The sequence below is a fragment of the Serratia sp. TSO36 genome (genome assembly GCF_057808395.1).
Window position 1 is genome coordinate 1 of the sequence record NZ_JBJZOU010000026.1, and the last position, 109,976, is coordinate 109,976.

Sequence of the window (109,976 nt, forward strand, 5' to 3'; positions counted from 1 at the left end):
TGAATTTTACTTCAGTTAGTCACTCTTCAAGACTTGATATTTTTTTGCATCCGAAGATGCTGGATATCGTCTTGTGGAGTGCCCACACAGATTGTCTGATAAATTGTTAAAGAGCAGTGAGTTAGGCGCTTTCGCTTGCTAACTCGAGGTGGCGTATATTACGCTTTCCTCTTTCAGAGTCAACCCTAATTTTCAGGATTTTTTCTCTTTCTTCCCGGCCGCTGTGTGAAGTGAATCACTTGCGCCGTGTCGATGGAGGCGCATTATAGGGATCCGAGTTTTTTGCACAACCCCTTTTTTGATCTTTTCTTTCTGTTTGCACACTTTTCAGCCCTTCCGTGTGGATCTTGTGCGATCAGGGCCATTTTCAGCAGGATCCGGCGCTGCCGTTGGTTGTAATTCCATCGCCAGAGTCTAGTATTGCCGGTAAATATGATCCCGACGTGAGGCAGCACTATGTCCGATGCAGTACGTTCTTATCTTCAATACACCCCCACACTCGGTCAGCGTGTCTTGATCGATCCTTCCAGCGTCGTGATCGGCGATGTCGATCTGGCGGATGACGTCAGTATCTGGCCGCTGGTCGCTATCCGCGGTGACGTCAATGCGGTAAAGATCGGCGCGCGCAGCAATATTCAGGACGGCAGCGTACTGCATGTGACTCACCGTTCCGAACATAACCCCGACGGTTATCCCCTGCTGATTGGGGAAGACGTGACCGTGGGTCATAAAGCCATGCTGCACGGCTGCGCCATCGGCAACCGGGTGCTGGTCGGTATGGGCTCTATCCTGTTGGACGGTGTAGTAGTAGAAGACGACGTAATGATTGGCGCCGGCAGTTTGGTGGCGCCGGGCAAACGGCTGGCCAGCGGCTATCTCTATATGGGGAGCCCGGCACGCCAGGTTCGGCCGTTGACCGCCGCCGAGTTGGAAGGATTGCTTTATTCTTCTAACAACTATGTGCGTTGGAAAGATGAATATCTGTCGGAAGACATCTGACGGCCACCCCGTTCCCTATATAGAGAACGGGGTGGGAATTATGCCGCCAGTTCGCTGCGCAGCTGGCGCAACACAGGCTCGATCTCTGGCATCACTCCGTGCCAAAGCAGGAAAGCATGCGCCGCCTGCCCTACCAGCATGCCCAGCCCATCGGCATATTCCGTTGCCCCTTGCTGCTGCGCCCAGGCCAGGAACGGCGTGACGCCCTGCTGATAGAACATGTCATAGCAACGGGTTTGCGCGTTCACCACACCTGCGGGCAACGCCGGGATCTCCCCGCTGATGCCGGACGCCGTCGCGTTGATCACCAGATCGAACGCTTGCTGATTCAGTTGATCCATCGGCGCCGCCGAGATCTCTCCCAGATGCCGGAAAGCGTCGGCCAACTCCTCGGCGCGGCTGAAGGTGCGGTTGGTAATCGTGAGCCGGCAGCCGAAAGACAGCAGCGGCAGGATCACGCCGCGCGCCGCGCCGCCGGCCCCCACCAGCAAGATGCGATCCTGCGGTCGGATCAATTGCTGACGCTGCAGATCGGTCAGCAAACCGATGCCGTCGGTGTTGTCCCCCAGCAGACCGCCATTCGGCAATACCTTCAGGGTATTGACCGCGCCGGCCATCGCTGCGCGCTCGCTCAGCTCGGAAGCGGCCTCATAAGCGCGCTCTTTAAAAGGCACCGTGACGTTCGCCCCCAGCCCTCCGGCGTGGATAAACGCCTGCAGGCTGGTTTCAAAACCGTCCAACGGCGCCAACACCGCTCCATAAGGATGCTCAATGCCAGTCTGGGCAGCGAACAGCGCATGAATTCGCGGCGACTTGCTGTGACCAATAGGGTTGCCAAATACCGCAAACTTCTCCATGCCCATTACCTCTAGCCCTGACGGATCTGTTCGCCGGTCAGAGCATCTCTGATTTCGGAAGGATTAAGACGGCCACCCACCTCGCCGGCCAATACCGGGAAAGCCTCGCCGAATTGCCGCGCGACTTCATCCGCACTGCGGCACGGCTCCTGCCCACTGAGATTGGCACTGGTCGATACCAGTGGCTTGCCGTACTGCCGGCACAGTTGCTGCACCAACGGGTGATCGCTAACGCGCACCGCCAGCGAGCTGAAACGCCCGGTCAGCAAACGCGGCGTCTCCGGCCGGGCAGGCAACACCCAGGTTACCGGCCCAGGCCAGCTGGCGAACATCGTCACGCGCTGCTGTTCGCTGAGCGCGCTGTCGTCGATATAGGGCTTAAGCTGCGTATAGTCGGCGGCGATCAGAATCAGCCCCTTTTCCCACGGCCGCTGTTTCAATGCCAGCAAAGCATTGACCGCCTGTTCGCTGTCGGGATCGCACCCCAGGCCGAATACCGCTTCGGTGGGATAGGCAATCACCTGCTGTTGATGCAAAGCATCGATGATAGATAAAAGGTTCGGGCTTAATTCTGAGTTCATGATGTGATTATTCTGTAGTCGCCACGGGTTTTCCGCACAGCTTGCTGGCACAGCACAGGACGGGGCCTTTTGCCGTACGTTTTTCCATCAGCAGCGGGTAATGGCAATAGGCGCATTCACCGGCGACGGGTTTAACATTGAGGGCGAATTGGCATTCCGGATAACGATCGCAGGAATGAAAAACCTTGCCGTAGCGCGATTTACGCTGCAACAGCTTGCCCTGACCGCACTGCGGACAGGTAATGGCGGTTTCATCAGGCTTATCGATCACTTCAGTGTGATCGCACTGCGGATAATCGCTGCAACCGATAAACATGCCATAGCGCCCCTGGCGCAGCACCAACGTCGCCTGACACTTCGGGCACTGCTGCCCATCCAGCACCTTGACGACATGCCCGTCGGCCTGCGCTTTCAGCGGCCGAATATATTGGCATTCAGGGTACTGGGAACAGCCGAGGAAGGGGCCATGGCGACCGCTACGGATCACCAGCTCGGCCCCGCATTCCGGACAGGGTTCATTTTGCCTGGCGGCAAAAATCGCGTTTTTTGTCATAACGTCTTCTATGCGCGTTATCGGCTCAATGCAGATAACCTTCGTTCACTTCAAACAACAGTTCTTCCATTTGCTGATAGGCGCTTTCATATCCGGGAATATTAAACAGCACCATCAACACGACCCATTTCAGATCTTCGAGATCGAATTCCGCATTATCCAAAGCCATAACGCGGTCGATAACCATTTCACGGGTTTCGAGGTTCAATACCTGAATCTGTTCCAGGAACAGGAGAAAACCACGGCAGCCGGCGTCCAAACGCGCGCTTTCCTCTTCGGTGTAGATCCGCATTGCCAGCGGATCGGCATCCATAAAGTAAGGCGCATTTTGACCTTCTTGCAGGTCAGCCAGCTTCTCAAGCCAATTCAACGCGTTGTAGATATCATCCCGATGAAACCCCGCCTGGGCGAGATCATCGGTCAGTTGATCCTGATCGACGCGCATCTCTGGTTCATTGTGGATATAAGTTTCAAACAAGTACATGAGTACGTCGAACATGGCTTGCCCTCCTTATTCGGACATAGCCGCCGGGTACAGCTGCGATCCACCCTGCTAACTCCAGTTCGAGTAACTTGATTACCACCACTGGCACAGGTTGGCCGGCACGTTCAGCGACGACGTCAACAGGTGTCACCTCATCTCCTACGTTAGCCAACACATCGGCAAATGGCAATTCAACTTCAGCCTGCGACGCACAAATAGTTGTATTTTCGTTCAGTGGCAGCCATTGAAGGCCGCTTCCCAGCAATTCTGCGATATCTTTCAGCCCGGTAACCAGATGCGCGCCCTGCTGAATTAGCCAGTGCGTGCCTTCGCTCATCGGGTTCCCTAACGGCCCCGGCAAGGCGAATACCTCGCGCCCCTGCTCCAGCGCATAGCGGGCCGTCACCAGGGTACCGCTGCGCAACGAGGCTTCTATGACCAGAACGCCCTGGCTCAGCCCGCTGATAATGCGGTTGCGGCGCGGAAAATGGTCGGCCAGAGGCAAATCAGTGACCAAATGATCCGAAATCACCGCGCCGCCCTGCTCGACAATCTGCTCCGCGAGCCTGCGGTGCCGGCGTGGATAAACATTGGCCAACCCGCTGCCCAATACCGCTACCGTGCAACCGCCGGCCGCCAGCGCTGCGCGATGGCAAATGCCGTCGATGCCGATCGCCAAACCGCTGGTGATGGTGAAACCGCAACGCGCCAATTCCGCGGCGAAATGATTGGCCCAACGCTCGCCGTAGTGGCTGAACTGCCGGCTGCCAACCATGGCGAGCTGCGGGCGCAGCAACGCTTGAGGATCGCCCTCGATCAGCAAAAACAGCGGCGCATCGTCGATCTGGGCCAGGCGTTCCGGATAGCCGGCCGCCCCATAGTTCAGCATACGGTGCGCCGGCAGTTCCAGCCAACGCAGGCTGGCCGCCAGATAAGCGGGATCCGCTTGGTTGAACTGCGCCCGCTGCCGCTCGTTCAATCCCAGTTCACGCAACGCGCTGCGAGGCTCGCGCCCCATTTGCGATAGCTGCCGCACGAACCGGCTGGCCACGACGGTCTGCAGCCCCGTTACCCCTCGCATCCGTAAAGCGATCTCTTCCGGTCGCATCGTCTGTTCCCTCAGCAAAAACGGTGGTATTACCAATCTGAGCAATTGGTGCGCAATGCTGTCAATCAGGCCGGGAAATGTCTAGAATAGAGGTTAAACCTCGTTCATTACTCGGATACAGATCTAAAGATATATGTCAGTCTTGCAGGTATTACATTTCCCAGACGAGCGTCTGCGCAAAATCGCAGCGCCGGTAAAAGAAGTCAATGCAGATATCCAGCGCATCGTGGATGATATGTTTGAAACCATGTACGCAGAGGAAGGCATTGGCCTGGCTGCGACTCAGGTGGATATCCATCAGCGCATTATCGTGATCGACGTCTCCGAGAATCGCGATCAGCGCCTGGTGCTGATCAACCCGGAGCTGCTGGAAAAGAGCGGCGAAACCGGCATCGAGGAAGGCTGCCTTTCCATTCCCGAGCAGCGTGCGTTGGTACCACGTGCCGCGCAGGTGAAGATCCGCGCGCTGGATCGAGAAGGCAAACCTTTCGAACTGGAAGCGGACGATCTGCTGGCGATCTGCATCCAGCACGAGATGGATCACCTGATGGGCAAACTGTTCGTCGATTACCTGTCGCCACTCAAGCGTCAGCGCATTCGTCAGAAACTGGAAAAAATGGCCAAGCTTCAAGCCCGCGCCTAACCGATCAGGAAATCAACGTGTCTGACTCTTTACGGATTATTTTCGCCGGAACACCAGACTTCGCAGCGCGTCATCTTGACGCGCTGTTGTCATCTGAGCACCAGATTGTCGGCGTTTTTACCCAGCCCGACCGCCCGGCAGGCCGCGGCAACAAGCTGACGCCTAGCCCGGTAAAAGTGCTGGCTGAGCAACACCAACTGCCGGTATTTCAGCCCAAATCGCTGCGCCCCGAAGAGAACCAGCGCCTGGTGGCCGATCTTAACGCCGACGTGATGGTGGTGGTTGCCTACGGGCTGATCCTGCCGCAGGCGGTGCTGGATATGCCGCGTCTCGGTTGCATCAACGTACATGGCTCGCTGCTGCCTCGCTGGCGCGGTGCGGCGCCGATCCAGCGCTCGCTCTGGGCCGGCGACAGCGAAACCGGCGTGACCATCATGCAGATGGACGTCGGTCTCGATACCGGCGACATGATGCACAAGATTGCCTGCCCGATTGAGAGCAGCGATACCAGCGCCAGTCTCTACGACAAGCTGGCGCAGCTCGGCCCGCAGGGCATGCTGACGACGTTGCGCCAAATGGCCGACGGCAGCGCCACCCGCGAAGTGCAGGACGAAGCCCTGGTGACCTACGCCGAGAAGCTGAGCAAAGAAGAAGCTCGCCTGGACTGGACGCTGTCCGCCGAACAACTGGAGCGCTGCATCCGCGCCTTCAACCCTTGGCCGATCAGCTACTTCACCATCGACGAGCAACCGGTGAAAGTCTGGCAAGCCAGCGTACTGCCGCAAAGCGCCAATGCGGAGCCGGGCACCGTTGTCCATGCCGACAAGCACGGCATTCAGGTGGCGACCGCCGACGGCATCCTCAATCTGATCCAACTGCAGCCCGCCGGCAAGAAACCGATGTCGGCGCAGGACCTGTTAAATTCACGTCGTGAATGGTTTACCCCGGGTAACCGGCTGTAAGCCACCCCACTGCCCGGCCGTTCATCGCCGGGCCGTTATTTTCTTAATGCCGATCGTTATCAGCTTCAGCCTATGAAAAATAATTACAATCTCCGCAGCATCGCTGCCAAAGCCATCGGCCAGGTGCTGGATCAAGGGCAGTCGCTCAGCACTGTCCTGCCAACACTCCAAACCGCCATCAGCGATAAGGACCGCGGGTTGCTGCAGGAACTGTGCTTCGGAACGTTGCGCGTGCTGCCGCAGCTCGAATGGTGCATTCAACAATTGATGGCCAAGCCGCTGACCGGCAAACAGCGTACGCTGCACTATCTGCTGATGGTCGGCCTGTATCAGCTGCTGTATACCCGTATCCCGCCGCACGCCGTATTGGCCGAAACCGTGGAAGGCGCGGTGGCGCTGAAACGCCCACAGTTGAAAGGCCTGATTAACGGCGTCTTGCGGCAATTCCAGCGCCAGCAGGAAGAGCTGCTGCAGCGCGCCGCCAACAATGACAGCCGCTATCTGCACCCGAGCTGGTTGCTGAAGCGCATTCAACAAGCCTATCCCGCCAACTGGGAACAGATCGTCGACGCCAATAACCAGAAGCCACCGATGTGGCTGCGCGTCAACCGCCTGCATCACACCCGCGAAGCTTATCTGCAGTTGCTGACCGACGCAGGCATCGCCGCGGAGCCTCATTCAGACTATGCCGACGCGGTGCGCTTGCTGGCGCCTTGCGCCGTGACCGATCTGCCTGGGTTCGCCGACGGCTGGGTCACCGTGCAAGATGCCTCAGCCCAGGGCTGCGTCGACCTATTGGATCCGCAAGACGGTGAACAGATCCTCGATTTGTGCGCCGCGCCTGGCGGCAAAACCACGCATATTCTGGAAGCGGCGCCGAAAGCGCACGTCATGGCGGTCGATATCGACGAACAGCGCCTGGCGCGGGTGAAGGAAAACCTGCAGCGCCTGCGTTTGCACGCAGAGGTTAAGCTGGGCGATGGCCGCACCCCGCAGCAATGGTGCGGTGACAAGCAGTTCGACCGGATCCTGCTGGACGCGCCTTGTTCCGCCACCGGCGTGATCCGCCGTCACCCCGACATCAAATGGCTGCGTCGCGATCGCGACATCGCCGAACTCGCCGCGCTGCAGGCCGACATCCTGGAAGCCGTCTGGCCCCATCTGAAATCGGGCGGCGTGATGGTTTACGCTACCTGCTCTATCCTGCCAGATGAAAACAGCAGCCAGATCGCCGCGTTCTTGCAGCGCCACGCCGATGCCAAGCTGGTTGAAACCGGCGATGCGCAGCGGCCGGGGCGGCAGAATATCCCGCATCCCGAGGACGGCGATGGCTTCTTTTACGCTAAGCTGATTAAAATGTAATGCTTCGGGGCGTGCGTGCGCGCCCTAAGTCTTTCAGTGTGAAGCAGAGAACACGATGAAAATAATTATTCTTGGTGCCGGTCAGGTTGGCGGGACGCTGGCGGAAAACCTGGTGGGTGAAAACAACGATATCACCGTCGTCGATACCGATTCCGGCCGGCTGCGTCAGCTGCAGGATAAATTCGATCTGCGGGTGGTTCAGGGGCACGGCTCTCATCCTCGGGTGCTGCGCGAAGCCGGCGCAGAAGACGCCGACATGCTGGTCGCCGTCACCAACTCCGACGAAACCAACATGGTTGCCTGCCAGATCGCCTATTCTCTGTTCAATACCCCCAACCGTATCGCCCGTATCCGCGCGCCGGAATATATCCGCGAGTCGGAGAAACTGTTCCTGCCGGAAGCGGTGCCGATCGACCATCTGATTTCACCGGAGCAGCTGGTCATCGACTATATCTACAAGCTGATCGAATACCCCGGCGCGCTGCAGGTGGTCAACTTCGCCGAAGGCAAGGTCAGCATCGCTGCGGTTAAAGCCTATTACGGCGGCCCGCTGGTCGGCAATGCGCTCTCTTCGATGCGCGAACACATGCCGCATATCGACACCCGCGTCGCCGCTATTTTCCGCCAGGACAGACCAATACGTCCGCAAGGCTCGACCATTATCGAAGCCGGTGATGAAGTCTTCTTCGTCGCCGCATCACAGCACATCCGCGCGGTGATGAGCGAACTGCAGCGGCTGGAAAAACCCTATAAGCGCATCATGATCGTCGGCGGCGGCAACGTCGGCGCCGGCCTGGCCGCCAAGCTGGAAAAAGACTACAACGTCAAACTGATCGAGCGGAACCAGCAACGCGCCGCCGAACTGGCCGAGCAGCTGCACGATACCATCGTGTTCTACGGCGATGCCTCCGACCAGGAGCTGCTGGCCGAAGAGCACGTCGAACAGGTGGATGTCTTCATCGCCATCACCAACGACGATGAAGCCAACATCATGTCCGCCATGCTGGCCAAGCGCATGGGCGCCAAGAAGGTGATGGTCTTGATCCAGCGCCGCGCCTATGTCGATCTGGTGCAGGGCAGCGTGATCGATATCGCCATTTCGCCGCAGCAGGCGACCATCTCCGCCCTGTTGGGGCACGTGCGCAAAGCGGATATCGTCAGCGTCTCGTCGCTGCGCCGCGGCGTGGCGGAAGCGATCGAAGCGATTGCCCACGGCGATGAAAGCACGTCCAAAGTGGTCGGCCGCATCGTCGAAGACATCAAGCTGCCACCGGGCACCACCATCGGCGCGATCGTACGTGGCGACGACGTGATCATCGCCAACGGCAACAGCAAAATCGAACAGGGCGATCACGTCATCATGTTTATTACCGACAAGAAATTCGTGCCGGACGTTGAACGCCTGTTCCAACCGAGCCCGTTCTTCTTGTAGAACAAATTTATTAGGCGATGGTCTATAATCGCGTAGTTGTTCTCTGCCTTGGGAGGAGATAAAACTTCTCTCCTTTTGTGGCAAAGGGAAATTGCTTTGTTAAACTTGAGTTATTAATTCTGCAAGGGGTGCGTTCTATGAGTATGTTGAAAGAGTTTCGCGAATTTGCCATGCGTGGCAACGTGGTCGATCTGGCCGTCGGTGTGATTATCGGTGCCGCATTCGGCAAGATTGTTTCGTCCTTCGTGGCCGATATCATCATGCCACCACTGGGGTTACTGATCGGCGGCGTCGACTTTAAACAATTCCATCTGGTATTACGTGAAGCTCAGGGCGCCGTACCGGCGGTGGTAATGAACTACGGTTCATTCATTCAAACCGTATTCGACTTCGTGATTGTCGCCTTCGCCATCTTCCTGGCAATTAAATTGATGAACAAAATGCGCCGCAAGCAGGAAGAAGCGCCGGCAGCGCCGCCAGCACCTACCGCAGAAGAGAAACTGCTGACGGAAATCCGTGACCTGCTGAGCCAGCAACAGCAGCCAAAACTGTAAAACAGCGTTTGGTTATGCCAATAAAAAGCCACCTGACGAAGGTGGCTTTTTTAATGCCTTAAAACCAGAAGGCCAGTGGTAAATTATCGCTTGATAGTTTACCACTGGCCTCCCAGTTACCGCCTTTGCTGTGTTTTTCTTTACGCCGATAGCTGCCTTTGCCTTTCACATTCTTTTCTACTCGTTGACGGAATAGCGGATCATGCAGCAGCGCCTCAATGGCGTTATCTTGAATCTGACCTTTAGTGTGACGATATTTCGTCATGATAATGCTCCTGTAAAAGGTGTGGTGATAAAACGGGGCGATAATACTGCCGGCGGTATAAAAATTAAAGTGCCGTCAGCAACCTTTTTTGCCTTTTTCATCGCTGGCGCCCTGTTCCAAGGCTTCCAGAATAGAACAATAATTGCTGGTATGGGCAGTACCGCAGCAGGCATCACTCAGCCGCTTCAGCGATTCGCGCATGCGAGTCAACTCCGCCAACTTGCTTTCCACTTCGCTCAGGCGCGCATCGACGATCGACTTCGACTCCTGGCAGGTATGATGTTCAGGATCGACGCGGATCGACAGCAGCTCAGCGATCGTTTCCAGAGTAAATCCCAGCTGCTTGGCATAGCGAATGAAGCGCAGCCGCTGCAGATCCTGCTCGGTGTAGAGCCGATAACCACCTTCGGTGCGGACATTGTGATCCATCATGCCCTGCTTTTCATAGTAACGCACGGTATCCGGCGTCACTTCGGCAAGCTTGGCCAACTGACCTATCTTGAACATTACTTCTCCTCCCGGGTGAATTTGCCGTCCAATGCACGCTGATATTCACCATGCAAGAAATCCGTACTCATCCCAGCCTGACGCAACCGGTGCTCCAGCAGCGCCATGCGTTTGCTGAGTTCGACATAGTCCTGATGCTCACTGTTAATCCCTTGCAGCAAACGAGCAACGGTCAACGCCTCTTTGCGATCTTCCAGCGCCGGCGGCAGGTAACCGGCATTTTTCAGCAAACGGTAACCGGCGCGCAGTTCAGCCGGCACCGCGCTGTCATCTTCCAGCGCCAACGGTTGGCCCTGGCCGGGCAGATTGTCGAACTCGCCTTTATCCTGGGCATCAAGGATATGACGTTCCGCCCATTGATCGAGCAACCCCATGACAGACAGCCTCGGTAAGCCTAATGATGAAGCCTTAGCATAGCGGATAGGGGCGGGGATCTTAAGCGCAGTGGGGGAATTACGCACATTTGGCTGGGTTTGGACGTAAAAAAACCGGGCAAGCCCGGTTTTTTTACGCGTCTACAGATTACTCTGCAGTTGCTACTTCTGCTTGAGACTCAGCACGATCAACCAGCTCGATGTATGCCATCGGCGCGTTGTCGCCTGCGCGGAAGCCACACTTCAGAATGCGAGTGTAACCACCGGCACGGCTCGCGAAACGCGGGCCCAGCTCGTTAAACAGTTTTGCCACGATCTCGTTATCACGAGTACGGGCGAATGCCAGACGACGATTAGCTACGCTGTCGGTCTTGGCAAGAGTAATCAGCGGCTCAACAACGCGACGCAGCTCTTTTGCTTTTGGCAGGGTCGTCTTGATGATCTCATGACGAACCAAAGAGCCGGCCATGTTACGGAACATAGCCTGGCGATGGCTGCTGTTACGGTTCAGTTGACGACCACTCTTACGATGGCGCATGACCTTATCCTTCTCAGTAAAACCTTAACCTGTGATCCGGTTACTCGTCAGCAATGCTTGCCGGCGGCCAGTTTTCCAGGCGCATGCCCAGAGACAGACCACGTGAGGCCAGCACGTCTTTAATCTCGGTAAGAGATTTTTTACCCAGGTTTGGCGTTTTCAGCAACTCAACCTCGGTACGCTGTACCAGATCACCGATGTAGTGGATAGCTTCTGCCTTGAGGCAGTTAGCAGAGCGGACAGTCAATTCCAGATCGTCAACAGGGCGCAGCAAGATCGGATCGAATTCCGGTTTCTCTTCTTTAACTTCCGGCTGACGTACATCACGCAGGTCAACGAAAGCTTCAAGTTGTTCAGCCAGAATGGTGGCCGCACGGCGGATCGCCTCTTCAGGATCGATCGTGCCATTGGTCTCCATCTCGATGACCAGCTTATCCAAGTCAGTACGCTGTTCTACACGCGCAGCTTCAACATTGTAGGCGATACGCTCTACAGGGCTGTAGCAGGCGTCAACCAACAGACGACCGATTGGGCGCTCATCTTCTTCCGAATGAATTCGGGCAGAAGCCGGCACATAACCGCGACCGCGCTGAACTTTGATACGCATGCTGATAGCCGCGTTCTCATCAGTCAGGTGGCAGATCACGTGCTGAGGCTTGACGATTTCGACATCACCATCATGGGTGATGTCGGCAGCGGTCACAGGGCCAATGCCAGATTTATTCAGGGTAAGAATAACTTCGTCTTTGCCTTGAACTCTCACCGCCAGCCCTTTCAGGTTGAGCAGGATCTCCAGGATATCTTCCTGTACGCCTTCTTTGGTGCTGTACTCATGCAGTACACCATCAATCTCAACCTCGGTCACCGCGCAACCCGGCATAGATGAAAGCAGAATACGGCGCAGTGCGTTGCCAAGAGTATGGCCAAAGCCACGCTCTAAAGGCTCAAGGGTCACCTTGGCGTGCGTCGAACTGACTTGCTCGATATCTACCAGGCGCGGTTTTAGAAACTCTGTCACAGAACCCTGCATTGTGTCCTCTCTTTGGTACTAAGCTTTACTTGGAGTAAAGCTCGACGATCAGGTGTTCGTTAATGTCCGCAGACAGATCGGTACGTTCAGGCATACGCTTGAACACGCCTTCCATCTTAGCAGCATCAACTTCCAGCCAAGTCGGCTTTTCACGCTGCTCAGCCAGCTCCAGAGAAGCTTTAACACGAGACTGCTTTTTAGCTTTCTCGCGGATGCTGACTACGTCATTCGGAGATACCTGATAAGAAGCGATGTTAACAACGCGACCGTTTACCATAACTGCTTTGTGGCTAACCAGCTGACGTGACTCTGCACGAGTAGCGCCGAAGCCCATACGGTAAACAACGTTGTCCAGACGACCTTCCAGCAGCTGCAACAGGTTTTCACCGGTGTTGCCCTTCAGGCGGGTTGCTTCTTTGTAATAGTTACGGAATTGACGCTCCAGAATGCCGTACATACGGCGAACTTTCTGCTTCTCACGCAACTGAACACCGTAATCAGACAGACGCGGTTTACGCGCACCGTGCTGACCAGGTGCTTGTTCAATTTTACACTTGGAATCGATCGCGCGAACGCCAGACTTAAGGAACAGGTCTGTGCCCTCACGACGGCTCAGCTTGAGCTTAGGACCCAAATATCTTGCCATTTTCTTTCTCCAACAATCCTAAAAGCTGCGTTACACGCGGCGCTTTTTCGGCGGACGACAACCGTTATGAGGGATCGGAGTCACATCAGTAATGTTAGTGATGCGGAAACCAGCCGCGTTCAGAGCGCGGATAGTAGACTCACGACCAGGACCAGGTCCTTTAACCATAACTTCCAGGTTCTTGATACCGTATTCTTTTACTGCGTCAGCACAACGTTCTGCTGCAACCTGTGCTGCGAACGGAGTGGACTTACGAGAACCACGGAAACCGGAACCACCGGCTGTTGCCCAACCCAAAGCATTACCCTGACGATCAGTGATGGTAACGATGGTGTTGTTGAAAGAAGCATGGATATGAGCCACGCCGTCAGAGACTTGCTTTCTTACACGCTTACGTGTACGAACAGGTGCCTTTGCCATTATTCAATAACCCCGATTATTTCTTGATCGGCTTGCGCGGACCCTTACGGGTACGAGCGTTGGTCTTGGTGCGCTGACCGCGTACCGGCAGACCACGACGATGACGCAAACCACGATAGCAACCAAGGTCCATAAGACGCTTGATGCTCAGGGTAATTTCACGACGCAAATCACCCTCAACGGTGTATTTGGCAACTGCATCACGAAGCTTTTCGATTTGCTCTTCAGACAGCTCACTGATCTTAACATTTTCAGCAATACCCGTGGATGCACAGATAGCCTGTGAACGGGTTTTACCGATACCGAAGATCGACGTTAAGGCGATAACGGTATGTTTATGATCAGGAATGTTAATGCCTGCTATACGGGCCACTATGCACTCCTACTATTTTATACAGCAACACCATTCTGAAAAGCCCGTTTTCAGGATACTCAAATAGTGTTGCAGTGCGACATACAAAAGATTGGCTGGCTAATCTAGCCAGCTCAACCCAACTTTGCAAGAAAAATATGCGAGATAATCAGCCTTGACGCTGTTTATGCTTCGGCTCGGCGCTGCAAATCACACGAACGACACCGTTACGCTTAACGATTTTGCAGTTACGACATAATTTCTTGACGGAAGCACGAACTTTCATTTTTACTCTCCGTAACTTCTCAAACGAATCTGACTAGCGGTTATAGCCTTTCAGATTTGCTTTCTTCAATGCAGACTCGTACTGACTTGACATCATCAGAGTTTGCACTTGAGCCATAAAGTCCATGATGACGACAACCACGATCAGTAGCGAGGTACCACCAAAGTAGAATGGTACTTTCATTGCATCACGCATGAACTCCGGGATCAGGCAGATGAAAGTAATGTACATCGCGCCCACCAGGGTTAAACGCGTCATTACTTTATCGATATACTTCGCCGTTTGCTCTCCCGGACGAATTCCTGGTACGAAGGCACCGGACTTCTTCAGGTTATCTGCTGTCTCACGCGGGTTGAAGACCAACGCCGTGTAGAAGAAACAGAAGAAGATGATTGCAGACGCATAGAGTAACACATAAAGCGGTTGCCCTGGCTGCAAATACAGCGAAATCGTAGTCAGCCAGTTCCAACCGGTACCGCCCCCAAACCATGATGCAATCGTGGCCGGGAACAGAATAATGCTGGAAGCGAAGATCGCCGGGATAACACCCGCCATGTTCACTTTCAACGGTAAATGTGTGCTCTGTGCTGCATAAACACGACGACCTTGTTGACGCTTCGCATAGTTAACGACGATACGACGTTGACCACGCTCGATGAAAACAACGAAGAAGGTTACTGCAAACACCAATACTGCAACCAACAGCAGCAGGAGGAAGTGCAGGTCGCCTTGCCGCGCTTGCTCGATAGTATGGGCCACTGCCGGCGGGAGCCCCGCTACAATACCCGCGAAGATAATGATCGAGATACCGTTGCCGATACCGCGTTCAGTAATCTGCTCACCCAGCCACATCAGGAACATTGTCCCGGTTACCAAGCTCACAACCGCAGTAAAGTAGAATGCAAAGCCTGGGTTTAACACCAGGCCCTGCATACCAGGCATATTCGGCAGACCGGTAGCAATACCGATCGACTGGAATATGGCCAATACCAGCGTACCGTAACGGGTGTACTGGCTAATCTTGCGACGGCCAGCCTCCCCTTCTTTCTTGATTTCCGCCAACGCTGGATGAACCACCGTCAGCAGCTGGATAATGATCGACGCCGAGATATACGGCATGATCCCCAGAGCAAAGATAGAAGCACGGCTGAGGGCACCACCAGAGAACATGTTAAACATTTCAATGATAGTGCCTCTCTGCTGCTCAAGCAATTTGGCAAGCACAGTGGCATCGATACCAGGAATCGGAATGAAAGAGCCGATGCGGAAGACAATCAGCGCGCCGATGACAAACAAAAGTCTGCGCTTCAGCTCGCCGAGCCCGCCTTTAGCACTTTGAAAATCTAATCCTGGTTGCTTAGCCATCTGCTACTTATTCCTCAATTTTACCGCCAGCAGCCTCGATAGCAGCACGAGCGCCTTTGGTGACACGCAGACCACGCAGGGTTACCGGACGAGCGACTTCGCCAGAAAGTACAACTTTCGCGAATTCGATCTGGACACCAACTACGTTAGCGGCTTTCAGCGCGTTCAGGTCGATAACATCGCCTTCAACCAGAGCCAGTTCAGACAGACGAACTTCTGCCGTGATCATCGCTTTGCGTGAAGTGAAGCCGAATTTCGGCAGACGACGGTACAGAGGCATCTGACCACCTTCGAAACCACGACGTACGCCACCGCCAGAACGAGACTTCTGACCTTTGTGACCACGGCCGCCAGTTTTACCCAGGCCAGAACCAATACCACGACCTACACGCTTAGGCGCATGCTTGGCACCTTCAGCCGGAGACAGAGTATTTAAACGCATCTGTTACTCCTCAACTTTAACCATGTAGGAAACCAGGTTGACCATACCGCGAACAGCAGGAGTATCCTCGCGCTCTACGGTGTGACCAATACGACGCAGACCCAGACCGAGCAGAGTAGCTTTATGCTTCGGCAGACGGCCAATTGAGCTGCGAGTTTGTGTAACTTTAATAGTCTTAGCCATGGTCAATTACCCCAGAATGTCGGCAACGGATTTACCACGCTTAGCAGCGACCATTTCAGGAGACTTCATATTCGCCAGAGCGTCGATAGTTGCACGAACCACGTTGATCGGGTTGGTGGAACCATAAGCTTTAGCCAATACGTTGTGCACCCCAGCAACTTCGAGAACGGCGCGCATTGCACCGCCCGCGATGATACCGGTACCTTCATGAGCAGGCTGCATGAACACGCGAGAACCCGTGTGAGCGCCCTTAACAGGGTGCTGCAGGGTGCCGCTGTTCAGCGCGACGTTCATCATGTTGCGACGGGCTTTTTCCATCGCTTTCTGGATCGCTGCTGGAACTTCGCGTGCTTTGCCGTAGCCAAAACCAACGCGACCGTTACCATCACCAACTACAGTCAGTGCGGTAAAGCTGAAAATACGGCCACCTTTTACGGTTTTAGATACGCGGTTTACCGCGATCAGCTTTTCCTGCAGTTCGCCAGCTTGTTTTTCGATGTGAGCCATCTTAAACCTCTTCCTTAGAACTGAAGGCCAGCTTCACGGGCAGCATCTGCCAGTGCCTGGACTCGACCATGATATTGGAAACCGGAACGGTCAAAGGATACTTTCGCAATCCCTTTTTCCAACGCGCGCTCAGCCAGAGCTTTACCTACGGCTGCTGCTGCGTCTTTGTTACCGGAATACTTCAGTTGCTCCGCGATAGCTTTTTCTAAAGTAGAAGCGGCTACCAGTACTTCAGAACCGTTTGGAGCAATCACCTGTGCGTAAATGTGACGCGGGGTACGATGTACCACCAGGCGGGTTGCACCCAGCTCTTGGAGCTTGCGGCGTGCGCGGGTCGCACGACGGATACGAGCAGATTTCTTATCCATAGTGTTACCTTACTTCTTCTTAGCCTCTTTGGTACGCACGACTTCGTCGGCGTAACGAACACCTTTGCCTTTGTAAGGCTCAGGACGACGGTAAGCACGCAGATCTGCTGCTACCTGGCCAATTACCTGCTTATCAGCGCCTTTCAGCACGATTTCAGTTTGGCTTGGGCATTCAGCAGTGATACCTGCCGGCAGCTGGTGATCGATAGGGTGAGAGAAGCCCAGGGCCAAATTCACCACGTTGCCTTTAACGGCAGCACGATAACCAACACCTACCAGTTGAAGCTTTTTGGTGAAGCCTTCGGTAACACCAACAACCATTGCGTTCAGCAGAGCGCGCGTGGTACCCGCTTGAGCCCATGCGTTAGCAAAACCTTCGCGCGGAGCGAAAGTCAGTGCGTTAGCTTCTTGCTTCACTTCAACGGCGTCGTGGATAGTACGAGTCAACTCGCCGTTTTTACCCTTAATCGAAATAACCTGACCGTTGAGTTTTACCTCTACGCCGGCAGGAATGACGACGGGTGCTTTTGCAACACGAGACATTCTTTCCTCCCGAATTAAGCTACGTAGCAGATAATCTCGCCACCAAGACCAGCCTGGCGAGCTGCACGATCGGTCATAACACCTTTAGAGGTAGAAACAACAGCGATACCCAAACCGGCCATAACTTTTGGCAGCTCATCTTTTTTCTTGTAGATGCGCAGACCTGGACGGCTGATACGTTGAATGCTTTCTACCACAGCTTTGCCCTGGAAGTACTTCAGTACCAGTTCCAGAACAGGCTTGGCGTCGCCTTCGATTTTGAAATCTTCAATAAAACCTTCTTCCTTCAGCACGTTGGCAATTGCCACTTTCAGCTTGGAGGAAGGCATGGTGACCGCAACTTTGTTCGCGGCTTGACCGTTACGGATACGGGTCAGCATATCCGCGATCGGATCTTGCATGCTCATCTGTCTTTACTCCCGTGATTCAATTGGTAATTACCAGCTAGCCTTTTTCAAGCCTGGTACTTCACCGCGCATAGCGGCTTCACGAAGCTTAATACGGCTCAACCCGAATTTGCCCACATAACCATGTGGACGGCCAGTTTGGCGGCAGCGTTTACGCTGACGAGACGGGCTGGAATCACGCGGCAGAGTTTGCAGCTTGAGAACGGCATTCCAACGATCTTCATCGGATGCGTTCACATCAGAGATAATAGCTTTCAGTTCAGCGCGTTTTGCAAAGAACTTGTCAGCTAATTTCACGCGCTTGACTTCGCGTGCTTTCATTGATTGCTTAGCCATCAGTAACCCTGCCTTACTTGCGGAACGGGAAGTTAAAAGCAGCCAGCAGCGCGCGGCCTTCATCATCAGATTTCGCAGTAGTGGTAATGGTAATATCCAAACCACGAACGCGATCGACTTTGTCGTAGTCGATTTCTGGGAAGATGATTTGCTCACGCACGCCCATGCTGTAGTTGCCACGGCCATCGAATGACTTGGCGGACAGGCCACGGAAGTCACGGATACGTGGAACAGCAATGGAGATCAGGCGCTCAAGGAACTCCCACATGCGTTCGCCACGCAGAGTTACTTTACAGCCGATCGGATAGCCCTGACGGATTTTGAAGCCTGCAACAGATTTGCGGGCTTTGGTGATCAACGGTTTTTGACCGGAGATAGCTGTCAGGTCCGCTGCGGCGTTATCCAGCAGTTTCTTGTCAGCAATCGCTTCACCAACACCCATGTTCAGGGTGATCTTCTCGACCCGAGGGACTTGCATGACAGAGTTGTAATCAAACTGAGACATCAGTTGTTTGACTACCTCGTCTTTGTAGTAATCATGCAGTTTCGCCATCGTATTACTCCAAATTACTTGATAGTTTCGCTGTTAGATTTGAAGAAACGGACTTTTTTGCCGTCTTCGAATCTAAAGCCTACACGGTCAGCCTTGCCGGTAGCCGCGTTGAAGATAGCAATGTTAGAAACCTGAATTGCAGCTTCTTTTTCAACAATGCCGCCTGGTTGGTTCAGAGCCGGAACCGGCTTCTGGTGTTTCTTAACCAGGTTGATGCCTTCAACAATGACCTTGCCAGCAGACAGGACATTTTTTACTTTACCGCGCTTACCTTTGTCTTTCCCGGTAATCACGATAACTTCGTCATCACGACGGATCTTCGCTGCCATGTTCGCTCCTTAGAGTACTTCTGGTGCCAGAGAGATAATTTTCATGAACTTCTCATTACGCAGTTCACGAGTTACCGGCCCAAAAATACGCGTACCGATTGGCTGCTCGCTGTTATTGTTCAAAATAACGCATGCATTGCCATCGAAGCGAATGACAGAACCGTCCGGGCGACGTACACCCTTCTTGGTGCGCACCACTACCGCCTTCAGAACATCGCCTTTCTTCACCTTACCGCGAGGAATTGCTTCCTTGATGGTAATTTTGATGATGTCGCCGACGCCTGCGTAGCGACGGTGCGAGCCACCTAGAACCTTGATACACATTACGCGACGTGCACCGGAGTTGTCGGCGACGTTCAGCATAGTCTGTTCTTGGATCATTTTAGTGCTCCGCTAATGTCAACTACTACTTTAAAGACCCAAGTAAAAATTAGGCCGTTGAAAAGCCCCATAACCGAGGGCGCAGCATTATAACACCGCTTACTTGGTATGGGTAGAAAAAATAAACGGCTCATTTTCTGAGCCGTTTATTAAGTGAGAGCCAGCTACTCTATTACAGAATCGCTTTCTCTACAACGCGAACCAGCGTCCAGGACTTGGTCTTGGACAGTGGGCGGCATTCGCGGATTTCCACCACGTCGCCGGTACCACATTCGTTGTTCTCGTCATGTACGTGCAGCTTGGTCGTACGTTTGATGAATTTCCCGTAGATCGGGTGCTTCACAGTACGTTCGATAGCAACAACGATGGATTTCTCCATTTTATCGCTAACAACACGACCCTGCAGGGTACGGATAACTTCAGTCATTTACACACCCGCCTTTTGAGTCAGTAAAGTCTTAACGCGTGCGACGTCACGACGCACTTGTTTCAACAGGTGAGTTTGTTGCAGCTGGCCACTGGCCGCCTGCATGCGCAAGTTGAATTGCTCACGCAGCAGGTTGAGCAGCTCGGCATTCAGCTCTTCAACGCTTTTTTCACGCAGCTCTTGTGCTTTCATTACATCACCGTCTTAGTTACAAAGGTGGTTTTGATCGGCAGTTTCGCTGCTGCCAGTTTGAATGCCTCGCGGGCAACCTCTTCTGGCACGCCGTCCATTTCGTACAGGACCTTACCAGGCTGGATCAGGGCAACCCAATACTCCACGTTACCCTTACCTTTACCCATACGCACTTCCAGCGGCTTCTCGGTGATCGGTTTGTCCGGGAATACACGGATCCAGATCTTGCCTTGACGCTTAACTGCACGAGTCATTGCACGACGAGCTGCTTCGATTTGACGAGCAGTCAGACGGCCACGGCCAACAGCTTTCAGACCGAAAGTGCCGAAGCTAACATCCGTACCTTGCGCCAGACCACGGTTGCGGCCCTTGTGCACCTTACGGAATTTTGTACGCTTTGGTTGTAACATCAGCGACTCTCCTTACTTGCGGCCTTTACGCTGCTGCTTTTTAGGTTGAGCAGCCGGTTCCGGTTGTTCAACTGCAGCCATACCACCCAGGATCTCACCTTTGAAGATCCATACCTTAACGCCGATTACACCATAAGTGGTGTGCGCTTCAGATGTGTTGTAGTCGATGTCCGCACGCAGAGTGTGCAATGGAACACGACCTTCGCGGTACCATTCGGTACGTGCGATTTCAGCGCCGCCAAGACGGCCGCTTACTTCAACTTTGATACCTTTAGCGCCAAGACGCATTGCGTTCTGTACTGCACGCTTCATAGCACGACGGAACATCACGCGACGTTCCAGCTGAGAAGTGATGCTGTCAGCAACCAATTTAGCGTCGAGTTCCGGTTTACGGACTTCGGCGATGTTGATCTGTGCAGGAACGCCAGCGATGTCCGCTACGACCTTGCGCAGTTTTTCGACGTCTTCACCTTTCTTGCCGATAACGATGCCTGGGCGAGCAGTGTGAATGGTCACACGGATGCTCTTCGCAGGACGCTCGATAACGATGCGAGAAACGGAAGCTTTCGACAGTTCCTTAGTCAGGAATTGACGAACTTTAAAGTCGCTGTCCAGGTTGTCAGCGAATTCTTTGGTATTCGCATACCAAGTAGAGTTCCAAGGTTTGACAATACCCAGGCGAATACCATTAGGATGTACTTTCTGACCCATTGCTAGTCTCCAGAGTCTCAGCGATCGGACACAACCACAGTAATGTGGCTGGTGCGCTTCAGGATGCGATCTGCACGACCTTTTGCACGCGGCATAATGCGCTTCATGCTTGGGCCTTCGTCTACGAAGATTTTCGTAACTTTCAGATCATCGATGTCAGCGCCATCGTTGTGTTCTGCGTTAGCAATGGCAGACTCCAGCACTTTCTTAACCAGACCAGCAGCTTTCTTGTTGGTGTAGGTCAGAGTTTCCAGAGCTTGCGACACTTTCTTACCGCGAATCAGGTCAGCAACAAGGCGAACCTTCTGAGCAGAAGAACGAGCGTGGCGATGTTTAGCGATAGTTTCCATCTCTTCCTCCTACCTTAGCGCTTTTTAGCTTTTTTATCAGCCGCATGGCCGCGATAAGTACGAGTCGGCGCGAATTCACCCAGTTTGTGACCGACCATTTCATCGGAAACGAACACTGGTACGTGCTGACGACCATTATGGACAGCGATGGTCAAACCGATCATGTTAGGAAAGATCGTTGAACGACGGGACCAAGTGCGCAAAGGCTTCTTGTCACCGCTTTCCACCGCTTTCTCTACCTTCTTCAGCAAGTGCAGGTCAATAAAAGGACCTTTCTTGAGAGAACGTGGCATGGCTTATCCTCTAATTATTTTTTGCTACGGCGACGTACGATGAACTTATCAGTACGCTTGTTGCTACGGGTCTTCTTACCTTTGGTCTGAACGCCCCACGGAGTTACCGGGTGCTTACCAAAGTTACGACCTTCACCACCACCGTGCGGGTGATCTACCGGGTTCATCGCCGTACCGCGAACGGTAGGACGAACACCACGCCAACGTGCAGCACCTGCTTTACCCAGAACGCGAAGCATGTGTTCAGCGTTACCGACTTCACCCAGGGTGGCGCGGCAATCAGCTGGAACTTTACGCATTTCGCCGGAGCGCAGACGCAGAGTTACGTAGGAACCATCACGAGCAACGATCTGAACGTAGGCGCCAGCGGAGCGAGCCATCTGGCCGCCTTTACCTGGTTTCATTTCTACGTTGTGAACCGTTGAACCAACTGGAATGTTGCGCATCGGCAGGGTGTTACCCGCTTTGATTGCAGCATCAACGCCAGATTGAATCTGGTCACCAGCTTTCAGGCCTTTCGGCGCCAGGATGTAACGGCGTTCGCCGTCTTTGTACAGAACCAGCGCGATGTTCGCGGAACGGTTCGGATCGTACTCCAGACGCTCAACCACAGCAGGGATACCGTCTTTGTTGCGCTTGAAGTCAACCAGACGATAATGTTGCTTGTGGCCACCACCGATATGACGGGTGGTGATACGGCCATTGTTGTTACGACCACCGCTTTTGCTCAGTTTTTCCAGCAGCGGGGCATAAGGTTTACCCTTGTGCAGCTCAGGGTTAACCACTTTAACAACGTGGCGACGACCCGGAGATGTAGGTTTACATTTAACAATTGCCATTGTTCTTACTCCTCCGACTTACTCTGCGCCGCCGATGAAGTCCAGATTCTGGCCTTCTTTCAGGGTGACGTAAGCTTTTTTCCAGTCGCTACGACGACCAACACGCTGACCGTGACGCTTCACTTTCCCTTTAACTACCAGGGTGTTCACGTCTTCGACTTCGACTTCAAACAGTTTCTGCACTGCAGCTTTGATTTCTGCTTTGGTCGCGTCTTTGGCAACTTTGAGAACGATGGTGTTGCTTTTTTCCATCGCAGCGGATGCTTTTTCAGATACGTGCGGTGCACGCAGCACTTTCAGCAAACGTTCTTCACGGATCATGCCAGCATCTCCTCAACTTGCTTCACAGCATCAGCAGTCATAACCACTTTGTCGAAGGCGATCAGGCTAACCGGATCGATACCTGCTACATCGCGCACGTCAACCTTGTACAGGTTGCGAGCTGCCAGGAACAGATTCTCATCCAGTTCACCGGTCACGATCAGCACGTCTTCCAGAGCCATATCTTTCAGTTTCTGTGCCAGCAGCTTAGTTTTAGGCGCTTCTACAGAGAACTTCTCGACAACGATCAGACGATCTTGACGTACCAGTTCGGACAGGATGCTTTTCAGCGCGCCGCGGTACATCTTTTTGTTTACTTTCTGACTGTGGTCCTGTGGCTTAGCAGCAAAGGTCACGCCGCCTGAACGCCAGATCGGGCTCTTTACAGAACCTGAACGCGCACGGCCGGTGCCTTTCTGACGCCATGGCTTTTTGCCGGAACCAGTTACTTCAGCACGGGTCTTCTGAGCACGGGTACCTTGACGGGCACCTGCTGCATAAGCAACAACAACCTGGTGTACCAGCGCTTCGTTGAAATCACGACCGAAGGTAGTTTCGGAAACAGTCAGCGCGCTTTGCGCGTCTTTCAATACTAATTCCATTGCTATCCCCTTACGCCTTCACAGCTGGTTTAACGATCAGGTTGCCACCGGTTGCGCCCGGTACAGCACCCTTAACCAGCAGCAGGTTGCGCTCAGCGTCAACACGTACTACGTCCAGGCTCTGAACGGTTACGCGCTCATCACCCAGGTGGCCAGCCATTTTCTTGCCTTTGAACACTTTGCCCGGAGTCTGGTTCTGACCGATAGAACCCGGAACGCGGTGAGACAAGGAGTTACCGTGGGTAGCGTCTTGGGTACGGAAGTTCCAGCGCTTAACAGTGCCAGCAAAACCTTTACCTTTAGAAGTACCGGTAACATCGACTTTTTTAACGTCAGCGAAGATTTCTACGCTAATTTCCTGACCTGCAGCGAATTCTTGACCTTCTTCAAGGCGGAATTCCCACAGACCACGGCCAGCTTCAACGCCAGCTTTAGCGAAATGGCCCGCTTCCGGCTTGGTTACACGGTTAGCTTTTTTGCTACCGGTGGTAACCTGAACGGCACGGTAACCGTCGGTGTCCAGGCTTTTAACCTGAGTCACGCGGTTCGCTTCAATTTCAATTACGGTTACTGGGATAGAAACGCCATCTTCAGTGAAGATACGGGTCATACCCACTTTTTTACCGACTAAACCAATCATTGTTTCAACCTCTCAATCGCTCAATGACCTGATTAACCCAGGCTGATCTGCACGTCTACACCGGCAGCCAGATCCAGACGCATCAGAGCATCAACGGTTTTCTCGGTTGGCTCAACGATGTCAACCAGACGCTTGTGAGTGCGAATCTCGTACTGATCGCGCGCGTCTTTGTTGACGTGCGGAGAAATCAGAACGGTAAAGCGCTCTTTGCGAGTTGGCAGCGGGATCGGACCACGGACTTGCGCACCAGTGCGCTTTGCAGTCTCGACGATTTCCGCGGTTGATTGATCGATCAGACGATGATCAAACGCTTTCAGGCGGATACGGATTCTTTGGTTCTGCATGAGACCAGAGCTCCAATTATTTATAAACGTAAATAATTACTCCTCACACCCATTTCGATTGATGGGGGAGTGTAATCGTCAACATATAACCCCCATATCGGGAGTATTGTTCGAGAGGCAAAAAAGGCCTGCCAATCGACTGATTCGCTAAAATCAGGCTTACCAAGATTAGGTAAGCCCGCGCATTATACGCAAAATGGCCGAGGAAGCAAGCCGCAGTTGGAAATATGCTCAGGAAATCGTCATTTTTGCGCGCTCAGATGCAGTCGCGAGATGAAGGCGGCAAACAGGGTATGAATTATGCTTGGTAGGGACGCTCCCCTGCCCCGCCGTAAAAACGGTTGCCGGCAGGAGAAACGATGACGAACAGAAGGCAGGTTTACTCTTTGCGCTCTAGAACCTGAGCCTGGGCATAGTTTTGAATACCGAGGCGAGCGATCAGATCCAGCTCGGTTTCCAGCCAGTCGATATGCTCTTCTTCATCGGCCAGGATGTCGATCATTAAATCGCGGCTGACGTAATCGTGGATCGAGTCGGCATAGGCGATACCTTCGCGCAGGTTTTTGGCACCCGCCAGCTCCAGCGCCAAATCGGAACGCAGCATCTCTTCAATGTCTTCGCCGATGTTCAGCTTGCCGAGATCTTGCAGGTTCGGGATCCCTTCCAGGAACAGGATACGCTCGATGTAGCGATCGGCATGTTTCATTTCGTCGATCGACTCGTGGTACTCCTTGTCGTTGAGGCGCATTAACCCCCAATTCTTGAACATGCGCGCGTGCAGGAAATATTGATTGATGGCAACCAGCTCGTTACCGAGCAGCTTGTTGAGGTGAGCAATGATCTTTTTATCGCCTTTCATAGGTAATTCCTCCTGGCCAGTTCTAAAAGTGTAGAACCTGTAAGCCAAGAGTCAAAAATAACCTTACCCTTTGTTAGGCAACTTCATGCATTGGGATGATAGTTCCGCGTTCCTCCACCATAATCTGTCTTGCCTGACGAATGCACTTTCCACAATCGGTACCAATCGGCACAAGTTCACGCAGCTGCTTCATGGTATGGGGATTGTGCTGACGCACCGCATTACGGATCGCTTTGTCAGTCACCGCATTACACAGACATACATACATAGAGAGACTCACTTCTTAAACAATGCACTGAGTCTAAATGGGAATGGTTTTTATTTCAATTAAGATTTAAACAAATTGCATAAAAAAAGGGCACCGAAGTGCCCTTTTTTGTGTCGAAAAAATTATTCGCGATTAAGCGATAACTTTAGCAACAACACCTGCGCCAACGGTACGGCCGCCTTCACGGATTGCGAAACGCAGACCGTCGTCCATCGCGATTGGGTGAATCAGGGTTACAACCATGTTCACGTTGTCGCCTGGCATTACCATCTCTACGCCTTCTGGCAGTTCGATGGTACCGGTCACGTCAGTTGTACGGAAGTAGAACTGTGGACGGTAGCCTTTGAAGAATGGAGTGTGACGACCACCTTCATCTTTGCTCAGGATGTACACTTCAGATTCGAACTGGGTGTGTGGCTTGATAGAGCCTGGCTTCGCCAGTACCTGACCACGTTCGATTTCTTCACGCTTGATACCACGCAGCAGAACACCTACGTTCTCACCAGCACGGCCTTCGTCCAGCAGTTTGCGGAACATTTCAACGCCAGTACAGGTAGACTTAACGGTGTCTTTGATACCAACGATTTCAACTTCTTCGCCAACTTTGATGATACCGCGCTCAACACGACCGGTAACAACGGTACCACGACCGGAGATGGAGAATACGTCTTCGATTGGCAGCAGGAACGGCTTGTCGATAGCACGCTCTGGCTCTGGGATGTAGCTGTCCAGTGCTTCAGCCAGTTCGATGATTTTCGCTTCCCACTCAGCTTCGCCTTCCAGCGCTTTCAGCGCGGAACCGCGGATTACTGGCAGGTCGTCGCCTGGGAAGTCGTAAGCGGACAGCAGTTCGCGAACTTCCATTTCTACCAGTTCCAGCAGCTCTTCATCATCAACCATGTCGCATTTGTTCATGAATACGATGATGAAAGGAACGCCAACCTGACGACCCAGCAGGATGTGCTCACGGGTCTGAGGCATTGGGCCGTCAGTCGCAGCAACTACCAGGATCGCGCCGTCCATCTGCGCAGCACCGGTGATCATGTTTTTCACGTAGTCGGCGTGCCCTGGGCAGTCAACGTGCGCGTAGTGACGAGTCGGGGTGTCATACTCAACGTGAGAGGTGTTGATGGTGATACCACGAGCTTTTTCTTCTGGCGCGTTATCGATCTGGTCGAAAGCACGTGCAGAACCGCCGTAGGTTTTAGCCAGAACGGTGGTGATCGCTGCAGTCAGGGTAGTTTTACCGTGGTCAACGTGGCCGATAGTACCAACGTTAACGTGCGGTTTTGTACGTTCAAATTTTTCTTTAGACACGGCTATATTCCTTACTATAGCGCTCTCCCCTTCTGGAGAGAGCACGGGACTTTGGTTTTAACCCTGCGGCTTATTTGCCACGGGCTTCGATTACGGCCTGAGCGACGTTGTTCGGTGCATCATCATACTTCAGGAATTCCATGGTGTATGATGCGCGACCTTTAGTCAGAGAACGCAGCTGAGTTGCGTAGCCGAACATTTCGGACAACGGTACTTCAGCGTGGATCTTAACGCCAGTCACTTCAGATTCCTGACCGCGCAGCATGCCGCGACGACGGCTCAAGTCACCGATAACGTCACCGGTGTTCTCTTCTGGAGTCTCAACTTCAACCTTCATGATAGGCTCAAGCAGAACTGGTTTCGCTTTCTTAAAGCCTTCTTTAAAGGCGATAGACGCGGCCAGTTTAAACGCCAGTTCAGAGGAGTCAACGTCGTGGTAAGAACCGAAGTGCAGACGAATACCCATGTCTACTACCGGGTAACCAGCCAACGGACCAGACTTCAGCTGCTCCTGGATGCCTTTATCAACGGCAGGGATGTATTCGCCAGGAATTACACCACCTTTGATGTCGTTGATGAACTCGTAACCTTTCGGGTTAGAGCCCGGCTCCAGTGGGTACATGTCGATCACAACGTGACCGTACTGACCGCGACCACCAGACTGCTTGGCGTGCTTACCTTCAACATCGGTAATCTTCGCGCGAATCGCTTCGCGGTAAGCTACCTGAGGTTTGCCCACGTTAGCTTCAACGTTGAATTCACGCTTCATGCGGTCAACGATGATGTCGAGGTGCAGTTCACCCATACCGGCGATGATGGTCTGGTTAGACTCTTCGTCAGTCCATACGCGGAATGACGGGTCTTCTTTAGCCAGACGGCCCAGAGCCAGACCCATTTTTTCCTGGTCAGCTTTGGTTTTCGGTTCAACGGCGATAGAGATTACCGGCTCAGGGAATTCCATACGCTCCAGGATGATTGGAGAGTCTGGATCACACAGGGTGTCCCCGGTGGTCACGTCTTTCAGACCGATCGCAGCGGCGATGTCGCCTGCGCGAACTTCTTTGATCTCTTCACGCTTGTTGGCGTGCATCTGAACGATACGGCCGAAACGCTCGCGCGCAGACTTAACGGAGTTCAGCACGGTGTCGCCGGAGTTAACAACGCCGGAGTACACGCGGAAGAAGGTCAAGTTACCTACGAACGGGTCGGTAGCGATTTTGAACGCCAGAGCAGAGAACGGCTCGTCATCACTTGCGTGACGCTCAGCCGGAGTGTCTTTACCGTCGTCCAGGATACCGTTGATCGCAGGAACGTCAGTTGGTGCCGGCAGGTATTCGATTACCGCATCCAGCATCGCCTGCACGCCCTTGTTCTTGAACGCAGAACCGCAGGTAACCAGGATGATTTCGTTGTTCAGTACGCGCTGACGCAGAGCAGTTTTGATTTCTTCCTCGGTCAGCTCTTCGCCGCCCAAGTATTTTTCCATCAGCTCTTCGGAAGCTTCCGCAGCGGACTCGATCAGGTTCTGGCGCCATTCTTCAGCCAGATCCATCATGTCAGCCGGGACGTCTTCGTATTCGAAGGTTACGCCTGCGTCTTCTTCGTTCCAGTTGATCGCCTTCATTTTCACCAGGTCGATAACGCCGGTGAATTTGTCTTCTGCGCCGATAGCCAGCTGCAGAGGAACAGGGTTGGCGCCCAGACGAGATTTGATCTGGCCTACAACTTTCAGGAAGTTAGCGCCCATACGGTCCATTTTGTTAACGAACGCGATACGTGGCACTTTGTATTTGTTAGCCTGACGCCATACGGTTTCAGACTGTGGCTGAACACCACCAACAGCACAGTAAACCATTACCGCGCCATCCAGCACACGCATGGAACGTTCTACTTCGATGGTGAAGTCAACGTGCCCTGGGGTGTCGATGATGTTTACGCGATGCGGTTCGAACTGCTTGGCCATACCAGACCAGAAGGCAGTAGTCGCTGCAGAAGTGATGGTAATACCACGCTCCTGCTCCTGTTCCATCCAGTCCATGGTGGCAGCGCCGTCATGAACTTCACCGATTTTGTGGTTTACACCGGTGTAGAACAGAATACGTTCGGTAGTGGTGGTTTTACCGGCGTCGATGTGAGCACTGATACCGATGTTGCGGTAGCGTGCAATGGGTGTTGTACGAGCCATTTGATTCCTCTATTCCTAGGGCGTTCAAGTTCAGTTAACCCAAGCGGGCCGATTTGACGCGCCCGCTTGGTTAGCATGACTACAGCCGGGTGATTACCAGCGGTAGTGGGCGAACGCCTTGTTGGCTTCGGCCATACGGTGAACGTCTTCACGCTTCTTAACAGCAGAACCTTTGTTCTCTGCTGCGTCAGACAGCTCGTTCGCCAGGCGCAGAGCCATGGATTTATCACCGCGTTTACGTGCAGCATCAACGATCCAACGCATTGCCAGAGCATTACGACGAACCGGGCGGACTTCAACTGGTACCTGATAAGTAGAACCGCCAACGCGACGCGACTTAACTTCTACAGTCGGGCGAACGTTGTCGAGAGCGACTTCGAAAGCTTCCAGGTGATCTTTACCAGAACGCTGAGCCAGGGTCTCCAGCGCGGTATAGACGATTGCTTCTGCAGTAGATTTTTTACCGTCTACCATCAGGATATTTACAAATTTGGCCAGCAGCTCAGATCCGAACTTAGGATCTGGCAGGATTTTACGTTGGCCGATTACGCGACGACGTGGCATGGAAATACTCCGTTGTTAATTCAGGATTGTCCAAAACTCTACGAGTTTATTTTGACATTAAAGTTAAAACGTTTGGCCTTACTTAACGGAGAACCATTAAGCCTTTGGCTTCTTCACGCCGTACTTGGAACGAGCTTGCTTACGGTCTTTAACACCGGAGCAGTCAAGTGCACCACGGACGGTGTGGTAACGCACACCTGGCAGGTCTTTTACACGACCGCCACGGATCAGGATTACGGAGTGTTCCTGCAGGTTGTGGCCTTCGCCACCGATGTAGGAAGTCACTTCGAAACCGTTGGTCAAACGCACACGGCAAACTTTACGCAGTGCGGAGTTTGGTTTTTTCGGGGTAGTGGTGTATACGCGGGTGCATACGCCACGTTTCTGCGGGCAGGCTTCCAGCGCTGGAACGTTGCTTTTAGCAGCCTTCACAGAGCGTGGTTTGCGAACCAGCTGGTTAATTGTTGCCATTAAAAAAGCTCCTGGTTTTTGCTTCGTACTAGCTTCGTAAACATGTGATAAATCCCCTCGTATGCACTATTGGCAAAGTACGAGGACGCAGAATTTTAGGGCTGACCAGTATGGGTGTCAAGAAATATACAACATCACTCTCATTACCAGGCCATTTGGCTGCGGTGTTGTTCGGTTAATTCAACGAAGTGATTATAGCCGACGACAGTGATTTTGTGCGAAAAATGACCAACCAATCCCCGAGCTTCCAGGTCGTCCTGCAGCGCATAAAGGGATATGGGGGCGGCGAGCAGCGATTCAAGATGGGCGCTGCCGGCAAGGCCTGCAAGCACGCCGTCCTGCAGCAGCAGCAGCGCGTCACCCTCCGCCGTCAGGCGCAGCAGCGCAGGCAAGTCACATTGGTTTGGCGAGTGGCTCAGGGTATACAGCATCAGAGGATCCTAAAACGTCATCACGGCGTCGTAGCCGGCCAGTTCGCGGCGCAGTTCGTCCGGCGCCAGCACCTCGGCATCCAGCACCCAATCGGTCACCTGGCTCAGCCCACGCTCCTGCAGCGAAGCCTGGCACAGATAGCACCGCTCCACGTCATACAGCGGCAGCACGCCGAAGGTGGCGATGTAATTGCGCGCCAAAATCTTTTCCGGTTGCTGGCCCGGCAACAGCTGCAATACGCCGTCGCCGACAAAAAACACCCCCAAATCTTCACTGAGCGCTGACGTGGCGAGCAGCGCATCCAGCCCTTCCCTGCCGCCGGCGCCGCCGTGCGGCCCGTGGGTGAAAACAAAAGCGACTCGTTTCATCATATCCTCAGAACTGCACCAGACGGTCGCAACTCAGCGACGCTTCGGCCAGGGAACCCAGCCCGCTCAGGGTAAAGCCGGGCTGCAGGTTGGCGCTTGCCAGCCCCTGTTGCGCCGCCTCCTGTTCGTCGGTGACCCCACGGCGCAACGCGGCGGCTACGCAGACGTTGAGCGCTACGCCGTGTTGCTGCGCCAGTTGCGTCCAGCCGCGCACCAGGTCGAACTCGTCGCTGGCAGGCGCGGTCAGCTGGTTGGCGTTCAGCACGCCCTCACGGTAGAAAAAGACGCTGGAAAGCCGGTGCCCTTTCGCCAACAAAGCCTGAGCGAACTGATAGGCGCTGCTGGCCTGCTGCGTGCCGTAAGCCGGGCCGGTGACCAATAGGCAATAATCGAGCATCAACGGTCGCTTCCCAACAGATCGCCGCTCTTGAACTGGCGGATGTACAGATACACGGTGTGTTTGGAGATGTTCAGGCGATCCGCCACCTGGTTGATCGCATCCTTGATGTCGAAGATGCCTTTCTCATAGAGGTTGAGCACCACCTGGCGATTCTTGGCGTTATTGGACACCGAGCGGTCGGCGTTCACCTCTTCGATGGTGAACTCGAGCGTCTGCGCCACCAGATCGTCGACGGAAGACGCAAAATTCACCGACGACGGCACGTCCTGCGTGGCCGGCGGCATAAAGGTCTGCATGATCTGCGAGAACGGTACGTCGAGGTTCATGTTGATGCACAGCAAGCCGATCACCCGCTGCTCGCGATTGCGAATGGCGATGGTCACCGACTTCATCAACACGCCGCTCTTGGCGCGGGTAAAGTAGGCTTTCGACACGCTGCTGTCGTCGCCGGCCATGTCGTGCAGCATGCGCAGCGCCAGATCGGTGATCGGCGAGCCGATTTTACGCCCGGTATGTTCACCGTTGGCGATGCGTACCGCTGAGCTGTTCAGGTCTTCCAGCGCGTGCAGTACGATCTCGCAGTGGCCGCCGATCAACATCGCCAGCCCGTCGACCACCGCTTCATAGGATTTCAGGATTTCATGATCCGTTTGAGTAAACGGACGTTCATTCAGCAAATCAAGTTCGCTGGCTTCGCTGGATAAAAGCGAATTCGACATCGAAGATACCACCCTCATAGATCGCCTGTGCCAGGGGGCGCAGCTAAAACCGCTCGAACCGGATCGCTGCCGTCGTCGGCACGCTGCAGCGCGGCCGGCTGAGAGCGCCATCAAACGGCACGATGACATCCGCGGGCGAGGCGGCCGGGAACAATTTTAGGTACACGCCCTAAGGGGCAGACGCATGACTGATAAGTCAGAATTATTAGTCTAGCAAAGCGGCCGGAGCAAAGTCCTTGCGTTTGCGCGTGGTATTGACGTTAAGCCCGATGCCCGGCAGGCGTCAAGCGTTCAATGGAGAGAGAGGCGGCGGGGGCCGAAATGAAAACCGCCGCGGAGGGCATCCGCGGCGGGGGCAAACAAAGCGGCGATGTTATTTCGCTTTGGCGTCGGCTTTCGCGTCCGCCGGTTTTTCGGCTTTAGCGTCGGCTTTCGGCGCCGCTTTCACGTCCAGCAGCTCAACGTCGAAGACCAGCGTGGAGTTAGCCGGGATGCCCGGAACGCCGGTTTTGCCGTAGGCCAGCGCCGGTGGGATCACCAGCTTGATTTTGCCGCCTTTCTTGATGTGCTTCAGGCCTTCGGTCCAGCCTGGGATCACGCCGTCCAGACGGAACGACAGCGGCTCGCCGCGGGTGTAGGAGTTATCGAACTCGGTACCGTCGGTCAGGGTGCCTTTGTAGTTCACCACCACGGTGTCGCTGTCTTTCGGCGCTTCACCCGCGCCCGGCTTCTCTACCTGGTACAGCAGGCCGGATTCGGTTTTCTTCACGCCTTTTTCTTTAGCGAAGCTATCGCGGTACTTGGCGCCTTTGGTTTCGTTGTCCTTGGCGTCCTGCTCCATCTTCGCCTGAGCGGAAGCCTTCACGCGCGCTTCGAAGCCCTGCAGGGTCTTCTCGATGTCGGCGTCGTTCAGCTTGCTCTTGTTGGCGAACGCGTCCTGAACGCCGGCAATCAGCTGATCTTTGTCCAGCTTGATGCCCAGCTTCTCTTGCTCTTTCAGAGAGTTGTCCATGTAACGGCCGAGAGAGGCGCCCAGTGCGTAGGCCGCTTGCTCGTCGTCGTTTTTGAACTTGCCGGTGCTCGGTGCTGCTGCCGCGTCCGCTGGTTTAGCGGCTTCTGCCGGTTTGGCGGCATCGGCTGCCATGACCTGGGTCGCATTCAGAGCAAAAGCCATGGTGGTTGCCAGAAGCGTGACTTTAAACAAAGATTTCATCCATTTCTCCAGTGTCTGAAGCAATGCCCCAAACAATCATTAGGTAAGATAACCGGGCTACTATAGCTGCCTGAAACAAAACAAAACAGTCGCACAGGTAACCAATCGAGTCAAAGTGTGACTCCCGCTTTGCCAAGAAGTTTCCCCCTGCGTGCTACTCCCATGATAAATCAGATTTTTCTTGCGGAATATTCGGCCAGGCTCGCAAAAAACGGCAGATCGAGCGTGCAACTTTTCAGCACTTTACACTGTCGATCGCAACGTTGCGCGCCGTCTGGAGAAATAGCGCGAGCAAACCCGGCGCCAGCTGTTACCATAGCGCCGAATCAGGATTTTATCGCGTCAGAGGTAGCCTCATGCACAACGCCGACATTCAACGCCTGCTACAGCGGCTTGAAGAACTGGAAAGCCGTCAGGCCTTCCAAGAGCTCACCATCGAAGAGCTCAACCAGACCGTCATCCAGCATCAAATGGAAATGCTGAAGATGCGCGAACACCTGCGCATGTTGACCGACAAGCTGCGCTCGACCCAAACCTCAATGATCGCCTCGCAATCGGAAGAAACCCCTCCGCCGCACTATTGAGGGCTCGCCATGCGGTTATTTCAGGCGTGCCAACCCTTCGACGGCACGCTCGAGATACCGGCGCGGGCACCCCAGGTTGATACGGATAAAACCGCGCCCCTGCGGGCCGAAACCGCTGCCCATCGACGGCGCCAGCTTCGCCACCGCCACCAGCGCCTGCTGCAAGTCTGTATCGCTCAAACCCAGCGAGCGGCAATCCAGCCAGGCGAGATAGGTCCCTTCAGCCTGGGTCATCGCGCACCAGGGCACGGCGGCCGCCAGCGCTTGCTCAAACCAACGCCGATTCTCCGCCAGGTAGTCGAGCAGCTCATCAAGCCAGGCAGCGCCCCGTTGATAGGCCGCGGTCGCCGCCGTCATCGACAGCGCGTTGAATACATCCAGCCCGTGGGCGTTCAGCCGATCGGCAAACGCCTGCCGAAGCCGGGCGTTGGGGATCAGGAAATTCGAAATACGCAGCGAGGAGAGGCCGAACGTTTTGCTGGCGGACGTCGCCGCAATCACCCGCTCGCGATATTCCTCGCCCAGATGCAACACCGACGTAAACGTCTCGCCGGGCAGCAGCAGATCGGCCCAAATTTCATCGGAGATCACCGTGACGTCATAGGCGTGGCAGAGCGCCATGAGCCGCTCCAGTTCATCGCGGCGCCAGCAACGGCCGGTTGGATTGTGCGGGTTGCACAGCAACAACAGCGGCGGTTTACGCTGCGCCAGGCAGGCGGCCAGCTGGTCGAAATCGATCCGGTATCCCTGCGGGGTTTCCCGCAGCGGGTTTTCAATCACCTCTCTGCCGTTCATGGTGACTATCTTGGCGAACGAGCCATAATACGGCCCTTGCACCACCACCCCGTCCCCCGGCTTGCTGAGCAGTTGGATCAGCATCGCCAGCCCCGGCACCACCCCTTCAATCGACGTGAACCACTCGCGCCGCAGCGGCAAGCCGTGCCGCTTGGCAAACCAGTCGATCGCCGCCTCATAGTAAGCGTCGTCGCGTTCGCTGTAGCCAAAGACGCCGTGGTTCACCCGCTGATGCAGCGCCTGCTGCACCTCTGGTGGGCACGGAAAGTCGAAATCGGACACCCACATCGGCAACAGTTCGCTGCCGTCCAGTTGCAGATAGCGGTCGATGAAGTCCCACTTCACGGAGCCGGTGTTGTGGCGATCGATGATGGCGTTGAAATGACTCGTCATGTCAGGCTTCCTTACGCTGCAAGTCGTTCTGAGGTTGGAGTTTGGCGATACCGAAGCCGGTGAACCCATAAATCAGGGCGAACACCACCGCGGCATAACATTGGATCGCCCACGGCAGCAGATCGAGGGTGCTGACCCCCAGCGTGGTGGCCATGTAAATGCCGGCGGCCGTCCACGGGATCAGCGGTTCGATGACGGTGCCCGCATCTTCGACGGTGCGCGACAGATTTTTGTTGTCCAGCCCCATGCGTCGATAGGCCCCTTTGAATAGCTCCGCCGGGATCAGCAGCGCCAGCTTGCCGTCGCTGGTCGCGCCGGTCACCATGATAGTGGTGGCAACGGTGGCGGCGATCAGCTGGCCGGTGGTGTGCACCACTTTCAGCAGCCGGCTGATGATCACCGTCAGCGCGCCGGTCAGCGTCAGAGCGCCGGCGAAGGAAAAGGCGCAGAACACCAGCAGGATCGTACTCATCATCGAGAACATGCCACCGCGGTTCAGCAGGCGCGGCACATCGGCGACGATACCCTCGACGTTGTGGCCCTGAGCGGCAAACATCGACAGATTGAAACCGTCCATCAACGCATTCAGCCCCTGCTGCAGGCTAAAGCCCTGCAGCGCGACGCCGATGGCGATCGCCAGCGCGCAGGCGGCCAGCATGACGGGGATCACCGGCCGTTTGGTCACCGCGCCCCACAGCACCAGCACCGGCGGCAGGATCAGCAGCAGATTGAAGTGGTACAGCCCCTCGAGCGCGCCGACGATTTCGGTCACTTTTTCCGGCGTTGCCACGCTGCCCACCGCACCGGTGTGGCCGGCGATCAGGTACACCACGGCGGCCAGGATGAAGCTCGGCAGCGTCGTGTACATCAGATGCTGGATATGGCTGTAGAGATCGGTATCCGCGACGATGGCCGCGAAGTTGGTCGAATCGGACAACGGCGAAATTTTGTCGCCGAAGTAAGCGCCGGACACCACCGCCCCGGCCGCGGCGGCCAGCGGCACGTCCAGACCGGCGGCCACGCCCATCAGCGCCACGCCCACGGTGCCGGCCGCTCCCCAGGAAGTGCCGGTGCACACCGAGATCACGCTGGTGATGAAGAATGCGGCGATCAGAATGTATTGCGGGCTGATCAGCTTCAGCCCCCAGTACACCATGTAAGGGATTGTGCCGCTGATCATCCAGGTGCCGATCAGGCCACCCACGCAGATCAGGATCAGGATAACCGGCATCGCCTTCGCCAGCTTGGCCACGATGGCCTCGATGATGTCGTCCCAGCGGTAGCCTTGCCACCAGGCCAACGCGGCGGCGATGGCGGCGGAAACCAGCAGCAGCGGTTCAATGCGCAGGCCAAACTGACCATAGCCGATGATGAGCAGCAACAGCATGGCCACAATCGGCAGCGTCGCCAACCCAAGGTTGAGCGTTTTCTTATTATCCATATACGGCTCCTGTTGAAGATGGGGTACTGCAACAGCGTAATGGCTTCGATAATCGGAGGATGTGAGCGCAGGCAATCGGCCATGTAATCGGTTTCATGAGGTAGCGTTGTGTGAGCCGTCTCTCATTCGCCGCGCTTGCTTTGCGCATGCGCCTCACCGTCGGTTACGGAGTCTCGCAGGATAAGTTCGGCCGAAAAGCGGTTGTTCTGCGGCGCAACGTCGCTGCCGCTGTGGATCTGCAGCGCCAGGCGCGCGGCGCGTCGGGCCATTTTCTCGATCGGGTAATGCACGGTGGTCAACGAAGGATGGAGATATTTCGCCAGGGCAATGTCATCAAAGCCGACGATCGACAGCGCCTCGGGCAACTGAACTTGCCGTTGATGGCAGGTGCGCATCATGCCGGCGGCCATCACGTCGTTGAACGTCACTGCGGCGGTGAAGCGTTGGTCGCTGGCCAGAACGCGCTCGGCCGCCAGTTCGCCTCCTCTCTCGTTGAAGGGCACGCTGATGATCCAGCTGCCGGGCACCTCAATACCGGCGGCGGCCATGGCCTGGCGGTAACCCGCTAGCCGCTGCGCGCGATCGTCGATCGGCAGATCCGCCGTCACGCAGGCAATTCTTCGATGCCCCTGGCGTATGAGCAGCTCGGTCGCCGTCTGCGCCGCATTGGCGTTGTCGAGCCAGATGCAACGGTTGGCGATCGCGGGCAGATAACGATTGATCAGCACCAGTGCGGGCGTATGGGCGGCGTAGCGCAGCAGCGCCTCCTCCCCCATGCGCGTGACGTGCGCCACGATGGCTTCGCATCCCTGGTTGATGAGAAAGTCGAGGCCGCTTTTTTCCAGCTCGGCCTGATGCCCGCCGCTGCACAACATCAAACGCACGCCGGCCTGCCGCGTGATGTCTTCCACGCCCCGCGCCAGGCGTGAAAAAAACGGATCGTCAAGATTGCCAGTCAGCAACCCCAGCATATTGCCGCTTCTTTTCGCCAGCGCCAGCGCGGCGGCGTTGCGGTGGTAGTTAAACTCGCGCATCGCTTTCTCGACGCGTTCGCGGGTCACCGGTTCAACGTAGGCGGTATTATTGATCACCCGGCTGACGGTGGCCGTGGAAACGCCGGCGCGCCGCGCCACGTCTTTCATGGTGGCCATGGCATGTCCTGTTGTGCCGTTCGGCGCCCGGTGCGCCGCGCATAAAAAAGGGCAGCCGATGGCCGCCCTCTTGTCTCGTCACTGCGATCTGCTTAGTGGCAGCCGCAGCCGCCGTTACCGCAACCGCCTTTACCGTGGTCGTGACCATGGTCGTGATCGTGGCTGTGGCCGTGACCGCCGCAGCAGCCTTCACCGTGTTCGTGGTGATGGTCGTGCTCGCCGTGTACGTGACCGTGCGCCAGTTCTTCTGCGGTCGCTTCGCGGATCGCGACAACTTCCACGTTGAAGTTCAGGTTTTGGCCGGCCAGCATGTGGTTGCCGTCAACCACCACGTGGTCGCCGTCAACTTCGGTGATTTCAACCGGTACCGGGCCCTGATCGGTGTCAGCCAGGAAACGCATGCCGACCTGCAGTTCATCAACGCCCATGAAGACGTCTTTCGGTACGCGCTGCACCAGGTTTTCGTCGTAGTTGCCGTACGCGTCGTTCGCGCCGACGTGAACGTCAAAACGATCGCCAACGTCGTGGCCTTCGAGTGCTTTTTCCAGACCTGCGATCAGAGAACCATGCCCGTGCAGATAGTCCAGCGGTGCGCTCACCGGAGACTCATCAACCAAAACACCGTCTTCTGTACGTACTTGGTAAGCCAGGCTGACCACCAAGTCTTTTGCTACTTTCATGATATCTCCTACCGTTGGCTACTAGGACGCGCACCGTTATCGGGATGCACGCCTTTTCCGGACAGATTGTAACGGAAATCTGCCTCGCTGTACCCTCCGGGATAAAAAAACGCTACTTCGGCTGGAAAATGCCGATCACCTGCTCTTGCGGGCGAACGTGTTTTTCCACCTGTTGTTCGGTCTGGCGCTGATGGTGGCCGCACTTGACGCACTCCACCACCTCCACCTGATCCTCCCGCCATACCGCCAGCGTATCCATCGCGCTGCAGCTAGGGCACACCGCCCCGGCGATAAATCTCTTACGTGTTGCAGACATCGTTATGCTCCCGCTTATTCGTATTCGTCCCAGCCGTCGAACTGGCGACTTTCTTTTTGCATTTCGCGATGGAACAGCTCTTCCAGCTCGCGCCGCGCCTCTTTCACGCGGGAAATTTGCGCCACGTCGCCCTGATGCGGCGGCATCAGTTCACGCAGCATGCGCATATCCAGGCGGCGGAAATGCTGCTGGGCGCGGAAAGCCTGATGCGGGTGCATGCCCAACTCCATCAGCGCTTTGCGCCCCAGTTCCAGCGCGCTGGAGAAGGTCTCGCGGCTGAACTGCTTCACGCCCGCCTGCAGCAACTCATGCGCCTCCACGCGGCCGCGCGCCCGCGCCAGAATGCTCAGATTCGGGAAGTGCTGCTGGCACAGCCGCACGATCTCCATGGTGTCTTCCGGCTCATTGCAGGTGATCACGATCGACTTGGCCTTCTCGGCGCCCGCCGCGCGCAGCAGCTCCAGCTCGGTGGCGTCGCCGTAATAAACCTGGTAACCGTAACGCCGCAGCACGCCGACGGCGCTAACGTCGCGCTCCAGTACGGTAATGCGCATTTTGTTGGCCATCAACAGGCGGCCGATCACCTGGCCGAAACGCCCGAAGCCGACGATGATCACCTGCGGATCGTCGTCCTCTACATACGGCGTTTCCTCTTCTTCGCCCTTGGCGTTATAGCGACGCGCCAAAATGCGGTCGATGGCCTGCATCAGCAGCGGCGTGGTCATCATCGACAACGTCACCACCACCAGCAGCAAGGAGAGTTGATCCGGCTGCAGCACCTTTTGCGCGCCCGCCGCAGAAAACAGCACGAAGGCGAACTCGCCGCCCTGGCTGAGCACCCCGGCGAACTGCAGGCGCACCGAACTGCGCAGGCCGAACAGACGCGACACCCCGTAGAGCACGCCGGATTTGATCGCCACCAGCGCCAGCACGCCGATCAACACCTCGGCCAGATTGGTGTAGAGCACGCCGATATTCAACACCATGCCCACCGAGATAAAGAACAGCCCCAGCAGCAGCCCTTTAAACGGCTCGATGGAAATCTCCAGTTCGTGGCGGTATTCGCTCTCCGCCAGCAGCACCCCGGCGATGAAGGTGCCGAGCGCCATCGACAGGCCAAGCGTCTCCATAAACAGCGCCGAGCCGAGCACCAGCAACAGCGCCGCGGCGGTGAAGATCTCGCGCACGCCGGAAGCGGCGATATAGCGGAACAGCGGTCGCAGCAGGAAGCGGCCGCCGATCAGCATGCCGCCGAACGCCGCCACCTTGAGCGCGATCTTCGCCCAGTCGTCGCTGGTTCCGCCGGCGCCGGCCAGAATGGGGATCAGCGCCAACGCCGGGATCACCGCCATATCCTGGAACAGCAGCACCGAGAAGCCGAGCTGCCCCCCTTCGTTGCGGTTCATGCCCTTCTCGCGCATCAGCTGCAGCGCCATGGCGGTGGAAGACATCGCCAGGCCGATACCGCCGATCACCGCCGCCTGCCAGGCGAAGTGCGTCAGATACAGCAACGCGCCCAGCACCGCAGCGGTGATCAACACCTGGCCGGCGCCGGCGCCGAAGATCGAGCGCCGCAGCTCCCACAGCTTGCTGGGGTTCAGCTCCAGGCCGATGATGAACATCAGGAACACCACGCCCAGCTCGGAGAAATGCAGGATCTCGTCGACGTCGCGAATGAAGCCCAATCCCCAGGGGCCGATGGCGATGCCGGCGATCAGATAGCCCAGCACCGCGCCGATCCCCAGGCGACGGGCGATCGGTACCGTCACCACCGCGGCGAACAGGAACAGCAAAATGGCGGTCAGTAAGGTCGATCCTTCCATCGTCACCGCCCTCCGTGCGGCAGCGGGTGGCTCAGCCACTCGCCGTAGGCGTCCGCATGGCTGCGCAGCACCTCCGGCTTCTGCCGCCGCGCCCAATAGACCACGAACGGCGTCAGCCAATGCATATGGCACATCCCGGCGGTCAACTCGAACGGCCGCAGGATATCTTCCATCGGATAGTGGTTATAACCGCCGGTGCGGTAGGCGCCTTCCGGCTCACCGGTGGTGATCACCGAGCGCCAGTATTTGCCCGCCAGCGCATTGCCGCCCACCCCGCTGGCGAAGCCGCGCGACAACACGCGATCCAGCCACTCCTTCAGCAGCGCCGGGCAGCTGTAGGTATACAGCGGGTGCTGAAACACGATGACCTGATGCTCACGCAGCAGCTGTTGTTCGTGATGGATATCGATAAAAAAATCAGGGTAGTGCGCGTAGAGATCGTGCACGGTGACATGTTCCAACTGCTGCGCCGGTCGAAGCAAAACCCGGTTCGCCACCGAGTCATGAGATTCCGGATGGGCATACAGCAGCAAGACCTTGGGCGGCTGCGACATCATTCCCCTCCAAAGCGTCGTCAGGGTAGCGGTTTTCCGTTACCATGCATCGCAAAGACAAAAACAGCGCGCGGTGCGCGTTCTGTTACCTTAATGATAATTTAACATACTCTGAACATACGGCGCTTTATGATTGTATTCTCCTCGCTACAAATCCGACGCGGCATCCGCGTCCTGCTGGACAACGCCACGGCGACGGTTAATCCAGGTCAGAAGGTCGGCCTGGTGGGCAAAAACGGCTGCGGCAAATCCACGCTGCTGTCGCTGCTGAAGGGCGAGATCGCGGCGGACGGCGGCAGCTTTACCTTCCCCGGCAACTGGGCGCTGGCCTGGGTCAACCAGGAGACGCCGGCGCTGGACGTGCCGGCGATCGAGTATGTTATCGACGGCGACCGCGAGTTTCGCCAGCTCGAAGCCGAATTGCAGGCGGCCAACGACCGCAACGACGGCCACGCCATCGCCACCCTGCACGGCAAGCTGGACGCCATCGACGCCTGGACCATCCGTTCCCGCGCCGCCAGCCTGCTGCACGGCCTCGGCTTCTCCAACGAACAGCTGCAAAGCCCGGTGCGCGACTTCTCCGGCGGCTGGCGCATGCGCCTCAACCTGGCGCAGGCGCTGGTGTGCCGTTCCGATCTGCTGCTGCTCGACGAACCGACCAACCACCTGGATCTCGATGCGGTGATCTGGCTGGAGCGCTGGCTGAAAAGCTATCCCGGCACGCTGGTACTGATCTCGCACGACCGCGACTTCCTCGATCCGATCGTCGACAAGATCCTGCATATCGAACAGCAGACGATCAATGAGTATACCGGCAACTATTCGTCGTTCGAACGCCAGCGCGCCACCAAGCTGGCGCAGCAGCAGTCGCTGTATCAGCACCAGCAAGAGAAAGTGGCGCACCTGCAAAGCTATATCGACCGTTTCCGCGCGCAGGCCACCAAGGCCAAGCAGGCGCAGAGCCGCATCAAGATGCTGGAGCGCATGGAGCTGATCGCCCCGGCGCACGTCGACAACCCGTTCACCTTCAGCTTCCGTCCGCCGGAAAGCCTGCCGAACCCGCTGCTGCGCATGGACAAAGTCAGCGCCGGGTATGGCGATAAAGTGATCCTGAAGTCAATCAAGCTGAACCTGGTGCCCGGCTCGCGCATTGGCCTGCTCGGCCGCAACGGCGCCGGTAAATCCACGCTGATCAAACTGCTGGCCGGCACCCTGGAGCCGCTGAGCGGCGAGATTGGCCTGGCGAAAGGCATCAAGCTGGGTTACTTCGCCCAGCACCAGCTGGAATTCCTGCGCGCCGACGAATCGCCGCTGCAGCACCTGAGCCGCATCGCACCACGGGTGCTGGAACAGCAGCTGCGCGACTATCTGGGCGGTTTCGGTTTCCAGGGCGACAAGGTCAGCGAAGTGACCGAACGCTTCTCCGGCGGCGAGAAGGCGCGGCTGGTACTGGCGCTGATCGTCTGGCAGCGCCCTAACCTGCTGCTGCTCGATGAACCGACCAACCACCTGGATCTCGACATGCGCCAGGCGCTGACCGAGGCGCTGATCGATTTCGAAGGCGCGTTGGTGGCGGTCTCGCACGACCGTCACCTGCTGCGCTCCACCACCGACGATCTGTACCTGGTGCACGACGGCCAGGTCGAGCCTTTCGAGGGCGATCTCGACGACTATCAGCAGTGGCTTGTCGACCTGCAGCGCCAGGAAAGCCAGCAGGACGCGCCGGAAAAAGAGAGCGGCGGCAACAGCGCGCAGGCGCGCAAGGATCAAAAACGCCGCGAGGCGGAGTTCCGTACGCAGACCCAACCGCTGCGCAAGCAGATCGCCAAGCTGGAACAGCAGATGGAAAAACTGGGCGCCGAACTGGCGGCGGTGGAGGAACAGCTGGCGGATCCCGCGCTGTACGACATCAGCCGCAAGGCCGAGTTGACCGACTGCCTGCAAAAGCAAAGCCAGGCCAAATCCGCGCTGGAAGAGGCGGAAATGACCTGGCTGGATGCGCAGGAACAGCTGGAACAGTTAACGCAGGCGTTCGAAGCCTAAGCCTCAGGCCTTGTAAAAAGGCCTATCCCCCAGAATGGTCGCGCGGTGCATGATGCGCCGCTGCGGCAGATAATCCGCGTTGGCGTAGTGCTGCGTCACGCGGTTATCCCAGATCGCCACGTCATTTTCCTGCCAGCGCCAGCGCACCTGAAACTCCGGTTTGGTGATGTGAGCAAACAGGAAGTTCAGCAAAGCGTCGCTCTCTTTCGGCGCCAGATCGACGATCCGCGTGGTAAACCCTTCATTGACGAACAGCGCCTGCCGGCCGCTGACCGGGTGGGTGCGCACCACCGGATGCAGCAGCGGCGGGTTTTTCTGCACCGCCTGTTGCCAGCGCTGATGCTCCTCTACACTGCCGCGATGTTTGTGTTCCGGGAACGACTTGGTGAAGTCATGCTCCGCACGCAGCCCCGCCAACAGCGTTCTGAACGGCGCCGACAGCGCCTCGTAGGCCGCGATGCCGCTGGCCCACAGCGTATCGCCGCCGGTGGAAGGCAAGGTCTTGGCCGCCAGGATCGCCCCCAGCGGCGGGTTGTCGATAAAGGTCACGTCGGTGTGCCAGTTATCGTTGTCCGGCGGGTTGTCGTCGTGGGTATCGAGCACGATGATCTCTTCCACGTCGGTGGCGTGCGGATAGACCGGATGGATATGCAGATCGCCGAAGCGGCCGGCCAGATCGCGCTGCTGCAGCGGGGTGATCGGCTGATTGCGGAAGAACAGCACCTGATGCTTCAGCAAGGCGTGATAAAGCTGCTCAAACTGGCCGTCGCCCAGCGGCCGGGCCAACTCGACGTTTTCCACCAGCGCCCCGATGTAAGGCCCCAGCGGGGTGATATTCAGACGTTCGTTCATTGCTGTACTCCATGCCACGGGGTCAATCGGCGCTGCAGGGCACGCAGCCCCAGCTCCAGCCCAAATGCAATCACCGCAATCACGCCGATGCCAGCCAACACCACGTCGGTAGCCAGAAACTCACCGGCGGATTGCACCATAAATCCCAGGCCGCGCGTGGCGGCGATCAGTTCGGCGGCCACCAGCGTCGACCAGCCGACGCCCAGCCCGATGCGGATGCCGGTCAGGATCTCCGGCAGCGCGCTCGGCAGCACCACGAAACGCAGCACCTGCCAACGCGTGGCGCCCAACGCCCGGGCGGCACGCACCCTCACCTGCGCCACGCTGCGCACGCCGGCCACGGCAGACAGCGTCACCGGCGCGAAGATCGCCAGATAAATCAGTAAGATCTTTGAGGTTTCGCCGATGCCGAACCAAATCACCATCAGCGGCAGATAGGCCAGCGGCGGCACCGGGCGATAGATTTCAATCAGCGGATCGAGAATGCCGCGCACCGTGTCGTTCAGCCCCATGGCAATGCCCACCGGGATGCCGACGATCACCGCCGCCAACAGCGCTACCAGAATGCGCCCCAGGCTGGCCGCCAGGTGTTGCCACAGCGTGGCGTCCATAAAGCCTTGCGGGCTGGCGATGGTGATCAGCTGGTGCAGCACCTGCTGCGGCGCCGGCAAAAACAGCGGGCTGATCAGCTGCAGCGCCGTCACGCCCCACCAGACGATCAACACCGTCAACAGCGTGGCGCCGCTCAGCCAAACGTTGCGCGGCACGCTGAAACGGCGCGCCGCTTTACCTTGCGGCTGCGCCGCGGCCTTCAGAGTGGAATGCAGGCTCATAGCATGGCCTCGCGCTGTTGGAAAACTTTGCCCAGCACGTATTCGCGCTGCGCGATAAATTCAGGATCGGACTTGATGGCGCGGCAGGCTTCGCCGTCAGCATAGCGTTGGCCGAAGTTCAGCGACAGCCGCTCCACCACCTGCCCCGGCCCCGGCGACAGCAGCAACAGCTCGCTGGCGAGGAACACCGCCTCTTCGATATCGTGGGTGATCAGCAGCACCTGTTTGCCGGTATCGCGCCAAATGGTCAGCAACAGCTCCTGCATCTGCTCGCGGGTGAACGCGTCCAGGGCGCCGAACGGTTCGTCCAGCAACAACAGCCGCGGATCGGCGGCCAGAGCGCGGGCGATGCCGACGCGTTGGCGCATGCCGCCGGAAAGCTGCCAGATAAAGTGCTGTTCATAGCCCGCCAGCCCCACGCGCTGCAGCATCTGCTCCGCCACCTGGCGGCGCTGCGCCTTGCCGACGCCGGCCAGCTGCAGGCCGAACTCGACGTTGTCCACCACGTTGCGCCACGGCAGTAAGCCCTCATGCTGGAACACCACGCCCCGTTCGGCGCCCGGGCCGTTAACGGGCGTTCCATCCAGCGTGATGCTGCCAGCTGAAGGCTCGATAAACCCGGCGATCAAATTCAGCAGCGTGGTCTTGCCGCAGCCCGACGGGCCGAGCACCACCACCAGTTGCCCGGCGGCAATCTGGAACGACACGTCACGCAGCGCGGGCCGCCCCTGATACTCTGCTGAAAGATGATTGACGTTTAGCATCCTGCTTCCTTACGACTGCGGCGCAGCCTGCACCTGTTTCACAAAACGGTCGGTCACGTAAGCGCTGTAGTCGCTGTCGACCTGCGGGATCTTGCCCTGCTGCTTGAGGAATTCGGCGGTATCGCGGATCGCCTTGTCCACCGGCTGGCCGAGCTGGGCAACCTGATCCGCCACCGGCAGATAACGGTTTCCCTTCACCAGCTCCGGCACCTGCGCTTCCGGCACGCCGCTCAGGCGCGCCAGCGTGCTGAGGTGGCTCGGATCTTTCAGCCACTGCTCCGGCGCCGCCAGGTAGGCCTTTTGCGCCTGTAGGGCGCTGGCGGCAAAGGCGGTCACCACGTCGGGATGTTTCTCGGCAAAGTCTTTGCGCACCACCCACACGTCCAGCGTCGGCGAGCCCCATTCGCCCACCTGCGCGGAGTCGGTCAACACCTTGCCCTGTTTGGCCAGTTCGTTGACCACCGGCGCCCAGACGTAAGCGCCGTCGATGTCGCCGCGCTGCCAGGCGGCGGCGATGGCCGGCGGCTGCAGATTGAGGATCTTCACCTGCTCAGGCTTGATGCCCCAATGCTTGAGCGAGGCCAGCAGGCTGTAATGGGTGGTGGAGATAAACGGCACCGCAATGCGCTTGCCGATTAGATCCTGCGGGCTTTTGATGTCATTTTTCACCACCAGCGCTTCGGAGCTGCCGAGCTGCGAGGCGATGAGGAACACTTCGATGGGGAGTTTCTGGCTGGCGGCCACCGCCAGTGGGCTGGAGCCGATATTGCCGATCTGCACGTCGCCGGAGGCCAGCGCACGCAGCACGCTGGAGCCGCTGTCGAACTTACGCCAGTCGACGGTCGCGCCGGACCGTTTGGCGAAGCTGTTTTCCGCCTGCGCCACCTTGGCCGGCTCCGCCGACGTCTGGTACGCCACGGTCACGTCCACCGCGTAGGCGCTGGCTGCGCTGAGCGCCAGCGCCAACAGCGCCGCGTTGCGTAAGGAAAAGAGTTTGCCCGCCATGTTCCGCTCCGTTGATAAAAATCTGTTCAGTTGCTGACAGTTTTATCTGAGCGGTGACGGGCGATAAAAGAATAAAAAAGTCTTCTTTATTACCCTGCGTAATATAAACGCGGATTACAGCGCGATCGTCCCGTGCAGGAACACGTGAGCATAGCCGCCGAGCAGCGTGCGTTCCCCTTGCAGTTCGCAGAACAGTTCGCCGCCGCGCGCCGAGACCTGCTGTGCCTGCAGCCGATGGCGGCCGAGACGCGCCGTCCAGTAAGGCATCAGCGTGCAGTGCGCGGAGCCGGTAACCGGATCTTCACCGCCGTCGAGCGTGAAATAGCGCGACACGAAGTCCACGGTGTCACCCGGCGCAGTGACGATCACCGCACACCCGGCCAGCGCGATCAGCGCCGGGATGTCCGGCCGCAGCGCACGCACCTGCGCCTCGTTTTCCAGCACCACCAGCAGCGCTTTCGCCTGCCACACCTCCTGCGGCTGCACGCCCAGCAGCGCCGCGAGGCCCGCCGGCTCAGCCACCTTCTGCGGCGGCCGAGCGGGGAAGTCGAGCACCAGCCGTTCCCCGTCCTGCGCATCGCGCTTGACGAACAGCTCGCCGCCGGCCGAGCGGAAGCGAATATCCTGCAGCGCCGGGTTAACCACGCTGAACATCACATGCGCCGCCGCCAGGGTGCCGTGGCCGCAGAGATCGACCTCGCGCTGCGGGGTAAACCAGCGGATGGCGGTCATGTCGCCGTCATCCCAGACAAAGCTGGTTTCCGGCAGGCCGATCTCGTTGGCGATCGCCTGCAGCCGCGCCGCCGGCAGCGGCTGTGTCAGCAGGCACACCCCGGCCGGGTTGCCGCGCAGCCCTTCGCCGGTAAAGGCAACCACGTGATAATAATTTTCCGCCATCGTTCGCTCCTTAATGCCAGATCAGTAACACACAGGCTGCGGTCAACAACCCCATGGAAACGTTGAAGATAACCCAGGCCTTTTTGCTGCGTAGCAGGCGGCCGATCAGGGTGCCGAACGCCAGCCAGATAATGCCGGCGACGATGTTGACCGCCAAAATGCCCAGCGCGATCGCCGCAATGGAACCGTTGTACTTATCGCCCGCCAGGCTGAAGCTGGCCACCGCCCCCAGCGCCATCAGCCAGGCTTTCGGGTTTAGGAACTGCAGCAGCCAACCCTGATACAGCCGCACCGGCTGCGGCGGCGCCACGTCGGTTTCCAGTTTTTCATAGGCGGCGGTGGCGACTTTCCATGCCAGCCACAGCAGGTACAGGCTGCCGAGGATTTTCAGGATCAGGTGCAGCGACGGATAAACCAGGATCAGGCTGCCGACGCCGAAGGCCACCAGCAGCAAAATGCTTTGCATGCCGAGCATAATGCCGATCATCAGCCACAGCGAACGCATAAAGCCGAAGTTGGCGCCGGAAGTGGTCAGCAGCAGGTTATTGGGGCCGGGCGTGATGGCGGCGACCCACAGGAAGCCCAGCATCGAAAGGAATAAACTCGGTTCCATGGCACGGGTGCTCCTCACCCAAGGCGCTTTTTTGCAGTATCATTGTTAATTCTTGGTATTGAAGCTAACAGTGCGCTAGGGATCTCACAATAGCCGCCCACAACATTTTACTCAGCCTATGCCTAACACCTTTCGCCCTCTGACCGGGGCCAGTAACCCGCACCTGCAAACGCTGTTGCCGCGGCTGGTGCGCCGCCGCGTATTATTGAAACCGCATTGGCAGCGGCTGGAATTGCCCGACGGCGATTTCGTCGATCTCGCCTGGAGCGAGGATCCGGCGCAGGCGCGCGACAAACCGCGTGCGGTGCTGTTCCACGGCCTGGAAGGCAGCTTCTACAGCCCTTACGCGCATGGCCTGCTCAACGCCTGGCGCGAGCGCGGCTGGCTCGGCGTGGTGATGCACTTTCGCGGCTGCAGCGGCGTGCCCAATCGCAAGCAGCGCATCTACCACTCCGGTGAAACCGAAGACGCGCGCTTCTTCCTGCGCTGGCTGCGCGACCGCTACGGCGAGGTGCCGACCGCGGCGGTCGGCGTTTCGCTCGGCGGCAACATGCTGGCCTGCTACCTGGCGCAGCAAGGCGCCGACAGCTTGCTGCAGGCGGCCGTGGTGGTCTCGGCGCCGCTGATGCTGGAGCCCTGCGCCTACCGCATGGAGCAAGGCTTTTCCCGCGTTTATCAGCGCTACCTGCTGGGGCAGCTGAAACAAAACGCCACCCGCAAGCTGTTGCACTATCCGGACACCCTGCCGCTCAAGCTGTCCCAACTGAACGGTCTGCGGCGCATCCGCGAATTCGACGACGCCATCACCTCGCGCATTCACGGCTTCAGTGACGCCACCGACTATTATCGCCGCTGCAGCGCCCTGCCGCTGTTGCCGGCTGTCCAAACGCCGCTGCTGATCATCCATGCGAAGGACGATCCCTTCATGACCCCTGAGGTGATCCCCGACGTCGCCGGCCTGCCGCGCAATATCGAATATCAGCTGACCGAGTTCGGCGGCCACGTCGGCTTCGTCGGCGGCACGCTGAAAAAACCATACATGTGGCTGGAGCATCGCATTCCGGCCTGGCTTTCCCCTTATCTGGACATCCCGACGTGATCATTCCCTGGCAAGAACTGGCAACCGACACCCTCAACAGCCTGATCGAATCTTTTGTACTGCGCGAAGGCACCGATTACGGCGAGCACGAACGCTCGCTGGAACAGAAGGTGGAGGACGTGCGCCGCCAGCTGAAAAACGGCGAAGTGGTGCTGGTGTGGTCGGAACTGCACGAGAGCGTCAACATCATGCCGCGCGGCCAGTTCCGCGCCGGGCAGGAAGAAATTTAGTGGCGATCGGTTCTATGACTGACGGAAAAAATCAGGTAACAATGGGGCATTGCAAACCAGCGCGCGCCATTTTTTCCCGAGATAGAGAGCGTCAACAAGAGCCACAATAATCCCCTGACGCCGGCGCATTCAACACGGAGTGACAACCACCATGTCTGCCAAACATCCCGTTATCGCGGTGACCGGTTCCAGCGGCGCCGGCACCACCACCACCAGCGTGGCGTTCCGCAAAATATTCCAACAGCTCAACATCCGCGCCGCCGAGCTGGAGGGCGACAGCTTCCACCGCTACACCCGGCCGGAAATGGACGCGGCGATCCGCAAGGCGCGCGATCTGGGCAGACACATCAGCTATTTCGGCCCCGAGGCCAACGACTTCGGCCTGCTGCAGCAGAGCTTCATCGACTATGGCAAGAACGGCACCGGCCGCTCGCGCAAGTATCTGCACACCTACGACGAAGCGGTGCCCTACAATCAGGTGCCGGGCACCTTCACCCCGTGGGAACCGCTGCCGGCGCCGACCGACGTGCTGTTTTACGAGGGGCTGCACGGCGGCGTGGTCACCGAGCACCACGACGTGGCCAACCACGTCGATCTGCTGGTCGGCGTGGTACCGATCGTCAACCTGGAATGGATCCAGAAACTGATCCGCGATACCGGCGAGCGCGGCCACTCCCGCGAAGCGGTAATGGATTCGGTGGTGCGTTCGATGGAAGACTACATCAACTACATCACGCCGCAGTTCTCGCGCACCCACATCAACTTCCAGCGCGTGCCGACGGTGGACACCTCCAACCCGTTCGCCGCCAAGGCGATTCCCTCACTGGACGAAAGCTTCGTGGTGATCCACTTCCGCGGGCTGGATCAAATTGACTTCCCCTATTTGCTGGCGATGCTGCAGGGATCGTTTATCTCGCACATCAATACGTTAGTGGTGCCGGGCGGCAAGATGGGGCTGGCGATGGAACTGATCATGGCGCCGCTGGTGCAGCGGCTGCTGGAAGGCAAGAAGATCGAATAAACGCGTTGAGCGCGGCGCCGAGCCGCGCTCCGCCTCGATTACGCCGGTTGGCGGATCTCGAAGCTGTGGGTCACCGTGGCGGCCTTGTTGAGCATCAGCGCCACCGAGCAGTACTTCTCCGCCGACAGGTTCACCGCACGCTCGACGATCTTGTCGGTCAGATCCTGGCCGGTAACGATGAAATGCAGGTTGATATGGGTGAACAACCGCGGAGCTTCTTCGCGGCGCTCGGAGGTCAGCTTCACCTCGCAGTCGCGCACGTCGTTGCGCCCTTTTTGCAGGATGGACACCACGTCGATCGCGCTACAGCCGCCCACCGACATCAGCACCATCTCCATCGGGCTGGGTGCTTTATCGCCGGCGTTGCCGTCCATCAGCACCTGGTGGCCGGAGGCCGATTCACCCAAAAACGTTAACCCTTCCACCCATTTAACTCTTGCCTGCATTCTGGTCACTCCGGTTGATTTCTTAAAATCAGAGTACGCTTTCGCATAGAAACAGGCAACGTAACCTGATGCTAATCATGCTGAAGCGAGACAACACGAGACACCCGCCTTACTCTGTGCTACAAACAGAGCCGCAATAAATCTTTCCGGGACACTGAATTTCAGGGAAACGCCCAGAGAAAGGCTCCTTTACCGGTATGTTAACAGAATGTAGCTTGCAGCGCTTACGGCAAGTTAATATGCTAGAGCGACAGCGTATTTTTATGACACGCCTCAAAACTTGCCGGTAGCCCTCGCTCATGATTGCGGCTACAGGCGGGTTTTACAGGGAACTCTGACCCCTGTGACACAAGGCAGCGATAACAACAGAGGATAACAGCGAATGGTTCTCGGCAAACCGCAAACAGACCCTACTCTCGAATGGTTCCTGTCTCATTGCCATATCCACAAATATCCATCGAAGAGTACGCTGATTCACCAAGGTGAAAAGGCCGAAACGCTTTACTACATCGTGAAAGGCTCCGTCGCGGTGCTGATCAAGGATGAAGAAGGTAAAGAGATGATCCTGTCCTACCTCAACCAGGGGGATTTCATCGGCGAGCTCGGATTGTTCGAAGAAGGCCAGGAGCGCAGCGCCTGGGTTCGCGCGAAAACCGCCTGTGAAGTGGCCGAAATTTCCTACAAGAAATTCCGCCAGCTGATCCAGGTGAACCCGGACATCCTGATGCGTCTGTCCGCCCAAATGGCGAGCCGCCTGCAGGTCACCTCCGAAAAAGTGGGCAACCTCGCCTTCCTGGACGTGACCGGCCGCATCGCGCAAACCCTGCTGAATCTGGCGAAGCAACCCGACGCCATGACTCACCCGGACGGCATGCAGATCAAGATCACCCGTCAGGAGATCGGCCAGATCGTCGGCTGCTCGCGCGAAACCGTTGGCCGTATTCTGAAAATGCTGGAAGATCAAAACCTGATTTCCGCCCACGGCAAAACCATTGTCGTCTACGGCACCCGTTAATCCCTGAAGAAACGGCGCAATCTGCGCCGTTTTTTTATCTGCTCTCTGCCATGTGGCGCCGCCTGATCTACCACCCGGAAATCAACTACGCACTGCGACAAACGCTGGTGTTGTGCCTGCCGGTGCTGTTCGGCTTGTTGATAGGCCAGCTGCAGCTCGGCCTGATGTTCTCTCTGGTGCCCGCCTGCTGCAATATCGCCGGTCTGGACACGCCGCATAAGCGCTTCTTTAAACGGCTGGTGGTTGGCGGCTCGCTGTTCGCCTTCAGCAGCGTGCTGCTGCAACAAGCCCTACTGTGGCACGTGCCGCTGCCGGCTCTGATGCTGGGCCTGGCGCTGCTGCTCGGCGTCACCGGTGAAATCAGCCCGCTGCACGCCCGGCTGTTGCCGGCGGCGCTGGTGGCCGCCATCTTCGCCCTCAGCACGGCCGGCACGGTGCCCATCTGGCAGGCGCCGCTGCTGTACGCCATCGGCACCGTCTGGTACGGCTTATTCACCTGGTTCTGGTTCAAGCTGTGGAAAGAGCAGCCGATGCGCGAGACGCTGAGCCAGCTCTACCTGGAACTGGCAGACTATTTCGAGGCCAAATACTCGCTGCTGACCCAGCACACCGATCCGCAAACCGCGCTGCCGCCGCTGCTGGTGCGCCAGCAAAAGGTGATGGATCTGATCAGCCTGTTGTACCAACAGCTTAATTTCCTGCCGCACGCCAACAACCTCGAGCAAAAGCGCCTGCAGCGCGCCTTTCAGGTGGCGATGGACCTGCAGGAGCACATCACCGTCAGCCTGCATCTGCCGGAGGAAGTGCAAAAACTGGTGGAGCAGAGCCAGGCCGAAGCAATCATTCGCCGCAATGCTCAGGTGATCGCCGGCCGGCTGCGCGTAGTGGCGCACGATATTCTCTATCATCAACATTCGAAGCGCTTCTCCATGGCCCACGAGCTGGCGGCGCTGGAAAAAATGGCGGCGCAGCATCCCGATAACCCGGTAGGCCAGTTTTGTTATTACCACTTCAGCCGCATCGCCCGCCTGCTTCGCACCCAGCATCCGCTGTACCGCCGCGACCTGATGCCCGGCCAGCACCGCCTGCCGTTTTGGCCGGCGCTGGCCAGCTATCTGTCGTTCAAGTCTACCGCCCTGCGCAACGCCGCGCGGCTGGGCGTGACGCTGGCGGTCGGCAGCAGCCTGGGTGCGGTGTTCAACCTGCCGAAGCCTTACTGGATCCTGCTCACCATCATGCTGGTGAGCCAAAACGGGTATAACGCCACCCGGGTGCGCATTCAGCACCGTGCGCTGGGCACGATTGCCGGGCTATTGCTGGCGGCCGGCCTGCTGCAGCTGCAGCTGCCGGAAGGCGAAACGCTGAGCATCATGCTGGTGATCACGCTGCTGGCCTACCTGGTTTCGCGCAAGAACTACGGGCTGTCGGTGATTGGCTTTACGGTCACGGCGGTTTACACCCTGCAGCTGCTGGCGCTGAACGGCTCGCATTTTCTGGTGCCGCGCCTGATCGATACGCTGATCGGCTGCGTGTTGGCGTTCGGCGGCACCATTTGGCTGTGGCCGCAGTGGCAAAGCGGGCTGCTGCGCAAGAATGCCCATCAGGCGCTGGAGCACGATCAAACCGCGCTGCGGTTGATGCTGGAACAGCCGGAACCGGACGCCACCGCGTTGGCCTATACCCGCATGCAGGTCAACCAGGCGCACAATGCGCTATTCACCTCGCTCAATCAGGCGATGCAGGAGCCGGGGTTCGCGTCGGACTATCTGGCGGACATGCGGCTGTGGGTCACGCATAGCCAGTTCATCGTCGAGCACCTGAACGCCATGACCATTCTGGCGCGCGAACACTACATGCTGACGCCAAAACTGGCGGAAGCGTATCTGCAGGCCTGTGAAATCGCGCTGCAAAGCTGCCAACAGCGGTTGGAATACGACGGCCCGAGCAGCGGCAACAGCGGCATCATGCAGCCGCCGGATCTGCATCCGGAGATGCCCGTTACCGAGATGGAGCGCCATCTGCGGCGCATTCTGTCGCACCTGAGCGTGATGCACACCATTTCTTCGCTGGCCTGGCGCCAGCGCCCGCACCACGGCATTTGGCTCAAGCGCAAACTGCGCGATCAATAAGGGCGCGGCATGCCGCGCCCCGTTATATGCCGCGCGGGCTTCAGGCGTTGATCACATCCTGCACCGCCAGCTCGAACAGCGCCATGCCGGCCTCGATATCCTGCAGCTCCACCACCAGTGACGGCGCGAAACGAATCACGTTCGGCCCGGCGTTGAGGATCATCAACCCGCGCGCGGCGGCGGCGGTGAGGAAGTCGCGCGCTCTGCCGTGATAATGCGGCGTCAGCTCGGCGCCAATCAGCAACCCCATGCCGCGAATCGCGGTGAAAATACCGTATTTATCGCCGATATGCTGCAAAGCCTGCACATACAGCGCATGACGCTGCTCGATGCCGCTCAGCACCTCCGGCGTATTGATCACGTCCAGCGCCGCCTCCGCCACCGCGCAGGCCAGCGGGTTGCCGCCGTAGGTGGTGCCGTGGGTGCCCACCTGCATCACCGACGCAATGTCTTCGGTAGTCAGCATGGCGCTGACCGGGAAACCGCCGCCCAGCGCCTTGGCGGTGGTGAGAATGTCCGGCGTCACGCCATAATGCATATAGGCGAACAGTTTGCCGCTGCGCCCCATGCCGCTTTGCACTTCGTCGAACACCAGCAGCGCCTGATGTTGGTCGCACAGCTCGCGCACGCCTTTGAGGAAGCCGGCATCGACCGGCGTAATGCCGCCCTCGCCCTGAATCGGTTCCATCACCACCGCGCAGGTGTGGTCGTCCATCACCGCCTTCACCGCCGCCAAATCGTTGAACGGCACGTGCACGATGTCGGCCGGCTTCGGCCCGAACCCGTCGGAATATTTGGCCTGCCCGCCCACCGACACGGTGAACAGCGTGCGGCCGTGGAACGCGTTATAGAAGGCGATGATTTTGGTTTTGTAGGGGCTGTGGCGGGTGATGGCGTAATGACGCGCCAGTTTGAACGCCGCCTCGTTGGCCTCTGCGCCGGAGTTGGCGAAGAACACCCGGTCGGCGAAAGTGGCGTCGATCAGTTTGCTCGCCAGGCGCAGCGCCGGTTCATTGGTGAAAACGTTGCTGGTATGCCACAGGGTTTCGCCCTGGCGTTTGAGCGCCTCGACCAGCGCCGGATGGCAGTGCCCCAGCGCCGTCACCGCGATGCCGCCGGAAAAATCGATGTACTCTTTTCCCTGTTGATCCCAGACCCGGCTGCCTTGGCCGCGCACCGGCACAAACTGGGCAGGTGCATAAACAGGCAGGATCACCTGGTCAAAGGTGCTGCGGCTCACTGCGGATTTTTCAGTCATTTTCGGCTCCACCCTGAAGGTTTTTCAGCGCTATCGTGATTTTAGATTGAAAACATAATCACGAAATATGCATAAAAAACCAATCGAGCGCAAACGCAAAACGCCTGGCGGGCGAAAAAAACGCATCGGGATTAACGCTGGAGGAAATTATCCAGCAGCTGGTGGCCCTGCTCGCTGAGCACGCTTTCCGGATGGAACTGCACGCCTTCCAACGCCAAAGTGCGGTGGCGGATGCCCATGATCTCGTCGCGCACGCCATCGCGTTCGCTCCAGGCGGTCACTTCAAAACAGTCCGGCAGCGTATCGGCTTTCAGCACCAGCGAGTGGTAGCGGGTCACGGTCAGCGGATCGCGCAGGCCGCGAAACACGCCGACGCCCAGGTGACGAATCGCCGAGGTTTTGCCGTGCATCACCGCGCGGGCGCGCACCACCTCGGCGCCGAACGCCTGCCCCAGCGCCTGGTGCCCCAGGCACACGCCGAGGATCGGCAGCTTGCCGGCGAAATGACGAATGGCGGCCAGCGAGATACCCGCTTCGTTCGGGGTGCAGGGGCCAGGGGAAATCACCAGATGCTGCGGCGCCAGCCGCTCGATATCGGCCAGCTGCAGCTCATCGTTGCGCTTCACCAGCACCTCGGCGCCCAATTCGCAGAAGTACTGGTAAAGGTTATAGGTAAAGGAGTCGTAGTTATCGATCAGCAGCAGCATGTTAGGTCCGGCAGAGAAAAATGCCGCCACAGTGTACTGATTTAACCCGCCGCTGCCGACGATAATTTCCGCTTACTTTTTACGGCCGCCGGTGATCGAGCCCAGCACGCCGCGCAGGATCTGGCGGCCGAGATCGCGCGCCATGCTCTTGGCAGCGGTCTGGACGATGCCGTCGCGCTTGCCGCCGCGCGGGCCGGTGGAACCGAACAACAGCTCGTTCAAGCCGTCCATCAGGCCGCCGCCCGCCTGCTGTTGTTGCTGTTGCGCCTGCGGTTGCTGCCCCTGCTGCGGGGTGCCGACGGTGGCAAAACCGCCCGACGACAGCTTCTCGTAGGCGGACTCGCGGTCAATCATATCCTCATAGCGGCCATACAGCGGCGACTTGTTGATCGCGCTGTTCAGCCCTTCCGCACCGAGCATGCCCATTTTGGATTCCGGCGCGATCACCATCGCCCGCTCCACCACGTTCGGCCGGCCCTTCTCATCGAGGAATGACACCAGCGCTTCGCCCACGCCCAGCTCGGTGATCGCCGTTTCGGCATCGAAGGCCGGATTGGCGCGCAGGGTTTGCGCCGCCGTCTTCACCGCCTTCTGATCGCGCGGCGTGAAGGCGCGCAGCGCATGCTGCACGCGGTTACCCAGCTGGCCCAGCACGCTATCCGGGATGTCCAGCGGGTTCTGGGTGACAAAGTAAATGCCGACGCCTTTGGAGCGGATCAGGCGCACCACCTGTTCGATCTTGGTCAGCAGCGCCGCCGGCGCGTCGTTGAACAGCAGGTGCGCCTCATCGAAGAAGAACACCAGCTTCGGCTGTTCAGGGTCGCCCACTTCCGGCAGGTGCTCGAACAGCTCGGCCAGCAGCCACAGCAGGAACACCGAATACAGCTTCGGCTGATTGATCAGCTTGTCCGCCGCCAGCAGGTTGATCACGCCGTGGCCGTTGGCGTCGGTTTTCATCAGATCGTTGATGTCGAGCATCGGCTCGCCGAAGAACTGGTCGGCGCCCTGCTCTTCCAGCGTCAGCAACCCACGCTGAATGGCGCCGATCGACGCGGCAGAGATATTGCCGTACTGGGTCTGGAATTGTTTGGCGTTGTCGCCGACGAACTGCATCATGGTGCGCAGATCCTTCATGTCCAGCAACAGCAGCGCGTTGTCATCGGCGATCTTGAACACCAGCTGCAGCACGCCGCTTTGCACCTCGTTCAGATCCAACAGGCGCCCCAGCAGCAGCGGCCCGAGATCGGAAATCGTGGCGCGGATCGGGTGGCCCTTTTCGCCGTAAATATCCCACGGGATAATGGTGCAGGCCTGCGGCTGCCAGTCGCTGACGCCGATCGCCGCCAGGCGCGCCTGCAGCTTCTCGGAAGGCACGCCCTCGGCGCCGATGCCGGACAGATCGCCCTTCACGTCCGCCAGGAATACCGGCACGCCGATGCGAGAGAACTGTTCGGCCATTTTTTGCAGCGTCACCGTCTTGCCGGTGCCGGTTGCCCCGGTGATCAGCCCGTGGCGGTTGGCCAACGCCGGCAAAATCACCAGATCCTGCTCCGGTTTTCCGTCTTTCATCGCTTTGGCGATAATCCGTGGTTCACTCATTTTCTGTTCCTTTGACGCTGACGCGGCGCGAAACGCGCCTGTGGATGCAATAAAGCTATAAGCGCCGCGTAACCCCGTCAAGGACAAACAAAATGGGTGCCGTCGGGGCCTGATGATTTCAGATTGCGCTTAGCGTCAAAGCGCCTTTGCTTGAACAATAAAGCACCAGTGCTATAGTGAGCATTACGCTGTATATACGAGGTAAATACCATGTCTGAATCTACCGTGGTAATCCGCGTGGATGAAGAGTTAAAAACCGCTTTCGCCAGCGCGGCAAAGGCCGCCGATCGCACGGCTTCGCAACTGCTGCGTGATTTCATGCGCGAGTTTGTCAGCCGCCAAGCGCAACAGGAAGAGTACGACCAGTGGTTAAAGGAAAAGGTCGAGGTAAGCCGCAAGGCGTTGCGTGAAGGCAAATTCGCCGACGATGAAGAGGTGGCCGCTTATTTCGCCGAACGCAGAGCCAAATCAACGCAATAAAACACAAAAGGACTTTTGTGAAACTGACATGGACGGAACCCGCCATCGCCGATCGTCTGGCGATTTATGAATGGTTGGAACTTAAAAATCCAGCCGCCGCCGCAGAAAATGATGCAAAAATCGCTGACGCGGCGGCACGCCTCGTGCATCATCCCGCCAACGGGAAAACGGGGCGGATAGCCGGTACGCGCGAGCTGGTCATCTCCCCGTCCTATTTGCTGGTCTATGAATGGGCGGCTCAACGCGTCATCGTATTGGCCATCGTGCATACTCGCCGCCGGTGGCCGCCGGCATAGTCACCCCCGCAGCCCCAACTGCTCCTTCAGCGCTTTCAAATAGCGCCGGCTGACCGGCACCGGATCGCCGGCCGACATGATCATCTCCGCCGCGCCGCCCTCTTCGAAGCGGATCTCGCGCACCTGCTCCAGGTTGACCAGATACTGCCGATGGCAGCGCACCAGCGGCGTACGGCTTTCCAGCGTGCGCAGCGTCAGCTCGGTGAAACATTCCATGCCGTCGCTGCGCACCACGAATACCCCGCTCAGTTTGGAGCGGATCGCCAGCACTTCGTCGAAGCGCAGCAGATAGATGCGGCTGTGGCCGGTGCAGGGAATGTATTTCAGGTAACCGGCGCTCTCTTCCAGCGCCGCCACGTCCTGCGGCGCAGTGCGCTGCCGCAGGCGTTGCAGCGTCTTACTCAGCCGCTTCGGCTCCGCCGGCTTCAACAGGTAGTCGAAGGCGTGCTCCTCGAACGCCTGCACCGCGTATTCGTCGTAAGCGGTCAGAAACACGATGTGCGGCATGCGGTTGGGATCCAGCATGCCGACCATTTCCAGCCCGCTGATGCGCGGCATCTGGATATCGAGAAACACCACATCCGGCTGCAGCCGGTGGATCTGGCTGATGGCTTCGATGGCGTTGGCGCACTCGCCGATAATCGAGATCTCCGCTTCGGCCTCCAGCAGATGGCGCAGGTTGTCGCGGGCGGAAGGTTCATCGTCAACAATCAGTGCGTTTAACATCAGGCGGCCCTCTCCATGGGAACATTGAGCGTAATACGGGTGTAAGCGTCCGGCCGGCAATCCACCTGCACGCCATAGCCTTCGCCGTAGCGCACGCGAATGCGCTTATCCACCAGATTCATCCCCAGCCCGCTGCAGTTCGGTTTCGGCTGGAACAGCCCGGCGTTGTCCGTCACCTGCAGCAGCAGATGCTCCCCTTCGCAGCAGGCGCCGATTTCGATGCGGCCCACGCCCAGCAGATGCGAGGTGCCATGCTTGATGGCGTTTTCGACGATCGGCTGCAGCGAGAACGCCGGCAGCCGCACCGGCAACAGCGCCTCCGGCAGCGATACCGCGATCTCCAGCCGATCGGCGAAGCGCGCTTTCTCGATCTGCAGGTAGGCGTTCACGTGTTCAATCTCGTCCGCCAGGCTGACTTCGTCATCGGAACGTTTGAGGTTTTTACGAAAGAAGGTCGAGAGGGACTGCACCAGATCGCAGGCGCGTTCGCCATCGCGGCGGATCACCGCCACCAGGGTATTCAAGGCATTGAACAGGAAATGCGGATTGACCTGCGCATGCAGCAGCTTGATCTCCGACTGCGCCAGCAGCTGCTTGTGGCGCTCGTACTGTCCGGCCATGATCTGCGCCGACAGCAGGCTGGCGATACCTTCGCCCAGCGTACGGTTGATGGTGCTGAACAGCTGGCTTTTCGGCTCATACAGCTTGATGGTGCCGATCACCCGCTGATTTTCGCCGCGCAGCGGGATCACCAGCGTCGATCCCAGCTTGCAGGCCGGATTGATCGAGCAGCAGTAAGAGAGCTGATTGCCGTCGGCGTACACCACCTCGTTGTTGTCGATGGCGCGATGCGAATGCACCGAGGCGATCGGCGTGCCCGGCAGGTGGTGGTCGTCGCCGATGCCGATAAACGCCAGCAGCTTGTCGCGATCGGTGATCGCCACCGCGCCGATGCCCAGCTCCTGATAAATCACCCGAGCGACCTTCATGCTGTTTTCCTGATCGAAGCCCTGCCGCAGGATGCCCTCGGTGCGCTCGGCGATCTTCAGCGCCTTGGAAGAGAAGGCGCTGGTGTATTTTTCGAACATCGCGCGCCGATCCAGCAGGATTTGCATGAACATCGCCGCGCCGACGGTATTGGCGATCATCATCGGCAGCGCGATGTGCTCCACCAGCTGCAACGCTTCGTCGTAGGGGCGCGCCACCGCCAGGATGATCGCCATCTGCAGCACTTCCGCCACCAGCGCCACGCCGCCGACGAACAGCGGATTGAACAGCAGCTCGATGCGCCCGCGCCGCATGGCGATGCTGTGTACGATGCCGCCGACCAGGCCTTCCGACACCGTGGAGATCGCGCAGGCTACGTCGGTCATGCCGCCGAGCGTATACCGGTGCAGGCCGCCGGTCAGCCCGACCAGAAAGCCCACCGACGGCCCGCCCAGCAACCCGCCAAGGACCGCGCCTATCGCGCGGGTGTTGGCGATCGAATCCTGAATGTGCAGCCCGAAATAGGTGCCCATGATGCAGAACACCGAGAAGATCACGTAGCACAGCAGCTTGTGCGGCAGGCGGATGGTCACCTGCATCAGCGGGATGAACAGCGGGGTTTTGCTCAGCAGATAGGCGATAACGAGATAGACGCACATCTGCTGCAACAGCAACAGCACCTGGTTAAATTCATACATGGCAGCAACTCATCCAGAGACAACAAAGGGCGAACGCCGGATTTCCGGTCTGATTATTGTCTGCCGATTAGAGCATGAGGCGCGGGAGAAAACAGTGATGAAGGCAAGGCTTCGAGAGGAAGGAGCGGCCGACCCCAACGGGATCGGCCAAAAAACTTACGGCAGCACCTTGGCCGACAGAATCACCACCGGTTTGGTCGGCACATTCTGGTAAGGGCCGACGTTGCCGGTTGGCACCTGGGCAATTTTGTCCACCACGTCCATGCCTTTCACCACTTTGCCGAACACCGCGTAGCCGAAGTCACGCTGGCCGTGATCCAGGAAGGCGTTATCCGCCACGTTCAGGAAGAACTGGCTGGTGGCGCTGTCCTTGTCGGCGGTGCGCGCCATCGAGATGGTGCCGCGCAGGTTGCGCAAGCCGTTGTCGGCTTCGTTCTTGATCGGCGCCTTGGTGGATTTTTGCTGCATGTCAGCGGTGAAACCGCCGCCCTGGATCATAAAGCCCGGGATCACGCGATGGAAAATGGTGTTGTTGTAGTACCCGCTGTTCACGTAATCGACGAAGTTCTGGGTGGAAACCGGTGCCTTCTGGCTGTCGAGCGCCAACTCGATATTCCCCGCCGAGGTCGTCAGCATGACGTGGGTCTCACCGGCGGCGAGTGCGGCTGGCGCCATCGCTGTGAGGGAACACAGCGCGACGAAGGTCACTAAAGTACGTTTGAACATTAACGGGTCCTTTCTCTGAGAGACAAACAACGGAAAAGCGCTTTGATTCTAAAGAGCTGTATCGGCAAGTACCAGCCATTTACCTATATTTACCCAATTACGGGACATATCCTAGGCGGCCCTGAATTTTGCTGCGGAAAGTATGGGCGTAGAAGGCTTTTTTGCCAACCGCATCACGCATTTTTTGCCCCGCGCCGCCCTGGGTTGATTTTTGCGATCTGCCTCCCAGTTTGCACACGCATTGCCGTTACTCTATATAAATGAGAGCGCTCTCATTATAAAAAGAGCGGATACTGAAGCATCCCACGGCGGCGTCGCCGCGCAACCCCTGGAGAAATGACGTGAGTGAACTGATGACTGAAGTCAGCCCCGAGTTTGAAAGCACCATCATGGAACTGCTGGTGTTCTCCGGCAGCGCGCGCAGCAATGCGCTGATGGCGCTGCGGCAAGCGCGCGCCGGCGATTTCGCCGCCGCGGCCAGGCACATGGCCGAGTCCAAAGAGTGGGTGAAGAAAGCACACCTGATCCAGACCGAGCTGATCGGCCTGGACGAAGGCTGCGGCAAACTGGCGATCAACCTGATCACCGTGCATGCGCAGGATCATCTGATGAACGCCATGGTGATCCAGGATCTGGCCGACGACATGATCGAGCTCTATCGCCGTCAGTCGCAGACGGAGGGCCGCCCATGAGCATGCTTAAAATCGCCGTGATCGGCGGCGGCAGCAGCTACACCCCCGAGCTGGTCGATGGGCTGATCCAGCGCATTGAGGAGCTGCCGGTCACCGAGCTGGCGCTGGTGGACGTCGAACCGGGCCGGCAAAAAGTGGAAACCATCGCCGCCCTGACCCGCCGCATGCTGGCGCGCCACGGGCTGGAGCAGGTGAAGGTCAGCGTGCACTTTGCGCTGGACGACGCCATTCGCGGCGCCGCCTTCGTGCTGACCCAGTTCCGCGTCGGGCAACTGCCGGCGCGCGCCGCCGACGAACGGCTGGGCCTGAAATACCAGCTGCTCGGCCAGGAGACCACCGGCGTCGGCGGCTTCGCCAAGGCGCTGCGCACCATCCCGGTGATGCTGGACATCGCTCGCCGGGTGGAAAAACTGGCGCCGGACGCCTGGATCATCAACTTCACCAACCCGGCCGGCATCGTCACCGAGGCGGTGTCCCGCTTTACCAAAGCGAAGATCATCGGCCTGTGCAACGTGCCGATCAGCATGCATCACATGATCGCCAACATGCTGCAGGCGCCTTACGCCGACGTGCAGCTGCGCTTCGCCGGCCTGAACCACATGGTCTGGGTGCATCAGGTCACGCAGCAGGGGCGCGACGTCACCGCCAAGGTGATCGACATGCTGTGCGACGGCGCGGCGCTGACCATGAACAACATCAAGGAAGAGCCCTGGCAGCCGGACTTCCTGCGCGCGCTCGGCGCCATCCCCTGCCCCTACCACCGCTATTTTTACCAGACCCGCGAGATGCTGGCGGAAGAGATGGCCGCCGCCGGCGAGCGCGGCACCCGCGCCGAGCAGGTGATGCAGGTGGAGAAAGAGCTGTTCGAACTGTATGCCGATCCGCAGCTGAACACGAAACCGGAGCAGCTCAGCTTCCGCGGCGGTTCTTTCTATTCCGAAGTTGCGCTGGAGCTGATTCGTGCTATCCATAATAATCTCGGCACGCAATTAGTGGTCAACACCGCAAACCGCGGCGCAATCCATGGCCTGCCGGACGATGCTGTGATAGAAATCAACTGTATCGTTGATGCTCAGGGCGCGCACCCGCTGACCTTCGGCCCGCTGCCAGAGCCGATGCAGGCCCTGACGCAGCAGGTGAAAGCCTACGAACGCCTGACCATCGAGGCGGCGGTGCACGGCGATCGCCGCAGCGGGTTGCTGGCGTTGATCGCCAACCCGTTAGTGGGCAACGCCAACCTGGCGCAGCCGCTGCTGGAAGAGGTGTTGACGATAAACGCGCCGTATTTGCCGCAGTTCAGGTAAGCGGCTATACGCAGCCAGACAGGGGTTCGGCGCGCCGAACCCATTTTTTTAGCCGTAATTCAGGAGTGGGACGATGGTGACACTGGAAGATGTCGCAGCGCTGGCGGGCGTTTCGCGCGCCACCGTATCGCGCGTGGTGAACGGCGACAGCAACGTCAAGGCGCCGACCCGCGAGAAGGTTGAACGCGCCGTTGCCCAGCTCGGTTACACCCCCAACCCGGCGGCCCGCGCGCTCGCCTCCAGCCACAGCAATACCCTTGGGCTGGTCACCACCTCGTACCGCGGCGGCTTTTTCGGCGCGCTGATGGACTTCGTGCAGACCGAGGCCGAATCCCACGGCAAACAGCTGCTGGTGACCCAGGGCCGCAACAGCGCCGAAAACGAATGGCAGGCGGTGCAGCGGCTATTTAGCCTGCGCTGTGACGGCGTGATCCTGCACGTGCGTTTTCTCAGCGACGATCGGCTGCGCCAATTGGCGGCGGAGCAACGTGATTTCGTGTTGCTCGATCGTCTGGTGCCGGGGCTGGAAGACCGCTGCGTCACCTTCGATCACCCGCTCGCCAGCCGCATGGCGACGCAGCAGCTGCTCGATGCCGGGCACCGGCGCATCGCCTGCATCAGCGGCCCGCGTGAACGCCCGTCGAGCCGCCTGCGGCTGCAGGGATTTGAAGAGGCGATGCAGGCGGCGAATATCGATCCGGTGGCCTGCCTGGAGGGCGTCTACGATCTGGAAAGCGGTTACCGCTGCGCCGATCGGCTACTGCGGCAAGCCGCGCGGCCCAGCGCCATCTACTGCTGCAACGAAGAGATGGCGATCGGCGCGCTGCTGGCGATCAACGAACACCGCCTGCGGGTGCCGCAGGATATCTCCTTGATCTGCTACGACAGCGGCGAACGCGCGCCTTTCGTGCGCCCGGCGTTGAGCAGCGTACATTTTCCCATCAGCGAGATGGCCCAATACGCGGCGCGCAGGTTGATCGACCCCGCCACCCCGGCGCACCGGTTTGAGCCGACGATCGTCAACCGTGATTCCGTTGTGACGGTACGCAAATAGATCACAATAATGCACACCGGCCCTTCATGGGTTACATCAAAAAATCGACAGCCATCACAAAAAATCCCGTTGTCTGTGCTAGGATCCGCCCCCTGGTGGCCTGATCGGGACTTTTTTCTGCGTTTGCCAGGAAAAGCCAGCGGCCTTATGCCAGCGTTAAAACCTCTAACAGACATATTCAGGCCTATACAATGAATGACAGTAACCGCATACGGCTTACCTGGATCAGCTTCTTTTCGTACGCGCTGACCGGTGCTTTAGTGATCGTCACAGGGATGGTGATGGGAAACATTGCAGAGTACTTTAATCTGCCGGTTTCCAGCATGAGCAACACCTTTACTTTCCTCAACGCCGGCATTTTGATTTCGATCTTCCTCAATGCCTGGCTGATGGAAATCATCCCGCTGAAGCGTCAGCTGATCTTCGGCTTTGTCCTGATGGTGCTGGCGGTCGCAGGGCTGATGCTCGGCAAGAGCCTGACCATGTTCTCGCTGTGCATGTTTATCCTCGGCGTGGTTAGCGGTATCACCATGTCGATCGGCACCTTCCTGATCACCCACATGTATGCCGGCCGCCAGCGCGGTTCGCGCCTGTTGTTCACCGACTCCTTCTTCAGCATGGCCGGAATGATCTTCCCGATCGTCGCCGCGATGCTGCTGGCCCGCCATATCGGCTGGTACTGGGTTTATGCCTGCATCGGCCTGCTGTACGTGGGGATCTTCGTGCTGACCCTGTGCTCCGAATTCCCGGTGCTGGGCAAGAAAGGCGCCGACGCCGGCCAGCCGGTCGAGAAAGAAAAATGGGGCATCGGCGTGCTGTTCCTGTCGATCGCCGCGCTGTGCTACATCCTCGGCCAGCTGGGCTTCATTCAGTGGGTGCCTGAGTACGCCACCAAGTCGTTCAACATGGACATCGGCCAGGCCGGTAAGCTGGTGAGCGACTTCTGGACCTCTTACATGGTCGGCATGTGGGTGTTCAGCTTCATCCTGCGCTTCTTCGATCTGCAGCGCATCGTGACCGTGCTGGCCGCACTGGCTACCGGCGCGATGTACCTGTTCGTCAGCACCGACAACCCGGAGCACCTGGGCTACTACATCATGGCCCTGGGCTTCGTTTCCAGCGCCATCTACACCACGCTGATCACCCTCGGCTCGCTGCAGACCAAGGTCTCCTCGCCGAAGCTGGTCAACTTTATCCTGACCTGCGGCACCATCGGCACCATGTTGACCTTCGTGGTTACCGGCCCGATCGTGGCGAAAGGCGGCGCGCACGCGGCGCTGACCACCGCCAACGGCCTGTATTTGGCGGTGTTCGTGATGTGCCTGCTGCTGGGCTTCGTGACCAAGCACCGCAGCCACGGCCACGTGACGCACTGATTTCTTCGCATCAAAGACATCAGGGGCGCCCGCAAGGCGCCCTTTTTTTGCGCCTTAACGCCGAAAATCCACCGTTTCATGCTGCTGCAGATGCAGCGTGGTTTCCGCCGGCCGCGTTTCGGCGATCACCGCCCCCTGGCGAATCGAGTAGCGCACCGGCGTCTGGCGGCGCACCGCGTCGAAGCCGCTTTCCGCCGGCAGGATCACCAGGTTGGCGCTGTTGCCGGCCGCCAGGCCGTAGTCGCTCAGGTTAAGGGTGCGCGCGCTGTGGCTGGTGATCAGCTTTAGCCCGTCGTCGATCTGGCCATAGCCCATCAGCTGGCACACGTGCAGCCCCATATGCAGCACCTGCAGCATGTTGGCGGTGCCGAGCGGATACCAGGGATCGAACACGTCGTCATGGCCGAAGCAGACGTTGATCTGCGCCTCCAGCATCTCCTTCACCCGCGTTACGCCGCGCCGTTTCGGATAGCTGTCGAAACGGCCCTGCAGGTGAATGTTCACCAGCGGATTGGCGACGAAGTTGATGCCGGATATTTTCAGCAGGCGGAACAGCCGCGAGGCGTAAGCGCCGTTGTAAGAGTGCATCGCCGTGGTGTGGCTAGCGGTGACTTTCGCCCCCATCTCCAGCTTCAGCGCCAGCGCCGCCACGGTCTCGACGAAGCGCGATTGTTCGTCGTCGATCTCATCGCAGTGCACATCCACCAGCCGATCGTATTTTTGCGCCAGCGCAAACGCCTTATGCAGCGATTCCACGCCGTACTCGCGGGTGAATTCGAAATGCGGAATGGCGCCCACCACGTCGGCCCCCAGCCGCAGCGCCTCTTCAAGCAGCGCTTCGCCGTTGGGGTAGGAAAGGATCCCCTCCTGCGGGAAGGCGACAATCTGCAGCGTCACCCAGGGTGCCACCTCCTGTTTCACCTCCAGCATGGCGCGCAGCGCGGTCAGCGTGGGATCGGAAACGTCGACGTGGGTGCGCACATACTGCACGCCGTTGGCGATCTGCCACTTGAGCGTTTGCCAGGCGCGCTGTTTGACATCTTCATGGGTCAGCAACGCTTTGCGTTCGGCCCAGCGCTCAATGCCCTCGAACAGCGTGCCGGACTGGTTCCAGGCCGGCTGACCGGCGGTTTGCGTGGTATCCAGGTGAATATGCGGTTCGACGAACGCCGGCAGCGCCAGCCCGCCCTGCGCATCCAACACGTCGCTGCGCCACTCCTGCCCTTCCGGCTGCGGCACCAGATGCGCGATGCGCCCCTGCTCAATCGCCAGTTGCCACAATCCTTCATGCCCGCTTAAACGCAGGTTATCGATAAACTTCAATGGACGTTTCGCCACCCTTCACCTCTGCCGTTGCGCTGGTTTTCTTCATCATACTGGCAGCGGATCGCGCTGACAAAGTCACCGTTGCCTGCCTACCCCCTGTGTTTACTCTCTGCGGGGTAGTTTGCATGCAAACTGACTCGCTTCAGCTAAAGGTGAATAAAATCCGCAACTTATCAAAAAACGTGAAAAATCATCCATATACCACGTTAGAGGTATATGAGGGTGTGATTGATTTGCATCAATAAATTGCCCATTGGGAGAGATAAGGTAAGCCTAGGAAACCAGAATTTTGAGGCAATAATGAGCAGAGTCAAACTTGCCGTCGTCGGCAATGGCATGGTCGGCCACCGGTTCATCGAAGATCTGTTGGATAAAGCAGACAAAGACCAGTTCGTAATCACCGTATTTTGCGAAGAGCCGCGCATCGCTTACGATCGCGTGCACCTCTCTTCCTACTTCTCGCACCACACCGCCGAAGAGCTGTCGCTGGTGCGCGAAGGCTTTTACGAAAAACACGGCGTGAAGGTGCTGGTCGGCGAGCGCGCCATCACCATCAATCGCGACGAGAAGGTCATCCACTCCAACACCGGCCGCACCGTCTATTACGACAAGCTGATCATGGCCACCGGTTCCTATCCGTGGATCCCGCCGATTAAAGGTTCGGATAGCCAGGACTGCTTCGTTTACCGCACCATCGAAGACCTGAACGCCATCGAAGCCTGCGCGCGCCGCAGCAAACGCGGTGCGGTGGTCGGCGGCGGGCTGTTGGGGCTGGAAGCCGCAGGCGCGCTGAAAAGCCTGGGGGTGGAAACGCACGTGATCGAGTTCGCCCCGATGCTGATGGCCGAACAGCTCGACCCGATGGGCGGTGACCAGCTGCGCCGCAAGATCGAGCGCATGGGCGTCAAAGTACACACCGGCAAAAATACCCAGGAGATCGTCAACGGCGGCGGCACCGCGCGCAAAACCATGCATTTCGCCGACGGCAGCCTGCTGGAAGTGGATTTCATCGTGTTCTCCACCGGCATCCGCGCCCAGGACAAGCTGGCGCGCCAGTGCGGGCTGGAGATTGGCCGCCGCGGCGGCATCGCCATCAACGACAGCTGCCAGACGTCGGATCCGGACGTCTACGCCATCGGTGAGTGCGCCGCCTGGCGCGATCGCACCTTCGGCCTGGTGGCGCCGGGTTACAAAATGGCGCAGGTGGCCGTCGATCACCTGCTGGGCCGCGAAAACGGCTTCCAGGGCGCCGACATGAGCGCCAAGCTGAAGCTGCTGGGCGTGGACGTCGGCGGCATCGGCGATGCTCACGGCCGCACCGAGGGCGCCCGCAGCTACGTTTATCTGGATGAAAGCAAAGAAGTCTACAAACGCATCGTGGTCAGCGCCGACAACAAAACCCTGCTCGGCGCGGTGCTGGTGGGCGACACCAGCGATTACGGCAATCTGCTGCAGCTGGCGTTGAACGGCATCGAGCTGCCGGAAAACCCGGACGGCCTGATCCTGCCGGCTCATGCGGGCAGCAAACCGGCCATCGGCGTGGATTCGCTGCCGGAAAGCGCGCAGATCTGCTCCTGCTTCGACGTCAGCAAAGGCGACATCATCCAGGCGGTCAACAAAGGCTGCCACACCGTGGCGGCGCTGAAGGCCGAAACCAAGGCCGGCACCGGCTGCGGCGGCTGCATCCCGCTGCTCACCCAGGTGTTGAACGCCGAGCTGAGCAAGCAAGGCATCGAGGTCAACCATCACCTGTGCGAACACTTCGCCTACTCGCGCCAGGAGCTGTTCCACCTGATCCGCGTCGAAGGCATCAAGTCGTTCGAGGCGCTGCTGGCCAAATACGGCAAAGGCTACGGCTGCGAAGTCTGTAAGCCGACCGTCGGCTCGCTGCTGGCTTCTTGCTGGAACGAATACATCCTCAAGCCGCAGCATACGCCGCTGCAGGATACCAACGACAACTTCCTCGGCAATATCCAGAAAGACGGCACCTACTCGGTGATCCCGCGCTCCGCCGGCGGCGAAATCACCCCGGACGGCCTGCTGGCCATCGGCCAGATCGCCAAGGAGTACAACCTCTACACCAAAATGACCGGTTCGCAGCGCATCGGCATGTTCGGCGCGCAGAAAGACGACCTGCCGGCCATCTGGCGCAAGCTGCTCGCCGCCGGCTTTGAAACCGGCCACGCTTACGCCAAGGCGCTGCGCATGGCGAAAACCTGCGTCGGCAGCACCTGGTGCCGCTACGGCGTCGGCGACAGCGTCGGCTTCGGCGTCACGCTGGAGCATCGCTACAAAGGCATCCGCACCCCGCACAAAATGAAGTTCGGCGTCTCGGGCTGCACCCGTGAATGCGCCGAAGCGCAGGGCAAGGACGTCGGCATCATCGCCACCGAGAACGGCTGGAACCTGTATGTCTGCGGCAACGGCGGCATGAAACCGCGCCACGCCGATCTGCTGGCCGCCGACCTCGATCGCGAGACCCTGGTGCGCTACCTCGACCGCTTCATGATGTTCTATATCCGCACCGCCGATAAGCTGCAGCGCACCTCGGTGTGGCTGGAGAGCCTGGAAGGCGGCATCGATTACCTGCGCAAGGTGATCATCGACGACAAGCTCGGCATCAACGACCAGCTGGAAGCGGAGATCGCCCGCCTGCGCGATGCGGTGATCTGCGAGTGGAAAGAGACCGTCGAGCACCCGGAAACGCAGCTGCGCTTCGCCCACTTCGTCAACAGCCCGCTGCGCGATCCGAACGTGCAGGTGGTGGCCGAACGCGACCAGCACCGCCCGGCGCGCCCTGACGAGCGCATTCCCGTCACCCTGATCGATACCGAGGAGAGCCACGCATGAGCCAGTGGATTACCGTTTGTCCCGTCGCCGACATTCTGCCCGGCACCGGCGTGTGCGCCCTGATCGGCGATCGGCAGGTGGCGGTGTTCCGCCCCTATGCCGACGAGCAGGTGTTCGCCATCAGCAATATCGACCCGTTCGCCCAGGCCAGCGTGCTGTCGCGCGGCCTGATCGCCGAGCATCAGGGCGAACTGTGGGTCGCCAGCCCGCTGAAGAAACAGCATTTCCGCCTGTACGACGGCCACTGTCTGGAAGACGACAGCCGTTCCGTCGCCAGCTTCGCCAGCCGGGTGGTCGACGGCATCGTGCAAGTCGCGGCATAACCTTTCGGGAGGCAACATGTTTACCGACACGATCAACAAATGCGCCGCCAACGCGGCGCGCATCGTCCGCCTGGCGAAAGAAAGCCCGCTCGGCTTTTGGATCAGCTCGGCGATGGCGGGCGCCTACGTCGGCCTCGGCATCATCCTGATCTTCACCCTCGGCAACCTGGTCGACCCAAGCGTGCGGCCGCTGGTGATGGGCGCCACCTTCGGCATCGCCCTGACGCTGGTGATCATCGCCGGTTCCGAGCTGTTCACCGGCCACACGATGTTCCTGACGCTCGGCGTCAAGGCCGGCACCATCCGCCAGAGCCAGATGTGGGCGGTGCTGCCGCAAACCTGGCTCGGCAATCTGCTCGGCTCGGTGCTGGTGGCGCTGATGTATTACTACGGCGGCGGCAGCCTGCTGCCGGTGGATACCAGTCTGGTGCACAGCGCCGCGCTGGCGAAAACCACCGCGCCGGCCGAGGTGCTGTTCTTCAAGGGCGTATTGTGCAACTGGCTGGTCTGCCTGGCGATTTGGATGGCGATCCGCGTCGAAGGCGCCGCCAAATTCATCGCCATCTGGTGGTGCCTGCTGGCCTTTATCGCCTCGGGTTACGAACACTCCGTCGCCAACATGACGCTGTTCGCCCTCTCCTGGTTCGGCAACCACAGCGAGGCCTACACCCTCGCCGGCATTGGCCACAACCTGCTGTGGGTGACGCTGGGCAACATCCTGTCCGGCTCGGTGCTGATGGGGCTGGGGTATTGGTACGCTACGCCGCGCGCCGAACGCCCGCAGGCGGCTAAAGCCGCCGCACGTCAGACCGCCTGAGTTTTCGGGGGCGCATTTCGCCCCCACACTGATTCTCCCGAGGAGTGCCGATGGACTACCTGCCGATTTTCTGCCAACTGCAACATAAAGCCTGCCTGCTGGTGGGCGGCGGCGAGATCGCCGAACGCAAGGCGCGCCTGCTGCTGGACGCCGGCGCGGCGCTGACCGTCAACGCCCTGGCATTCAGCCCACAGTTCCACCACTGGGCTGAAGAAGGCCTGCTGACGCTGGCCGAGGGCGAATTCAGCCCGGCCCTGCTGGCGGAAAAATGGCTGGTGATCGCCGCCACCGATCGGCTGGAAGTCAACGCACTGGTGTACCAGTGCGCCAACCAGCAACGGGTGTTCTGCAACGTGGTGGACGATCCGAAACGCGCCAGCTTTATCATGCCGTCGATCATCGATCGTTCGCCGATCATGGTGGCGGTGTCCTCCGGCGGCAAAGCGCCGGTGCTGGCGCGGCTGCTGCGCGAGAAGCTGGAAGCGATGCTGCCGCAGCACCTCGGCAAGCTGGCCCAGCTGGGCGGCTCGCTGCGGCAGCGGGTAAAACAACGCTTCAGCAGCCTCGGCGCGCGCCGTCGCTTCTGGGAACGGTTATTCGCCCACGATCGGCTGGCGCAGTCGCTGGCCAACGACGACGCCGCGCTGGCCGAACGCCAGCTCGAGCAGCTGTTCAGCGAACGGCCGGAAGATCGCGGTGAAGTGGTGCTGGTGGGCGCCGGGCCGGGCGATGCCGGCTTGCTGACGCTGAAAGGGCTGCAGCAGATCCAGCAGGCCGACGTGGTGGTTTACGACCGGCTGGTCTCCGAAGAGATCATGACGCTGGTGCGCCGCGACGCCGAACGCATCTTCGTCGGTAAACGCGCCGGCCACCACTGCGTGCCGCAAGAGCAAATCAACCAAATCCTGCTGCAGCAGGCGCTGCAAGGCAAACGCGTGGTGCGCCTGAAGGGCGGCGATCCCTTTATCTTCGGCCGCGGCGGCGAAGAGCTGGAGACGCTGGCGGATGCCAACGTGCCGTTCTCGGTGGTGCCGGGCATTACCGCCGCCTCCGGCTGTTCCGCCTACAGCGGCATCCCGCTCACCCACCGCGACCATGCGCAAAGCGTGCGCCTGGTGACCGGCCACGCCAAGGCCGACGGCGGATTGGACTGGGCGACGCTGGCCGCCGGGCAGCAGACGCTGGTGTTCTATATGGGGCTAACGCAGGCAGCGGAGATCCAGCGCCAGCTGATCGCACACGGCTTGCCGGCCGCCACACCGGTAGCGCTGGTGGAAAACGGCACGTCCTGCCGCCAGCGGGTGATCGAAGGCGAGCTCGGCCAACTGGGCGCCTTGTCCCTGCAGGCCGCCAGCCCCAGCCTGATCATCGTCGGCAGCGTGGTCAGCCTGCGCAGCAAGCTCAATTGGTTCGCCAGCGAGGAACCGCCCGCCGGCCTGGCGCAAATGGCGTGATACCGACGTAAAAAAAGCGGCCTTTGGCCGCTTTTTCTATTCGCGCCGGCGTTACGCCTGCGGCGGTACGAAACCGACGGCCTGATAGACCTTCGCCAGGGTTTCCTGCGCGCGCGCGCGGGCCTTGGCGGCGCCGTCGCGCATCACCTGCTGCAGATAGGCTTCGTCGTTGCGGAAGCGGTGGTAGCGCTCCTGCAGCTCACCCAGCATGCCGGAGACGGCTTCCGCCACCGCGCCTTTCAGGTGGCCGTACATCTGGCCCTCGAACTCGGCTTCCAGCTGCGCGATGCTCTTGCCGGTCACGCCGGCGAGGATATCCAGCAGGTTGGAGACGCCCGCCTTGTTGACCACGTCGTAACGCACGACAGGCGGCTCTTCCGAGTCGGTCATTGCGCGTTTGATCTTCTTGGTCACCGCTTTCGGATCTTCCAGCAGGCCGATCACGTTGTTGCGGTTGTCGTCCGACTTGGACATCTTCTTGGTCGGCTCCTGCAGCGACATGACGCGCGCGCCGGATTTAGGAATGAACGGCTCAGGCACTTTGAACACGTCGCCGTACAGCGCGTTAAAACGCTGGCCTACGTCGCGGCTCAGTTCCAGGTGCTGTTTCTGGTCTTCGCCCACCGGCACCTGATTGGTTTGATACAGCAGGATATCGGCCGCCATCAGCACCGGATAGCTGAACAGCCCGGCGTTGATGTTCTCCGCGTAGCGCGCGGATTTGTCCTTGAACTGCGTCATGCGGCTCAGTTCGCCGAAATAGGTGTAGCAGTTCAGCACCCAGCTCAGCTGCGTGTGCTCCGGCACGTGCGACTGCACGAAGATGGTGCTTTTTTCCGGATCGATACCGCAGGCCAGGTACAGCGCCAGCGTATCCAGCGTGGCCTTGCGCAGCTTCTCGGCGTCCTGGCGCACGGTGATGGCATGCAGATCGACGATGCAGTAGATGCAGTCGTAGTCGTCCTGCATCTGCACCCACTGACGCAGCGCACCCATGTAGTTGCCGATGGTCAGTTCGCCGGACGGCTGCGCGCCGCTAAATACGATGGGCTTACTCATGTTTAAATTTCCTGATTCTCTAAAGATGACAGCCCAAGAGCGGGCAACAAATCGGCGAAGCGCTCCAACACCCGATCGGGGTGGCTCAGGGCGATCGATTCGCCGTAGTTATAACCGTAGGTAAAGCCGACGCTCGGGCAACCGGCACCCTGCGCGGCTTGAATATCGTTGCGGGAGTCGCCGACGAACAGCAGTTCATGCGCCCGCAGCCCAAGCTTGCCGAGCACCAGGTACAGCGGCGCCGGATGCGGTTTCTTTTCCGTCACGTCGTCGCCGCCGATCACCAGCGAGAAATAGTCGCCAATGCCCAGCGCCGCCAGCAGCGGTGCCACGAACGGTGTCGGCTTGTTGGTCACTAATGCCATCGGGTAACCGTGCGCGGCCAGCCGGGCCAGCGTCTCTTGCACCTGCGGGAACAGGCGGCTGCCGCTGTCGACGGTCTGCGCGTAGAAATGGTCGAAGCGTTCACGCAGCCGGCTGCACTGCTCCGGCGTGCCTTCCGCTTCCGCCCAGCGCAGCGCGCGTTGCACCAGCACGTCGGCGCCGTTGCCGATCCAGGTGCCGACCCGTTCTTCACCCGCTTGCGGCAGGCCCGTCTCTTCCAGCGCCATATCGATGGCGGCCGCCAGACCCGGCGCGCTGTCGACCAGCGTGCCGTCCAGATCGAAGGCCAATGCGCGGATCGCGCCGAAATCAGCCATGGGTAACCTTCGCCAGCTCGCTGCGCATCTCGTCGATCACCTTGCGGTAGTCCGGCTGGCCAAAGATGGCGGAACCGGCGACGAACATATCGGCGCCCGCGGCGGCGATTTCGGCGATGTTGTCCACCTTCACCCCGCCGTCGACTTCCAGGCGGATATCGCGGCCGCTGTCGTCAATCAGCTTGCGCACCTGGCGCAGCTTGTCCAGAGTGCCGTGAATGAACGACTGGCCGCCGAAGCCCGGGTTAACCGACATCAGCAGGATCACGTCGATTTTATCCATCACGTAATCGAGGTAGCTCAGCGGCGTGGCCGGGTTGAACACCAGGCCGGCTTTACAGCCGTGCTCTTTGATCAGCTGAATGGTGCGATCGACATGCTCGGAAGCTTCGGGGTGGAAAGAGATATAAGACGCGCCGGCCTTGGCGAAATCAGGCACGATGCGATCCACCGGCTTGACCATCAGGTGCACGTCAATCGGTGCGGTAATGCCGTAGTTGCGCAGCGCTTCGCACACCATCGGGCCGATGGTCAGATTGGGCACGTAGTGGTTGTCCATCACGTCGAAGTGCACCACGTCGCCGCCTGCTGCCAGCACGTTGGCGGTATCTTCACCTAACCGGGCAAAATCTGCCGACAGAATGGACGGGGCAATCAAAAACTTTTTCATCCGCTTCTCCAAACGTAGGGTCGAGTTGTTATGCGCCGGGGGGCCCCCGGCTTAGCGATACAGCGCCAAAAGCTCGTTCACTTTGCTGCGGCCGAGAATGTTGCGGCTGATCGTGCGGCGCGCTTTCACCACATACAGCGCGGCATGCTGGTACCAGTCGCGCGTCAGCTCGGTATCGTGATTGGAGATCAATACCGGTACCTGGCTCTCTACCGAGAGCTGGTGCGCCAGATGCGCCAGGCTCTGCTGATCGGCGATGCTGAAGCTGTTGGTGTGGTAAGCGGTGAAATTCGCCGTCGCCGACAGCGGCGCATAAGGCGGATCGCAATACACCACGGCGCCGGCCACGGCCTTCGCCATGGTATCGCGGTAATGCTCGCAGACAAAAGTGGCATTGCGCGATTTTTCGGCAAACCAGTAGAGCTCTTCTTCCGGGAAGTACGGTTTCTTGTACCGGCCAAACGGCACGTTGAACTCGCCGCGCAGGTTATAGCGGCACAGGCCGTTATAGCAGTGGCGGTTCAGGTACAGGAACAGCAGCGCCCGGCGGTAAGGCTCGGTGCTAGTATTGAACTCTTCTCGCAGCAGGTAAAACTGATCCGAGTTATTGAATTCATCGGCGAAAAGCGTGCGGGCATCGCGCACGAAGTCATCCGTGCGCAGCTTAACGATGTTATACAGGTTGATAAGATCGCTATTGATGTCGGCGAGAATGTAGGCGTCGTAATCCGTATTCAGAAAGACGGATCCCGCACCCACGAAGGGCTCGATTAAGCAGTCTCCCGCCGGCAGATGGCGACGAATCTCATCTACCAGCGGGTATTTTCCACCAGCCCATTTTAAAAAAGCGCGGTTTTTCTTCATGCCGTCAATTAGCTACTTATACAATTCAGAGCGGCGGATTGTACTCTGTTTCAGACAGCACATCAGCGCACAAATTTAAATGATTTATTTTTTAAGATCTTGCTGCACTTGGTGTACAGGTCGGACCCACGGTTTTTTCGCCTGCACATCCGCCGGCAACGAAGCAATGGCGCGCTTCGCTTCTGCGGAAGACGCATAGTTGCCGCTTACCAGCACGTACCACGGTTTGCCGTCACGCTTGGTGGCGTACACCAGGTAGTTCTGCAGCTTCTGCTGTTTGGCGTAGGCGTTCAGCGTATCGGAACGCGAAGCGCTGCTCAGCTGCAAGGTATAGTGGCTGCCTGGCGCAGACTGCAGCGAACTGCCGCTGCTGGCGACCGCTCCCGCTTTCGCGGTAGAAGACGGCTTGGCAGGCGGCGTATACACCGTGGTCGGTGATTTATGCTGTTGCTGCGCGGTGCCCTGCACAGGGCGAGTCGTTTCGCGCGCCGCGGCGCCGCTCATCACCGTCGCCGGTGCGGTCGGCAGCGTCGAGGCTGCGCCGGTCATGCCCTGGGTCGCGGCATCCACCTGCCCTTGCTGCTGCGACAGCGCATCCGCCATGTTGCCAGGCAGATCGACACGCTGCTGCGCACCGCCCTGCTGAGGCTGAGTTTGCGCTTCGGTCGGCGTGCCGGAGATCGGCGGAACGCTGACGTTCTGCGGTTGCTGCGGCTGAGTCGCGCTCACGCCGTTGTTGTCATGGGTATCCGTGGTGCCGCCCGGCACGCCGTTATTGGCGGTGGTCAGCGACGAAGAACCGGACAGGTTGATATCGCGGGCCGCGCCGTTTTGCGCGCCGCTATCCTGAGCCGCTTCATGCTTGGTCGGCGCCTTCAAGGCGGAACCGATGCCGATAATCAGCAGCAACAGCACCAAAATGCCGATGCCGATCATCAAATGCTGGCGCGAAACGGCGAAGCGCGGCGCGGCGGCCGGCTTGCGCGAACGCGTAGGACGACGATCGCTGCTATCAGGTCTGAGATCGTCTTCCGGTTTAAACTCGTCCATCTGAAACCCTCCAACTAGAGGCAAAAGCCCACCACCGTAGACCTACCGTGGCACGGGCAGATTAACCCGATGATGGCAAAGCGACACCCGTCGTGCTCTGCTCACTGTATTAATATAGATGCAAATGGCGGCTAAGCCACTGTTACTTAGTCCGATTTAATTACGCTTCTGCTCAGGCAGGCAGGCGGCGATCGACGCCAACACCAGCTCATGCCCTACGCCGCCGCGCACTTCCGCCGCACCTATCGCGGTCGGCAGCACCAGGCGCAGTTCACCCGCCAGCACTTTCTTGTCGCGTAGCATGTGCGGCAGATAGGATTCCGGCGTCATTTCCTGCGGCCCGCAGACCGGCAAGCCGGCGCGCAGCAGCAGCGCTTTGATGCGTTCGATATCTTCAACCGAGAACTGGCCGAGACGGCGCGCGGTTTCCGCCGCCATCACCATGCCCGCAGCCACCGCTTCGCCGTGCAGCCATACGCCGTAGCCCATTTCGGCTTCGATGGCGTGGCCGTAAGTATGGCCCAGATTCAGCAAGGCGCGCAGGCCGCTTTCGCGTTCGTCGGCGGCCACGACCTCGGCCTTCAGCTCGCAGCAGCGGCGGATACAGTACGCCAACGCCTGCATATCCAGCGCCATCAGCGCATCGATGTTGTTTTCCAACCAGACGAAGAACTCGCGATCGAGGATGATCCCGTATTTGATGACTTCAGCCAGGCCGGAAGAGAGTTCACGCGTCGGCAACGTTTTCAGGCAATCCAGATCAACCACCACCGAAGCGGGTTGATAGAAAGCGCCGATCATATTTTTGCCGAGCGGGTGGTTGACGGCGGTTTTGCCGCCTACGGAGGAGTCCACCTGCGACAACAGCGTGGTGGGAACCTGAATGAAGCGCACGCCGCGTTGGTAGCACGCGGCGGCGAAGCCGGTCAGATCGCCGACCACGCCCCCGCCGAGGGCGATCAGCGTGGTATCGCGCCCGTGCGGTTTTTCAAGCAGCGCCGAAAACACCTGCTCCAACACCGCCAGAGATTTGTACTGCTCACCATCGGGAAGGATCACCTGATCCACCACGACGCCCCCCTGCTCCAGCACCTGCCGGACACGCTCCAGATAAAGCGGCGCCAGGGTCTGGTTGGTGACCAACATCGCTTGCTCACCCGCCTTCAACGGCATAAAAGAAACCGGATCGTTAAACAATCCGGCGGCGATGGTAATCGGGTAGCTGCGCTCCCCAAGCGTTACAGTAATTCTCTCCATGTCGCGCTCAGTTCTCTGTATGGTGCGGCGGTGGTTGATCCCCGCAACAGCGGGGAACACAAATCAGTTTTCCGCATTGGCCGACGGCGAACGCGAAAATCGGCAATCAGTTGCTTTCCAGCATGTTGATGATCTGGTTGGCAACCACTTTAGCGCTCTGATCGTCGGTGCGGATGGTGACATCAGCAATCTCTTCATACAACGGATTGCGCTCTTTCGCCAAGGCTTCCAGCACTTCACGCGGCGGAGAATCAACCTGCAGCAGCGGGCGTTTTTTATCACGCTGGGTACGAGCCAGCTGCTTCTCGATCGTGGTTTCCAGATAGACCACCACGCCGCGCGCGGACAGACGGTTGCGCGTTTCGCGCGACTTCACCGAACCGCCGCCGGTCGCCAACACAATCCCTTGTTTTTCCGTCAGTTCATTAATGACTTTTTCTTCACGATCGCGGAAACCTTCTTCCCCTTCCACGTCGAATACCCAGCCCACGTCAGCTCCGGTACGTCGCTCAATTTCTTGATCGGAGTCGAAGAACTCCATATTGAGTTGCTGAGCTAACTGACGGCCAATAGTGCTTTTGCCGGCACCCATAGGCCCAACCAGAAAGATATTGCGTTTCTCTGCCATGTTTTTCGGTATTACTAAGACAATTCGTTAATGTTAACCCGCCCCGCCAATCAAATCAGCGGCGGGACCTAAACTGAAACCTCATGAGCGATAGTGCGAGATCAGACGAAAAATTATCTCAACACTCTTGGTAGTTTGGCAACCGAATAAATCGCAATCCACGCCGCGGGAGGGAAACCATATGTTTTTAACGGCGTCTTGACGCTAACAAAAAACCTCGGTGCTCAATTCGGTAACCCTTGTAAGCTAAATCGGCCGCAGCGTCAAACGCAGATCCCCCCAAGGGGATAAAAAAGTGTATCTGCTCATCAACTTTAGGAGATTTGCCGCCCGGCCGACAGGCAGCCGCTTATCCCTTAATCAGGGTCGGCGTAATGAAGATCACCAGCTCGCGTTTTTTCTGTTGCGCGCCGCTTTGCCGGAACAAGCCCCCCAGCAGTGGTGCATCGCCCAATCCCGGCACCTTGTCCGCCGTCTTGCCGCTATGCCGTTGAAAAATACCGCCGAGCACCAGGGTTTCGCCGTTTTTCACCGTGATCTGCGTCTTAATCTCCTGTTTATCGATGGTCAGCGCTTCCCCCGCGCCCCGGCTGATGGCGCGCCCCGGCATATTTTGGCTGATGTGCAGCGTCAGCGTGATGCGTCCGTCCGGCAACACCTTGGGCGTCACCTCCATGCCCAGCACCGCCTCTTTGAACTCGATCGCGGTCGCACCGCTGGCGCCGCTCGACACTTCGTAAGGGATCTCGGTTCCCTGTTTGATACTGGCGGTTTGCAGATGCGCCGTCAGCAGGCGCGGGCTGGCGATGATCTCCACCTGATTCTCCTGCTCCAGCGCCGTCAGCTCGAGGCTCAGCAAACGCCCGCTGATGCGCGCCAGATGAAAACCGGCGTTCACGGCGCCGCGTTCCAGCGGCAGATTGACACCGACATTACCCGGCCGCAACGGCCGCGCCGGCCTGTCGTCGGCCGCCAACCCCCAACGCACGCCAAGCTCACGCAGGCTTTCGCGGTTGATGGTCACGATATGCGCCGCCAGTTGCACCTGCGCCAGCGGCGCGTCCATTTCCGTCACCCGTTTTTTCAACTGCGTCAGGATTGGCGCGGTGTCGCGCAGCAGCAGCGTATTGGTGCGCTTATCCGCCAGCACGCTGCCTCGCTCGCTGAGCAAGGCGCCGCGTTGGGCGTTGAGGCTTTCGGCAATTTCCGCCGCATCGCCGTTCTGTAACGTCAGGGTCAGGCTGTGCAGCGGTTGCCGCTGCGCCAGCGCTTCTCGCTGCTGTTTTTTTTCCTGCGCGTCCGGCTCCGGGGCGATCAGCATCACGCTCCCCTCCCGCGTCATCGTCAGCTTGCCCATACGCAGAGTCAGCGCCAGCGCCTGAGGCCAGGGCACATTCTCCAGCCGCAGCGTCAGGTTGCCGCTCACGCCGGGCGCGGCGATCAGGTTCATCTGCCGATAATCCGCCAGCGCCTGCAGGATGACCGTCACCGGCGCATCCTGAAACTCCAGGGAAACCCGCTGTTTATCCTGCGCCTGCGCGGCGCCGAGCGCCAGGCACCACAGCGCCACGCCCAATCCAGCGCGTCCTTTCATGGTTTGCCATCCTTGTTGTTGTCCATCATGAGCGAGATGTCGCTCTGGCTCGCCGGGCAATCCGGTTCGGCCGCCAGCGCCGTTAACGTCAGGCTGCGCGCCTGCACCTGCGTCACCTGCCAGCGCTCGGCCAGCACCCGCTGCTGCGGCCGCAGGCGTAGCCATTGCCCCGCCGGCGTCACCACCCAGCCATAGCGCAGCGCCGGGTGCCCGATGACGCCTTTCAGTCGCCAGCCCGCCGGCGATGCCTCCGTTTGGGCACAAGCAGGTAGCGGAGGCGGCGCAAACGGATCGCGCGGCTCAGCGCATAAGGCCCACGGCCATAGCAGCCACCACCAACGGCCAGGTCTTTTACTCATCGGCCTGCTCCTCGGCGGCATCCTGTAAAACCAACCGCGCCGTCATGCCCTGCGGCGGTGTCTCCACGCTCAGCTGCTGGAGGCGCAAATCGGCGGGCAGCGCCTCCAGCAGCACCAGCAAACCGGCGTAGTCAATGCGCAAGCTCAGCGTTTGCCGCGGCGGTTTTTCCTGCCGCTGCCAGCGCAACAGGGCGCCCCCCGCTCGTTGCAGCACGCTCGCCAGATCGCCGGTGGCGATCGGCGCAAGCGGCGCCGCCGGGATAGCGGTTTGCGGCGTCTCTTCCAACTGGCTCTGCACCATGGCGATCTGTTGCAACAGGCGCTGTTGCCGCTCCGCCGCGCTTTCCCGCTGACGCCATTCGTCTTGCAGCATCCAGCCGCCGCCCAACAGCGCCAACGCGCCAATGCCCAGCCCTTGCGCCACCAGCAATAGCCAACCCGGCAAGCTCAGCCAGAAGCGCAGCCCGGATGACAAACGGCTATCCATCACGCCCCCAGCGCGCCGCCAGGTGAAAGGAGTACAGGCCGTCTTCGCGTTGCGCCACCTCAGCCAAACGCAGCCGTGGCAACGCAGGCATCCCCGCCAGCCGTCGTTCGAACTGCGTGATGGCCGCAGGAGAGCGGCTCAATCCACGCAGCCGCAGGCCGTTCACCGCATCGCTGTCCAGCGCCGTGAGCCACAGCGGGGGAGGAACGCTGGAGGACAATTGCTGCAGCAGCTGCAAATGACGCCGGTTATGTTGGGCGTTGCTCGCCTGCCGTTCGGCGCGGACGCTGTGCAGCGCTCGCTGCGCCCGCTCTTGCTGCTGCTGGCGGACGAGCAACGTCAATGCCGCCAGCTCTTCACCCAGCATCGCCAGCCGCGCCTGCCGCTGCGCCTGTTGATGCTGCAGCTGGCCGGCGATCAGGAACAGTGCCAGCAGCAGCGCCGCTACCTGCAACAGCAGCACGCCCAGCCAGAAATAGCCGCGCCGCCGCTCGCGGCGCTGGCGCCAGGGCAGAAAGTTGACCTGATACATCAGCGATCCTCCTCGCGCAGCGCCAGACCACCGGCCAACGCGAACGCCGAAGGATGCGCAGGCAACGGCGGCCGCAGCTGCGTGAAGGCGCTGAGCGGCGACCAGCCAAGGCAACCGGCGGGCAAGGCTCCCGCCAGCACGCCGCCGGCATAGACCGGCCGATCGTCGCCCACCGGCATCTGGGCTTGCAGCGCCCGCAGCGCCTGCGCGTCATCGTCGCCCGGCGCCAGACCAAAAGCGAACGCGCCGTCGGCCGGCGCCACCCACAGCCATTCTCGTTCGAGACGGTGCATCAGCCCCGCAGCGGGCGGCACGCCTGCCGCCGTCGCCATCATGCGCAGCGCACAGGGGGTGATATCGACCGCTTGCGGATGCAGACCAGCCTGACGCAGACAATGCAGCCACTGCTGCAGTTCCTGCCGCCGCGCAGCGGTCAACAGCAGCGCCGCCTCATCCGCCGGCGCGGCGCGATAGTCGAGCGCCAACGTCTGGCCGTCGAGCGGGAACTGCTTCAAACCGTGGCCACCGATATAGTCGCTGCGTTCCGGCTCGCGCAGCCGCGCGTCCGGCTGCGTCATGCGCTGCTGCAACACGCGCTGCGCCGGCAGAGCAATGCGTAAGGAAATATGTCGCGGCAGTTGGACACGCCATTGCCGCAGGGCCCGGATCAGGAATTCGGAAGGTTGCAGGCAGCCATCGCGCAAAACCGCCTGCGGCAGCGCCTGCTGCCACCAGTGGCGCAGCTGCCAGCCGTTGCGGCGGCGTTGGGCCGCCACCGCCCGCACGCAGTCAATTTGTATATCCAGCCCTACCTGCCATGCTTGAGGGAACATGTTTCGCAAGCCTCCATAACATCAGATGATAAAAGAACATATCCATGTCGCAGGCTTGCCTTTATACTACCGCGCGGTTGTTTATAAACTGCCCAAATGACTTAGAAATGGGAAATCTCAGGTGAAGTTCGTAAAGTATTTTCTAATCCTTGCAGTATGTTGCATCGTGCTGGGAGCAGCCTCGATTTTTGGCTTGTACAAATATGTCGAGCCACAGCTGCCCGACGTCGCAACGCTGAAAGATGTGCGGCTGCAGATACCGATGCAGGTCTACAGCGCCGATGGCGAACTGATCGCCCAATACGGCGAGAAGCGCCGCATTCCGCTGAAACTGGATCAAATTCCGCCGGTGATGGTGCACGCATTCATCGCCACCGAAGACAGCCGCTTCTATGATCACCACGGCGTCGATCCGGTCGGCATCTTCCGCGCCGCCTCCATCGCGCTGGTCTCCGGCCACGCTTCACAGGGGGCCAGTACCATTACCCAGCAGCTGGCGCGTAACTTCTTCTTAAGCCCGGAACGCACCCTGATGCGTAAAATCAAGGAAGCTTTCCTGGCGGTGCGCATCGAGCAGATGCTCACCAAAGATGAAATCCTTGAGCTGTATCTGAACAAGATCTATCTGGGTTACCGCGCCTACGGCGTGGGCGCCGCCGCGCAGGTCTATTTCGGCAAAGACGTCAGCCAGCTGACCCTGAGCGAAATGGCGACCATCGCCGGCCTGCCGAAAGCGCCGTCCACCTTCAACCCGCTCTATTCGCACGATCGCGCCGTTGCCCGTCGCAACGTGGTGCTGTCGCGCATGCTGGACGAACACTACATCACGCAGGCACAGTACGATCAGGCGCGTTCCGAAGATTTGGTCGCCAATTACCATGCGCCGGAAATCAGCTTCTCCGCGCCGTATCTCTCCGAGATGGTGCGTCAGGAGATGATCAAGCGCTACGGTGAAAACGCCTATACCGACGGTTACAAGGTTTACACCACCGTCACCAAACGACTGCAGCTGGCGGCGCAGGAGTCGGTGCGCAACAACGTGCTGGCCTATGACATGCGCCACGGCTACCGCGGCCCGTCCAACGTGTTATGGAAAGTCGGCGAAGCGGCCTGGGATCGCAAACAGATTGTCGATTCGCTGAAAAACCTGCCGAACTACGGCCCGCTGGCGCCGGCGGTGATTACCGCCGCCAACCCGCAGGAAGCGACGGCGATGCTGGCCGACGGCAGCAGCATTGCCCTGCCGATGGCGACCATGCGCTGGGCGCGGCCATATCGCTCAGACACTCAGCAAGGCCCAACGCCGAAACGCGTCACCGATGTGGTGCAGGCCGGCCAGCAGGTGTGGGTGCGCAAAGTGAACGACGCCTGGTGGCTGTCGCAGGTGCCGGACGTCAACTCGGCGCTGGTCTCGATCAACCCGAACGACGGCGCGGTGAAAGCGCTGGTCGGCGGCTTCGATTTCAACCAGAGCAAATTCAACCGCGTCACGCAGGCGCTGCGCCAGGTAGGTTCGAACATCAAACCGTTCCTGTACACCGCCGCGATGGATAAAGGCCTGACGCTGGCCACCATCCTGAACGACTTGCCGATCACCCGTTGGGATGCCGGCGCCGGCACCGACTGGCGGCCGAAGAACTCGCCGCCGACCTACGACGGCCCGATTCGCCTGCGGCAGGGGCTGGGGCAATCGAAGAACGTGGTGATGGTGCGCGCGATGCGCGCGATGGGCGTCGACTACGCGGCGGAATATCTGCAGCGCTTCGGCTTCCCGGCGCAGAATATCGTGCATACCGAATCGCTGGCGCTGGGTTCCGCCTCCTTCACCCCGATGCAGCTGGTGCGCGGCTACGCGGTGCTGGCGAACGGCGGTTACCTGGTCGATCCGTACTTCATCACCAAAATTGAAGACGACAACGGCAATACGGTGTTCGAAGCCAAACCGAAAGTGGTGTGCAGCAGCTGCAACCTGCCGGTGATCTACGGCGACACCCACCGCTCGGCGGTGCTGTCCGACGACAACATCGAAAACGTCGCCACCTCGCAGGAAGGCAACAACAGCACGGTGCCGATGCCGCAGCTGGAGCAGGTTACCCCGGCTCAGGTACAGCAGGACGGCGACCAACAGTATGCGCCGCACGTCATCAGCACACAGCTGGCCTTCTTGATCCACGATGCGCTGAACAGCAATATCTTCGGCGAACCGGGTTGGATGGGTACCGCCTGGCGCGCCGGGCGCGATCTGAAGCGTCATGATATCGGAGGCAAAACCGGTACCACCAACAGTTCCAAGGACGCCTGGTTCTCCGGCTATGGCCCGGATACCGTGACCTCGGTGTGGATCGGTTTCGACGATCACCGCCGCGATCTGGGCCGGTCGACGGTATCCGGCGCCATCCCGGATCAAATTTCCGGCGGTGAAGGCGGTGCCAAGAGCGCCCAGCCGGCGTGGGACGACTTCATGAAGACCGCGCTGGAAGGCATCCCGGAGCAAAAAGTCACGCCGCCGCCTGGCATCATCAGCGTCACCATCGACAAGAGCAGCGGCAAGCTCTCTGGCGGTGGCGGCGGCAGCCGTTCCGAGTACTTCATCGAAGGAACGCAGCCGACGGACTACCCATCGCGCGATACCGGCACCACGCTGACCGATCCGGGCGGTGAAAGCCACGAGCTGTTCTGATCGAAAAGGGCCAGAGAAATCTGGCCCTTTTTTTGTTCGGCGCGAAGCGTATCAGCGCGATGCGCGCAAAAACGCCTCGGAGAGGAACAGCGCGCTGACGTTGCGCGCCTCACGGAAATCCGGTTCCGCCAGCAGCGCCATCATGTTGGCGATCGGCCAGCGCACCTGCGGCAGGGGCTCTGGTTCATCCCCTTCCAGGCTCTGCGGATAGAGATCGTGCGCCAGCACGATATTCATTTTGCTGGAAAAGTAGGATGGCGCCATCGTCAGCTTGCTGAGAAAATCAAAGCGCTTCGCGCCGAATCCCACCTCTTCCATCAGCTCGCGGTTGGCCGCCTCCAGCACGCCCTCACCGGGATCGATCAACCCTTTCGGGAACCCCAGCTCATAGGATTCGGTGCCCACCGCATATTCGCGGATCAGCAGCAGATCATCGCCAATCACCGGCACGATCATCACCGCTTCGCGATCCGAAGGCCGCATGCGCTCATACACCCGCCGAACCCCGTTGCTGAATTCCAAATCGACCGACTCGACGTTGAACAAACGCGAACGCGCGACCGTTTCCACTTTCAGAATTTTAGGTTTTTGCAGGTGTTTATCCATGATTGCCTCAAAAAGGTTACCCAGACGTGGACGGGGCAACCGAAATAATGATTGGCGTAACGCACGGCTCGTAGGCGCTCAAACGCTGACCAAATTCGATCCTGATCACATTGTGCGTTAAGGGCAAGCTCCGCCGCAACGCGCATGAGCAGTAATTTACTTTCTTTTAACAAGCGTAGCCAGCGGCCGGCGATTTTCCGTACTGATTCAGCAAACAGCGTGCAAGAAAATAGGATAATGCCGATATCGACGGCAGAGGCCGGTTGCTAGTATCACGCAGGCAAGAATCAGTGATAAAATGGCCTTGCGTCATGAAGGAATGAGATCCAGAGCGAGAATCTGTTTGTTCCCTCATTAGTTCTGGGTGCCTCCTGGCGGTTTACTCCGTATAATATTCAGCTTTTCATCAGGTTGGCGAAATTCACGGTGTGAGATGGGGATTGCATGAGCACAATAGTGTTGATATTGGCCTTAGTGCTTGTCTGTCTGATTGCCGCCGGTCTGTACCTGTGGTTCAGGGCCCGCAACCCGTCGGCGCTGGCGCACGCGCTGCCGTTTATCAAACCAGCCCACCGCAAGCTGACCGACGAAGAGCGCGCCGCGGTCGAATTCTACCTCAATCAGCAAAACAAGCTGAGCAACAAACTGTTGCCCGGCGGCGGCGCTACGCTGCCCGCGGCCAAACTGGCGCTCACCCCGCAAAGCGATAACGTTTATCCCGTCACGCACGCCATCACCCGCTACGGGCTGGCCAGCGACGATCCCAATAAATGGCGCTATTACCTCGACGCTGAAGAGGTGCATCTGCCGCCGTTCTGGGAGCCGTATATCACCGCCGACAACCATGTGGAAGTGATCAGAACCCAGACGCTGCCGCTGGTGATTTCGCTCAACGGGCATTCGCTGAAAGATCATATTCACGACCGGCCGCAGCCGCCGGTGGTGACCGCCGCGCCGACCAAAAACGCGTCCATCCGCAAGGAGGAGAGCGAGCATGTCGAGCTGGTCAATATTCGCAAGGAAACGCCGGAAGAGCATGCGCTGAACCGGCCGAACGGCATCCGTGAAGCCGTCATCATCTCCGTTGCGCTGCTGCTGCTGTTCTTCAGCCTGATAAGCCCGGTGCTGGTGATCCCCTGGATGATTTTCGTGGCGGTGCTGATGATCGCCTGGGGATGCTGGAATCTGTTCCGTCGCCCGGCCTCACGCGAGCTGAAGGAGATCCACTGTCTGCGCGGCACGCCGAAGCGCTGGGGCCTGTTCGGCGAATCCGGCCAGGGGCAGATCAGCAACATTTCGCTCGGCATCATCGATCTTATCTACCCGCCGCATTGGCAGCCTTACCTGACGCAGGACCTGGGCAAGACCACCGACGTGGACGTCTACCTCAATCGGCAGGTGGTGCGCCAGGGGCGCTTCCTCTCGCTGCATGACGAAGTGAAGAACTTCCCGCTGCAGCAATGGGGCCGCAACGCGGTGCTGGCCGCCAGCTCGGCGCTGGTGCTGCTGTTGCTGCTGATCTATATCCCGCTCAACCTGCCGCTGACCCTCAGCATGGCCTGGCTGCAGGGCGCGCAAAAAGTGGAAGTGACCAGCGTACAGGCGCTGGAGGCCACGCCGCTGCGCATCGGCGACACGCTGAAAGTGCGCGGCAGCGGCATGTGCTATGTGCCGCCGCCGGCCAACGGTGGCGGCGCCGCCAATTTCGCGCCGTTCGACTGCTCCGGCATCTATTGGAACAACGCCGCCCCGCTGCCGCAGCCTGAATCGGAAGTCATAGACAAAGCGACGGCCCTGCTGGCTACGGTCAACAGCCAGCTGCATCCGAGCGGCGCCGATCAGAAGGTCAACCCGCAGTTGGCCAGCGCCATCGAGAAATCCGGCATGATTCTGTTGGATGACTTCTCTGATATCGTTCTGAAAACACAGGATTTGTGTCAGGCAGAAAACGACTGCGTGCGGTTGAAAAACGCCCTGGTCAACCTGGGTAACGCCAAAAACTGGAGCGGTTTGGTGAAACGCGCCAGATCCGGCGCGCTGCAAGGCGTCAACGTGCTGCTGCGCCCGGTGAGTGCCGAATCGCTGGACAGCCTGACCAAAGTGGCCACGTCGTCGTTCATCTTCAATGAAACGCGTCTGGCCGCCGCGGCGCTCAACAGCCCGCCGCCGGGCGGTTTCCTGATCCGCAGCGACGAAGGCCGCCAGCTGGTCAGCCATCCGCAATCCTCGGCGCCGCAGAGCGAATACAACGCCCTCGACCAGTGGAATGAGCTGCAGCGCCTTTCCACTCTGCTGCTGCATACCCCGTTCCAGGCGCAGGGGGTGATCACCAGCCTCAGCGTCGACGCCAACGGCACCCGCCACGTGGCGCTGCACAGCGAACCGGACATGATCACCCTGTGGCGCTACCTCGGCACCAGCCTGCTGTTGCTGGCGGTGGTCATCAGCCTGGGCTATAACGCCTGGCGGCTGGTGCAGCGTCGGCGCATCAATCAGCACCGCGTCGCCGATATTCAGCGTTACTACGACAGCTGCTTCAATCCGCAGCTCAATCCGATGTCGATGCGGCCGATGGCCTGAACCTGGCGTCGGGGCCTCCGCCCTGTCATCTGCTTATGCTACGCTAACGCTATTATTCTCATCTGCGGACCGCCCGTCGGTTCGCCCGTGGAGTTTTTATGGTTCCCGAGTTTGATTGGCCGCAGATCGATACCGTGCTGCTGGATATGGACGGCACCTTATTGGATCTGGAGTTCGACAGCCACTTTTGGCTCAGCCTGGTGCCGCAGGCGCTGAGCGAAAGGCGCGCCATTCCGTTCGACGAAGCCCGCAATATCATTGAGCGGGAATATCAGGCGGTGCAGCACACCATGAACTGGTATTGCTTCGATTACTGGAGCGAGCGGTTGGATCTGGATATCTACCGCATGACCAGCGAAGTGGGTAGCCGCGCCCGGCTGCGCGAAGACACCGAGCCGTTTTTACAGGCGCTGCGCGACGCCGGCCTGCAAACCATTTTGCTGACCAATGCGCATCCGCACAGCCTGGCGGTGAAAATCGAGCATACCGGCCTCGATCGGCACCTTGATTTATTGTTTTCCACCCACACATTTGGTTATCCGAAAGAAGATCAGCGTCTGTGGCAGGCGGTGCAGCAGCACACCGGATTCAATCCGCAGCGCACGCTGTTCGTCGACGACGGCGAGCCGATCCTCGACGCGGCGCGCGCTTTCGGCATTCGTTACTGCCTGGGCGTGCAAAACCCGGACTCCAGCACGGCGGAAAAAAGCTTCCAGCGCCATCCGTCGATGCGCGACTATCGCCTGCTGATACCGGCGCTGACCAAGGGGGAAGCATGAAGGAAAAAGCGACGCGCGACGACGCGGTCCGGCTGGACAAGTGGCTGTGGGCCGCACGCTTCTACAAGACCCGCGCGCTGGCGCGCGAAATGATCGACGGCGGCAAGGTGCATTACAACGGCCAGCGCGGCAAGCCGAGCAAGATTGTCGAACTCAACGCCGAGCTCAAGCTGCGGCAGGGCAACGAAGAACGAACCGTGATCGTGCTGGCGCTGAGCAGCCAACGCCGCGGCGCCGGCGAGGCGCAGCAAATGTATCAGGAAACCGAAGCCAGCATCGCCAACCGCGAAAAAATGGCGCTGGCGCGCAAGATGAACGCGTTGACCATGCCGCATCCGGACCGCCGTCCGGACAAAAAGGAGCGGCGCGACCTGATGAAATTTAAATTTGGTGAGCCGGAATAACCCCTCACCGCAATGAGAGAAGATTATGTCCAACCATGACCAATTGCACCGTTACCTGTTTGAAAACTACGCGGTGCGCGGCGAGCTGGTTACCGTCAGCGAAACCTATCAGCAGATCCTGAATAATCACGACTACCCGGCGCCGGTGCAAAAGCTGCTGGGCGAGCTGCTGGTCGCCACCAGTCTGCTGACCGCGACCCTGAAGTTCGACGGCGACATCACCGTGCAGCTGCAGGGCGACGGCCCGCTGAAGCTGGCGGTGATCAACGGCAACAACCGCCAGGAGATGCGCGGCGTTGCGCGCACCCAGGCGCCTATCGCCGACGACAGCACCCTGCATCAGATGATCGGCAACGGCGTCATGGTCATCACCATTTCCCCGACGGAAGGCGAGCGCTATCAGGGCGTGGTCGGCCTGGAAGGTGAAACCCTGGCCGAGTGCCTGGAAGCCTACTTCCGCCAGTCCGAACAGCTGCCAACCCGCCTGTTCATCCGCACCGGCGAAGCGGAAGGCCACGCCGCGGCGGCCGGTATGCTGCTGCAGGTTCTGCCAGCGCAGGACGGCAACCTCGATGATTTCGATCATCTGGTGCAACTGACCAACACGGTAAAAAGCGAAGAGCTGTTCGGCCTGCCGGCCAACGAAGTGCTGTACCGCCTGTATCACCAGGAAGAAGTCACCCTGTACGAACCGCAGGACGTGCAGTTCCGTTGCACCTGTTCACGCCAGCGTTGCGCCGACGCACTGCTGACCCTGCCGACCGACGAAGTGGCGGACATGCTGGAGCAGGACGGCAATATCGACATGCACTGCGACTACTGTGGCAGCCACTATGTCTTTGACCCGGTTGATGTTGCCGCCTTGTATGCGGGTAATACCGGCGAAAGCGACAGGTTGCACTAAGTTACACCCCCTTCGGCGGGCGCACCCGGCGCCCGCCAACGCCCGCCGTTTGCACGTTTGCTTTTTTCCGTGTGCTATCTCTCAGATCGTAACGAAATACCGCCTAAAACGTTAAATATTTGATACCCATCGCTGTTACGCACCGTTAGATCCCTACAATTGCCGCCAGAAATTCTGTGACCAAGGAGTAGTAACATGCGCGTTAAAGGTATAACCCCTCAGGATCTGGCCGCTTACGGCATTCACGACGTTAGCGAAATCGTTCACAACCCGAGCTATGAACTGCTGTTTAAGGAAGAAACAGACCCATCTCTGGAAGGTTTTGAGCGTGGGGTAGTCACCAAGCTGGGTGCCGTCTCCGTCGATACCGGCATCTTCACCGGCCGCTCGCCGAAAGACAAATACATCGTCCGCGACGACATCACCCGCGATACCGTGTGGTGGGCCGATCAGGGCAAAGGCAAAAACGACAACAAACCCCTCAGCCCGGAAGTGTGGGCCGATCTGAAACACCTGGTCACCGAACAGCTTTCCGGCAAGCGCCTGTTCGTGGTGGATACCTTCTGCGGCGCCAACGCCGACTCGCGCCTGAAAGTGCGCTTCATCACCGAGGTGGCCTGGCAGGCGCACTTCGTGAAAAACATGTTCATCCGCCCGAGCGACGAAGAGCTGGCTGACTTCGAGCCGGACTTCGTGGTGATGAACGGCGCCAAATGCACCAACCCGAACTGGCAGCAGCAAGGCTTGAACTCGGAGAACTTCGTCGCCTTCAACCTGACCGAGCGCATGCAGCTGATCGGCGGCACCTGGTACGGCGGCGAAATGAAGAAAGGCATGTTCTCGATGATGAACTACCTGCTGCCGCTGAAAGGCATCGCCTCGATGCACTGCTCGGCCAACGTGGGCGAGAAAGGCGACGTGGCGGTGTTCTTCGGCCTGTCCGGCACCGGCAAAACCACCCTCTCCACCGACCCTAAGCGTCAGCTGATCGGCGATGACGAGCACGGCTGGGACGACGACGGCGTGTTCAACTTCGAAGGCGGCTGCTACGCCAAGACCATCAAGCTGTCTGAAGAAGCCGAGCCGGACATCTACCACGCTATCAAACGCGACGCGCTGCTGGAAAACGTCACCGTGCTGGCCGACGGCAGCATCGACTTCAACGACGGTTCGAAAACCGAGAATACCCGCGTTTCTTACCCGATCTACCATATCCAGAACATCGTCAAGCCGGTGTCCAAGGCGGGTCACGCCACCAAGGTGATCTTCCTGACCGCCGACGCTTTCGGCGTGCTGCCGCCGGTATCGCGCCTGACCGCCAACCAGACTCAGTACCACTTCCTGTCCGGCTTCACCGCCAAACTGGCCGGCACCGAGCGCGGCGTCACCGAACCGACGCCAACCTTCTCCGCCTGCTTCGGCGCCGCGTTCCTGTCGCTGCACCCGACGCAGTACGCCGAAGTGCTGGTGAAACGCATGCAGGCCGCCGGCGCCCAGGCTTACCTGGTCAACACCGGCTGGAACGGTACCGGCAAGCGCATCTCGATCAAAGATACGCGCGGCATCATCGACGCCATCCTGAGCGGTGAAATCGACAAGGCGGAAACCGTCACCCTGCCGATCTTCGATCTGGCGATGCCGACCGCGCTGCCGGGCGTGAACCCGGAGATCCTCGATCCGCGCAATACCTACGCCAGCCTCGAGCAGTGGCAGGAAAAAGCGCAGGATCTGGCCGAGCGCTTCATCACCAACTTCGACAAATACACCGACACGCCTGCGGGCGCCGCGCTAGTCAGCGCCGGCCCTAAGCTGTAATTCGGTAGCGTTACCTCTTCAGCTAAGGCGCGGATCCCGCGCCTTTTTTTATTTTCAGCGATTGCTTTTTAACCAGCAAGGCGAGAAAATAAGTCAATGCAATCATTGATAGCAATGGAGGTTTCAATGGCTACTATCACCGTCAGAAATCTGGACGACGAAATCAAAGAGCTGCTGCGTATTTCAGCGGCGAAAAACGGCCATTCCATGGAAGAGGAAGCGCGCATGATCCTGAAACAGGCACTGGTGAAAAAGCCGCCGCGCTATGGATTGGGTACCTGGATGCATCAGCACTTCGCCGAATTTGGCGGCGTTGAGCTGGAGATCCCACCGCGTGACGCCGTGCCACCACGCATCGTCACCTTTGATGATGAAGATGACAACGCATGATCATTCTCGACACCAACGTCATTTCAGAAACGCTGCGCCCCAGCCCGTACTACAACGTCATTAACTGGTTAAATGAAAAGGACAATGACGATCTCTATCTGAGCGCCATTGTCCTGGCCGAACTGTTCAGCGGCGTCGCCTGCATGCCTGACGGCAAGCGCCAGCGGGATCTCAAGCTCAAATTGGCGGACGCTCTTGAATTGAAGTTCGAGGGGCAGATATTGCCGTTTGATGGGCTGTGCGCGATGCAATACGCGGAATTGACGGCAAGGAATCGGCTTCTGGGTAAAGCGATGAGCGTGCCGGATGCCCAAATCGCCGCCACCTGCCTGCATTACGGCGCCGCCCTGGCTACCCGCAATACCAAAGACTTCCTCCACTGCGGCATCGAGTTAATCGATCCGTGGCAGGCGCCGACCGGCCGTCGGTTGCATGAGGATGCGGCGGAATATTACGTGATGAGCAGGAAGTCCTGACGGGGCCGCAACGACGCGGCCCGCGCCAAGCGCGTCAGGCGTTTTCCCTGGCGGTTTGATGGCCGTTGGCCGACTCTTTTTTCTCCATCGGCAACGGAATATACGCGCGGATCAAGAGCCCGCCGCGTTCGCTGGTGCCGATTTCCAACTCACCGTCGTGCGCATCGATAATACGCTGCACGATCGCCAGCCCCAGACCGGTGCCGCTGGTGCTGCGCGCGCTGTCACCGCGGACGAACGGCTGCAGCAGGTGCTTCAACTCTTCCGGCTTGATGCCCGGGCCGTCGTCTTCCACCTGGAACCAGCCGCGCTGCAGCTCGCGGCCGCTGCTGACCTTGATCCAGCCGTTGCCGTAACGCGCCGCGTTCACCACCATGTTCACCGCCGCCCGCTTAATCGACAGCGGGTGCACGTTCATCATCAGCTCACCCGGCGACAGCGCGGTTTCAATCACCCGCTCATAGCCGCTTTCCGCCGCGACCACCTCGCCCAAAATGGCGTTCAGATCGCTGCTTTCGGTCGGCATCTCCTGCCCGGTGCGCAGATAATCGATGAACTGCTCGATGATGGCGTTGCACTCTTCGATGTCTTTATTGATCGACTCGGCCAGATAGCCGTCTTCGGCGCTCATCATCTCCGTCGCCAGCCGGATACGCGTCAACGGCGTGCGCAGATCGTGGCTGACCCCGGCCATCAGCAAGGTGCGGTCATCCGCCAGCTGCTTGACGCCCGACGCCATCTGATTGAATGCGCGAGTCACCGACCGCACTTCGGAAGCGCCATACTCGCGCAGCGGCGGCGGAATAATCCCCTTGCCCACCTGCAGCGCCGCATGTTCCAGCTCCACCAGCGGGCGGTTTTGAATGCGGATAAACAGCCAGGCACCGCCGATCGCCAGCAGCATGATCGCCAGCGTATAGCGGAACAGCGGAGAGAAGTCGCCCTGGTGGATTTCCGTCAGCGGCACGCGCACCCAGATATCGGGCTGCAGCCAGGTTTTCAGCCACACCACCGGGGAGTTCTTGTTCACCTCCACCCGCACATCGGTCGGCCCGCCGAGCTGCTGCGCCATCTGCTGGCTGAGGAACTGGTAGTGCTGCGCCCAGCGCAGGCCGCTCTCCTCCGCCGCCGAGTTGGTGTAGAGAGAGATGCCCAGTTCGCGGTAAATCTCGCGGCGGAACGCCGGCGGCACTTCCAGCAGCGTGCCGTCCTCCAGCTGCAGCCGATCGGTCATCAGCATACGCACTTCGTAGGCCAATACCTTGTTGAACTGCTGCAGGCTGGGCAGGATGGCGAAGTTCAGCACCACCAGATAGGTCGTCACCAGGCTGACGAACAGCAGGGTGACGATCAACAACAGGGTTCGGGCAAACGAGCTACGCGGTGAAAAGCGCAATCGCCTCATGCCTTGCTGCCGTCCGGGACGAACACGTAGCCGAGACCCCAAACGGTCTGGATATAACGCGGATGCGCCGGATCTTCTTCCACCATGCGGCGCAGGCGAGAGATCTGCACGTCGATGGAACGCTCCATGGCGCTGTATTCGCGGCCACGCGCCAGGTTCATCAGCTTATCGCGCGACAGCGGTTCACGCGGGTGGCTGACCAGCGCCTTCAGTACCGCGAACTCGCCGCTGGTCAACGGCATCGGTTCGTCTTCGCGGAACATCTCGCGGGTGCCGAGGTTCAGTTTGAATTTGCCGAACGCGATCACCGCTTCTTCCTGCGAAGGCGCGCCCGGCAGCTCGTTAGCCTGGCGGCGCAGCACTGCACGAATGCGAGCCAACAGCTCACGCGGGTTGAACGGTTTAGGAATGTAGTCGTCGGCGCCGATTTCCAGCCCGACGATGCGATCGACCTCTTCACCTTTGGCGGTGACCATAATGATCGGCATCGGGTTGCTCTGGCTGCGCAGGCGGCGGCAGATGGACAGGCCGTCTTCGCCCGGCAACATCAGATCGAGCACCATCAAATGGAAGGATTCACGGGTCAGCAAGCGATCCATTTGCTCAGCGTTGGCAACGCTGCGAACCTGGAAGCCCTGCTCGGTTAAATAACGTTCCAAAAGTGCGCGCAGGCGCATGTCATCATCGACAACCAGGATCTTATGATTCTCTTGCATGGTATTACTCCCAAAGGCTTTATTGCCTGACTCGAATATTGTTAGAAAACCTTGCCATTTGAGACAGCGTTTAATGGTATGTATTCTAGACGAAATTGTTACAAAGCTTATTCTTTTCCCCATTTATCAACAATTTTCAGTGAATGTCGACGGGGGTTCGTCAAAATATCGCCCTTTATCAGCGCAATGTGGGGCCGCGGCCCAATTTTACGCAATTTCGCCACCGGCAAACCGCACGGTGGCGTTTTGACGGCGAGTCAGGAAGTCTGCAGGAAACGCGCCAGCTGCCGGCGCAGCTGCCGGTTCTCTTGCTGCAGCGCCTCAACCCGATCAAGCAACGTCAGCGCCATGGCGATCCCCGGCCAATCCAGATCCAGCTCGGCCCGCAGCCTGCGCGCACGCTGCAGATGGCTCAGCGCCGGGTAGTCGAACTCCCAGCTCGGCTGCGCCGGCTCCAGCGGCACGATCACGCCCAGGCCGACGATCTCGACCAGCTCATCCTCTGAAATCTCCACCCGTTGGCACAGTTCCACCACGGTGAAAGTGATCTCTTTTTTCATCATGTGCTTTACTCCCATTCCGCGCGCGGGTTGAACGCCGCCTGTTCAGCCAGTTCTCGCCACAGGGCGCTGGCCTTCTCGTTCGGCTTCGGCGGCATCACTACCTTGAGAATGACATACAGGTCACCGGGCTCTTTCTTGCCCGCCAGCCCCTTGCCCTTGACCCGCAGCCGTTTGCCGCTCTGGCTGCCGGCCGGCACGGTCAACGCGATTTTGCCGGTCAGCGTCGGCACCTCAATGCTGGCGCCGAGCGCCGCCTCCCAAGGGGCGAGAGGTGCCACGATGCTCAGGTTGTGGCCGTCGATCTCAAACAGCGGGTGCGGCGCGAGGCGGATGACCAGATACAGATCGCCGTTCTGGCCGCCGCCCACGCCGGCCACGCCCTGCCCCTTGAGGCGAATGCGCTCGCCGTCGCCCACCCCGGCCGGGATTTTCACGTTCAGCGTTTTGCTGGCTTCGCTCACCTGCCGCCCCAGCTCGTCGTACACCGGCAGCTTGTAGGAGATCTCGCGGCTTTGGCCATGCAGCGTTTCCTCGAGGAACAGCGGCACCTCCATCTCGAGATCCTGGCCGCGGAAGCCATGCCCGCCGTGCGAGTGCGAAGCGGAGCGATGCCCGCCCGCCGCACGCCCGCCGAACATGCTTTCGAAGAAATCGGAGAAGTCTTGCGCGTCGGCACCGCCGCCGTGCCATGAAGCGCTCTGCTGATAGCCGCCGCGATCGCCGCGCGCCTGGCGGCCAAAGTTCGGATCGTTGCGGTGCAGCCGGATCTGATCGTACTCGGCGCGGCGCTCTTCGTCCTTCAGCACCTCATAGGCTTCGGCCAGCTCCTTGAATTTGCTCTCGGCGTCTTCTTCGGTGCTCACGTCAGGGTGATATTTACGCGCCAGCCGGCGGTAGGCCGTTTTGATGGTTTTCAGATCGGCGTTGGGCTCAACGCCCATCGTTGCGTAGTAATCTTTAAATTCCATGCGGTAATACCTTCAATGTGTTGGGTTGTGCGCCAAAATTCCTTGTCTCTCTCGCCAGATATCCTCCTTTCGTCACATTCCTTTTCCGCTATCGCTAAGCATACTCCCGATTGTTAAAAGCTGCGCAAACTGAATAACAACCGTGCGGCAACGCGCAGGCCCGCGCGCCATTTCTAAAGCCCCCCGCATTCACGTACACTGTGGCGGTGGCCCCATAAAGATAAATCACCATGAGAACTCAACTGATAACCCGTGAAGGGTATGACAAGCTCAAACAAGAGCTGGATTACCTCTGGCGCGAAGAACGCCCCGAGGTGACCAAGAAAGTGACCTGGGCCGCCAGCCTGGGCGACAGAAGCGAAAACGCCGACTACCAGTACAACAAGAAGCGGCTGCGCGAGATCGACCGCCGCGTCCGCTATCTGACCAAATGCCTGGAGCAGCTGAAGATCGTCGATTACTCCCCGCAGCAGGAAGGCAAGGTGTTCTTCGGCGCCTGGGTGGAGGTGGAGAACGACGACGGCGAGACCAAACGCTTTCGCATCGTCGGTTACGACGAGATCTTCGGCCGCAAGGATTACATCTCCATCGACGCGCCGATGGCGCGCGCCCTGCTGAAAAAAGAGGTCGGCGACGTCGCCACCGTCAATACGCCGCTGGGCGAGGCGCAGTGGTACGTTAACGAGATAGACTACCCGAAGTAAGCTTTCAGCTTTTTCCGAACCGCCGCCAACGCCGCCGCCTGCGCAGTTCTCCACGCGGCGGCCGCGCGGCGGCGGCCCGCTCCACTGGCATTTTCCCCGATCAATCCGTATAACTGTCCCCTGTTTATTCACCGTTCTCAATACAGATACCAGACCTATGAATGACCCACTGAGCCGCATTATTGCAACAGAACTGCAGGCCCGGCCGGAGCAAGTCGACTCCGCCATCCGTCTGCTGGATGAAGGTAATACCGTGCCCTTTATTGCACGCTATCGTAAGGAAGTCACCGGGGGCCTGGACGACACCCAACTGCGCCAGCTGGAAACCCGCCTGGGTTATCTGCGTGAACTGGAAGATCGTCGTCAGACCATCCTGAAGTCGATCGATGAACAGGGCAAACTGACCGAACAACTGGCGGGGGCGATCAACGCCACGCTGAGCAAGACCGAACTCGAAGACCTCTACCTGCCGTACAAACCGAAGCGCCGCACCCGCGGCCAGATCGCCATCGAGGCCGGTCTGGAACCGCTGGCGGACGCGCTGTGGCAGGATCCGCAACAGCAGCCGGAACAGCTGGCTGAACGCTACGTCGACGCCGACAAGGGCGTGGCGGACGTCAAAGCCGCCCTCGACGGCGCGCGCTATATCCTGATGGAGCGCTTCGCCGAAGATGCCTCGCTGCTGGCCAAGGTGCGCGACTACCTGTGGAAAAACGCCCATCTGGTGTCCAAAGTGGTCGAGGGCAAGGAAGAAGAAGGCGCCAAGTTCCGCGACTATTTCGATCACCACGAACCGATTTCTCAGGTGCCTTCGCACCGCGCGCTGGCGATGTTCCGCGGCCGCAACGAAGGCGTGCTGCAGCTGGCGCTGAACGCCGATCCGCAGTTTGAGGAAGCGCCGCGCGAAAGCCAGGCGGAGCTGATCATCATCAATCACCTCAACCTGCGCCTGAACAACGCCCCGGCCGACGCCTGGCGCAAGGCGGTGGTCAACTGGACCTGGCGCATCAAGGTGTTGCTGCACCTGGAAACCGAGCTGATGGGCACGGTGCGCGAGCGCGCGGAAGATGAAGCGATCAACGTTTTCGCCCGCAACATGCATGATCTGCTGATGGCCGCGCCGGCCGGCATGCGCGCCACCATGGGCCTCGATCCGGGCCTGCGCACCGGGGTGAAAGTCGCCGTGGTCGACGCGACCGGCAAGCTGGTCGCCACCGACACCGTCTACCCGCACACCGGGCAAGCGGCCAAAGCCGCCGCCATCGTCGCGGCGCTGTGCATCAAACACAACGTGGAGCTGGTGGCCATCGGCAACGGCACCGCTTCGCGTGAAACCGAGCGTTTCTATCTCGACCTGCAAAAGCAGTTCGGCGAGGTCCGGGCGCAGAAAGTGATCGTCAGCGAAGCGGGCGCGTCGGTGTATTCCGCGTCAGAACTGGCGGCGCAGGAGTTCCCGGATCTCGACGTGTCGCTGCGCGGCGCGGTGTCCATCGCCCGTCGTCTGCAGGATCCGCTGGCGGAGCTGGTGAAAATCGACCCGAAATCCATCGGCGTCGGCCAGTATCAGCACGACGTCAGCCAGAGCCAGCTGGCGAAGAAGCTGGACTCGGTGGTGGAAGACTGCGTGAACGCCGTCGGCGTCGATCTGAACACCGCGTCGGTGCCGTTGCTGACCCGCGTGGCCGGCCTGACGCGCATGATGGCGCAGAACATCGTCAACTGGCGCGACGAGAACGGCCGCTTCAGCAACCGTGAGCAACTGCTGAAAGTCAGCCGCCTGGGGCCGAAGGCCTTCGAACAGTGCGCCGGCTTCCTGCGCATCAACCACGGCGACAACCCGCTGGATGCTTCTACCGTTCACCCTGAAGCCTACCCGGTGGTGCAGCGCATCCTGGCCGCCACCGAGCAGGCGCTGCAGGACCTGATGGGCAACGCCTCGGCGGTGCGCAGCCTGAAAGCGGTCGACTTCACCGACGACAAGTTCGGCGTGCCGACGGTCACCGACATCCTGAAAGAGCTGGAGAAGCCGGGCCGCGATCCACGTCCGGAGTTCAAAACCGCCACCTTCGCCGAAGGCGTGGAAACCCTCAACGATCTGCAGGTGGGCATGATCCTGGAAGGCTCGGTGACCAATGTCACCAACTTCGGCGCCTTCGTGGATATCGGCGTGCATCAGGATGGCCTGGTGCACATCTCCTCGCTGGCGGACAAGTTCGTTGAAGATCCGCACACCGTGGTGAAGGCCGGCGACATCGTCAAAGTGAAGGTGATGGAAGTCGATCTGCAGCGTAAACGCATCGCGCTGAGCATGCGCCTGGATGAGCAGCCGGGCGAATGTTCACCGCGCCGCGGCGGCAACGCGCCTGCACAGACGCGCGACCACGCCAACCGTTCGGCGGGCGGCAACAAGGCCAAACCGCGCAACGCGGCACCGGCCGGCAACAGCGCCATGGGCGACGCGCTGGCGGCGGCATTCGGCAAGAAACGCTAAGTCAGATCCAACAGGGGGCGGAGCCTGCTCCGCCCCCTTCTGATGAATAAAACTTGCGGCATTTCTTGACCCGCCTCAATAAACCGTCATCTTTTTATTTCCCACGCCTGCGTGACCACCCTCCCATTATTCAGGCAACAACAATCCCTTCTGCAGCCATTTATTAACAACTTCGTTAACACGCATTTTTCATCTCGCGAATTGTGAGAGAAACACAAATGGTTACCGCTCGCATTACGGCGGAATAATGTTATCGAATTGCCTTTCGGTGGGAATAAATAAAGGGAAAAAACCATCTATATTTGCAAACAAGAAAACTCGGCTACAAATACGTAACTGATTTAACTCGCCATTCTCATTTGTTCCCCAGCGCAACCGGTGGTAAAACGTCGTTAATCAAGACAACGCCATCAAAAACTGTCGACGCCATAATAATTGGTTACAATACCCTTACTTTTTGTATTGAACGCGATAATGATAATTACTATTATTTGCGCTCACTTTATTGCATGACCTTATGGATGAATACCGCCGACGGCGTGGCATTTTCGCCGGCAACGTCCAATTATCATCAGCCCGATGCTCATCGGCACCCGAAAGGTTAATCACATGCAGCTCCAACCTAAACGCACGTATAAGATTGTCGGCTTTTCCGGTGAAATTGCGCCGGCCTACCGCCAGAAACTGTTATCGCTCGGCATGCTGCCCGGCTCTTCGTTCGACGTAGTGCGCGTCGCACCGCTGGGCGATCCGATAGAAATTAAAACTCGCCGCGTCAGCCTGGTGCTGCGCAGGAAGGATCTGGCGCTGCTGCAGCTCGACGGCCAGCCCTGAGCCGACGCGCTCTCCGTTTGCCGACGCGCCTTTGCGCCGGCGCTGTTCTCCTTGAAGACGACACGCTGAACTATGAAAAAACTCACCATCGGCTTAATCGGTAACCCGAACTCCGGCAAAACCACGCTGTTCAACCAGCTGACCGGCGCACGCCAACGGGTCGGCAACTGGGCGGGCGTGACGGTCGAACGCAAAGAAGGCCATTTCACCACCCCGCAGTCCGACGTGCGGCTGGTCGATTTGCCCGGCACCTACTCCCTGACCACCATTTCAGAGCAAACCTCGCTCGACGAGCAGATCGCCTGCCACTACATTTTGAGCGGCGACGCCGATCTGCTGATCAACGTGGTCGACGCCTCCAACCTGGAGCGCAACCTCTACCTGACGCTGCAGCTGCTGGAGCTGGGCATTCCCTGCATCGTGGCGCTGAACATGCTCGACATCGCCAAAAGTCAGCATATCGATATCGACGTCGCCGCGCTGTCGGCGCGCCTCGGCTGCCCGGTAGTGCCGATGATCTCCACCCGCGCCGACGGCATCGGCGTGCTGAAACAGATGATCGACAATCATCACATCAACGAACAGCAGGCGCTGGTGAACTACCCACCGCTGTTGCTGAAAGCGGTCGCCACGCTGAGCGACGCCATGCCGCAAACGCTGCCGGCGGTGCAGCGCCGCTGGCTGGCATTGCAAATGCTGGAAGGCGACATCTACAGCCACCGGCTGGCCGGTCCCGCCGTCGCGCTGTTGCCTGCGGCTGCCCAGGCGTTGCAACAGCAGCAGCAGGAAGATCCGGCGCTGGTGATCGCCGACGCGCGCTACCAGTCCATCGCCGCCCTGTGCGATGAGGTCAGCAACTCGCAGCAGGCGATGCCCAACCGTCTGACCGAGCTGCTGGATAAAGTGATCCTCAACCGCTGGCTGGGCGTGCCGATCTTCCTGCTGGTGATGTACCTGATGTTCCTGCTGGCGATCAACATCGGCGGTGCGCTGCAGCCGATCTTCGATATCGGCTCGGCGGCGATCTTCATTCAGGGCATTCAGTGGCTCGGCTACACCCTGCACTTCCCCGACTGGCTGACCGTTTTCCTGGCGCAGGGCGTCGGCGGCGGCATCAATACCGTGCTGCCGCTGGTGCCGCAGATCGGCATGATGTACCTGTTTCTGTCGTTCCTGGAGGATTCCGGCTACATGGCGCGCGCGGCGTTCGTGATGGATCGCCTGATGCAGGCGCTCGGGCTGCCGGGCAAATCCTTCGTGCCGCTGATCGTCGGCTTCGGCTGCAATGTGCCGTCCATCATGGGCGCCCGGACGCTGGACGCCCAGCGCGAGCGCCTGATCACCATCATGATGGCGCCGTTCATGTCCTGCGGCGCCCGTCTGGCGATCTTCGCGGTGTTCGCCGCCGCCTTCTTCGGCCAGGACGGCGCCGGGGTGGTGTTCTCGCTGTACATGCTCGGCATTGCGGTGGCGATCCTTACCGGCCTGGTGCTCAAATACACCCTCATGCGCGGCGAAGCCTCGCCGTTCGTGATGGAGCTACCGGTCTACCATGTGCCGCACCTGAAAAGCCTGCTGCTGCAAACCTGGCAGCGGCTGAAAGGCTTCGTGCTGCGCGCCGGCAAGGTGATCGTGGTGGCCAGCATATTCATCGGCGGCCTGAACAGCTTCTCGTTCAGCGGCAAGACGGTCGACAACATCAACGACTCCGCGCTGGCCTCGGTTTCCAGGGTGCTGACGCCGCTGCTGCAGCCGATGGGCGTCCACAGCGATAACTGGCAGGCCACCGTCGGGCTGGTGACCGGTGCGATGGCGAAAGAAGTGGTGGTCGGCACGCTGAATACGCTGTACACCGCCGAGCGCATCAACAAAGAAGCGTTCGACGCCGCCAACTTCAACCTGCTCGATGAACTGGGCGGCGCGCTGAACGAAACCTGGGACGGCCTGAAAAATACCTTCAGCCTGAGCGTGCTCTCCAACCCGATCGAAGCCAGCAAGGGCGACGGCGAGATGGGCGTCGGCTCGATGGGCGTGATGAGCAGCAAATTCGGCTCCGGCATCTCCGCCTACAGCTATCTGATCTTCGTGCTGCTGTATGTGCCTTGCGTCTCGGTGATGGGCGCCATCGCCCGTGAATCGAGCCGCGGCTGGATGACCTTCTCTATTCTGTGGGGGCTGAACGTGGCCTACTCGCTGGCGACGCTGTTCTATCAGGCGGCCACCTTCAATCAACACCCGCAGTACAGCCTGACGGCGATCCTGGCGGTGGTGCTGGTGAATCTGCTGGTGCTGTTCGGCCTGCGCCGGGCGCGCAGCCGCGTCACGGTGCGCCTGGGCAACGCCACGCCGGCGGCCTGTTGCCAGAGCGCCAAAGGGAGCTGTCACTGATGGCCGGGCTGCTGCAGGTGCGCGATGCGCTGGCGCTGCGCGGCAGCGCCCAGGCGCAGCAGCTCAGCCACTCGCTGGCGACGCCGCTGCCGCTGGTGCAGGCGATGCTGGATCGATTGACGGCGATGGGAAAAGTGGAACGCATCGAACAGGATGACGGCGCCTGTCTGAGCGGCAGTTGCAAAAGCTGCCCGCAGGGGCAGGGGTGCAGCACGGTGTTCTACCGGCTGAAGGCCTGACGATCAGGGGCGCCATGACGGGCGCCCCTTTGCCGTTCAAGGCTTATTGCTTGTCTTTGTAAACTTCGGCGATGGCGCTGAATTTACCGTGTTCGCGGCCTGCCAGGATCACGTAGTATTGACCGCCCTTTTCGTCAGCCAGTTTGGACAGCTCTTCCTTGGCATCCATCGGTGACGTGGTTTCCGCCGTCGTGGTGACGGTGCCGATCTTCTCGTATTTACCCGGGTTCTTATCCAGATCTTCCTTGGTCAGCAGGGTTGCCGCCATGGAGCCGAAAGACACCGAACCCAGCACTGCCGCTGCAATAATCATCTTCAATGATTTCATGACACTAACCTCTCAATGGATAATTTATCTGTTATGAAAGCCGTCAAGAATCCATGCGTAGTACCGCAGGCTGCCGCGACATCCTCAGGCCTCGTTGCTTTCCCTGACGGGGCCTGTTTCCCAGAGACGAAACGCCAAAATGAAAAGCGCCGCACGCGGTCTTTTCATTTTGCAGCCAACGCATTGACTCACTAAGTATCGAACAGCTTTGTCTTTTATCCACCCGGCGGCGTTTTTTTTAGCGCCCTATCGTGCGATTTCCCACCGGATTCAATGTGCTGCAATAAACGCTTCGATCATCGTCACAAATTCATCGGGATGAGAGATAAACGGCGCATGGGCGGCTTTGGCCACGATCTGCGACGCAGAATGCGGCCAGGCGGCATCGAGCAGCTCGGCGACCTTGCGCGGCACCAGCCCGTCCAGATAGCCGTAGATCCGCAGCAGCGGCAGATTCAACGCCGCCAGCGGCACGCGCAGATCGGCGGTGCGCAGGATCTCCAGCCCGCCGTTCAACACCTCGACGCTCGGGGTCGGTTGGCTGAGCACCACCGCTTTCAGCTGGCGCGCATCCTGACGCGCGCTCTCGGTGCCCAGCGTCTGCAGCGCCAGAAAACGCTCGACGGTGCGCTGGAAATCCAGACTCAGCTGATGCTGGAAACCGCTCAGCACGTCCGGGCGGATCCCCGGCCACTCATCGCGGGCGGCAAAGCACGGCGAGGAGGCTACGGTGATCAGCCCCTTGACCCGCTCGGGCTGCATCAGCGCCGCCTGGCTGGCCACCAGTCCGCCGAGCGACCAGCCTAGCCACCAGGCCTGCGGCGGGGCGGCCGCCAGCACGATTTCCGTCATCTGCGCCAGCGACAACGCGCCGAACCCCTGGCTGCGGCCATAACCCGGCAGATCGACCAGGTGCAGGCGAAAATGCGGCGCCAGTCGCGCCTGAATGCAACTCCACACTTCGGCGTTCAAGCCCCAGCCGTGCAGCAGCACAAGATCGCGTTCGCCCTCACCTATTGTTTGCCAGTACAGCGCTGTCATTGGTTATTGTCCTTTCATGCTTATCCGTCTCGGAGGCTCTATGCTATCAATCCGCAGCCGCTGTTGGCTATGCCGACAGCCGTTGAGTCTGATGCGTCATGGCATCTGCAGCTGCTGCCTGCGCCATCTGCCGGCCCACCCGCCGTGTTGCCCGTGCTGCGGATTGCCCGCCGGGGAAACGCAAATGCCCTGCGGCCGCTGCCTGCAACGGCCGCCGCCCTGGCAGCGGCTGGTGTTCGTCGGCGACTACGTTGCGCCCCTCAGCCAATTGGTAAAAAGGTTCAAGTTTCACCGCGCGCCCGAGCTGGCGCCGACGTTGGCACGCCTGATGCTGTTGCGGTGGCAGCAGGCGCGCAGAGAGCAGCATCTGAACAGACCCGACCTGATTTTAGCGGTACCCTTGCATACATCACGCTGCTGGCGCCGTGGTTATAACCAGAGCGATCTGCTGGCCCGGCCGCTGGCGCGCTGGCTGGGCTGCGCCTATCAGCCCGCCGCTTTGCGCCGGGTGCGCAAGACAGCCCTGCAACAGCGGCTGAGCGCCGGAGCGCGCAGGCGCAATTTGCAGCGCGCTTTCATCTGCACGGTGCCGGTCGCCGGCCGGCATATCGCCCTGGTGGATGACGTGGTGACCACCGGCAGCACCGTCGCGGAGATCGCGGCGCTGTTGCGGCGGCAAGGCGCCGCCTCGGTGCAGATATGGTGCGTTTGCCGCACGTTGTAGTGCCACGGCAATGGGCGTATTATAACCGACTATAGAAGTCAACTATTGAGCTAATGCTATGATCCGTATAACAGATGCTGCACAGGAACACTTTGCCAAACTGCTGGCAAATCAAGAAGAAGGCACCCAAATCCGCGTATTCGTGATCAACCCGGGCACGCCGACGGCCGAATGCGGTGTCTCTTATTGCCCGCCGGACGCGGTAGAAGCGACGGATACCGAACTGAAGTTCGACAAACTGTCCGCCTATGTCGATGAGCTGAGCGCGCCGTATCTGGAAGACGCCGAAATCGACTTCGTGACCGACCAGCTGGGTTCTCAGCTGACGCTGAAAGCGCCAAACGCCAAGATGCGCAAGGTCGATGACGACGCGCCGCTGATGGAGCGCGTGGAATACGTGCTGCAGTCGCAGATCAACCCACAGCTGGCGGGCCACGGCGGCCGCGTGACGCTGATGGAGATCACCGACGACAACATGGCGATCCTGCAGTTCGGCGGCGGCTGTAACGGTTGTTCGATGGTCGACGTCACGCTGAAAGAAGGCATCGAGAAAGAGCTGCTGCAGAAATTCCCGGAGCTGAAAGGCGTGCGCGATTTGACCGAGCACCAGCGCGGCGAGCACTCCTATTACTGATCCCCGGCGCTCGCGCCGCGGTGGATAACACAATGCCGGAAGGGGGAAACCCGTTCCGGCATTGTCGTTTTCAGCCCACCGACACCTTGCGCCGCCGTTTGTCCAAATCCTTCAGCAACCGGTTTATCCGCGGATCGGCGAACATCTCCTCCAGCGTTTCGGTCAGCTTGCGCCGCCAGTTAGGGTATTGATCGCTGGTGCCGGGAATATTGACCGGATCGGCCATGTCCAGCCAGTCTTCCGGCTGCAGGCCGAGCAGGGCGCTGGCGCTGTCGGCGACATAACGCTGCAGGCCGCGGTTGAGCAGCGGGCTCATGCCGAGCAGCGCCGCCTTCTTGCCCACCTTCTGCGGCACGCAACCATAGCGATGCAACCCGTCCAGCAGCCCCTGCTTGGCGCGTTCCCGATCGGCGAACAGCGCCCGCAGGATCTCCGCATCCGGGTAAAGGCCCAGCCGGTTGCCGAGCGTGAGATCGTCGCTTTGCCAGTAGCCGCGCAGCGTCGGTAGATCGTGGGTGGTGATGGTCGCCATCGCCTGCACCGGATAGGCCTGCGGCGCGCGGAAATGGTGTTCGCCGTCGCTTTCGAAATACAGCACTTTGTAGGAATAGACGCCGCTGTCGCGCAGCTTGCCGACGATCTCCACCGGCACCGTGCCGAGATCCTCGCCGATCACCATGCAGCGGTGGCGCTGGCTTTCCAGCGCCAGCACCGCCAGCAGATCGTCCACCGGGTATTTGACGTAGGCGCCGCGATCGGCGGTTTCGCCATACGGGATCCACCACAGCCGCAGCAGCGCCATGACGTGATCGATGCGCAGCGCGCCGCAGCTGGTCATGTTGGCGCGCAAAAGATCGATGAACGGCTGATAACCGCGCGCCGCCATCACGTGCGGATCCATCGGCGGCAACCCCCAGTTTTGCCCCAGCGGCCCCAGGATGTCCGGCGGCGCGCCGACCGACGCTTTCAGGCAGTACAGTTCGCGGTCACACCAGGTTTCCGCCCCGCCTTCCGCCACCCCGACCGCCAGATCGCGATACAGGCCAATCGGCATCTGCTGCTGCCGGCTCTGTTCGAAACACTGCGCGAACTGCGTGGCCGCCAGCCACTGCAGCCACAGGTAAAAGCGGACCGCGTCCTGATGCTCATCGCAGAACTGCCGCACCGCTTCGCTCTGCCCACGCCGATAGCGCTCGGGCCAGGCCGGCCAGCCCCACTGGCTGGCATCCGTGGCCGCCAGATGGGCGTGCAGAGCGTCGAACGCCGCCTGCTGATACAGGCTTTCGCCGCCCTCAGTCACGAACCGTTCGAACGCCTGACGCTGCGCGTCGTTCGGCTTGCGCGCCTGAAACAGCGGGAACGCCAGCTTCAGCCCCGCCAGCTTCAGCTGCATCACGGCGGTGTAATCCACCCACTCCGCGGCGCGCGCCTTGGCCAGCTGCTTCTGCGTCGCCGGCTTCTGCCACCAGCGCTGAGCCGCGTCGCTGCGCTGGAAATCCTCCACCGCGTTGACGTCGATATACGCCAGATTCAGCCAGCGGCGCGACGAGGGGCTGTAGGGGCTGGCGCTCTCCGGGTTGGCCGGATACAGCGCATGGATCGGATTGAGGCCGACGAAAGCGCCGCCGCGTTCCCCCACCTGCTCCACCATCAGGCGCAGATCGCCGAAATCGCCGATGCCCCAGTTGCGATCGGAACGCAGCGTATACAGCTGAACGCAGGCGCCCCACAGCTTCTTGCCGGTCAGCAAGGCGTTCGGCTCGAAGCAGCGCCTCGGCGCGACGATCACTCGGCATGACCACTGCCGCGCGCCCTGGCTCAGCGTCAATTGGTGGTAGCCCGCCGGCAGATCGCCCGGCAGCGTCAGGGTCTTGCGCGCGCCGACGCGCCCCTGCAGGCATTCGCCGTCTTCACGCTGCAGCGCCCACAGGTACTCGCCTTCGCCCGCCGGGGTCAACGCCAACGGTGCGCCCTGATAGAACACCTTGACCGCCGGTAACGGCGACGCCGCCCCTTCCTGCGCGGCTTCGGCCCGATTCATGGCCGCCAGCAGCTTGCGCTTGGTCTCCGGTTCAATCGCCTGCCGCTTGCCGTGGGCATTGATGAAATCGGCGGCGATCCCCGCCTGTGCCGCCGCCTGATCGATACGCTTGCGATCCATTCGTTCTCCTTAACGTTTGGCTTGCCAGATGCGCTGCTGGTAATCGCGGATCGAACGATCCGAGCTGAACATGCCGACGCGCGCGGTGTTAAGGATAGTCCGCCGCGTCCATTCGTCCCGATCGCGGTACAGTTCATCGACCCGGCTTTGCGCCTGGCAATACGAGGCGAAGTCCGCCAACACCAGATAGGGATCGCCGCCCTCCAGCAGGCTGTGCAGCATCATGTCGAACGCGTGCTTGTCGCCGTGGCTGAACGCGCCGCTCGCCAGCTCATCCAAAATCGCCTTCAGGTGCTTGTCTTTCTTGCGGTAGCTGAGCGGATCGTAGCCCTTCGCCAGTATCGCCTTCACCTGCTCCACGGTATTGCCGAAGATAAAGATATTGTCTTCGCCCACCTGCTCGGCGATTTCGACGTTGGCGCCGTCCAGCGTGCCGACCGTCAGCGCGCCGTTCAGCGCCAGCTTCATATTGCCGGTGCCGGAGGCCTCTTTGCCAGCGGTGGAGATCTGCTCGGAGATATCCGCCGCCGGGATCATCAGTTCGGCCACCGACACGCGGTAGTCGGGAATGAACGCCACTTTCAGGCGATCTTTCACCAGCGGATCGTTATTGATCTTCTCGGCCGCCTGGTTGATCGCGTAGATGATGTTCTTCGCCAGGTAGTAGCCCGGCGCCGCCTTGGCGCCGAACAGGAAGACGCGCGGCACGATGTCCAGATTCGGGTTTTCGCGCAGCTGGCGATACAGCGACAGGATGTGCAGCAGGTTCAGGTGCTGGCGTTTGTACTCGTGCAGACGCTTGATCTGCACATCGAAAATCGCGTCCGGGTCGAGCGTCAACCCCATCACGCCGTGCACGTAATGGGCCAGCGCCACCTTGTTGTCGCGTTTGATCTGCTGATAACGCTGGCGGAACGCCGCGTCGTCGGCGAATTTTTCCAGCCCGCGCAACGCGTCGAGATCGTTCGCCCATTCCACCTTCAGCGTCTCATCGATCAGGCCCGACAGCGCCGGGTTGCACTGTTTCAGCCAGCGGCGCGGCGTGATGCCGTTGGTGACGTTATGGAATTTGTTCGGCCACAGCTGGTGATATTCCGGGAACAGATCCTTCACCACCAGATCCGAGTGCAGCTGCGCCACGCCGTTGACCGCAAAGCCGCTGACCACGCACAGGTTGGCCATGCGCACCTGCTTGTTGTGGTGAACCGCCAGTTTGGCCCACACCGCCTCGTCGCCCGGCCACTGCTTATCCACCAGCTTTTTGAACCTGGCGTTGATCTGTTTGATGATGGAGAAATGGCGCGGCAGCAGGCTGCGCACCAGTTTTTCATCCCAGCACTCCAGCGCTTCCGGCATCAGGGTGTGGTTGGTATAGGCGAAAGTGTTGCTGGTGATCGCCCAGGCCGCCTCCCACTCCAGCTGGTGTTCGTCCAGCAGAATGCGCAGCATTTCCGGAATGGCGA

At 59.3% G+C, this 109,976-nt stretch carries 127 protein-coding genes (1 of these 127 running past the window's edge); 38 read left to right on the plus strand and 89 right to left on the minus strand.

Annotated features, from left to right (window positions below; genetic code table 11):
* The first annotated feature begins 456 nt into the window (after positions 1-456).
* A complete protein-coding gene (locus ACK3CV_RS22945) occupies positions 457-999 on the plus strand; it encodes a gamma carbonic anhydrase family protein (RefSeq protein ID WP_164142063.1) in 543 nt (180 codons plus the stop codon).
* Positions 1,000-1,037: 38 nt separating this feature from the next.
* On the opposite strand, the gene aroE is transcribed toward ACK3CV_RS22945, so the two are convergent.
* Genes aroE through dprA form a run of 5 tightly spaced genes read right to left on the minus strand, consistent with a single transcriptional unit; the run spans position 1,038 to position 4,582 of the window.
* Positions 1,038-1,856 carry a shikimate dehydrogenase gene (gene aroE / locus ACK3CV_RS22950; RefSeq protein WP_033655293.1) on the minus strand — a complete coding sequence of 273 codons (819 nt, stop codon included), beginning with the start codon at positions 1,854-1,856 and terminating at the stop codon, positions 1,038-1,040.
* Positions 1,857-1,867: 11 nt separating this feature from the next.
* A complete protein-coding gene (tsaC, locus tag ACK3CV_RS22955; RefSeq protein WP_049196717.1) occupies positions 1,868-2,437 on the minus strand; it encodes an L-threonylcarbamoyladenylate synthase type 1 TsaC in 570 nt (189 codons plus the stop codon).
* Positions 2,438-2,444: 7 nt separating this feature from the next.
* The gene (locus ACK3CV_RS22960; protein WP_004929705.1) at positions 2,445-2,990 is read right to left on the minus strand and encodes a DNA topoisomerase family protein; all 546 of its coding nucleotides are present in this window, start codon (positions 2,988-2,990) and stop codon (positions 2,445-2,447) included.
* A gap of 25 nt (positions 2,991-3,015) precedes the next feature.
* Positions 3,016-3,489, minus strand: coding sequence for a DUF494 family protein Smg (smg, locus tag ACK3CV_RS22965; RefSeq protein WP_033650013.1), 474 nt, complete (start codon positions 3,487-3,489; stop codon positions 3,016-3,018).
* On the minus strand, positions 3,461-4,582 hold the full coding sequence (dprA, locus tag ACK3CV_RS22970) for a DNA-protecting protein DprA (RefSeq protein WP_164142065.1): 1,122 nt from the start codon (positions 4,580-4,582) through the stop codon (positions 3,461-3,463). The genes smg and dprA overlap by 29 nt, the downstream gene beginning before the upstream one ends.
* Positions 4,583-4,715: 133 nt before the next feature.
* Here dprA and def point away from each other — a divergent pair, with 133 nt between their 5' ends.
* The 5 genes from def to mscL all read left to right on the plus strand — a co-directional run bounded on the left by def (position 4,716) and on the right by mscL (position 9,535).
* Entirely contained in the window at positions 4,716-5,225 is a 510-nt protein-coding gene (gene def, locus ACK3CV_RS22975) for a peptide deformylase (RefSeq protein ID WP_033636244.1), read from the plus strand.
* A gap of 17 nt (positions 5,226-5,242) precedes the next feature.
* Positions 5,243-6,187, plus strand: coding sequence for a methionyl-tRNA formyltransferase (gene fmt, locus ACK3CV_RS22980; protein WP_164142067.1), 945 nt, complete (start codon positions 5,243-5,245; stop codon positions 6,185-6,187).
* A 72-nt stretch (positions 6,188-6,259) separates the two neighbouring features.
* The gene (rsmB, locus tag ACK3CV_RS22985; protein WP_033636247.1) at positions 6,260-7,549 is read left to right on the plus strand and encodes a 16S rRNA (cytosine(967)-C(5))-methyltransferase RsmB; all 1,290 of its coding nucleotides are present in this window, start codon (positions 6,260-6,262) and stop codon (positions 7,547-7,549) included.
* A 55-nt stretch (positions 7,550-7,604) separates the two neighbouring features.
* Positions 7,605-8,981: a Trk system potassium transporter TrkA gene (trkA, locus tag ACK3CV_RS22990; protein ID WP_033636248.1), complete on the plus strand. Its 1,377-nt coding sequence runs from the start codon at positions 7,605-7,607 to the stop codon at positions 8,979-8,981.
* A gap of 137 nt (positions 8,982-9,118) precedes the next feature.
* A complete protein-coding gene (mscL, locus tag ACK3CV_RS22995) occupies positions 9,119-9,535 on the plus strand; it encodes a large-conductance mechanosensitive channel protein MscL (RefSeq protein WP_025304493.1) in 417 nt (138 codons plus the stop codon).
* A gap of 58 nt (positions 9,536-9,593) precedes the next feature.
* Here the strand turns inward: mscL and ACK3CV_RS23000 are convergent, their stop codons facing one another.
* The 42 genes from ACK3CV_RS23000 to fkpA form a co-directional block, all read right to left on the minus strand.
* Complete coding sequence (locus ACK3CV_RS23000; RefSeq protein ID WP_041036936.1) at positions 9,594-9,800, minus strand: alternative ribosome-rescue factor A; 207 nt, start codon at positions 9,798-9,800, stop codon at positions 9,594-9,596.
* A gap of 75 nt (positions 9,801-9,875) precedes the next feature.
* Positions 9,876-10,307, minus strand: a complete 432-nt coding sequence (gene zntR, locus ACK3CV_RS23005; RefSeq protein WP_033636251.1) for a Zn(2+)-responsive transcriptional regulator — start codon at positions 10,305-10,307, stop codon at positions 9,876-9,878.
* Positions 10,307-10,681 (minus strand): DnaJ family domain-containing protein, encoded by a 375-nt coding sequence (locus ACK3CV_RS23010; RefSeq protein ID WP_049233351.1) that lies wholly within the window; start codon positions 10,679-10,681, stop codon positions 10,307-10,309. Before ACK3CV_RS23010 ends, zntR begins: the two co-directional genes overlap by 1 nt.
* A gap of 148 nt (positions 10,682-10,829) precedes the next feature.
* Complete coding sequence (gene rplQ, locus ACK3CV_RS23015; RefSeq protein WP_004929726.1) at positions 10,830-11,219, minus strand: 50S ribosomal protein L17; 390 nt, start codon at positions 11,217-11,219, stop codon at positions 10,830-10,832.
* A 40-nt stretch (positions 11,220-11,259) separates the two neighbouring features.
* The gene (locus tag ACK3CV_RS23020; protein WP_002919219.1) at positions 11,260-12,249 is read right to left on the minus strand and encodes a DNA-directed RNA polymerase subunit alpha; all 990 of its coding nucleotides are present in this window, start codon (positions 12,247-12,249) and stop codon (positions 11,260-11,262) included.
* A 25-nt stretch (positions 12,250-12,274) separates the two neighbouring features.
* The gene (rpsD, locus tag ACK3CV_RS23025) at positions 12,275-12,895 is read right to left on the minus strand and encodes a 30S ribosomal protein S4 (RefSeq protein ID WP_004929729.1); all 621 of its coding nucleotides are present in this window, start codon (positions 12,893-12,895) and stop codon (positions 12,275-12,277) included.
* A gap of 30 nt (positions 12,896-12,925) precedes the next feature.
* Entirely contained in the window at positions 12,926-13,315 is a 390-nt protein-coding gene (rpsK, locus tag ACK3CV_RS23030; protein WP_004929731.1) for a 30S ribosomal protein S11, read from the minus strand.
* Between the two features lie 16 nt (positions 13,316-13,331).
* On the minus strand, positions 13,332-13,688 hold the full coding sequence (gene rpsM, locus ACK3CV_RS23035; protein WP_004929734.1) for a 30S ribosomal protein S13: 357 nt from the start codon (positions 13,686-13,688) through the stop codon (positions 13,332-13,334).
* A 148-nt stretch (positions 13,689-13,836) separates the two neighbouring features.
* The gene (gene rpmJ, locus ACK3CV_RS23040; protein ID WP_002227352.1) at positions 13,837-13,953 is read right to left on the minus strand and encodes a 50S ribosomal protein L36; all 117 of its coding nucleotides are present in this window, start codon (positions 13,951-13,953) and stop codon (positions 13,837-13,839) included.
* A 33-nt stretch (positions 13,954-13,986) separates the two neighbouring features.
* Positions 13,987-15,318: a preprotein translocase subunit SecY gene (gene secY, locus ACK3CV_RS23045; protein ID WP_004929740.1), complete on the minus strand. Its 1,332-nt coding sequence runs from the start codon at positions 15,316-15,318 to the stop codon at positions 13,987-13,989.
* 7 nt (positions 15,319-15,325) lie between these two features.
* Positions 15,326-15,760, minus strand: coding sequence for a 50S ribosomal protein L15 (rplO, locus tag ACK3CV_RS23050; RefSeq protein WP_004929742.1), 435 nt, complete (start codon positions 15,758-15,760; stop codon positions 15,326-15,328).
* Between the two features lie 3 nt (positions 15,761-15,763).
* Positions 15,764-15,943, minus strand: a complete 180-nt coding sequence (gene rpmD, locus ACK3CV_RS23055) for a 50S ribosomal protein L30 (protein ID WP_048232028.1) — start codon at positions 15,941-15,943, stop codon at positions 15,764-15,766.
* 6 nt (positions 15,944-15,949) lie between these two features.
* A complete protein-coding gene (gene rpsE / locus ACK3CV_RS23060; RefSeq protein WP_004929747.1) occupies positions 15,950-16,450 on the minus strand; it encodes a 30S ribosomal protein S5 in 501 nt (166 codons plus the stop codon).
* Positions 16,451-16,464: 14 nt separating this feature from the next.
* The gene (rplR, locus tag ACK3CV_RS23065; protein ID WP_004929748.1) at positions 16,465-16,818 is read right to left on the minus strand and encodes a 50S ribosomal protein L18; all 354 of its coding nucleotides are present in this window, start codon (positions 16,816-16,818) and stop codon (positions 16,465-16,467) included.
* Between the two features lie 9 nt (positions 16,819-16,827).
* Positions 16,828-17,361 (minus strand): 50S ribosomal protein L6, encoded by a 534-nt coding sequence (gene rplF / locus ACK3CV_RS23070; RefSeq protein ID WP_004929751.1) that lies wholly within the window; start codon positions 17,359-17,361, stop codon positions 16,828-16,830.
* Positions 17,362-17,375: 14 nt separating this feature from the next.
* Positions 17,376-17,768 (minus strand): 30S ribosomal protein S8, encoded by a 393-nt coding sequence (rpsH, locus tag ACK3CV_RS23075; RefSeq protein ID WP_004929753.1) that lies wholly within the window; start codon positions 17,766-17,768, stop codon positions 17,376-17,378.
* A 30-nt stretch (positions 17,769-17,798) separates the two neighbouring features.
* The gene (gene rpsN, locus ACK3CV_RS23080; protein WP_004929754.1) at positions 17,799-18,104 is read right to left on the minus strand and encodes a 30S ribosomal protein S14; all 306 of its coding nucleotides are present in this window, start codon (positions 18,102-18,104) and stop codon (positions 17,799-17,801) included.
* Between the two features lie 13 nt (positions 18,105-18,117).
* On the minus strand, positions 18,118-18,657 hold the full coding sequence (gene rplE, locus ACK3CV_RS23085) for a 50S ribosomal protein L5 (protein ID WP_033636253.1): 540 nt from the start codon (positions 18,655-18,657) through the stop codon (positions 18,118-18,120).
* A 14-nt stretch (positions 18,658-18,671) separates the two neighbouring features.
* Positions 18,672-18,986 (minus strand): 50S ribosomal protein L24, encoded by a 315-nt coding sequence (gene rplX, locus ACK3CV_RS23090; protein ID WP_004929758.1) that lies wholly within the window; start codon positions 18,984-18,986, stop codon positions 18,672-18,674.
* Between the two features lie 9 nt (positions 18,987-18,995).
* Positions 18,996-19,367, minus strand: coding sequence for a 50S ribosomal protein L14 (rplN, locus tag ACK3CV_RS23095; protein ID WP_000613954.1), 372 nt, complete (start codon positions 19,365-19,367; stop codon positions 18,996-18,998).
* A gap of 172 nt (positions 19,368-19,539) precedes the next feature.
* On the minus strand, positions 19,540-19,794 hold the full coding sequence (gene rpsQ / locus ACK3CV_RS23100) for a 30S ribosomal protein S17 (protein ID WP_004929760.1): 255 nt from the start codon (positions 19,792-19,794) through the stop codon (positions 19,540-19,542).
* Positions 19,795-19,986: a 50S ribosomal protein L29 gene (rpmC, locus tag ACK3CV_RS23105; protein ID WP_004929762.1), complete on the minus strand. Its 192-nt coding sequence runs from the start codon at positions 19,984-19,986 to the stop codon at positions 19,795-19,797.
* Positions 19,986-20,396 (minus strand): 50S ribosomal protein L16, encoded by a 411-nt coding sequence (gene rplP / locus ACK3CV_RS23110; protein ID WP_004929764.1) that lies wholly within the window; start codon positions 20,394-20,396, stop codon positions 19,986-19,988. The genes rpmC and rplP overlap by 1 nt, the downstream gene beginning before the upstream one ends.
* Positions 20,397-20,408: 12 nt before the next feature.
* Positions 20,409-21,107: a 30S ribosomal protein S3 gene (rpsC, locus tag ACK3CV_RS23115; RefSeq protein ID WP_004929766.1), complete on the minus strand. Its 699-nt coding sequence runs from the start codon at positions 21,105-21,107 to the stop codon at positions 20,409-20,411.
* 17 nt (positions 21,108-21,124) lie between these two features.
* Complete coding sequence (gene rplV, locus ACK3CV_RS23120) at positions 21,125-21,457, minus strand: 50S ribosomal protein L22 (protein WP_002223844.1); 333 nt, start codon at positions 21,455-21,457, stop codon at positions 21,125-21,127.
* Positions 21,458-21,471: 14 nt separating this feature from the next.
* Complete coding sequence (rpsS, locus tag ACK3CV_RS23125) at positions 21,472-21,750, minus strand: 30S ribosomal protein S19 (protein ID WP_004929772.1); 279 nt, start codon at positions 21,748-21,750, stop codon at positions 21,472-21,474.
* Between the two features lie 14 nt (positions 21,751-21,764).
* A complete protein-coding gene (rplB, locus tag ACK3CV_RS23130; protein ID WP_004929775.1) occupies positions 21,765-22,589 on the minus strand; it encodes a 50S ribosomal protein L2 in 825 nt (274 codons plus the stop codon).
* An 18-nt stretch (positions 22,590-22,607) separates the two neighbouring features.
* Positions 22,608-22,910, minus strand: a complete 303-nt coding sequence (gene rplW / locus ACK3CV_RS23135) for a 50S ribosomal protein L23 (protein ID WP_004951179.1) — start codon at positions 22,908-22,910, stop codon at positions 22,608-22,610.
* Positions 22,907-23,512, minus strand: coding sequence for a 50S ribosomal protein L4 (gene rplD / locus ACK3CV_RS23140; RefSeq protein WP_004929779.1), 606 nt, complete (start codon positions 23,510-23,512; stop codon positions 22,907-22,909). Before rplD ends, rplW begins: the two co-directional genes overlap by 4 nt.
* 10 nt (positions 23,513-23,522) lie before the next feature.
* Entirely contained in the window at positions 23,523-24,152 is a 630-nt protein-coding gene (gene rplC / locus ACK3CV_RS23145; protein WP_015379265.1) for a 50S ribosomal protein L3, read from the minus strand.
* Positions 24,153-24,184: 32 nt separating this feature from the next.
* Positions 24,185-24,496, minus strand: a complete 312-nt coding sequence (gene rpsJ / locus ACK3CV_RS23150; RefSeq protein WP_001181005.1) for a 30S ribosomal protein S10 — start codon at positions 24,494-24,496, stop codon at positions 24,185-24,187.
* Between the two features lie 379 nt (positions 24,497-24,875).
* Positions 24,876-25,355 carry a bacterioferritin gene (bfr, locus tag ACK3CV_RS23155; protein ID WP_033636255.1) on the minus strand — a complete coding sequence of 160 codons (480 nt, stop codon included), beginning with the start codon at positions 25,353-25,355 and terminating at the stop codon, positions 24,876-24,878.
* A 73-nt stretch (positions 25,356-25,428) separates the two neighbouring features.
* A complete protein-coding gene (bfd, locus tag ACK3CV_RS23160) occupies positions 25,429-25,623 on the minus strand; it encodes a bacterioferritin-associated ferredoxin (protein WP_015379266.1) in 195 nt (64 codons plus the stop codon).
* 132 nt (positions 25,624-25,755) lie between these two features.
* Positions 25,756-26,940 carry an elongation factor Tu gene (gene tuf, locus ACK3CV_RS23165; protein ID WP_015376315.1) on the minus strand — a complete coding sequence of 395 codons (1,185 nt, stop codon included), beginning with the start codon at positions 26,938-26,940 and terminating at the stop codon, positions 25,756-25,758.
* Positions 26,941-27,010: 70 nt separating this feature from the next.
* Positions 27,011-29,125 (minus strand): elongation factor G, encoded by a 2,115-nt coding sequence (gene fusA, locus ACK3CV_RS23170; protein WP_033636256.1) that lies wholly within the window; start codon positions 29,123-29,125, stop codon positions 27,011-27,013.
* 93 nt (positions 29,126-29,218) lie between these two features.
* Positions 29,219-29,689, minus strand: coding sequence for a 30S ribosomal protein S7 (gene rpsG, locus ACK3CV_RS23175; protein WP_004956203.1), 471 nt, complete (start codon positions 29,687-29,689; stop codon positions 29,219-29,221).
* A gap of 96 nt (positions 29,690-29,785) precedes the next feature.
* Entirely contained in the window at positions 29,786-30,160 is a 375-nt protein-coding gene (rpsL, locus tag ACK3CV_RS23180) for a 30S ribosomal protein S12 (RefSeq protein ID WP_004930426.1), read from the minus strand.
* Positions 30,161-30,303: 143 nt separating this feature from the next.
* Entirely contained in the window at positions 30,304-30,591 is a 288-nt protein-coding gene (gene tusB / locus ACK3CV_RS23185) for a sulfurtransferase complex subunit TusB (protein ID WP_033636257.1), read from the minus strand.
* 9 nt (positions 30,592-30,600) lie between these two features.
* The gene (gene tusC, locus ACK3CV_RS23190) at positions 30,601-30,960 is read right to left on the minus strand and encodes a sulfurtransferase complex subunit TusC (protein WP_033636258.1); all 360 of its coding nucleotides are present in this window, start codon (positions 30,958-30,960) and stop codon (positions 30,601-30,603) included.
* A 7-nt stretch (positions 30,961-30,967) separates the two neighbouring features.
* The gene (tusD, locus tag ACK3CV_RS23195; protein ID WP_033636259.1) at positions 30,968-31,357 is read right to left on the minus strand and encodes a sulfurtransferase complex subunit TusD; all 390 of its coding nucleotides are present in this window, start codon (positions 31,355-31,357) and stop codon (positions 30,968-30,970) included.
* Positions 31,357-32,079 (minus strand): helix-turn-helix transcriptional regulator, encoded by a 723-nt coding sequence (locus ACK3CV_RS23200; RefSeq protein WP_004930418.1) that lies wholly within the window; start codon positions 32,077-32,079, stop codon positions 31,357-31,359. The genes tusD and ACK3CV_RS23200 overlap by 1 nt, the downstream gene beginning before the upstream one ends.
* A 373-nt stretch (positions 32,080-32,452) precedes the next feature.
* On the minus strand, positions 32,453-33,292 hold the full coding sequence (gene fkpA, locus ACK3CV_RS23205) for an FKBP-type peptidyl-prolyl cis-trans isomerase (RefSeq protein ID WP_016930330.1): 840 nt from the start codon (positions 33,290-33,292) through the stop codon (positions 32,453-32,455).
* Positions 33,293-33,648: 356 nt separating this feature from the next.
* On the opposite strand from fkpA, the gene ACK3CV_RS23210 reads away from it, so the two are divergent.
* Positions 33,649-33,876, plus strand: a complete 228-nt coding sequence (locus ACK3CV_RS23210; protein WP_004930414.1) for a SlyX family protein — start codon at positions 33,649-33,651, stop codon at positions 33,874-33,876.
* A 15-nt stretch (positions 33,877-33,891) separates the two neighbouring features.
* On the opposite strand, the gene ACK3CV_RS23215 is transcribed toward ACK3CV_RS23210, so the two are convergent.
* From ACK3CV_RS23215 to kefG, 7 genes are all read right to left on the minus strand, one after another.
* On the minus strand, positions 33,892-35,064 hold the full coding sequence (locus tag ACK3CV_RS23215) for a MalY/PatB family protein (RefSeq protein ID WP_164141707.1): 1,173 nt from the start codon (positions 35,062-35,064) through the stop codon (positions 33,892-33,894).
* A 1-nt stretch (position 35,065) separates the two neighbouring features.
* Positions 35,066-36,505, minus strand: coding sequence for a Na+/H+ antiporter NhaC (gene nhaC / locus ACK3CV_RS23220; RefSeq protein WP_164141709.1), 1,440 nt, complete (start codon positions 36,503-36,505; stop codon positions 35,066-35,068).
* Between the two features lie 122 nt (positions 36,506-36,627).
* The gene (locus ACK3CV_RS23225; RefSeq protein ID WP_041036963.1) at positions 36,628-37,656 is read right to left on the minus strand and encodes a LacI family DNA-binding transcriptional regulator; all 1,029 of its coding nucleotides are present in this window, start codon (positions 37,654-37,656) and stop codon (positions 36,628-36,630) included.
* A 92-nt stretch (positions 37,657-37,748) separates the two neighbouring features.
* Positions 37,749-38,336, minus strand: coding sequence for a peptidylprolyl isomerase (slyD, locus tag ACK3CV_RS23230; RefSeq protein ID WP_004930407.1), 588 nt, complete (start codon positions 38,334-38,336; stop codon positions 37,749-37,751).
* 112 nt (positions 38,337-38,448) lie between these two features.
* On the minus strand, positions 38,449-38,652 hold the full coding sequence (locus tag ACK3CV_RS23235) for a YheV family putative zinc ribbon protein (protein WP_015379274.1): 204 nt from the start codon (positions 38,650-38,652) through the stop codon (positions 38,449-38,451).
* Between the two features lie 14 nt (positions 38,653-38,666).
* Positions 38,667-40,475: a glutathione-regulated potassium-efflux system protein KefB gene (gene kefB / locus ACK3CV_RS23240; RefSeq protein ID WP_060423678.1), complete on the minus strand. Its 1,809-nt coding sequence runs from the start codon at positions 40,473-40,475 to the stop codon at positions 38,667-38,669.
* A gap of 2 nt (positions 40,476-40,477) precedes the next feature.
* Positions 40,478-41,029: a glutathione-regulated potassium-efflux system ancillary protein KefG gene (gene kefG, locus ACK3CV_RS23245; protein WP_025159909.1), complete on the minus strand. Its 552-nt coding sequence runs from the start codon at positions 41,027-41,029 to the stop codon at positions 40,478-40,480.
* A gap of 129 nt (positions 41,030-41,158) precedes the next feature.
* On the opposite strand from kefG, the gene ACK3CV_RS23250 reads away from it, so the two are divergent.
* Positions 41,159-43,072, plus strand: a complete 1,914-nt coding sequence (locus ACK3CV_RS23250; RefSeq protein ID WP_164141710.1) for an ABC transporter ATP-binding protein — start codon at positions 41,159-41,161, stop codon at positions 43,070-43,072.
* A 3-nt stretch (positions 43,073-43,075) separates the two neighbouring features.
* Here the strand turns inward: ACK3CV_RS23250 and tauD are convergent, their stop codons facing one another.
* From tauD to ACK3CV_RS23280, 6 genes are all read right to left on the minus strand, one after another.
* A complete protein-coding gene (gene tauD / locus ACK3CV_RS23255; protein WP_033654872.1) occupies positions 43,076-43,924 on the minus strand; it encodes a taurine dioxygenase in 849 nt (282 codons plus the stop codon).
* Positions 43,921-44,757: a taurine ABC transporter permease TauC gene (gene tauC / locus ACK3CV_RS23260; protein ID WP_033631937.1), complete on the minus strand. Its 837-nt coding sequence runs from the start codon at positions 44,755-44,757 to the stop codon at positions 43,921-43,923. The genes tauD and tauC overlap by 4 nt, the downstream gene beginning before the upstream one ends.
* Positions 44,754-45,521, minus strand: coding sequence for a taurine ABC transporter ATP-binding subunit (gene tauB, locus ACK3CV_RS23265; RefSeq protein WP_164141712.1), 768 nt, complete (start codon positions 45,519-45,521; stop codon positions 44,754-44,756). Before tauB ends, tauC begins: the two co-directional genes overlap by 4 nt.
* A 9-nt stretch (positions 45,522-45,530) precedes the next feature.
* Positions 45,531-46,526: a taurine ABC transporter substrate-binding protein gene (tauA, locus tag ACK3CV_RS23270; protein WP_033649304.1), complete on the minus strand. Its 996-nt coding sequence runs from the start codon at positions 46,524-46,526 to the stop codon at positions 45,531-45,533.
* Positions 46,527-46,640: 114 nt separating this feature from the next.
* Complete coding sequence (locus ACK3CV_RS23275) at positions 46,641-47,423, minus strand: PhzF family phenazine biosynthesis protein (protein ID WP_039569229.1); 783 nt, start codon at positions 47,421-47,423, stop codon at positions 46,641-46,643.
* A gap of 10 nt (positions 47,424-47,433) precedes the next feature.
* Positions 47,434-48,036 carry a LysE family translocator gene (locus ACK3CV_RS23280; RefSeq protein ID WP_039569226.1) on the minus strand — a complete coding sequence of 201 codons (603 nt, stop codon included), beginning with the start codon at positions 48,034-48,036 and terminating at the stop codon, positions 47,434-47,436.
* Positions 48,037-48,154: 118 nt separating this feature from the next.
* Between ACK3CV_RS23280 and ACK3CV_RS23285 the strand changes: the two genes are divergently transcribed.
* The 3 genes from ACK3CV_RS23285 (at position 48,155) to ACK3CV_RS23295 (ending at position 50,386) form a co-directional block, all read left to right on the plus strand.
* Complete coding sequence (locus tag ACK3CV_RS23285) at positions 48,155-49,135, plus strand: hydrolase (protein WP_033649307.1); 981 nt, start codon at positions 48,155-48,157, stop codon at positions 49,133-49,135.
* Positions 49,132-49,365: a YheU family protein gene (locus ACK3CV_RS23290; protein WP_004930376.1), complete on the plus strand. Its 234-nt coding sequence runs from the start codon at positions 49,132-49,134 to the stop codon at positions 49,363-49,365. Before ACK3CV_RS23285 ends, ACK3CV_RS23290 begins: the two co-directional genes overlap by 4 nt.
* A gap of 151 nt (positions 49,366-49,516) precedes the next feature.
* Entirely contained in the window at positions 49,517-50,386 is an 870-nt protein-coding gene (locus ACK3CV_RS23295; protein ID WP_033636275.1) for a phosphoribulokinase, read from the plus strand.
* Between the two features lie 38 nt (positions 50,387-50,424).
* Here ACK3CV_RS23295 and ACK3CV_RS23300 read toward each other — a convergent pair whose 3' ends face one another.
* The gene (locus tag ACK3CV_RS23300; RefSeq protein ID WP_004930372.1) at positions 50,425-50,832 is read right to left on the minus strand and encodes an OsmC family protein; all 408 of its coding nucleotides are present in this window, start codon (positions 50,830-50,832) and stop codon (positions 50,425-50,427) included.
* A 382-nt stretch (positions 50,833-51,214) separates the two neighbouring features.
* Between ACK3CV_RS23300 and crp the strand changes: the two genes are divergently transcribed.
* Together crp and ACK3CV_RS23310 are read left to right on the plus strand one after the other, a co-directional pair.
* Positions 51,215-51,847, plus strand: coding sequence for a cAMP-activated global transcriptional regulator CRP (crp, locus tag ACK3CV_RS23305; protein WP_004090925.1), 633 nt, complete (start codon positions 51,215-51,217; stop codon positions 51,845-51,847).
* A gap of 50 nt (positions 51,848-51,897) precedes the next feature.
* Positions 51,898-53,976 carry a YccS/YhfK family putative transporter gene (locus ACK3CV_RS23310; protein WP_033649309.1) on the plus strand — a complete coding sequence of 693 codons (2,079 nt, stop codon included), beginning with the start codon at positions 51,898-51,900 and terminating at the stop codon, positions 53,974-53,976.
* Positions 53,977-54,016: 40 nt separating this feature from the next.
* Here ACK3CV_RS23310 and argD read toward each other — a convergent pair whose 3' ends face one another.
* The 3 genes from argD to ACK3CV_RS23325 form a co-directional block, all read right to left on the minus strand.
* A complete protein-coding gene (gene argD, locus ACK3CV_RS23315) occupies positions 54,017-55,234 on the minus strand; it encodes a bifunctional acetylornithine/succinyldiaminopimelate transaminase (protein ID WP_033649310.1) in 1,218 nt (405 codons plus the stop codon).
* A 131-nt stretch (positions 55,235-55,365) separates the two neighbouring features.
* Positions 55,366-55,941 carry an aminodeoxychorismate synthase component II gene (locus ACK3CV_RS23320; RefSeq protein WP_049196119.1) on the minus strand — a complete coding sequence of 192 codons (576 nt, stop codon included), beginning with the start codon at positions 55,939-55,941 and terminating at the stop codon, positions 55,366-55,368.
* Positions 55,942-56,013: 72 nt separating this feature from the next.
* On the minus strand, positions 56,014-57,540 hold the full coding sequence (locus ACK3CV_RS23325) for a helicase HerA-like domain-containing protein (protein WP_033654863.1): 1,527 nt from the start codon (positions 57,538-57,540) through the stop codon (positions 56,014-56,016).
* 210 nt (positions 57,541-57,750) lie between these two features.
* On the opposite strand from ACK3CV_RS23325, the gene ACK3CV_RS23330 reads away from it, so the two are divergent.
* Together ACK3CV_RS23330 and ACK3CV_RS23335 are read left to right on the plus strand one after the other, a co-directional pair.
* Entirely contained in the window at positions 57,751-58,020 is a 270-nt protein-coding gene (locus ACK3CV_RS23330; RefSeq protein WP_033636282.1) for a hypothetical protein, read from the plus strand.
* Positions 58,021-58,037: 17 nt separating this feature from the next.
* A complete protein-coding gene (locus ACK3CV_RS23335) occupies positions 58,038-58,316 on the plus strand; it encodes a type II toxin-antitoxin system RelE/ParE family toxin (RefSeq protein ID WP_033636283.1) in 279 nt (92 codons plus the stop codon).
* Here the strand turns inward: ACK3CV_RS23335 and btsR are convergent, their stop codons facing one another.
* The 3 genes from btsR to ppiA all read right to left on the minus strand — a co-directional run bounded on the left by btsR (position 58,317) and on the right by ppiA (position 61,453).
* Positions 58,317-59,042 (minus strand): two-component system response regulator BtsR, encoded by a 726-nt coding sequence (btsR, locus tag ACK3CV_RS23340; RefSeq protein ID WP_049196118.1) that lies wholly within the window; start codon positions 59,040-59,042, stop codon positions 58,317-58,319.
* Positions 59,042-60,727 (minus strand): sensor histidine kinase, encoded by a 1,686-nt coding sequence (locus tag ACK3CV_RS23345; protein ID WP_164141714.1) that lies wholly within the window; start codon positions 60,725-60,727, stop codon positions 59,042-59,044. The genes btsR and ACK3CV_RS23345 overlap by 1 nt, the downstream gene beginning before the upstream one ends.
* A gap of 156 nt (positions 60,728-60,883) precedes the next feature.
* Positions 60,884-61,453 carry a peptidylprolyl isomerase A gene (ppiA, locus tag ACK3CV_RS23350; protein ID WP_033636286.1) on the minus strand — a complete coding sequence of 190 codons (570 nt, stop codon included), beginning with the start codon at positions 61,451-61,453 and terminating at the stop codon, positions 60,884-60,886.
* A gap of 353 nt (positions 61,454-61,806) precedes the next feature.
* Here ppiA and ACK3CV_RS23355 point away from each other — a divergent pair, with 353 nt between their 5' ends.
* The 4 genes from ACK3CV_RS23355 (at position 61,807) to tsgA (ending at position 65,879) form a co-directional block, all read left to right on the plus strand.
* Complete coding sequence (locus ACK3CV_RS23355) at positions 61,807-62,145, plus strand: PTS lactose/cellobiose transporter subunit IIA (protein ID WP_039569261.1); 339 nt, start codon at positions 61,807-61,809, stop codon at positions 62,143-62,145.
* Positions 62,142-63,449, plus strand: coding sequence for a 6-phospho-beta-glucosidase (locus ACK3CV_RS23360; RefSeq protein ID WP_164040107.1), 1,308 nt, complete (start codon positions 62,142-62,144; stop codon positions 63,447-63,449). Before ACK3CV_RS23355 ends, ACK3CV_RS23360 begins: the two co-directional genes overlap by 4 nt.
* A 73-nt stretch (positions 63,450-63,522) precedes the next feature.
* Positions 63,523-64,503: a LacI family DNA-binding transcriptional regulator gene (locus ACK3CV_RS23365; protein ID WP_033654859.1), complete on the plus strand. Its 981-nt coding sequence runs from the start codon at positions 63,523-63,525 to the stop codon at positions 64,501-64,503.
* A 191-nt stretch (positions 64,504-64,694) separates the two neighbouring features.
* Entirely contained in the window at positions 64,695-65,879 is a 1,185-nt protein-coding gene (gene tsgA / locus ACK3CV_RS23370) for an MFS transporter TsgA (RefSeq protein ID WP_033636290.1), read from the plus strand.
* A gap of 54 nt (positions 65,880-65,933) precedes the next feature.
* Here tsgA and ACK3CV_RS23375 read toward each other — a convergent pair whose 3' ends face one another.
* The gene (locus tag ACK3CV_RS23375; RefSeq protein WP_275429476.1) at positions 65,934-67,202 is read right to left on the minus strand and encodes a cytosine deaminase; all 1,269 of its coding nucleotides are present in this window, start codon (positions 67,200-67,202) and stop codon (positions 65,934-65,936) included.
* Between the two features lie 303 nt (positions 67,203-67,505).
* On the opposite strand from ACK3CV_RS23375, the gene nirB reads away from it, so the two are divergent.
* From nirB to cysG, 4 genes are read left to right on the plus strand one after another with little or no spacing between them, the layout of a single operon-like run.
* On the plus strand, positions 67,506-70,055 hold the full coding sequence (gene nirB, locus ACK3CV_RS23380) for a nitrite reductase large subunit NirB (RefSeq protein ID WP_164040101.1): 2,550 nt from the start codon (positions 67,506-67,508) through the stop codon (positions 70,053-70,055).
* Positions 70,052-70,378, plus strand: a complete 327-nt coding sequence (gene nirD, locus ACK3CV_RS23385; RefSeq protein WP_019456155.1) for a nitrite reductase small subunit NirD — start codon at positions 70,052-70,054, stop codon at positions 70,376-70,378. The genes nirB and nirD overlap by 4 nt, the downstream gene beginning before the upstream one ends.
* 16 nt (positions 70,379-70,394) lie before the next feature.
* The gene (gene nirC, locus ACK3CV_RS23390; RefSeq protein WP_033636294.1) at positions 70,395-71,195 is read left to right on the plus strand and encodes a nitrite transporter NirC; all 801 of its coding nucleotides are present in this window, start codon (positions 70,395-70,397) and stop codon (positions 71,193-71,195) included.
* A gap of 50 nt (positions 71,196-71,245) precedes the next feature.
* A complete protein-coding gene (gene cysG, locus ACK3CV_RS23395; RefSeq protein ID WP_033636295.1) occupies positions 71,246-72,649 on the plus strand; it encodes a siroheme synthase CysG in 1,404 nt (467 codons plus the stop codon).
* A 51-nt stretch (positions 72,650-72,700) separates the two neighbouring features.
* Here the strand turns inward: cysG and trpS are convergent, their stop codons facing one another.
* From trpS to pilM, 12 genes are all read right to left on the minus strand, one after another.
* Complete coding sequence (gene trpS / locus ACK3CV_RS23400; RefSeq protein ID WP_025304534.1) at positions 72,701-73,708, minus strand: tryptophan--tRNA ligase; 1,008 nt, start codon at positions 73,706-73,708, stop codon at positions 72,701-72,703.
* Between the two features lie 2 nt (positions 73,709-73,710).
* Entirely contained in the window at positions 73,711-74,409 is a 699-nt protein-coding gene (locus tag ACK3CV_RS23405) for a phosphoglycolate phosphatase (protein ID WP_015379295.1), read from the minus strand.
* Complete coding sequence (gene rpe, locus ACK3CV_RS23410; RefSeq protein ID WP_004930320.1) at positions 74,402-75,079, minus strand: ribulose-phosphate 3-epimerase; 678 nt, start codon at positions 75,077-75,079, stop codon at positions 74,402-74,404. The genes ACK3CV_RS23405 and rpe overlap by 8 nt, the downstream gene beginning before the upstream one ends.
* Positions 75,080-75,130: 51 nt before the next feature.
* Entirely contained in the window at positions 75,131-75,943 is an 813-nt protein-coding gene (gene dam / locus ACK3CV_RS23415; RefSeq protein ID WP_004930319.1) for an adenine-specific DNA-methyltransferase, read from the minus strand.
* An 84-nt stretch (positions 75,944-76,027) separates the two neighbouring features.
* Entirely contained in the window at positions 76,028-76,993 is a 966-nt protein-coding gene (locus tag ACK3CV_RS23420) for an SPOR domain-containing protein (protein ID WP_489009903.1), read from the minus strand.
* A 156-nt stretch (positions 76,994-77,149) separates the two neighbouring features.
* Positions 77,150-78,250: a 3-dehydroquinate synthase gene (aroB, locus tag ACK3CV_RS23425; RefSeq protein WP_164040097.1), complete on the minus strand. Its 1,101-nt coding sequence runs from the start codon at positions 78,248-78,250 to the stop codon at positions 77,150-77,152.
* 106 nt (positions 78,251-78,356) lie between these two features.
* Positions 78,357-78,878: a shikimate kinase AroK gene (gene aroK / locus ACK3CV_RS23430; RefSeq protein ID WP_004391482.1), complete on the minus strand. Its 522-nt coding sequence runs from the start codon at positions 78,876-78,878 to the stop codon at positions 78,357-78,359.
* Positions 78,879-79,227: 349 nt separating this feature from the next.
* Positions 79,228-80,472 carry a DNA uptake porin HofQ gene (gene hofQ, locus ACK3CV_RS23435; RefSeq protein ID WP_164040095.1) on the minus strand — a complete coding sequence of 415 codons (1,245 nt, stop codon included), beginning with the start codon at positions 80,470-80,472 and terminating at the stop codon, positions 79,228-79,230.
* Entirely contained in the window at positions 80,469-80,831 is a 363-nt protein-coding gene (locus ACK3CV_RS23440) for a HofP DNA utilization family protein (RefSeq protein WP_060388417.1), read from the minus strand. Before ACK3CV_RS23440 ends, hofQ begins: the two co-directional genes overlap by 4 nt.
* Complete coding sequence (locus tag ACK3CV_RS23445; RefSeq protein WP_033636302.1) at positions 80,824-81,318, minus strand: hypothetical protein; 495 nt, start codon at positions 81,316-81,318, stop codon at positions 80,824-80,826. Before ACK3CV_RS23445 ends, ACK3CV_RS23440 begins: the two co-directional genes overlap by 8 nt.
* On the minus strand, positions 81,311-81,850 hold the full coding sequence (locus tag ACK3CV_RS23450; RefSeq protein ID WP_164141716.1) for a PilN domain-containing protein: 540 nt from the start codon (positions 81,848-81,850) through the stop codon (positions 81,311-81,313). The genes ACK3CV_RS23445 and ACK3CV_RS23450 overlap by 8 nt, the downstream gene beginning before the upstream one ends.
* Positions 81,850-82,683 carry a type IV pilus biogenesis protein PilM gene (gene pilM / locus ACK3CV_RS23455; protein WP_033636304.1) on the minus strand — a complete coding sequence of 278 codons (834 nt, stop codon included), beginning with the start codon at positions 82,681-82,683 and terminating at the stop codon, positions 81,850-81,852. Before pilM ends, ACK3CV_RS23450 begins: the two co-directional genes overlap by 1 nt.
* A 121-nt stretch (positions 82,684-82,804) precedes the next feature.
* Here pilM and mrcA point away from each other — a divergent pair, with 121 nt between their 5' ends.
* On the plus strand, positions 82,805-85,363 hold the full coding sequence (mrcA, locus tag ACK3CV_RS23460; RefSeq protein WP_033654851.1) for a peptidoglycan glycosyltransferase/peptidoglycan DD-transpeptidase MrcA: 2,559 nt from the start codon (positions 82,805-82,807) through the stop codon (positions 85,361-85,363).
* A 51-nt stretch (positions 85,364-85,414) separates the two neighbouring features.
* Here mrcA and nudE read toward each other — a convergent pair whose 3' ends face one another.
* Positions 85,415-85,969 carry an ADP compounds hydrolase NudE gene (nudE, locus tag ACK3CV_RS23465; RefSeq protein WP_033636306.1) on the minus strand — a complete coding sequence of 185 codons (555 nt, stop codon included), beginning with the start codon at positions 85,967-85,969 and terminating at the stop codon, positions 85,415-85,417.
* A gap of 444 nt (positions 85,970-86,413) precedes the next feature.
* On the opposite strand from nudE, the gene ACK3CV_RS23470 reads away from it, so the two are divergent.
* The 7 genes from ACK3CV_RS23470 (at position 86,414) to ACK3CV_RS23500 (ending at position 93,317) form a co-directional block, all read left to right on the plus strand.
* Complete coding sequence (locus ACK3CV_RS23470) at positions 86,414-88,549, plus strand: intracellular growth attenuator family protein (protein WP_164040092.1); 2,136 nt, start codon at positions 86,414-86,416, stop codon at positions 88,547-88,549.
* Positions 88,550-88,647: 98 nt separating this feature from the next.
* Positions 88,648-89,328 carry a GMP/IMP nucleotidase gene (gene yrfG, locus ACK3CV_RS23475; RefSeq protein WP_164040091.1) on the plus strand — a complete coding sequence of 227 codons (681 nt, stop codon included), beginning with the start codon at positions 88,648-88,650 and terminating at the stop codon, positions 89,326-89,328.
* A complete protein-coding gene (hslR, locus tag ACK3CV_RS23480) occupies positions 89,325-89,732 on the plus strand; it encodes a ribosome-associated heat shock protein Hsp15 (protein ID WP_033636309.1) in 408 nt (135 codons plus the stop codon). Before yrfG ends, hslR begins: the two co-directional genes overlap by 4 nt.
* A gap of 25 nt (positions 89,733-89,757) precedes the next feature.
* Positions 89,758-90,636: an Hsp33 family molecular chaperone HslO gene (hslO, locus tag ACK3CV_RS23485; protein ID WP_033636310.1), complete on the plus strand. Its 879-nt coding sequence runs from the start codon at positions 89,758-89,760 to the stop codon at positions 90,634-90,636.
* Positions 90,637-90,831: 195 nt separating this feature from the next.
* Positions 90,832-92,451 carry a phosphoenolpyruvate carboxykinase (ATP) gene (gene pckA, locus ACK3CV_RS23490; RefSeq protein ID WP_015379308.1) on the plus strand — a complete coding sequence of 540 codons (1,620 nt, stop codon included), beginning with the start codon at positions 90,832-90,834 and terminating at the stop codon, positions 92,449-92,451.
* Positions 92,452-92,577: 126 nt separating this feature from the next.
* Complete coding sequence (locus ACK3CV_RS23495) at positions 92,578-92,841, plus strand: FitA-like ribbon-helix-helix domain-containing protein (protein WP_004930730.1); 264 nt, start codon at positions 92,578-92,580, stop codon at positions 92,839-92,841.
* Entirely contained in the window at positions 92,838-93,317 is a 480-nt protein-coding gene (locus ACK3CV_RS23500) for a type II toxin-antitoxin system VapC family toxin (RefSeq protein WP_033636311.1), read from the plus strand. Before ACK3CV_RS23495 ends, ACK3CV_RS23500 begins: the two co-directional genes overlap by 4 nt.
* 34 nt (positions 93,318-93,351) lie before the next feature.
* On the opposite strand, the gene envZ is transcribed toward ACK3CV_RS23500, so the two are convergent.
* The 4 genes from envZ to cbpA form a co-directional block, all read right to left on the minus strand.
* The gene (gene envZ, locus ACK3CV_RS23505; RefSeq protein WP_033636312.1) at positions 93,352-94,722 is read right to left on the minus strand and encodes a two-component system sensor histidine kinase EnvZ; all 1,371 of its coding nucleotides are present in this window, start codon (positions 94,720-94,722) and stop codon (positions 93,352-93,354) included.
* Positions 94,719-95,438, minus strand: coding sequence for an osmolarity response regulator transcription factor OmpR (gene ompR, locus ACK3CV_RS23510; RefSeq protein ID WP_004709363.1), 720 nt, complete (start codon positions 95,436-95,438; stop codon positions 94,719-94,721). The genes envZ and ompR overlap by 4 nt, the downstream gene beginning before the upstream one ends.
* A 257-nt stretch (positions 95,439-95,695) precedes the next feature.
* The gene (locus ACK3CV_RS23515) at positions 95,696-96,001 is read right to left on the minus strand and encodes a chaperone modulator CbpM (protein ID WP_033636313.1); all 306 of its coding nucleotides are present in this window, start codon (positions 95,999-96,001) and stop codon (positions 95,696-95,698) included.
* A gap of 5 nt (positions 96,002-96,006) precedes the next feature.
* Positions 96,007-96,969: a curved DNA-binding protein gene (gene cbpA, locus ACK3CV_RS23520; protein ID WP_033636314.1), complete on the minus strand. Its 963-nt coding sequence runs from the start codon at positions 96,967-96,969 to the stop codon at positions 96,007-96,009.
* A 230-nt stretch (positions 96,970-97,199) separates the two neighbouring features.
* On the opposite strand from cbpA, the gene greB reads away from it, so the two are divergent.
* From greB to ACK3CV_RS23545, 5 genes are all read left to right on the plus strand, one after another.
* A complete protein-coding gene (gene greB / locus ACK3CV_RS23525; RefSeq protein WP_033636315.1) occupies positions 97,200-97,673 on the plus strand; it encodes a transcription elongation factor GreB in 474 nt (157 codons plus the stop codon).
* 157 nt (positions 97,674-97,830) lie between these two features.
* The gene (locus tag ACK3CV_RS23530; RefSeq protein WP_164040090.1) at positions 97,831-100,164 is read left to right on the plus strand and encodes a Tex family protein; all 2,334 of its coding nucleotides are present in this window, start codon (positions 97,831-97,833) and stop codon (positions 100,162-100,164) included.
* 609 nt (positions 100,165-100,773) lie between these two features.
* Positions 100,774-100,998 (plus strand): ferrous iron transporter A, encoded by a 225-nt coding sequence (gene feoA, locus ACK3CV_RS23535; RefSeq protein ID WP_025304553.1) that lies wholly within the window; start codon positions 100,774-100,776, stop codon positions 100,996-100,998.
* A gap of 72 nt (positions 100,999-101,070) precedes the next feature.
* Positions 101,071-103,386 carry a Fe(2+) transporter permease subunit FeoB gene (gene feoB, locus ACK3CV_RS23540; protein WP_164040087.1) on the plus strand — a complete coding sequence of 772 codons (2,316 nt, stop codon included), beginning with the start codon at positions 101,071-101,073 and terminating at the stop codon, positions 103,384-103,386.
* Positions 103,386-103,625, plus strand: a complete 240-nt coding sequence (locus ACK3CV_RS23545; RefSeq protein ID WP_033636318.1) for a FeoC-like transcriptional regulator — start codon at positions 103,386-103,388, stop codon at positions 103,623-103,625. The genes feoB and ACK3CV_RS23545 overlap by 1 nt, the downstream gene beginning before the upstream one ends.
* Positions 103,626-103,668: 43 nt before the next feature.
* Here the strand turns inward: ACK3CV_RS23545 and ACK3CV_RS23550 are convergent, their stop codons facing one another.
* Positions 103,669-103,953 carry a YdgH/BhsA/McbA-like domain containing protein gene (locus ACK3CV_RS23550; RefSeq protein WP_004930765.1) on the minus strand — a complete coding sequence of 95 codons (285 nt, stop codon included), beginning with the start codon at positions 103,951-103,953 and terminating at the stop codon, positions 103,669-103,671.
* A gap of 270 nt (positions 103,954-104,223) precedes the next feature.
* Positions 104,224-104,994 (minus strand): pimeloyl-ACP methyl ester esterase BioH, encoded by a 771-nt coding sequence (gene bioH, locus ACK3CV_RS23555; RefSeq protein WP_033655249.1) that lies wholly within the window; start codon positions 104,992-104,994, stop codon positions 104,224-104,226.
* 40 nt (positions 104,995-105,034) lie between these two features.
* Between bioH and gntX the strand changes: the two genes are divergently transcribed.
* Entirely contained in the window at positions 105,035-105,718 is a 684-nt protein-coding gene (gene gntX / locus ACK3CV_RS23560) for a DNA utilization protein GntX (RefSeq protein WP_164040085.1), read from the plus strand.
* Positions 105,719-105,776: 58 nt separating this feature from the next.
* Complete coding sequence (gene nfuA, locus ACK3CV_RS23565) at positions 105,777-106,352, plus strand: Fe-S biogenesis protein NfuA (protein ID WP_004930777.1); 576 nt, start codon at positions 105,777-105,779, stop codon at positions 106,350-106,352.
* Positions 106,353-106,422: 70 nt separating this feature from the next.
* Here nfuA and malQ read toward each other — a convergent pair whose 3' ends face one another.
* Positions 106,423-108,513 carry a 4-alpha-glucanotransferase gene (malQ, locus tag ACK3CV_RS23570; RefSeq protein WP_164040084.1) on the minus strand — a complete coding sequence of 697 codons (2,091 nt, stop codon included), beginning with the start codon at positions 108,511-108,513 and terminating at the stop codon, positions 106,423-106,425.
* A gap of 9 nt (positions 108,514-108,522) precedes the next feature.
* Positions 108,523-109,976 carry the 3' portion of a maltodextrin phosphorylase gene (gene malP / locus ACK3CV_RS23575; RefSeq protein WP_164040082.1) on the minus strand. It continues 952 nt past the right edge of the window, so 1,454 of the gene's 2,406 nt are visible here — the last part of the coding sequence; the start codon falls outside the window, past its right edge; its stop codon occupies positions 108,523-108,525.

Bases quoted from the DNA above. Each gene is read 5' to 3' on its own strand.
- rpsD (WP_004929729.1), bottom strand. From the start codon at position 12,895: ATGGCAAGATATTTGGGTCCTAAGCTCAAGCTGAGCCGTCGTGAGGGC.
- ACK3CV_RS23310 (WP_033649309.1), top strand. From the start codon at position 51,898: ATGTGGCGCCGCCTGATCTACCACCCGGAAATCAACTACGCACTGCGA.
- rpsQ (WP_004929760.1), bottom strand. From the start codon at position 19,794: ATGACTGAAGTTATCCGTACCCTGCAGGGTCGTGTTGTTAGCGATAAA.
- ACK3CV_RS23495 (WP_004930730.1), top strand. From the start codon at position 92,578: ATGGCTACTATCACCGTCAGAAATCTGGACGACGAAATCAAAGAGCTG.
- rplC (WP_015379265.1), bottom strand. From the start codon at position 24,152: ATGATTGGTTTAGTCGGTAAAAAAGTGGGTATGACCCGTATCTTCACT.
- aroK (WP_004391482.1), bottom strand. From the start codon at position 78,878: ATGGCAGAGAAACGCAATATCTTTCTGGTTGGGCCTATGGGTGCCGGC.
- rplD (WP_004929779.1), bottom strand. From the start codon at position 23,512: ATGGAATTAGTATTGAAAGACGCGCAAAGCGCGCTGACTGTTTCCGAA.
- feoB (WP_164040087.1), top strand. From the start codon at position 101,071: ATGAAAAAACTCACCATCGGCTTAATCGGTAACCCGAACTCCGGCAAA.
- hslO (WP_033636310.1), top strand. From the start codon at position 89,758: ATGTCCAACCATGACCAATTGCACCGTTACCTGTTTGAAAACTACGCG.
- rplW (WP_004951179.1), bottom strand. From the start codon at position 22,910: ATGATCCGTGAAGAACGTTTGCTGAAAGTGCTGCGTGCACCGCACGTA.
- rplB (WP_004929775.1), bottom strand. From the start codon at position 22,589: ATGGCAATTGTTAAATGTAAACCTACATCTCCGGGTCGTCGCCACGTT.
- fkpA (WP_016930330.1), bottom strand. From the start codon at position 33,292: ATGAAATCTTTGTTTAAAGTCACGCTTCTGGCAACCACCATGGCTTTT.
- ACK3CV_RS23215 (WP_164141707.1), bottom strand. From the start codon at position 35,064: ATGACGAGTCATTTCAACGCCATCATCGATCGCCACAACACCGGCTCC.
- dprA (WP_164142065.1), bottom strand. From the start codon at position 4,582: ATGCGACCGGAAGAGATCGCTTTACGGATGCGAGGGGTAACGGGGCTG.
- rpmJ (WP_002227352.1), bottom strand. From the start codon at position 13,953: ATGAAAGTTCGTGCTTCCGTCAAGAAATTATGTCGTAACTGCAAAATC.
- bioH (WP_033655249.1), bottom strand. From the start codon at position 104,994: ATGACAGCGCTGTACTGGCAAACAATAGGTGAGGGCGAACGCGATCTT.
- feoA (WP_025304553.1), top strand. From the start codon at position 100,774: ATGCAGCTCCAACCTAAACGCACGTATAAGATTGTCGGCTTTTCCGGT.
- rpsG (WP_004956203.1), bottom strand. From the start codon at position 29,689: ATGCCACGTCGTCGCGTAATCGGCCAACGTAAAATCCTGCCAGATCCT.
- gntX (WP_164040085.1), top strand. From the start codon at position 105,035: ATGCTATCAATCCGCAGCCGCTGTTGGCTATGCCGACAGCCGTTGAGT.
- secY (WP_004929740.1), bottom strand. From the start codon at position 15,318: ATGGCTAAGCAACCAGGATTAGATTTTCAAAGTGCTAAAGGCGGGCTC.
- rpsE (WP_004929747.1), bottom strand. From the start codon at position 16,450: ATGGCTCACATCGAAAAACAAGCTGGCGAACTGCAGGAAAAGCTGATC.
- ACK3CV_RS23010 (WP_049233351.1), bottom strand. From the start codon at position 10,681: ATGGGGTTGCTCGATCAATGGGCGGAACGTCATATCCTTGATGCCCAG.
- pilM (WP_033636304.1), bottom strand. From the start codon at position 82,683: ATGTTCCCTCAAGCATGGCAGGTAGGGCTGGATATACAAATTGACTGC.
- ACK3CV_RS23360 (WP_164040107.1), top strand. From the start codon at position 62,142: ATGAGCATGCTTAAAATCGCCGTGATCGGCGGCGGCAGCAGCTACACC.
- bfr (WP_033636255.1), bottom strand. From the start codon at position 25,355: ATGAAAGGCGATAAAAAGATCATTGCTCACCTCAACAAGCTGCTCGGT.
- rplV (WP_002223844.1), bottom strand. From the start codon at position 21,457: ATGGAAACTATCGCTAAACATCGCCACGCTCGTTCTTCTGCTCAGAAG.
- rpsN (WP_004929754.1), bottom strand. From the start codon at position 18,104: ATGGCTAAGCAATCAATGAAAGCACGCGAAGTCAAGCGCGTGAAATTA.
- rpmC (WP_004929762.1), bottom strand. From the start codon at position 19,986: ATGAAAGCACAAGAGCTGCGTGAAAAAAGCGTTGAAGAGCTGAATGCC.
- tusB (WP_033636257.1), bottom strand. From the start codon at position 30,591: ATGCTGTATACCCTGAGCCACTCGCCAAACCAATGTGACTTGCCTGCG.
- ACK3CV_RS23250 (WP_164141710.1), top strand. From the start codon at position 41,159: ATGATTGTATTCTCCTCGCTACAAATCCGACGCGGCATCCGCGTCCTG.
- ompR (WP_004709363.1), bottom strand. From the start codon at position 95,438: ATGCAAGAGAATCATAAGATCCTGGTTGTCGATGATGACATGCGCCTG.
- ACK3CV_RS23515 (WP_033636313.1), bottom strand. From the start codon at position 96,001: ATGATGAAAAAAGAGATCACTTTCACCGTGGTGGAACTGTGCCAACGG.
- ACK3CV_RS23345 (WP_164141714.1), bottom strand. From the start codon at position 60,727: ATGTATGAATTTAACCAGGTGCTGTTGCTGTTGCAGCAGATGTGCGTC.
- ACK3CV_RS22945 (WP_164142063.1), top strand. From the start codon at position 457: ATGTCCGATGCAGTACGTTCTTATCTTCAATACACCCCCACACTCGGT.
- tusC (WP_033636258.1), bottom strand. From the start codon at position 30,960: ATGAAACGAGTCGCTTTTGTTTTCACCCACGGGCCGCACGGCGGCGCC.
- rpsK (WP_004929731.1), bottom strand. From the start codon at position 13,315: ATGGCAAAGGCACCTGTTCGTACACGTAAGCGTGTAAGAAAGCAAGTC.
- tauB (WP_164141712.1), bottom strand. From the start codon at position 45,521: ATGCTAAACGTCAATCATCTTTCAGCAGAGTATCAGGGGCGGCCCGCG.
- slyD (WP_004930407.1), bottom strand. From the start codon at position 38,336: ATGAAAGTAGCAAAAGACTTGGTGGTCAGCCTGGCTTACCAAGTACGT.
- ACK3CV_RS23420 (WP_489009903.1), bottom strand. From the start codon at position 76,993: ATGGACGAGTTTAAACCGGAAGACGATCTCAGACCTGATAGCAGCGAT.
- rplO (WP_004929742.1), bottom strand. From the start codon at position 15,760: ATGCGTTTAAATACTCTGTCTCCGGCTGAAGGTGCCAAGCATGCGCCT.
- cbpA (WP_033636314.1), bottom strand. From the start codon at position 96,969: ATGGAATTTAAAGATTACTACGCAACGATGGGCGTTGAGCCCAACGCC.
- rplX (WP_004929758.1), bottom strand. From the start codon at position 18,986: ATGGCAGCGAAGATCCGTCGTGATGACGAAGTTATCGTGATTACCGGG.
- mscL (WP_025304493.1), top strand. From the start codon at position 9,119: ATGAGTATGTTGAAAGAGTTTCGCGAATTTGCCATGCGTGGCAACGTG.
- kefG (WP_025159909.1), bottom strand. From the start codon at position 41,029: ATGTCGCAGCCGCCCAAGGTCTTGCTGCTGTATGCCCATCCGGAATCT.
- nirB (WP_164040101.1), top strand. From the start codon at position 67,506: ATGAGCAGAGTCAAACTTGCCGTCGTCGGCAATGGCATGGTCGGCCAC.
- ACK3CV_RS23330 (WP_033636282.1), top strand. From the start codon at position 57,751: ATGTCTGAATCTACCGTGGTAATCCGCGTGGATGAAGAGTTAAAAACC.
- argD (WP_033649310.1), bottom strand. From the start codon at position 55,234: ATGACTGAAAAATCCGCAGTGAGCCGCAGCACCTTTGACCAGGTGATC.
- ACK3CV_RS23470 (WP_164040092.1), top strand. From the start codon at position 86,414: ATGAGCACAATAGTGTTGATATTGGCCTTAGTGCTTGTCTGTCTGATT.
- aroE (WP_033655293.1), bottom strand. From the start codon at position 1,856: ATGGAGAAGTTTGCGGTATTTGGCAACCCTATTGGTCACAGCAAGTCG.
- ACK3CV_RS23500 (WP_033636311.1), top strand. From the start codon at position 92,838: ATGATCATTCTCGACACCAACGTCATTTCAGAAACGCTGCGCCCCAGC.
- rplP (WP_004929764.1), bottom strand. From the start codon at position 20,396: ATGTTACAACCAAAGCGTACAAAATTCCGTAAGGTGCACAAGGGCCGC.
- ACK3CV_RS23445 (WP_033636302.1), bottom strand. From the start codon at position 81,318: ATGGATAGCCGTTTGTCATCCGGGCTGCGCTTCTGGCTGAGCTTGCCG.
- nirD (WP_019456155.1), top strand. From the start codon at position 70,052: ATGAGCCAGTGGATTACCGTTTGTCCCGTCGCCGACATTCTGCCCGGC.
- nirC (WP_033636294.1), top strand. From the start codon at position 70,395: ATGTTTACCGACACGATCAACAAATGCGCCGCCAACGCGGCGCGCATC.
- ACK3CV_RS23000 (WP_041036936.1), bottom strand. From the start codon at position 9,800: ATGACGAAATATCGTCACACTAAAGGTCAGATTCAAGATAACGCCATT.
- tsgA (WP_033636290.1), top strand. From the start codon at position 64,695: ATGAATGACAGTAACCGCATACGGCTTACCTGGATCAGCTTCTTTTCG.
- cysG (WP_033636295.1), top strand. From the start codon at position 71,246: ATGGACTACCTGCCGATTTTCTGCCAACTGCAACATAAAGCCTGCCTG.
- dam (WP_004930319.1), bottom strand. From the start codon at position 75,943: ATGAAGAAAAACCGCGCTTTTTTAAAATGGGCTGGTGGAAAATACCCG.
- greB (WP_033636315.1), top strand. From the start codon at position 97,200: ATGAGAACTCAACTGATAACCCGTGAAGGGTATGACAAGCTCAAACAA.
- ACK3CV_RS23210 (WP_004930414.1), top strand. From the start codon at position 33,649: ATGCACAACGCCGACATTCAACGCCTGCTACAGCGGCTTGAAGAACTG.
- ACK3CV_RS23275 (WP_039569229.1), bottom strand. From the start codon at position 47,423: ATGGCGGAAAATTATTATCACGTGGTTGCCTTTACCGGCGAAGGGCTG.
- hofQ (WP_164040095.1), bottom strand. From the start codon at position 80,472: ATGAAAGGACGCGCTGGATTGGGCGTGGCGCTGTGGTGCCTGGCGCTC.
- ACK3CV_RS23300 (WP_004930372.1), bottom strand. From the start codon at position 50,832: ATGCAGGCAAGAGTTAAATGGGTGGAAGGGTTAACGTTTTTGGGTGAA.
- ACK3CV_RS23295 (WP_033636275.1), top strand. From the start codon at position 49,517: ATGTCTGCCAAACATCCCGTTATCGCGGTGACCGGTTCCAGCGGCGCC.
- rpsL (WP_004930426.1), bottom strand. From the start codon at position 30,160: ATGGCAACAATTAACCAGCTGGTTCGCAAACCACGCTCTGTGAAGGCT.
- tsaC (WP_049196717.1), bottom strand. From the start codon at position 2,437: ATGAACTCAGAATTAAGCCCGAACCTTTTATCTATCATCGATGCTTTG.
- ACK3CV_RS23325 (WP_033654863.1), bottom strand. From the start codon at position 57,540: ATGAGTGAACCACGGATTATCGCCAAAGCGATGAAAGACGGAAAACCG.
- btsR (WP_049196118.1), bottom strand. From the start codon at position 59,042: ATGTTAAACGCACTGATTGTTGACGATGAACCTTCCGCCCGCGACAAC.
- rpsS (WP_004929772.1), bottom strand. From the start codon at position 21,750: ATGCCACGTTCTCTCAAGAAAGGTCCTTTTATTGACCTGCACTTGCTG.
- tauA (WP_033649304.1), bottom strand. From the start codon at position 46,526: ATGGCGGGCAAACTCTTTTCCTTACGCAACGCGGCGCTGTTGGCGCTG.
- kefB (WP_060423678.1), bottom strand. From the start codon at position 40,475: ATGGAAGGATCGACCTTACTGACCGCCATTTTGCTGTTCCTGTTCGCC.
- fusA (WP_033636256.1), bottom strand. From the start codon at position 29,125: ATGGCTCGTACAACACCCATTGCACGCTACCGCAACATCGGTATCAGT.
- aroB (WP_164040097.1), bottom strand. From the start codon at position 78,250: ATGGAGAGAATTACTGTAACGCTTGGGGAGCGCAGCTACCCGATTACC.
- rplR (WP_004929748.1), bottom strand. From the start codon at position 16,818: ATGGATAAGAAATCTGCTCGTATCCGTCGTGCGACCCGCGCACGCCGC.
- tusD (WP_033636259.1), bottom strand. From the start codon at position 31,357: ATGCTCGATTATTGCCTATTGGTCACCGGCCCGGCTTACGGCACGCAG.
- rplQ (WP_004929726.1), bottom strand. From the start codon at position 11,219: ATGCGCCATCGTAAGAGTGGTCGTCAACTGAACCGTAACAGCAGCCAT.
- smg (WP_033650013.1), bottom strand. From the start codon at position 3,489: ATGTTCGACGTACTCATGTACTTGTTTGAAACTTATATCCACAATGAA.
- rpsJ (WP_001181005.1), bottom strand. From the start codon at position 24,496: ATGCAGAACCAAAGAATCCGTATCCGCCTGAAAGCGTTTGATCATCGT.
- ppiA (WP_033636286.1), bottom strand. From the start codon at position 61,453: ATGTTCAAACGTACTTTAGTGACCTTCGTCGCGCTGTGTTCCCTCACA.
- ACK3CV_RS23550 (WP_004930765.1), bottom strand. From the start codon at position 103,953: ATGAAATCATTGAAGATGATTATTGCAGCGGCAGTGCTGGGTTCGGTG.
- trkA (WP_033636248.1), top strand. From the start codon at position 7,605: ATGAAAATAATTATTCTTGGTGCCGGTCAGGTTGGCGGGACGCTGGCG.
- envZ (WP_033636312.1), bottom strand. From the start codon at position 94,722: ATGAGGCGATTGCGCTTTTCACCGCGTAGCTCGTTTGCCCGAACCCTG.
- rpe (WP_004930320.1), bottom strand. From the start codon at position 75,079: ATGAAAAAGTTTTTGATTGCCCCGTCCATTCTGTCGGCAGATTTTGCC.
- ACK3CV_RS23235 (WP_015379274.1), bottom strand. From the start codon at position 38,652: ATGTCTGCAACACGTAAGAGATTTATCGCCGGGGCGGTGTGCCCTAGC.
- ACK3CV_RS23530 (WP_164040090.1), top strand. From the start codon at position 97,831: ATGAATGACCCACTGAGCCGCATTATTGCAACAGAACTGCAGGCCCGG.
- ACK3CV_RS23225 (WP_041036963.1), bottom strand. From the start codon at position 37,656: ATGGCCACCATGAAAGACGTGGCGCGGCGCGCCGGCGTTTCCACGGCC.
- tauD (WP_033654872.1), bottom strand. From the start codon at position 43,924: ATGAACGAACGTCTGAATATCACCCCGCTGGGGCCTTACATCGGGGCG.
- ACK3CV_RS23355 (WP_039569261.1), top strand. From the start codon at position 61,807: ATGACTGAAGTCAGCCCCGAGTTTGAAAGCACCATCATGGAACTGCTG.
- hslR (WP_033636309.1), top strand. From the start codon at position 89,325: ATGAAGGAAAAAGCGACGCGCGACGACGCGGTCCGGCTGGACAAGTGG.
- trpS (WP_025304534.1), bottom strand. From the start codon at position 73,708: ATGAGTAAGCCCATCGTATTTAGCGGCGCGCAGCCGTCCGGCGAACTG.
- rpsH (WP_004929753.1), bottom strand. From the start codon at position 17,768: ATGAGCATGCAAGATCCGATCGCGGATATGCTGACCCGTATCCGTAAC.
- rplF (WP_004929751.1), bottom strand. From the start codon at position 17,361: ATGTCTCGTGTTGCAAAAGCACCCGTCGTCATTCCTGCCGGCGTAGAG.
- crp (WP_004090925.1), top strand. From the start codon at position 51,215: ATGGTTCTCGGCAAACCGCAAACAGACCCTACTCTCGAATGGTTCCTG.
- pckA (WP_015379308.1), top strand. From the start codon at position 90,832: ATGCGCGTTAAAGGTATAACCCCTCAGGATCTGGCCGCTTACGGCATT.
- ACK3CV_RS23020 (WP_002919219.1), bottom strand. From the start codon at position 12,249: ATGCAGGGTTCTGTGACAGAGTTTCTAAAACCGCGCCTGGTAGATATC.
- ACK3CV_RS23285 (WP_033649307.1), top strand. From the start codon at position 48,155: ATGCCTAACACCTTTCGCCCTCTGACCGGGGCCAGTAACCCGCACCTG.
- def (WP_033636244.1), top strand. From the start codon at position 4,716: ATGTCAGTCTTGCAGGTATTACATTTCCCAGACGAGCGTCTGCGCAAA.
- ACK3CV_RS23405 (WP_015379295.1), bottom strand. From the start codon at position 74,409: ATGGCTGATTTCGGCGCGATCCGCGCATTGGCCTTCGATCTGGACGGC.
- nhaC (WP_164141709.1), bottom strand. From the start codon at position 36,505: ATGGATAATAAGAAAACGCTCAACCTTGGGTTGGCGACGCTGCCGATT.
- rpsC (WP_004929766.1), bottom strand. From the start codon at position 21,107: ATGGGTCAGAAAGTACATCCTAATGGTATTCGCCTGGGTATTGTCAAA.
- nudE (WP_033636306.1), bottom strand. From the start codon at position 85,969: ATGGATAAACACCTGCAAAAACCTAAAATTCTGAAAGTGGAAACGGTC.
- malQ (WP_164040084.1), bottom strand. From the start codon at position 108,513: ATGGATCGCAAGCGTATCGATCAGGCGGCGGCACAGGCGGGGATCGCC.
- rsmB (WP_033636247.1), top strand. From the start codon at position 6,260: ATGAAAAATAATTACAATCTCCGCAGCATCGCTGCCAAAGCCATCGGC.
- ACK3CV_RS23200 (WP_004930418.1), bottom strand. From the start codon at position 32,079: ATGTCGAATTCGCTTTTATCCAGCGAAGCCAGCGAACTTGATTTGCTG.
- ACK3CV_RS23280 (WP_039569226.1), bottom strand. From the start codon at position 48,036: ATGGAACCGAGTTTATTCCTTTCGATGCTGGGCTTCCTGTGGGTCGCC.
- tauC (WP_033631937.1), bottom strand. From the start codon at position 44,757: ATGAGCCTGCATTCCACTCTGAAGGCCGCGGCGCAGCCGCAAGGTAAA.
- rplE (WP_033636253.1), bottom strand. From the start codon at position 18,657: ATGGCGAAACTGCATGATTACTACAAAGACGAGGTAGTCAAACAACTG.
- ACK3CV_RS23545 (WP_033636318.1), top strand. From the start codon at position 103,386: ATGGCCGGGCTGCTGCAGGTGCGCGATGCGCTGGCGCTGCGCGGCAGC.
- rplN (WP_000613954.1), bottom strand. From the start codon at position 19,367: ATGATCCAAGAACAGACTATGCTGAACGTCGCCGACAACTCCGGTGCA.
- zntR (WP_033636251.1), bottom strand. From the start codon at position 10,307: ATGTTCAAGATAGGTCAGTTGGCCAAGCTTGCCGAAGTGACGCCGGAT.
- ACK3CV_RS23365 (WP_033654859.1), top strand. From the start codon at position 63,523: ATGGTGACACTGGAAGATGTCGCAGCGCTGGCGGGCGTTTCGCGCGCC.
- nfuA (WP_004930777.1), top strand. From the start codon at position 105,777: ATGATCCGTATAACAGATGCTGCACAGGAACACTTTGCCAAACTGCTG.
- ACK3CV_RS23450 (WP_164141716.1), bottom strand. From the start codon at position 81,850: ATGTATCAGGTCAACTTTCTGCCCTGGCGCCAGCGCCGCGAGCGGCGG.
- ACK3CV_RS23320 (WP_049196119.1), bottom strand. From the start codon at position 55,941: ATGCTGCTGCTGATCGATAACTACGACTCCTTTACCTATAACCTTTAC.
- rpmD (WP_048232028.1), bottom strand. From the start codon at position 15,943: ATGGCTAAGACTATTAAAGTTACACAAACTCGCAGCTCAATTGGCCGT.
- ACK3CV_RS23440 (WP_060388417.1), bottom strand. From the start codon at position 80,831: ATGAGTAAAAGACCTGGCCGTTGGTGGTGGCTGCTATGGCCGTGGGCC.
- yrfG (WP_164040091.1), top strand. From the start codon at position 88,648: ATGGTTCCCGAGTTTGATTGGCCGCAGATCGATACCGTGCTGCTGGAT.
- bfd (WP_015379266.1), bottom strand. From the start codon at position 25,623: ATGTATGTATGTCTGTGTAATGCGGTGACTGACAAAGCGATCCGTAAT.
- ACK3CV_RS22960 (WP_004929705.1), bottom strand. From the start codon at position 2,990: ATGACAAAAAACGCGATTTTTGCCGCCAGGCAAAATGAACCCTGTCCG.